The 113196-nt window shown below is 60.9% G+C and carries 114 protein-coding genes and 1 tRNA gene (2 of these 115 running past the window's edge); 71 read left to right on the top strand and 44 right to left on the bottom strand.

From position 1 onward, the window contains the following. Positions 1-572 carry the 5' portion of an FAD-binding oxidoreductase gene (locus Q0887_RS05770; RefSeq protein ID WP_299193096.1) on the bottom strand. It extends 877 nt beyond the left edge of the window, so the window shows 572 of its 1449 coding nt (coding positions 1-572); the start codon lies at positions 570-572; its stop codon lies beyond the left edge, outside the window. A 180-nt stretch (positions 573-752) separates the two neighbouring features. On the opposite strand from Q0887_RS05770, the gene Q0887_RS05765 reads away from it, so the two are divergent. Both Q0887_RS05765 and Q0887_RS05760 read left to right on the top strand, forming a co-directional pair. Beyond that, entirely contained in the window at positions 753-1376 is a 624-nt protein-coding gene (locus tag Q0887_RS05765) for a hypothetical protein (protein ID WP_299193094.1), read from the top strand. A 136-nt stretch (positions 1377-1512) separates the two neighbouring features. After that, positions 1513-2937 (top strand): DEAD/DEAH box helicase, encoded by a 1425-nt coding sequence (locus Q0887_RS05760; protein WP_299195250.1) that lies wholly within the window; start codon positions 1513-1515, stop codon positions 2935-2937. A gap of 18 nt (positions 2938-2955) precedes the next feature. Here Q0887_RS05760 and Q0887_RS05755 read toward each other — a convergent pair whose 3' ends face one another. Then, positions 2956-3468, bottom strand: a complete 513-nt coding sequence (locus Q0887_RS05755; RefSeq protein ID WP_299193093.1) for a hypothetical protein — start codon at positions 3466-3468, stop codon at positions 2956-2958. Positions 3469-3652: 184 nt separating this feature from the next. On the opposite strand from Q0887_RS05755, the gene Q0887_RS05750 reads away from it, so the two are divergent. Beyond that, positions 3653-4909: a hypothetical protein gene (locus Q0887_RS05750; protein ID WP_299193091.1), complete on the top strand. Its 1257-nt coding sequence runs from the start codon at positions 3653-3655 to the stop codon at positions 4907-4909. 2 nt (positions 4910-4911) lie between these two features. Here the strand turns inward: Q0887_RS05750 and Q0887_RS05745 are convergent, their stop codons facing one another. After that, positions 4912-7227, bottom strand: coding sequence for a UvrD-helicase domain-containing protein (locus Q0887_RS05745; RefSeq protein WP_299193089.1), 2316 nt, complete (start codon positions 7225-7227; stop codon positions 4912-4914). A 295-nt stretch (positions 7228-7522) separates the two neighbouring features. On the opposite strand from Q0887_RS05745, the gene Q0887_RS05740 reads away from it, so the two are divergent. Beyond that, positions 7523-7897, top strand: coding sequence for a hypothetical protein (locus tag Q0887_RS05740; protein WP_299193087.1), 375 nt, complete (start codon positions 7523-7525; stop codon positions 7895-7897). A gap of 64 nt (positions 7898-7961) precedes the next feature. Here the strand turns inward: Q0887_RS05740 and rsmD are convergent, their stop codons facing one another. The 3 genes from rsmD to Q0887_RS05725 are packed head-to-tail and all read right to left on the bottom strand — an operon-like array spanning position 7962 to position 10544. Further along, positions 7962-8540, bottom strand: coding sequence for a 16S rRNA (guanine(966)-N(2))-methyltransferase RsmD (rsmD, locus tag Q0887_RS05735; RefSeq protein ID WP_299193086.1), 579 nt, complete (start codon positions 8538-8540; stop codon positions 7962-7964). Next, the gene (locus Q0887_RS05730) at positions 8537-9334 is read right to left on the bottom strand and encodes a pseudouridine synthase (RefSeq protein WP_299193084.1); all 798 of its coding nucleotides are present in this window, start codon (positions 9332-9334) and stop codon (positions 8537-8539) included. The genes rsmD and Q0887_RS05730 overlap by 4 nt, the downstream gene beginning before the upstream one ends. A gap of 49 nt (positions 9335-9383) precedes the next feature. After that, positions 9384-10544, bottom strand: a complete 1161-nt coding sequence (locus Q0887_RS05725; protein WP_299193083.1) for an aromatic ring-hydroxylating dioxygenase subunit alpha — start codon at positions 10542-10544, stop codon at positions 9384-9386. 75 nt (positions 10545-10619) lie between these two features. Here Q0887_RS05725 and Q0887_RS05720 point away from each other — a divergent pair, with 75 nt between their 5' ends. Continuing rightward, positions 10620-12002, top strand: a complete 1383-nt coding sequence (locus Q0887_RS05720; RefSeq protein WP_299193081.1) for an MFS transporter — start codon at positions 10620-10622, stop codon at positions 12000-12002. On the opposite strand, the gene Q0887_RS05715 is transcribed toward Q0887_RS05720, so the two are convergent. From Q0887_RS05715 to trpB, 5 genes are read right to left on the bottom strand one after another with little or no spacing between them, the layout of a single operon-like run. Continuing rightward, the gene (locus Q0887_RS05715; protein WP_299193080.1) at positions 11999-13312 is read right to left on the bottom strand and encodes a folylpolyglutamate synthase/dihydrofolate synthase family protein; all 1314 of its coding nucleotides are present in this window, start codon (positions 13310-13312) and stop codon (positions 11999-12001) included. The two genes, Q0887_RS05720 and Q0887_RS05715, sit on opposite strands and share 4 nt — an antisense overlap. 19 nt (positions 13313-13331) lie before the next feature. Further along, on the bottom strand, positions 13332-14195 hold the full coding sequence (gene accD / locus Q0887_RS05710; RefSeq protein ID WP_299193078.1) for an acetyl-CoA carboxylase, carboxyltransferase subunit beta: 864 nt from the start codon (positions 14193-14195) through the stop codon (positions 13332-13334). Further along, positions 14192-14974 carry a tryptophan synthase subunit alpha gene (trpA, locus tag Q0887_RS05705; protein WP_299193076.1) on the bottom strand — a complete coding sequence of 261 codons (783 nt, stop codon included), beginning with the start codon at positions 14972-14974 and terminating at the stop codon, positions 14192-14194. The genes accD and trpA overlap by 4 nt, the downstream gene beginning before the upstream one ends. Then, entirely contained in the window at positions 14971-15507 is a 537-nt protein-coding gene (locus Q0887_RS05700) for a hypothetical protein (protein WP_299193074.1), read from the bottom strand. Before Q0887_RS05700 ends, trpA begins: the two co-directional genes overlap by 4 nt. Next, positions 15504-16715, bottom strand: coding sequence for a tryptophan synthase subunit beta (gene trpB, locus Q0887_RS05695; protein ID WP_299193072.1), 1212 nt, complete (start codon positions 16713-16715; stop codon positions 15504-15506). The genes Q0887_RS05700 and trpB overlap by 4 nt, the downstream gene beginning before the upstream one ends. 216 nt (positions 16716-16931) lie before the next feature. Between trpB and Q0887_RS05690 the strand changes: the two genes are divergently transcribed. Beyond that, entirely contained in the window at positions 16932-17381 is a 450-nt protein-coding gene (locus tag Q0887_RS05690) for a hypothetical protein (RefSeq protein WP_299193071.1), read from the top strand. A gap of 73 nt (positions 17382-17454) precedes the next feature. Here Q0887_RS05690 and Q0887_RS05685 read toward each other — a convergent pair whose 3' ends face one another. Beyond that, complete coding sequence (locus Q0887_RS05685; protein WP_299193069.1) at positions 17455-18102, bottom strand: phosphoribosylanthranilate isomerase; 648 nt, start codon at positions 18100-18102, stop codon at positions 17455-17457. Positions 18103-18206: 104 nt separating this feature from the next. Here Q0887_RS05685 and Q0887_RS05680 point away from each other — a divergent pair, with 104 nt between their 5' ends. Next, on the top strand, positions 18207-18659 hold the full coding sequence (locus Q0887_RS05680; protein WP_299193067.1) for a hypothetical protein: 453 nt from the start codon (positions 18207-18209) through the stop codon (positions 18657-18659). Between the two features lie 6 nt (positions 18660-18665). On the opposite strand, the gene pyrF is transcribed toward Q0887_RS05680, so the two are convergent. From pyrF to purB, 3 genes are all read right to left on the bottom strand, one after another. Beyond that, on the bottom strand, positions 18666-19340 hold the full coding sequence (gene pyrF, locus Q0887_RS05675; protein WP_299193065.1) for an orotidine-5'-phosphate decarboxylase: 675 nt from the start codon (positions 19338-19340) through the stop codon (positions 18666-18668). Further along, positions 19337-19735, bottom strand: coding sequence for a LapA family protein (locus Q0887_RS05670; protein WP_299193064.1), 399 nt, complete (start codon positions 19733-19735; stop codon positions 19337-19339). Before Q0887_RS05670 ends, pyrF begins: the two co-directional genes overlap by 4 nt. A gap of 107 nt (positions 19736-19842) precedes the next feature. Next, a complete protein-coding gene (purB, locus tag Q0887_RS05665) occupies positions 19843-21153 on the bottom strand; it encodes an adenylosuccinate lyase (RefSeq protein ID WP_299193062.1) in 1311 nt (436 codons plus the stop codon). Positions 21154-21341: 188 nt separating this feature from the next. Between purB and Q0887_RS05660 the strand changes: the two genes are divergently transcribed. Next, on the top strand, positions 21342-23561 hold the full coding sequence (locus Q0887_RS05660) for an FAD-dependent oxidoreductase (protein WP_299193060.1): 2220 nt from the start codon (positions 21342-21344) through the stop codon (positions 23559-23561). Between the two features lie 10 nt (positions 23562-23571). Here the strand turns inward: Q0887_RS05660 and radC are convergent, their stop codons facing one another. Then, on the bottom strand, positions 23572-24321 hold the full coding sequence (gene radC / locus Q0887_RS05655) for a DNA repair protein RadC (protein WP_299193059.1): 750 nt from the start codon (positions 24319-24321) through the stop codon (positions 23572-23574). A 169-nt stretch (positions 24322-24490) separates the two neighbouring features. Between radC and Q0887_RS05650 the strand changes: the two genes are divergently transcribed. From Q0887_RS05650 to Q0887_RS05615, 8 genes are all read left to right on the top strand, one after another. Beyond that, a complete protein-coding gene (locus Q0887_RS05650) occupies positions 24491-27661 on the top strand; it encodes a YdbH domain-containing protein (RefSeq protein WP_299193057.1) in 3171 nt (1056 codons plus the stop codon). A 68-nt stretch (positions 27662-27729) separates the two neighbouring features. Further along, positions 27730-27918: a YnbE family lipoprotein gene (locus Q0887_RS05645; protein WP_299193055.1), complete on the top strand. Its 189-nt coding sequence runs from the start codon at positions 27730-27732 to the stop codon at positions 27916-27918. Positions 27919-27950: 32 nt separating this feature from the next. Then, on the top strand, positions 27951-28340 hold the full coding sequence (locus Q0887_RS05640) for a YdbL family protein (protein WP_299193053.1): 390 nt from the start codon (positions 27951-27953) through the stop codon (positions 28338-28340). 151 nt (positions 28341-28491) lie between these two features. Continuing rightward, positions 28492-28818, top strand: a complete 327-nt coding sequence (locus Q0887_RS05635) for an AtpZ/AtpI family protein (protein ID WP_299193050.1) — start codon at positions 28492-28494, stop codon at positions 28816-28818. A gap of 82 nt (positions 28819-28900) precedes the next feature. Further along, the gene (locus Q0887_RS05630) at positions 28901-29665 is read left to right on the top strand and encodes a F0F1 ATP synthase subunit A (protein WP_299195247.1); all 765 of its coding nucleotides are present in this window, start codon (positions 28901-28903) and stop codon (positions 29663-29665) included. 50 nt (positions 29666-29715) lie between these two features. Continuing rightward, positions 29716-29943 carry a F0F1 ATP synthase subunit C gene (locus Q0887_RS05625; RefSeq protein WP_027442220.1) on the top strand — a complete coding sequence of 76 codons (228 nt, stop codon included), beginning with the start codon at positions 29716-29718 and terminating at the stop codon, positions 29941-29943. Positions 29944-30033: 90 nt separating this feature from the next. Then, on the top strand, positions 30034-30528 hold the full coding sequence (locus Q0887_RS05620; protein ID WP_299193047.1) for an ATPase: 495 nt from the start codon (positions 30034-30036) through the stop codon (positions 30526-30528). Next, complete coding sequence (locus tag Q0887_RS05615; protein WP_299193045.1) at positions 30521-31036, top strand: hypothetical protein; 516 nt, start codon at positions 30521-30523, stop codon at positions 31034-31036. The genes Q0887_RS05620 and Q0887_RS05615 overlap by 8 nt, the downstream gene beginning before the upstream one ends. 63 nt (positions 31037-31099) lie before the next feature. On the opposite strand, the gene Q0887_RS05610 is transcribed toward Q0887_RS05615, so the two are convergent. From Q0887_RS05610 to rpsA, 3 genes are all read right to left on the bottom strand, one after another. Continuing rightward, positions 31100-32080, bottom strand: coding sequence for an NADPH:quinone oxidoreductase family protein (locus Q0887_RS05610; protein ID WP_299193044.1), 981 nt, complete (start codon positions 32078-32080; stop codon positions 31100-31102). Between the two features lie 4 nt (positions 32081-32084). Continuing rightward, positions 32085-32840: a hydroxyacylglutathione hydrolase gene (gloB, locus tag Q0887_RS05605; protein WP_299193042.1), complete on the bottom strand. Its 756-nt coding sequence runs from the start codon at positions 32838-32840 to the stop codon at positions 32085-32087. 344 nt (positions 32841-33184) lie between these two features. Then, positions 33185-34894, bottom strand: coding sequence for a 30S ribosomal protein S1 (gene rpsA / locus Q0887_RS05600; RefSeq protein WP_299193040.1), 1710 nt, complete (start codon positions 34892-34894; stop codon positions 33185-33187). 569 nt (positions 34895-35463) lie between these two features. On the opposite strand from rpsA, the gene Q0887_RS05595 reads away from it, so the two are divergent. Then, positions 35464-36024, top strand: coding sequence for a hypothetical protein (locus Q0887_RS05595; RefSeq protein WP_299193038.1), 561 nt, complete (start codon positions 35464-35466; stop codon positions 36022-36024). Between the two features lie 35 nt (positions 36025-36059). On the opposite strand, the gene Q0887_RS05590 is transcribed toward Q0887_RS05595, so the two are convergent. The 4 genes from Q0887_RS05590 to aroA are packed head-to-tail and all read right to left on the bottom strand — an operon-like array spanning position 36060 to position 38769. Further along, positions 36060-36686, bottom strand: coding sequence for a d(CMP) kinase (locus Q0887_RS05590; protein WP_299193037.1), 627 nt, complete (start codon positions 36684-36686; stop codon positions 36060-36062). Next, a complete protein-coding gene (locus tag Q0887_RS05585; RefSeq protein ID WP_299193036.1) occupies positions 36683-36955 on the bottom strand; it encodes a permease in 273 nt (90 codons plus the stop codon). The genes Q0887_RS05590 and Q0887_RS05585 overlap by 4 nt, the downstream gene beginning before the upstream one ends. An 18-nt stretch (positions 36956-36973) precedes the next feature. After that, positions 36974-37414, bottom strand: a complete 441-nt coding sequence (locus Q0887_RS05580; protein ID WP_299193035.1) for a DUF411 domain-containing protein — start codon at positions 37412-37414, stop codon at positions 36974-36976. Between the two features lie 35 nt (positions 37415-37449). Continuing rightward, positions 37450-38769, bottom strand: a complete 1320-nt coding sequence (gene aroA, locus Q0887_RS05575) for a 3-phosphoshikimate 1-carboxyvinyltransferase (protein WP_299193034.1) — start codon at positions 38767-38769, stop codon at positions 37450-37452. A 160-nt stretch (positions 38770-38929) separates the two neighbouring features. On the opposite strand from aroA, the gene Q0887_RS05570 reads away from it, so the two are divergent. The 12 genes from Q0887_RS05570 to Q0887_RS05515 all read left to right on the top strand — a co-directional run bounded on the left by Q0887_RS05570 (position 38930) and on the right by Q0887_RS05515 (position 48536). After that, complete coding sequence (locus Q0887_RS05570; protein ID WP_299193032.1) at positions 38930-39274, top strand: FYDLN acid domain-containing protein; 345 nt, start codon at positions 38930-38932, stop codon at positions 39272-39274. Between the two features lie 284 nt (positions 39275-39558). Continuing rightward, positions 39559-39634, top strand: a tRNA-Ala gene (locus Q0887_RS05565). 123 nt (positions 39635-39757) lie between these two features. After that, positions 39758-41236: a signal recognition particle protein gene (gene ffh / locus Q0887_RS05560; RefSeq protein ID WP_299193030.1), complete on the top strand. Its 1479-nt coding sequence runs from the start codon at positions 39758-39760 to the stop codon at positions 41234-41236. A gap of 47 nt (positions 41237-41283) precedes the next feature. Then, complete coding sequence (gene rpsP, locus Q0887_RS05555; RefSeq protein WP_299193028.1) at positions 41284-41820, top strand: 30S ribosomal protein S16; 537 nt, start codon at positions 41284-41286, stop codon at positions 41818-41820. Positions 41821-41867: 47 nt separating this feature from the next. Further along, the gene (gene rimM / locus Q0887_RS05550) at positions 41868-42383 is read left to right on the top strand and encodes a ribosome maturation factor RimM (protein ID WP_299195245.1); all 516 of its coding nucleotides are present in this window, start codon (positions 41868-41870) and stop codon (positions 42381-42383) included. A gap of 4 nt (positions 42384-42387) precedes the next feature. After that, the gene (locus Q0887_RS05545) at positions 42388-42960 is read left to right on the top strand and encodes a hypothetical protein (protein WP_299193027.1); all 573 of its coding nucleotides are present in this window, start codon (positions 42388-42390) and stop codon (positions 42958-42960) included. A gap of 70 nt (positions 42961-43030) precedes the next feature. Continuing rightward, entirely contained in the window at positions 43031-43981 is a 951-nt protein-coding gene (locus tag Q0887_RS05540; protein ID WP_299193025.1) for a carbon-nitrogen hydrolase family protein, read from the top strand. Then, complete coding sequence (locus Q0887_RS05535) at positions 43978-44445, top strand: hypothetical protein (protein ID WP_299193023.1); 468 nt, start codon at positions 43978-43980, stop codon at positions 44443-44445. The genes Q0887_RS05540 and Q0887_RS05535 overlap by 4 nt, the downstream gene beginning before the upstream one ends. 126 nt (positions 44446-44571) lie before the next feature. Next, positions 44572-45021: a hypothetical protein gene (locus Q0887_RS05530; RefSeq protein ID WP_299193021.1), complete on the top strand. Its 450-nt coding sequence runs from the start codon at positions 44572-44574 to the stop codon at positions 45019-45021. Further along, positions 45018-45767 (top strand): tRNA (guanosine(37)-N1)-methyltransferase TrmD, encoded by a 750-nt coding sequence (gene trmD, locus Q0887_RS05525; protein WP_299193019.1) that lies wholly within the window; start codon positions 45018-45020, stop codon positions 45765-45767. The genes Q0887_RS05530 and trmD overlap by 4 nt, the downstream gene beginning before the upstream one ends. Beyond that, entirely contained in the window at positions 45764-46132 is a 369-nt protein-coding gene (gene rplS / locus Q0887_RS05520; RefSeq protein WP_299193018.1) for a 50S ribosomal protein L19, read from the top strand. The genes trmD and rplS overlap by 4 nt, the downstream gene beginning before the upstream one ends. A gap of 178 nt (positions 46133-46310) precedes the next feature. Beyond that, the gene (locus tag Q0887_RS05515) at positions 46311-48536 is read left to right on the top strand and encodes a DPP IV N-terminal domain-containing protein (protein WP_299193016.1); all 2226 of its coding nucleotides are present in this window, start codon (positions 46311-46313) and stop codon (positions 48534-48536) included. Here the strand turns inward: Q0887_RS05515 and Q0887_RS05510 are convergent, their stop codons facing one another. Then, the gene (locus tag Q0887_RS05510; RefSeq protein ID WP_299193014.1) at positions 48537-49403 is read right to left on the bottom strand and encodes an alpha/beta hydrolase; all 867 of its coding nucleotides are present in this window, start codon (positions 49401-49403) and stop codon (positions 48537-48539) included. Between the two features lie 73 nt (positions 49404-49476). Here Q0887_RS05510 and Q0887_RS05505 point away from each other — a divergent pair, with 73 nt between their 5' ends. From Q0887_RS05505 to Q0887_RS05460, 10 genes are all read left to right on the top strand, one after another. Further along, the gene (locus tag Q0887_RS05505; protein ID WP_299193013.1) at positions 49477-50502 is read left to right on the top strand and encodes an aspartate-semialdehyde dehydrogenase; all 1026 of its coding nucleotides are present in this window, start codon (positions 49477-49479) and stop codon (positions 50500-50502) included. A 5-nt stretch (positions 50503-50507) separates the two neighbouring features. Then, on the top strand, positions 50508-51047 hold the full coding sequence (locus tag Q0887_RS05500) for an aspartate-semialdehyde dehydrogenase (RefSeq protein WP_299193011.1): 540 nt from the start codon (positions 50508-50510) through the stop codon (positions 51045-51047). A 27-nt stretch (positions 51048-51074) separates the two neighbouring features. Continuing rightward, positions 51075-51731, top strand: a complete 657-nt coding sequence (locus Q0887_RS05495) for a DsbA family protein (protein WP_299193010.1) — start codon at positions 51075-51077, stop codon at positions 51729-51731. Next, positions 51721-52479 (top strand): alpha/beta fold hydrolase, encoded by a 759-nt coding sequence (locus tag Q0887_RS05490; RefSeq protein WP_299193009.1) that lies wholly within the window; start codon positions 51721-51723, stop codon positions 52477-52479. The genes Q0887_RS05495 and Q0887_RS05490 overlap by 11 nt, the downstream gene beginning before the upstream one ends. A gap of 203 nt (positions 52480-52682) precedes the next feature. Next, a complete protein-coding gene (locus Q0887_RS05485; RefSeq protein WP_299193007.1) occupies positions 52683-54560 on the top strand; it encodes a M2 family metallopeptidase in 1878 nt (625 codons plus the stop codon). Next, positions 54560-55645: a YncE family protein gene (locus Q0887_RS05480; protein ID WP_299193005.1), complete on the top strand. Its 1086-nt coding sequence runs from the start codon at positions 54560-54562 to the stop codon at positions 55643-55645. The genes Q0887_RS05485 and Q0887_RS05480 overlap by 1 nt, the downstream gene beginning before the upstream one ends. After that, the gene (locus Q0887_RS05475) at positions 55635-56087 is read left to right on the top strand and encodes a RimK/LysX family protein (protein ID WP_363317639.1); all 453 of its coding nucleotides are present in this window, start codon (positions 55635-55637) and stop codon (positions 56085-56087) included. Before Q0887_RS05480 ends, Q0887_RS05475 begins: the two co-directional genes overlap by 11 nt. Beyond that, the gene (gene rimK / locus Q0887_RS05470) at positions 56087-56992 is read left to right on the top strand and encodes a 30S ribosomal protein S6--L-glutamate ligase (protein WP_299193003.1); all 906 of its coding nucleotides are present in this window, start codon (positions 56087-56089) and stop codon (positions 56990-56992) included. The genes Q0887_RS05475 and rimK overlap by 1 nt, the downstream gene beginning before the upstream one ends. Before the next feature lie 23 nt (positions 56993-57015). Next, complete coding sequence (locus Q0887_RS05465; protein WP_299193001.1) at positions 57016-57498, top strand: YbjN domain-containing protein; 483 nt, start codon at positions 57016-57018, stop codon at positions 57496-57498. Positions 57499-57572: 74 nt separating this feature from the next. Continuing rightward, entirely contained in the window at positions 57573-58145 is a 573-nt protein-coding gene (locus tag Q0887_RS05460) for a YbjN domain-containing protein (RefSeq protein ID WP_299192999.1), read from the top strand. Here Q0887_RS05460 and Q0887_RS05455 read toward each other — a convergent pair. The 6 genes from Q0887_RS05455 to rpsF all read right to left on the bottom strand — a co-directional run bounded on the left by Q0887_RS05455 (position 58142) and on the right by rpsF (position 62933). Continuing rightward, on the bottom strand, positions 58142-59641 hold the full coding sequence (locus Q0887_RS05455; protein WP_299192998.1) for a methyl-accepting chemotaxis protein: 1500 nt from the start codon (positions 59639-59641) through the stop codon (positions 58142-58144). The genes Q0887_RS05460 and Q0887_RS05455 overlap by 4 nt on opposite strands. Next, positions 59638-59976 (bottom strand): hypothetical protein, encoded by a 339-nt coding sequence (locus Q0887_RS05450; protein ID WP_299192996.1) that lies wholly within the window; start codon positions 59974-59976, stop codon positions 59638-59640. Before Q0887_RS05450 ends, Q0887_RS05455 begins: the two co-directional genes overlap by 4 nt. Before the next feature lie 82 nt (positions 59977-60058). Continuing rightward, on the bottom strand, positions 60059-61504 hold the full coding sequence (locus tag Q0887_RS05445) for an AMP nucleosidase (protein ID WP_299192994.1): 1446 nt from the start codon (positions 61502-61504) through the stop codon (positions 60059-60061). Positions 61505-61670: 166 nt separating this feature from the next. Beyond that, on the bottom strand, positions 61671-62330 hold the full coding sequence (gene rplI / locus Q0887_RS05440; protein WP_299192992.1) for a 50S ribosomal protein L9: 660 nt from the start codon (positions 62328-62330) through the stop codon (positions 61671-61673). Between the two features lie 13 nt (positions 62331-62343). Then, positions 62344-62568 carry a 30S ribosomal protein S18 gene (rpsR, locus tag Q0887_RS05435; protein ID WP_299192991.1) on the bottom strand — a complete coding sequence of 75 codons (225 nt, stop codon included), beginning with the start codon at positions 62566-62568 and terminating at the stop codon, positions 62344-62346. After that, on the bottom strand, positions 62568-62933 hold the full coding sequence (gene rpsF / locus Q0887_RS05430; protein ID WP_299192989.1) for a 30S ribosomal protein S6: 366 nt from the start codon (positions 62931-62933) through the stop codon (positions 62568-62570). The genes rpsR and rpsF overlap by 1 nt, the downstream gene beginning before the upstream one ends. A gap of 196 nt (positions 62934-63129) precedes the next feature. Between rpsF and Q0887_RS05425 the strand changes: the two genes are divergently transcribed. Both Q0887_RS05425 and Q0887_RS05420 read left to right on the top strand, forming a co-directional pair. Beyond that, positions 63130-64071: a DUF808 domain-containing protein gene (locus Q0887_RS05425; protein WP_299192987.1), complete on the top strand. Its 942-nt coding sequence runs from the start codon at positions 63130-63132 to the stop codon at positions 64069-64071. After that, positions 64071-64715: a glutathione S-transferase family protein gene (locus tag Q0887_RS05420; RefSeq protein ID WP_299192986.1), complete on the top strand. Its 645-nt coding sequence runs from the start codon at positions 64071-64073 to the stop codon at positions 64713-64715. Before Q0887_RS05425 ends, Q0887_RS05420 begins: the two co-directional genes overlap by 1 nt. 102 nt (positions 64716-64817) lie before the next feature. On the opposite strand, the gene Q0887_RS05415 is transcribed toward Q0887_RS05420, so the two are convergent. The 3 genes from Q0887_RS05415 to Q0887_RS05405 are packed head-to-tail and all read right to left on the bottom strand — an operon-like array spanning position 64818 to position 68086. Further along, positions 64818-66344, bottom strand: coding sequence for a class I adenylate-forming enzyme family protein (locus tag Q0887_RS05415; RefSeq protein ID WP_299192984.1), 1527 nt, complete (start codon positions 66342-66344; stop codon positions 64818-64820). 45 nt (positions 66345-66389) lie between these two features. Next, positions 66390-66626, bottom strand: a complete 237-nt coding sequence (locus Q0887_RS05410; RefSeq protein ID WP_299192983.1) for a hypothetical protein — start codon at positions 66624-66626, stop codon at positions 66390-66392. Between the two features lie 35 nt (positions 66627-66661). Next, positions 66662-68086, bottom strand: coding sequence for a Mur ligase family protein (locus Q0887_RS05405; protein ID WP_299192982.1), 1425 nt, complete (start codon positions 68084-68086; stop codon positions 66662-66664). Positions 68087-68139: 53 nt separating this feature from the next. Here Q0887_RS05405 and Q0887_RS05400 point away from each other — a divergent pair, with 53 nt between their 5' ends. The 10 genes from Q0887_RS05400 to Q0887_RS05355 all read left to right on the top strand — a co-directional run bounded on the left by Q0887_RS05400 (position 68140) and on the right by Q0887_RS05355 (position 77263). Further along, entirely contained in the window at positions 68140-68970 is an 831-nt protein-coding gene (locus tag Q0887_RS05400; protein ID WP_299192980.1) for an LD-carboxypeptidase, read from the top strand. A 27-nt stretch (positions 68971-68997) separates the two neighbouring features. Beyond that, on the top strand, positions 68998-69933 hold the full coding sequence (gene fabD / locus Q0887_RS05395; protein WP_299192978.1) for an ACP S-malonyltransferase: 936 nt from the start codon (positions 68998-69000) through the stop codon (positions 69931-69933). Positions 69934-70063: 130 nt separating this feature from the next. Beyond that, positions 70064-72013, top strand: coding sequence for a beta-propeller domain-containing protein (locus Q0887_RS05390; RefSeq protein ID WP_299192977.1), 1950 nt, complete (start codon positions 70064-70066; stop codon positions 72011-72013). Continuing rightward, positions 71970-72428 carry a GNAT family N-acetyltransferase gene (locus tag Q0887_RS05385; RefSeq protein WP_299192975.1) on the top strand — a complete coding sequence of 153 codons (459 nt, stop codon included), beginning with the start codon at positions 71970-71972 and terminating at the stop codon, positions 72426-72428. Before Q0887_RS05390 ends, Q0887_RS05385 begins: the two co-directional genes overlap by 44 nt. A gap of 11 nt (positions 72429-72439) precedes the next feature. After that, positions 72440-73201, top strand: a complete 762-nt coding sequence (gene fabG, locus Q0887_RS05380) for a 3-oxoacyl-[acyl-carrier-protein] reductase (RefSeq protein WP_299192974.1) — start codon at positions 72440-72442, stop codon at positions 73199-73201. Further along, on the top strand, positions 73201-73749 hold the full coding sequence (locus Q0887_RS05375) for a hypothetical protein (protein ID WP_299192973.1): 549 nt from the start codon (positions 73201-73203) through the stop codon (positions 73747-73749). The genes fabG and Q0887_RS05375 overlap by 1 nt, the downstream gene beginning before the upstream one ends. Before the next feature lie 161 nt (positions 73750-73910). Next, positions 73911-75038: a DNA polymerase III subunit beta gene (gene dnaN, locus Q0887_RS05370; RefSeq protein ID WP_299192971.1), complete on the top strand. Its 1128-nt coding sequence runs from the start codon at positions 73911-73913 to the stop codon at positions 75036-75038. Continuing rightward, positions 75038-75469, top strand: a complete 432-nt coding sequence (locus Q0887_RS05365; protein WP_299192970.1) for a hypothetical protein — start codon at positions 75038-75040, stop codon at positions 75467-75469. The genes dnaN and Q0887_RS05365 overlap by 1 nt, the downstream gene beginning before the upstream one ends. A gap of 6 nt (positions 75470-75475) precedes the next feature. After that, a complete protein-coding gene (locus tag Q0887_RS05360; RefSeq protein ID WP_299192968.1) occupies positions 75476-76129 on the top strand; it encodes a glutathione S-transferase family protein in 654 nt (217 codons plus the stop codon). Between the two features lie 36 nt (positions 76130-76165). Then, on the top strand, positions 76166-77263 hold the full coding sequence (locus Q0887_RS05355; protein WP_299192966.1) for a DUF2855 family protein: 1098 nt from the start codon (positions 76166-76168) through the stop codon (positions 77261-77263). A gap of 10 nt (positions 77264-77273) precedes the next feature. On the opposite strand, the gene Q0887_RS05350 is transcribed toward Q0887_RS05355, so the two are convergent. After that, a complete protein-coding gene (locus Q0887_RS05350; RefSeq protein WP_299192965.1) occupies positions 77274-79040 on the bottom strand; it encodes a D-aminoacylase in 1767 nt (588 codons plus the stop codon). 81 nt (positions 79041-79121) lie between these two features. Between Q0887_RS05350 and Q0887_RS05345 the strand changes: the two genes are divergently transcribed. Further along, positions 79122-80039, top strand: a complete 918-nt coding sequence (locus tag Q0887_RS05345) for an alpha/beta hydrolase (protein ID WP_299192963.1) — start codon at positions 79122-79124, stop codon at positions 80037-80039. Here Q0887_RS05345 and Q0887_RS05340 read toward each other — a convergent pair. Continuing rightward, positions 80036-80887 carry an alpha/beta hydrolase gene (locus tag Q0887_RS05340; protein WP_299192961.1) on the bottom strand — a complete coding sequence of 284 codons (852 nt, stop codon included), beginning with the start codon at positions 80885-80887 and terminating at the stop codon, positions 80036-80038. The two genes, Q0887_RS05345 and Q0887_RS05340, sit on opposite strands and share 4 nt — an antisense overlap. A 122-nt stretch (positions 80888-81009) precedes the next feature. Beyond that, positions 81010-82707 carry an alpha/beta fold hydrolase gene (locus Q0887_RS05335; RefSeq protein ID WP_299192959.1) on the bottom strand — a complete coding sequence of 566 codons (1698 nt, stop codon included), beginning with the start codon at positions 82705-82707 and terminating at the stop codon, positions 81010-81012. 243 nt (positions 82708-82950) lie between these two features. Here Q0887_RS05335 and Q0887_RS05330 point away from each other — a divergent pair, with 243 nt between their 5' ends. The 4 genes from Q0887_RS05330 to Q0887_RS05315 all read left to right on the top strand — a co-directional run bounded on the left by Q0887_RS05330 (position 82951) and on the right by Q0887_RS05315 (position 90480). Beyond that, complete coding sequence (locus tag Q0887_RS05330; RefSeq protein ID WP_299192957.1) at positions 82951-85128, top strand: EAL domain-containing protein; 2178 nt, start codon at positions 82951-82953, stop codon at positions 85126-85128. 168 nt (positions 85129-85296) lie between these two features. After that, a complete protein-coding gene (locus Q0887_RS05325; RefSeq protein ID WP_299192956.1) occupies positions 85297-87474 on the top strand; it encodes an EAL domain-containing protein in 2178 nt (725 codons plus the stop codon). A gap of 55 nt (positions 87475-87529) precedes the next feature. Further along, entirely contained in the window at positions 87530-89347 is a 1818-nt protein-coding gene (gene lepA / locus Q0887_RS05320; RefSeq protein WP_299192954.1) for a translation elongation factor 4, read from the top strand. 89 nt (positions 89348-89436) lie between these two features. Next, positions 89437-90480, top strand: a complete 1044-nt coding sequence (locus tag Q0887_RS05315; protein WP_299192952.1) for a tetratricopeptide repeat protein — start codon at positions 89437-89439, stop codon at positions 90478-90480. A gap of 124 nt (positions 90481-90604) precedes the next feature. Here the strand turns inward: Q0887_RS05315 and Q0887_RS05310 are convergent, their stop codons facing one another. Continuing rightward, positions 90605-91198: a PEP-CTERM sorting domain-containing protein gene (locus Q0887_RS05310; RefSeq protein WP_299192951.1), complete on the bottom strand. Its 594-nt coding sequence runs from the start codon at positions 91196-91198 to the stop codon at positions 90605-90607. A gap of 517 nt (positions 91199-91715) precedes the next feature. Here Q0887_RS05310 and Q0887_RS05305 point away from each other — a divergent pair. Together Q0887_RS05305 and Q0887_RS05300 are read left to right on the top strand one after the other, a co-directional pair. Next, on the top strand, positions 91716-92498 hold the full coding sequence (locus tag Q0887_RS05305; RefSeq protein ID WP_299192949.1) for an outer membrane protein assembly factor BamD: 783 nt from the start codon (positions 91716-91718) through the stop codon (positions 92496-92498). Then, positions 92434-93165, top strand: coding sequence for a DUF2461 domain-containing protein (locus Q0887_RS05300; protein ID WP_299192947.1), 732 nt, complete (start codon positions 92434-92436; stop codon positions 93163-93165). The genes Q0887_RS05305 and Q0887_RS05300 overlap by 65 nt, the downstream gene beginning before the upstream one ends. Here Q0887_RS05300 and Q0887_RS05295 read toward each other — a convergent pair. The 3 genes from Q0887_RS05295 to Q0887_RS05285 all read right to left on the bottom strand — a co-directional run bounded on the left by Q0887_RS05295 (position 93132) and on the right by Q0887_RS05285 (position 99021). Then, positions 93132-96200, bottom strand: a complete 3069-nt coding sequence (locus Q0887_RS05295; protein ID WP_299192945.1) for a DUF2339 domain-containing protein — start codon at positions 96198-96200, stop codon at positions 93132-93134. The two genes, Q0887_RS05300 and Q0887_RS05295, sit on opposite strands and share 34 nt — an antisense overlap. 101 nt (positions 96201-96301) lie before the next feature. Next, on the bottom strand, positions 96302-97321 hold the full coding sequence (locus Q0887_RS05290) for a copper resistance protein B (protein ID WP_299192943.1): 1020 nt from the start codon (positions 97319-97321) through the stop codon (positions 96302-96304). After that, the gene (locus Q0887_RS05285) at positions 97321-99021 is read right to left on the bottom strand and encodes a copper resistance system multicopper oxidase (RefSeq protein ID WP_299192942.1); all 1701 of its coding nucleotides are present in this window, start codon (positions 99019-99021) and stop codon (positions 97321-97323) included. The genes Q0887_RS05290 and Q0887_RS05285 overlap by 1 nt, the downstream gene beginning before the upstream one ends. 81 nt (positions 99022-99102) lie before the next feature. Here Q0887_RS05285 and Q0887_RS05280 point away from each other — a divergent pair, with 81 nt between their 5' ends. From Q0887_RS05280 to Q0887_RS05240, 9 genes are all read left to right on the top strand, one after another. Continuing rightward, the gene (locus Q0887_RS05280) at positions 99103-99387 is read left to right on the top strand and encodes a metal-sensitive transcriptional regulator (RefSeq protein WP_299192940.1); all 285 of its coding nucleotides are present in this window, start codon (positions 99103-99105) and stop codon (positions 99385-99387) included. Between the two features lie 72 nt (positions 99388-99459). Beyond that, complete coding sequence (gene recN / locus Q0887_RS05275; RefSeq protein ID WP_299192938.1) at positions 99460-101127, top strand: DNA repair protein RecN; 1668 nt, start codon at positions 99460-99462, stop codon at positions 101125-101127. Beyond that, positions 101124-101582 (top strand): hypothetical protein, encoded by a 459-nt coding sequence (locus Q0887_RS05270; RefSeq protein WP_299192936.1) that lies wholly within the window; start codon positions 101124-101126, stop codon positions 101580-101582. Before recN ends, Q0887_RS05270 begins: the two co-directional genes overlap by 4 nt. Before the next feature lie 95 nt (positions 101583-101677). Beyond that, positions 101678-101971: an antibiotic biosynthesis monooxygenase family protein gene (locus tag Q0887_RS05265; RefSeq protein ID WP_299192935.1), complete on the top strand. Its 294-nt coding sequence runs from the start codon at positions 101678-101680 to the stop codon at positions 101969-101971. A 24-nt stretch (positions 101972-101995) separates the two neighbouring features. Beyond that, positions 101996-102682 (top strand): GNAT family N-acetyltransferase, encoded by a 687-nt coding sequence (locus tag Q0887_RS05260; RefSeq protein WP_299192933.1) that lies wholly within the window; start codon positions 101996-101998, stop codon positions 102680-102682. A 10-nt stretch (positions 102683-102692) separates the two neighbouring features. Beyond that, the gene (gene ligA, locus Q0887_RS05255; RefSeq protein WP_299192930.1) at positions 102693-104762 is read left to right on the top strand and encodes an NAD-dependent DNA ligase LigA; all 2070 of its coding nucleotides are present in this window, start codon (positions 102693-102695) and stop codon (positions 104760-104762) included. After that, positions 104762-105262, top strand: a complete 501-nt coding sequence (locus Q0887_RS05250; RefSeq protein ID WP_299192929.1) for a CinA family protein — start codon at positions 104762-104764, stop codon at positions 105260-105262. Before ligA ends, Q0887_RS05250 begins: the two co-directional genes overlap by 1 nt. A gap of 94 nt (positions 105263-105356) precedes the next feature. Beyond that, entirely contained in the window at positions 105357-105707 is a 351-nt protein-coding gene (locus Q0887_RS05245; RefSeq protein WP_299192927.1) for a YciI family protein, read from the top strand. After that, positions 105704-106912, top strand: coding sequence for a DUF6596 domain-containing protein (locus Q0887_RS05240; protein WP_299192926.1), 1209 nt, complete (start codon positions 105704-105706; stop codon positions 106910-106912). The genes Q0887_RS05245 and Q0887_RS05240 overlap by 4 nt, the downstream gene beginning before the upstream one ends. Here Q0887_RS05240 and Q0887_RS05235 read toward each other — a convergent pair. Genes Q0887_RS05235 through Q0887_RS05220 form a run of 4 tightly spaced genes read right to left on the bottom strand, consistent with a single transcriptional unit; the run spans position 106909 to position 110200 of the window. Beyond that, on the bottom strand, positions 106909-107598 hold the full coding sequence (locus Q0887_RS05235) for a TIGR02117 family protein (RefSeq protein WP_299192924.1): 690 nt from the start codon (positions 107596-107598) through the stop codon (positions 106909-106911). The two genes, Q0887_RS05240 and Q0887_RS05235, sit on opposite strands and share 4 nt — an antisense overlap. Beyond that, the gene (locus Q0887_RS05230) at positions 107588-108493 is read right to left on the bottom strand and encodes a 50S ribosomal protein L11 methyltransferase (RefSeq protein WP_299192923.1); all 906 of its coding nucleotides are present in this window, start codon (positions 108491-108493) and stop codon (positions 107588-107590) included. Before Q0887_RS05230 ends, Q0887_RS05235 begins: the two co-directional genes overlap by 11 nt. Then, on the bottom strand, positions 108490-109500 hold the full coding sequence (gene bla / locus Q0887_RS05225) for a subclass B3 metallo-beta-lactamase (protein ID WP_299192922.1): 1011 nt from the start codon (positions 109498-109500) through the stop codon (positions 108490-108492). The genes Q0887_RS05230 and bla overlap by 4 nt, the downstream gene beginning before the upstream one ends. Next, positions 109490-110200, bottom strand: coding sequence for an SDR family oxidoreductase (locus Q0887_RS05220; protein WP_299192921.1), 711 nt, complete (start codon positions 110198-110200; stop codon positions 109490-109492). The genes bla and Q0887_RS05220 overlap by 11 nt, the downstream gene beginning before the upstream one ends. A 109-nt stretch (positions 110201-110309) precedes the next feature. Between Q0887_RS05220 and sdhC the strand changes: the two genes are divergently transcribed. The 4 genes in view from sdhC to Q0887_RS05200 are tightly spaced (at most 25 nt apart) and all read left to right on the top strand, a layout consistent with a single transcriptional unit that may run on beyond the window. Next, positions 110310-110705, top strand: coding sequence for a succinate dehydrogenase, cytochrome b556 subunit (gene sdhC / locus Q0887_RS05215; RefSeq protein WP_299192920.1), 396 nt, complete (start codon positions 110310-110312; stop codon positions 110703-110705). Further along, the gene (gene sdhD, locus Q0887_RS05210; RefSeq protein WP_299192918.1) at positions 110705-111091 is read left to right on the top strand and encodes a succinate dehydrogenase, hydrophobic membrane anchor protein; all 387 of its coding nucleotides are present in this window, start codon (positions 110705-110707) and stop codon (positions 111089-111091) included. The genes sdhC and sdhD overlap by 1 nt, the downstream gene beginning before the upstream one ends. Next, positions 111091-112941: a succinate dehydrogenase flavoprotein subunit gene (gene sdhA / locus Q0887_RS05205; RefSeq protein ID WP_299192916.1), complete on the top strand. Its 1851-nt coding sequence runs from the start codon at positions 111091-111093 to the stop codon at positions 112939-112941. Before sdhD ends, sdhA begins: the two co-directional genes overlap by 1 nt. A gap of 25 nt (positions 112942-112966) precedes the next feature. After that, on the top strand, positions 112967-113196 hold the start of the coding sequence (locus Q0887_RS05200; RefSeq protein WP_299192914.1) for a saccharopine dehydrogenase NADP-binding domain-containing protein. Its footprint extends 868 nt past the window's final position; 230 of the gene's 1098 nt are visible here — the first part of the coding sequence; its start codon is at positions 112967-112969; its stop codon lies off the right edge, out of view.

Below are 113196 nucleotides of genomic sequence, written 5' to 3'. Positions count from 1 at the left end.
TTGAGCGCGGTCAGCGCGTCAAACACGCTGCCATCGGCAAGCACGGCTTCGATCCCCAGCACCTGCGCGCGCATCGTCCCGTGGCGTAGCACCTGCGTGCCGCCGGCATTGGTCGAGATGAGACCGCCAATGGTAGCCGATCCCTTGCCGCCGAGCGTGAGGGGAAAGCGCAGATTGGCTGCCTCGGCGGATTCGTGGAAAATCTGGAGGATCACGCCCGCCTCGCACACAGCTTGCTCGGCTTTTGCGTCGAGCGAGCGGATCATGTTCATCCGTCTGAGGGATAACAGGATCGCGGTGCCGCTATTATCAGGCGTCGCGCCGCCTGCCATGCCGCTATTTCCACCTTGCGGAACGATGGGGACGCGATGCGCCGCGCACAGCTTTACCAGTGCCGCAACTTCCTCAGTCGATGCAGGCGAAGCAAGCGCCATAGCGCGCCCTGAATAGCGCCCGCGCCAGTCGGTAAGCCATTGCTCCAAGTCTTCGGGTTCTTGCGAAAAACCCTTGGGGCCCAGCAATTGCGCGGCTTTGGTCAGGAAAACGTCGGTATTTTTGGGAGGGTGCGTCATTTGTGGCCCCTATGCCACAGTCGCCCGCGAATATGCCAGTGGTTTAGCCTTGCGAGGGGGCGCAGTTAAGCCAGCGTTCAATCACTCATGCTAGCTCTCGCCGCCAATCGTGATGGTACGCACTCCTGCCGTGCAAGCCACCAAACCGGGACGCATCCAGGAGGAACCCCAGCGCAGCCCATGCCGAGCTTGCTTTCCCTTACCGCGCCGTTGGCGCTGATACTGCCCTTGCTGGGGCAGGGCAGCACGCCTTATTATGGCGGTTTGCAGGACGCACAGCTCGGCAGCGAAGAGCCGCACGCACCAACTTCCGCCGCGCCTGATTACGATACTCCACCAGAGGGACCATCCTCGCGCGTCGATGCAGCGCCGCGTTTAGAGGCCAGCCCGCTTGACGCTTTTTACGGGGGGCAGGTCAACCGACAAGTCCGCATCGAGCAGCGCGTCATCATCCGCATCTCTCCCCAGCGCCAGAGCAATCGCAACGAGTTGCTTGCGCAGCTTCCTCAGCGCGGCCTCAATACCCGCTTCGAAGAGCGGGAGATGGAGCGTTGCCTGCCGGTCAACCGCATCTCCGGCGTACAGACCGGGACTGGCAACCGCCTGCTGCTGTTCATGCGCGACCAGCGTATCATCAGCATCAATCTGGAGCGTGCATGCCGTGCGCGAGAATTCTACTCAGGTTTCTATGTCGAGCGCAGCGATGACGGTCAGCTTTGCGTTGATCGCGACGCGCTGCAATCGCGCAGCGGCGCGAAATGCGACATCGAGCGCATGAGCCAGCTGGTCGCTGTCACCGAATAACAGTCGCCTCGCGAGGCGCATTTCTTGACTTTTCGGCGCATTTTGACCAATTGCGCCCCTGTTGCACACGGACATCTTTCGCGTGCAGGCAAATCACGGCGGCTTTGCTGCCCCCTATCCGGACATTTTGAAACGCATGACATTCGCCGATCTCGGCCTCTCACCTGAATTGCTCCAAGCCGTCGAAACCGCCGGCTACAGCGAACCAACGGCCATCCAAGCCGAAGCCATCCCCGCCGTCCTGATGATGAAGGATTTGATCGGGATTGCGCAAACCGGCACCGGCAAGACCGCGAGCTTTGTGCTCCCGATGATCGACGTCATGGCCGCCGGACGCCGCCGCGCGCTGATGCCGCGCTCGCTTATCCTTGAACCGACGCGCGAACTCGCTGCACAAGTTGCCGAGAATTTCGAGAAATACGGCGCGAACCACGACCTGAAAATGGCGCTGCTGATCGGCGGCGTGCAAATGGGCGATCAGCTCAAGGCGCTCGACGAAGGCGTCGATGTTCTGATCGCGACACCGGGCCGCTTGATGGATTTGTTCGAGCGGGGCAAGATTCTGCTTTCGGGCTGCGAGCTGCTGGTGATCGACGAAGCGGACCGGATGCTCGACATGGGCTTCATTCCCGATATCGAATTCATCTGCTCCAAGCTGCCCGAAACGCGTCAGACGATGCTGTTCTCGGCCACTATGCCTGCGCCGATCGAGAAGCTGGCGGCGAAATTCCTCAGCAATCCCAAGCGGATCGAGACTGAACGCGCGGCGACCACTAACAAAGATATCACTGCCTTCAAAGTTCCCGTGAAGGCCCGCCAAAAGCGCGATACGCTCGAATGGCTACTCGCCAATGACCAGGTCGAGACCGCGATCATCTTTGCCAATCGCAAGACCACGGTGCGCGACCTTAACAAGCATCTGCAAAAGCGCGGATTTTCCAGCGGCGAGATTCATGGCGACATGGACCAGGGCTCGCGTTTGAAGGAGCTTGACCGCTTCAAATCGGGCGATGTGAACATTCTGGTCGCGTCCGACGTCGCTGCACGCGGGCTAGACATCAAGGGTGTCTCTCACGTCTTCAACTACGACACGCCGTGGCACCCCGACGATTATGTTCACCGGATTGGCCGCACAGGCCGCGCCGGAGCAAAAGGCCGGGCCTTCACACTGGTTGCGGATGAAGACGCTGAAGCGATCACCAATGTCGAAAAGCTGACCGGCGCGAAGATCAAGGTCTTTGGCAAAGAGGACGTACGGGTCGAACTCGCTGATCCGGGTGATAGTCAGTCAAAACATTCGGCCGAAGACGAGCCGCAAGAGAAGAAGCCGCGTTCACGCAGTCGCAAGCGCGATGACGGGGATGAGGCGCCGGCCAAGCCGACACGTGAACGCAAGCCGCGCTCAGAAGATAAGCCTGCCGAAGAGAAGCCAGAGCGCAAAGCGGAAAAGAAGCCCGAGAAGAAACAGGCCCGCCGCCGAAACGAGGATGACGAGCCGGTTCCTGCAGGCGAATGGAATGGGCCGCAGCCGGGTTTTCTGGGCGTCGGCTTCAAAGACTGAAGGCGCCAAGGCGCGAAGTTAGGGTACCGCGAACACGTGGGCGATCATGCGATTGCCCTCGAACACCGCGCGATCCTCGACATGGGTGTCATCGACGAAGACAAAGTCGAACACGCCGTCTGAGTTGCTGTCGCTGTGAAGCATCACCAGATACATCGTACCGCTTTCCGGCGCGGGATTGATCGTTAGCTTCACGTCCCTGTTCGTGCCGCTTTCGACGAATGTGTATCCGGCAACGTAATCGCCGTTGGGACGCCCCTCAATAAAGGGGTGCACGACCAACCATCCATCGCTTTCGATGTGCACTTCAGGAAAAGTGAGAGTGGTTCCGTCACCGCGCCGGATCGCGGCACTGTCCGAAGTGATGCGCTGTTCGGTGTAGGTGCTGTCGGACGAGCGCTCGACACCCTCGACCATGATCCAATTTGCCTCGCCATTGCCTAGCGTGATGGCAGCCGTCTCGCCGCTGTCTTGAGCTTGTGAGACGCCCGCAAGGCCCAGAACGAGTATGATTCCGATGGCAGTTCTCATATTGGCTTCTCCCCGCTTTGGCAGAAGATCATACAGGCTGCGTGCGAAATCAACAAAACGAGCCCGTGGACCTCTCGCGCGTGATCATGAACTACCGATGAGTTTCACTTTTTTTGCACGCTTATTGACACCGCGGTGCGCCTCGCTCAGTGTATCATTGTATTAATACACTGAGGAGATTGTGATGCGTGTGATCCTTTCGGCAATGCTGGCATCAGCAGTAGCTCTGGCCGGAACAACAATGGCGGCGGCGCAGGAAACGGACCCGAATAATCCGGTCGAGCCGACGATCATCCCGCTTGCGTTCGAATTTTCGGCAGAAGGGCTTGCCGGACCGGGGGCTGTACAAGTCCGCGCGAAGATCGAAGATGCGCAATTCATCGGGATCGGGGAAGATCACGGCTTTGCCGACGCACCCGCGCTCATTGCAGCACTCGCCTCCGAGGGAGCAGAGCACGGATTTGACACCTACGCGATCGAGGTCGGACCATGGAGCGCAGACTGGCTGCGCGACCAGCTGGCATCAGGCGGGGTCGAAGGCTACGGCGAAGCGCTTCGCGGACGTCCTCTAGCAATTCCGTTCTTGTCCATGCGCGAAGAGGCCGAAGTGGCGAGCGCCTTTCTCGAAGAAGGCAAACTGTGGGGCATCGATCAGGAATTCATCGGATCGCCTTTGGTCCACCTCGAGTGGTTTGTGCAGCGGATAGGAGATGCAGATGGAGGCGATGAGCTGCGTTCATGGCTGACAGCCGAGCGCGAGGCCTTCGCCAGCGGCAACCAGCCCGCGGTGTTTATGGCAAGTGCGGGGCCGGACAAATGGGGCCGCCTGCGGGAGATTTTCGCACGTGACGGCGAGGCGCTCGAACTGGTTGATGCGCTGGAGTTGAGCCAGTCGATATACATCGCAAACTTCACCGGACGCGGATTTGACAACAACACCGACCGTGTCGCGCTGATCCGCGAGTATTTTCTTGACCAATATGCATCAGCGCAGGGTGAGGGCGTCGCGGCGCCGCGCGTGCTCTATAAGATGGGCGCGGTCCATGTCGGACGCGCGACCTCGCCGATGAAGACCTTCGACATTGGCTCACTGCTCGAGGGCATGGCCGCCGCCAACGGGATGGAGGCGCTGCACATCGCCTATTTGCCGATCGGCGGCGAGCAGCTCTCGGTGCGCCCGTCTGCGGATGGCGCGTTTCGGGTTAGCCCTGTCAGTCGCGGCGAGCAGCTCGCCGACCAACTCCAACAGGCCGGTGTCGATATGGATGTTGTGCGTGAAGGGGAAGGGCACTTCATCATCGATCTGGAACCGGTTCGCCGCGCGATGGGCAATAGAGGTCTCAACGAGGCGGATGACATGTTCCGCTTTGTGCTGCTGGGTTTCGACTACCTCGTTACCACCAATCAGGGGCGTCCGGGCACGCCTCTAGCGGAGCGGTAGGGCTAACCCACCAAGGTCACAAAGCTGTCGATCACGCGTTTTTCGCCTGCATCCTCAAACTGGATGGTGAGCTTGTTGCCTTCCTGATCGATCACGCAGCCGGTGCCGAATTTGTCGTGGCTGACCATTGCGCCGATCACGATATCGCTGCGCGGTTTGGCGGCGAAACTGGCGGCGCTGCGGCCGGGTTCGGCGAGGCGTTGCTGGCGCGTTTCGTAGCCGCTGTCGACCGCGCGCCGCCATCCGGGGCCGCGCGATTGCGCGCGTTCGGGCCGGTCGCGCGCGACATGGGCGAAGGGATCGTCATTTTCCGACCAGTTTGCCCGCCACAATGACGCGCCGCCGGTCATCGTGCTTTCCTGCTCGATATGTTCCTCGGGAAGCTCTTCGATAAAGCGCGAGGGGATCGAGCTGGTCCATTGGCCGTAAATGCGCCGGTTCGCCGCGTGGAAGATCGCGCAGCGCCGCCTTGCGCGGGTGATCGCGACGTAAGCGAGGCGGCGTTCTTCCTCCAGGCTGGCGAGCCCGCCTTCGTCGATGGCGCGCTGGGAAGGGAAGACACCTTCCTCCCACCCGACGCAAAAGACATGATCGAATTCCAGACCCTTGGCGGCGTGGATCGTCATGATCGTGACGGTCTCTTCTTCGTCGCCGCGATCATTATCCATGACCAGGCTGACATGCTCCAGGAAGTCGCCCAGCGTCTCGTATTCCTCCATCGCGCGCGCGAGTTCGGAGAGGTTCTCCGCGCGGCCTGCGCTTTCCGGCGAGCGGTCGGCGGCGAGCATGTCGTTATAGCCGCTTTCGTCGAGCACGAGGCGCATGAGGTCGGCGGGTGTCATGACCTCGGCCGCTTCGCGCCAGGCGAGGAATTGCTGGAGCAACCCGCCAATTGTGTTCGCCGCTCGCTTGGGCAGTTCGTCGCTATCGGCAAGCTCCAGCGAGGCAGCGGCGAGCGGCAAGTTCACCCGCCGCGCATGCTGGTGCATCTTCTCCAGCGTCTTTGCGCCAAGCCCGCGTTTGGGCTGGTTGTAAATCCGTTCGAATGCGAGATCGTCCTGCGGCTGCGCGATCACCCGCAGATACGCGAGCGCATCGCGGATCTCGGCGCGCTCGTAAAAGCGGAAGCCGCCTATGATCCGGTAGTTGATCCCGATCTGGATGAAGCGGTCTTCAAACTCGCGCGTCTGGTACTGCGCGCGCACAAGAATCGCGACCTGATCCAGAGGCGCGCCTTCGCCTTCGAGCCGCTCGATCTCTTCGCCCACGCGCCGCGCTTCTTCGGGAGCGTCCCACACGCCGATCACGCGGACTTTGTCCCCGCCATTGACCTCGGTCCACAGCGTCTTGTCATGCCGTTCGCTGTTCGCGCGGATCAGGCCGGAAGCCGCGCCCAGAATGTGCGGGGTGGAGCGGTAATTCTGTTCCAGCCGGATCACCGCCGCGCCGGGAAAATCCTTTTCAAACCGCAGGATATTGGCGACTTCTGCCCCGCGCCATGAATAGATCGACTGGTCATCATCGCCGACCACGCAGATGTTTTTGCGCGTCTGGGCGAGCAGCCTCAGCCACAGATACTGGACCGCGTTGGTGTCCTGATACTCGTCGACGAGGATGTATTTGAAGCGCTGCTGATACTCGGCCAGCACGTCACTGTGCTTGCGGAAGATGTTGAGCACATGCAGCATCAGATCGCCGAAATCGCAGGCATTCAGCGCCTTCATCCGCTCCTGATAGGTCCGGTAAAGCGCCTGACCTTGCCCGTTGGCATAGGCCTCGCTTTCGCCTGCATCGAGATCGTCGGGATTGAGCCCGCGATTCTTCCAGCGGTCGATCAGTCCGGCGAGCTGGCGCGCAGGCCAGCGCTTCTCGTCCAGATCGACTTCGTTGATCAGCTGCTTGAGCAGGCGCAGCTGGTCGTCAGTGTCGATGATCGTGTAATTGCTTTGCAGGCCCGCCAGTTCGGCATGGCGGCGCAGCATCTTGGCGCAGATCGAGTGGAACGTGCCCAGCCACGGAATTCCTTCCGCGCCCGCTCCCAAATGCCCGGCGACCCGCTCGCGCATCTCGCGCGCGGCTTTGTTGGTGAAGGTGACGCACAGGATTTCGCTGGGCCACGCGCGCCGTGTCGCCACCAGATGCGCCAGCCGCGCGGTCAGCGCCGCCGTCTTTCCCGTGCCGGCGCCTGCGAGCATCAGCACCGGTCCCTCGGTGGTCAGCACCGCCTGACGCTGCGGCGGGTTAAGCCGTTCGGCATAGGCGGGCACGGGGCCGTCGGTCGCGCTTGTATCGGCGGGGAGGGGGAGATTTTGGCTCATGACATTCTGCGAACAAGTAGAGAACAAATGAATTGCGCGCAAGTTCGCACATCCGCCGCGCCCGCGCACTGTCTGGCGTGCCCAAGTCCCCCGAAATTCGCCTCAACCTGTTTGAACAACGCCTCTCGCCAGCCTGTGCCGATGATGGGATGCAGGACGCCGCGCGCTCTTTCCCAAGCGAACAATGCCTGTCATTCAATCACTTGTCTGGGCCCGAGGGTGATCTGGTCCAGCCGCGTGAACGTTCGTCGACGCTTGGGAATAGGCCAATACCGGCCGCACAATGGAGTACCCGATGCGTAAGGCACATATCTATCTAATCGGCGTTGCAATTGCGACGCTTGGCGTGGTCACTGCTTCTCCGGGCGCAGCCGCTGTTCAGGACGAGGGCGACGGACACAGCGCGCCTTCTGGTTCCGAAGCGCCCGCGCTCACTCCCGACCAACAAACCGAATATGGCAGCTGGCCGGTCGAACGTCAGGCCGAATACGAGCTGTGGCCGGCAGAGACGAAGTCCTATTACTGGTCGCTGGAGCCGGAGCGCCAGCTACTGTTCTGGCGGCTGACCGATCAGGACAAGATCGCGCTGACTGCCATGACCGGCCCGGAGCGCGATGCGGCCTGGAACCAGATCGAATCCCGCGCCGCGACGCCTCCCGAGGAAGGGTAAGCGGGCAGACCCTCCCGCATTCGCTCTTCCCGCGGACGGGTGGTCACGCGGGAACTGCGCCGGCTCAACCCTCTGCTGTGGCCGGCGTGTTGGCGGGGGCAGGCTCGCGCCGCATAAGCGTGAGCCTGCCTTTGCCCACCTTGCGTGTGGTTTCAATCGAGAGGCCTTTGACTTCAGGCTCTTCATTGAATGCCGTTTCCAGCGCGATCCAAGTCGCCTCGCCAATCCAGCCAAGCCGCAGCATCCGGTCGAGCGCAACTTCGCCCGCATTGGTGTGATAGGGCGGGTCGAGCAGGATGAGATCATGCGGTTCGCGCGCGGCGCGCAGGGACATGACCGAGCCTGTCTCAACAGTGGTGCGGTCGCGTGCGCCGAGATGAGTGATGTTGGCGCGGATCGTGTCCACTGCGGTGCGGTCCTGTTCGACAAACAGGCAGTGCGCCGCGCCGCGAGACAGCGCCTCCAAGCCCAGCGCGCCCGAGCCTGCGAACAGATCGGCGACGCGCAGGTCTTCAAAGCTGCCGAGGCGGCTGGTGAGCATCGAGAACAGAGTTTCGCGCGTGCGATCCGCCGTTGGGCGCGTTGCTTCACCCTTGGGCGCGGAAAGCTTCCGCCCGCGCCATTCGCCTGCGATAATTCTCACTTCTGGCCCCGCTTCAGAGTGCTGATAAAGCGATCAAGGTCTCCCTTGCGAATGCGCGCAACTTGTCCACGCGGCAGATCGCCCAGCGCAAAGGGACCGTAGGATGTGCGGATCAGCCGGTTCACTTTAAGCCCCAGATGTTCGAGCACGCGGCGCACTTCGCGGTTCTTGCCCTCGGTGATGGTCAATTCGATCCACTGGTTCTTGCCGCCGCTTGGCCCGGAGCCGCCGGTGCCGCGTTCGAGATTGGCGTCGATCGAGCCATAGCGCATGCCGTCGATTTCGACCCCTTCGATCAGCGATTCAAGCTGTTCCTGCGACACTTCGCCAAAGGCGCGCGCGCGGTAGGTACGCGGGATGCCAGAGGAAGGCAGTTCCATCTGGCGTTTCAGCCCGCCATCATTGGTGAGGAGCAGCAGCCCCTCGGTGTTGAGGTCGAGCCGTCCGATTGGCATCAGGCGCGGCGTATCCTTGGGCAGCGCATTGCGCAGCGCGTCATAAATCGTCGCACGGCCAGCATTGTCACGCTCGGCTGTGATCAAACCGGTGGGCTTGTGAAAGACAAAGAGTTGTGATGGCTCCGGCCCGGCAACCGGCTTTCCATCGACGCTGACGCCTTTGAGGCTGGTGAGGAAGGTCGCTGGTGTTTCGACCGGCTTGCCATCAATGGTGATGCGCTTGTCAGCGATCATCCGCTCGATCTCGCGGCGGCTGGCAATGCCGGCGCGCGCGAGCAATTTCGCAATGCGGTCGCCTTCGGGGCGGTCATCGGCCTGTTTTGGGTTTGTGGGCATGTTTATCCTTTGGGCGCCGCAGCTAGGCGCTCGGCCCGCTTCCCGCAAGTTATCTTGGCCGCAAATGATCCTCGACTATCTGGTTGAAGCGCGCAATGCCGCCTTCGAGCAGGCCGAGCGTCAATTCCGGCACCGCGCCGCTTTCCAGACCCTGTTGACCAAGCTCCGCCGCGCGGAAATCCTCGCTGGCAAAGACCCCGCCGTCGAGCAGGTTCCAGCTGCGTTCCCAGTGATCGCGCGCTTTGTCAGTTGTGGGCTCCTCGCGTATCAGCATAAAGTCATCCACCAGCGTCAGATCATGCGCTTGCGGCATCAGCACCATGACATTCACATAGTCAGGGCTGGGCACGATCACGGTGGCAGGGAGCAGCTGATAGGCGAAGGTGATGATCCTGCGCATCGCGTCCATATCGGCGAGGTCAATCCCCTCCATTTCCTCCAGCCGGCCGACGGCAGAGCGCGAATGCGGTCCGATCTCATCGCCTGCAGTCACGCCGTCCTTGAAGAACGGCCCAATCGTATTCGCGTGCAGGCGGGTGACGTGATAGCTTTCGAGGAAGGCATCCATGATGAGCTTCCAATTGCCTTTGACCGTGTGAGTCTTGCGGCGGAAGAGGAAACTGTCATCCATCCCAAAGGCGGAGAAGTCCTCGCTGACAAGGCGCGCATCGGAAAAGTCCGCGTCTGCATCGGGTGCAAACCAGATCAGGCCGCCCGCTTCGAGGCTGGGGAGCTCGACTAAGCCGTAATCGCTCTTGTCCATCTCCGGAAACGTCTCGGGACGGGGCAAGGCGAGCAGCCTGCCATCAAGCTTGTAGGTCCAGGCGTGATAGGGGCAGACCAGCCGCTTTGCGCATTGGATGTCATCGCCTTCGACCAGCCGCGTGCCGCGATGGCGGCAGACGTTGAGGAAAACGTGCGCGGTTCCTTGGTCATCGCGGGTGATCAGCAGCGGGCGTCCGGTCGCATCATGCGGGACGGCCATGCCTGCTTTGGGCAAAAGAGCTGAAGGACAGAGCACTTGCGGGAGCCGCTCGAACAAAACCGCTTTCTCGCGCTCGAAATGCGCCGGATCGGTGTAGCAGCTCGCCGGAACCTTGGCGATTGCGCCATTGCTCTGGCGCGGCTTTCCCTCGCGGATCGTCTCCGCCAGCGCCAACTGGCCCGGTGTGGCGCGCAAATTGGGTAAATCTGTTGTCGACGCGTTCATCGCGGCTTTCCTATTTCTCTCAACCAAGCGTAGTGTTGCACGAATTTAGGTTCAGACAAAAGGACGGTTGAGGCAATGGACTCAAGCACACTCATTCTTTTCGGAGTGATCGCCGCGATGGTGGGGCTTGCCTTTGTGGTCCCGTCCTTTGCGCCTTATCGTCGCAAGATGCCGTTCGTGGCGTTCCTGCTCGGCATTTCGTCCGGCTTTCCGCTGACCTTATTGCTCGGCACGATGACGTTCTGGCTTTCCAAGGTTGGGATCGACAAGTCGACCATCGGCTTCGCCATCGGGCTGACGACGCCGTACACGCTCAAGTTTCTGTGGGCGCCGTTCGTAGACAAGGCGCGCATTCCATTCCTCAGCAACTGGTTGGGGCAGCGCCGTGCATGGCTGTATGTCGTGCAAGCCGCATTGGTTCTGGCCCTTTGGCAACTCGGCACCAGTGAACCGACGAACGGCAATATCGGCACCTTCGCCATATGGGCAATCATCGTCGCTTTCTTGTCCGCAACGCAGGACATCGTGATCGACGCCTACCGGATCGAGATCCTCTCCGACGAAGAGATGGCGCACGGTACGGCGATGAACCAGTTCGGCTATCGCACCGGCAATCTGTTGGCAGGCGCGGGCACGATCTACCTCGCTTCAACCGAAGGTTACGACATCGGCTGGGCGATGGCTTATGGCGTCACCAGCTTCCTGGTCCTTCCCGCTGCGCTAGGTGCCCTGTGGGCAGGAGCGGGCCGCTACGACCCGACGACCGCGCGAGCGGCCGGCCAGAAGTTTTCCAGCTGGCTGATGGAAACCGTGGTCAATCCGTTCCGCGAGTTTCTTGGCCGGAAGGGCGCTGTGCTGATCCTACTGTTCGTGCTGATCTACAAGGTTGGCGATGCCATGGGGCAGGGGATGCTCAACCCGATGATTGTCGAGCTGGGTTTTTCCGACACCGAGTTCATCACGATCAACAAATTTGTCGGGTTCGGCGCGCTGATTGTTGGTTCGGCGCTGGGCGGACCTTTTATCGCTTGGCTGGGAATGGGCAGGGCGTTGATCATTTCCGGCCTTCTGATGATGCTGTCGAACTTCCTCTTTGTGATCCTTGCGATGGTTGGCGACAACAATGTGATGCTGGCGCTAGCCGTGGGTACGGAGAACCTCACATCAGGCATCGGATTGACGGTGTTCGTCACCTACTTGTCGGGCTTGTCGAACCTCGCATACACGGCGACACAATTCGCGCTGCTTTCCAGCTTTGCAGCGGTCGGCCGGACGTGGCTTGCGACACCTTCGGGTTACCTTGCGGAGAATCTCGGCTGGGTCGGTTTCTGGACCTTCACAGTGATCGTCGCTGTGCCAGGAATGCTGCTGCTCTGGCTAATTTGGCGCAAAGGCTTTGTTGTCGAAAGCGTGCGGCAGACCGGCGCTGGTGACGAGCCGGAACCGGTTAAAGCCTAGTCTGGCACTTCGTCATTGAGCCTTAGCGCTTCGCCCGCGAGGTAGAGCGAGCCTGCGATAAGGATCGGGTGCTCGTCAGCGGGGATGTTGAGCAGCGCGTCTTCGAGGTCGGCGCGCGCGGCTGCATCGGGTCCGAAAGCCTCGGCCGGATGCGCATCGTGGCCGGGAACAGGGACGATGGAGAGGCTCTGCACCCGCTCACCAAGCGCGTCGGTGATCGAATGTGGGTCCTTGTTGTCGAGCATTCCAAGGATGAGGTGAAGCGGCTCATCGAACCATTCGGAGATAACCTGGCCTGCGCTTGGATTGTGTCCGCCGTCGAGCCAGATATCTCGGTCATTGGTCAGCACAGTCAGCGGGCCAGACTTGAGCACTTGCATTCGCGCCGGCCAATGAGCACGCCGCACACCACGGAGATAGGCCTCTTCGCCGATGGCAAGCCGGTCTTGTGAGCGCAGCATGTCGCGCGCCAGCGCTGCATTGAGAATCTGGTGCTTGCCGAGCAGCAGCAGGTTTCTGACTTCGCCTTCCTGGTCCGCCGTGACGCCCTGACCGTCGATGCTGAAGAAGGCCTGTTCCTCGATCAGCGCATTCGTTTGCTCGATCAGTTTCGCCCCAGAGGTCGCCGCAACCTGCCTGATTGCATCGCGTGCCTCTTGCTGGTGTTGGCTAGTCATGGAAACGAGCGGCACGCCGCGCTTGGCTATTCCGGCCTTTTCAAACGCAATCCGCGCCATCGGATCGTTAGGCAAGCCTTCCTCGGGCGCCAGCAGAAACCGCTCATGGTCAATCCCCAAAGCAGCGATTCCGCAGGCTGCTACCGCCTCAGGTTCGAGCACATTGGTTGCATCGAGCCTCCCGCCAAGGCCCACCTCGACCACGCAGACATCTGCGGGGACGCGGGCGAATTCGGTGAAGGCGGCGGCGATGGTGATTTCGAAAAAGCTGCAACCCAGCCCCTCGGCGGCGTCGAAGACTTCTTCGAGCAATTTTGCCAGTCGCGCATCCTCGATCAGCTTGCCCGCAACGCGAAAACGTTCGTTATAGCGGACCAGATGCGGGGAGGTGGTGACGTGGACGGCGTAGCCTTGCGCCTCCAGCATCGCGCGCAGAAAGGCGCAGGTTGAACCCTTGCCGTTGGTCCCGGCGACATGAAAGACCGGCGGCAGGCGCTTGTGCGGATCGCCCAGCCGCGACAGCAACTCGAGGACAGCATCGAGGCCCAGAATATCACGCTGAATGCTCAGCTCGCTCAACCGATCCAGCTGCGCCTGCACGCGCGGATCATCCGAACGTCCCATATCCCTCATGATGTCAGACTAACGCCGGTCAGGCAGCTTCAGCGGGCTGGAGATAGTCGAGCACATCGGCGAGCGTATCTTTGAGCGCATGCCGGGGCACAACCATGTCGACCATGCCGTGCTTGTGCAGATATTCCGCGCGCTGGAAGCCTTCGGGCAGCTGCTCGCGGATCGTGTCCTGAATGACGCGCTGGCCTGCAAAGCCGATGAGCGCACCTGGCTCTGCAATATGAACATCGCCCAGCATCGCGTAGCTGGCGGTGACGCCGCCCGTGGTCGGGTCCGTGAGGATCACGATATAAGGCAGGCCAGCGGCCTTGAGCCGCCGCGTCATCACAGTCGCACGCGGCATCTGCATCAGGGACAAAATGCCCTCCTGCATCCGCGCACCGCCCGCTGCGGTAACCACGACATAGGGGCACTTGCGGGTCAGAGCACGCTCCGCACCTCGGCAGAACGCCTCGCCCACAGCCATACCCATTGACCCACCCATAAAGGTGAAGTCCTGCACGCCAACCACCGCCGGATGGTCGTTGATTGTGCCCGACCCTACGACATAGGCATCGCGTGTGGGAATTTCGGCAGGGTTTTTGGCGCGCGCGGCTTTGAGCCGATCGGTGTATTTCTTCTGGTCTTTGAACTTGAGAGGATCTTCGGTGACTTCGGGCAAGTCAAGCAGCTCGAAACCCGGGTCGAGCAACAACGCCAGCCGCGCATCGCCGCCGATACGCCCGTGATGCTCACAGCGCGGGCAGACGCTCAGATTGTCCTCATATTCCTGGACAAAGAGCATTTCCTGACAGGATTTGCACTTGATCCAGAGGTCTTTCTCAGTCGTCTTCTTGTCGGCACTAAAGCCGAGCGAATTGCGGACGCGGTTGAACCAGTTCATTTGCTTGCCTTTTGCATTGCTGCGACCATTGCGGCGGTGAGCTCCTGTAGCTTGGCAGGGGCGTCTTTGCCAAATTCTTCGACCAGATCGATAAAGGCGGAGCCGACCACGACCCCGTCCGCGACTTGCGCGATCTCGGCGGCTTGTTCAGGCGTGCGCACACCAAAACCGACCGCGACAGGGATATCGGTGGCGCGTTTAATGCGCGCCACATTGGATCGAATCGAGTCGATGGCGGCCTGCTGCTTGCCGGTAATCCCCGCGACCGAGACGTAATAGAGAAAGCCCTCGCTGCCGTCGATTACGGCGGGCAGGCGCTTGTCGTCGGTGGTCGGCGTGGCGAGGCGGATCGGAGCGATGCCCTTGGCGCGTAGCGCAGGGCCGAGCGCATCGTCTTCCTCCGGCGGAATATCGACGCAGATGACGCCATCGACGCCCGCCTTGGAGGCGGCATCGGCAAACCACTCAGGCCCGCGCCGGATCATCGGGTTGGCATAGCCCATTAGAACGAGCGGCGTCTTTGGGTGGCGCGCGCGGAACGCGGTCGCAATTTGCAGCACATCCGCCGTGGTGGTCCCCGCACCAAGCGAGCGGAGGTTTGCGGCCTGAATCGCAGGCCCATCCGCCATCGGATCGGTGAAGGGCATCCCCAGCTCGATCACATCCGCACCGCCTGCGACCAGCGCGTCGAGGTTGGCAGCCGTGTCCCCGTCGCCTGCAGTGATGAAGGCGACGAAGGCGGGGTGGGGGGCGGAGAAGGCTTGTGAGAGGCGGGTCACGGTTTCTTAGCTCCCAATCGGGACTCAATAATGCGAACCGGAATGGCGAAGAGTGGCAACAGGAGTACTGACCATTGGGCTATCTTGCGGATCATCAATGAACGATCACATCGATATACCTCATCAACCAGAATGACGGTTGTTGGTGCGTCAGAGCTGCAAAACAAGCTGTAGTCGAAGAAGTCCAATGCTCCGTGTTCGAAAATTTCCAGGAGCGCAGCCAAGCCAGCGGCAACAAGCAGCACATTGGCAATCGGTTTGCTTGATAAACCGGCCTTTCCAAAGAGCCCAGAAAGCCACCAATGAATTGCAAACAGGATAGACAAGATCACGCCGGCCATGATTGCCATAGCCGGTTGAAGCGTTTGGAAGGAAATTCCGCCAGCGGGACCGGGGCCATATTCCCTCATCACCTCTGCTCTATGGGCTTCAAGCAACGGATCGATGATGAAGTATAGCGCGATCGCAATGAACCAAATTATCAACAGTGAAATTAGAAGCGGTTTTCCCACTTCACCACCCGCAGTATTCACATCTCCACTCCGAGCTTCTCGGCCACGGTGAAGATATCCTTGTCGCCGCGTCCGCACAGATTCATCAGGATGATCTGGTCTTCGCTCATCGTCTTTGCGCGGTCGGCGACTGCGGCAAGCGCATGGGACGGCTCCAAAGCAGGAATAATCCCCTCGGTCCGGCACAGCAGTTTGAACCCGTCCAGCGCTTCCTCGTCGGTGACGGCGGTGTATTCGACGCGGCCCGTGTCTTTTAGCCATGCGTGTTCAGGACCGATACCGGGGTAGTCGAGACCAGCGCTGATAGAGTGGCCTTCGGTAATCTGGCCGTCTTCATCCTGCAGCAAATAGGTCTTGTTGCCGTGCAGCACGCCGGGTGCGCCGCCAAGCAAGCTCGCGGCATGTTCGTCGCCGTCCAAGCCGTGCCCCGCCGCTTCGACGCCAAGCATTTTCACGTCGGCATCGTCGAGGAAGGGGTGGAACAGTCCCAGCGCGTTCGATCCGCCGCCGATACAGGCGATCAGCAAATCGGGCAGACGACCGGTGCGGGCGAGCATTTGCGCGCGCGCTTCAGTGCCGATCACGCTCTGGAAGTTGCGCACCATCTCTGGATAAGGATGCGGACCTGCCGCAGTGCCGATGATGTAGAACGTGTCGTGGACATTCGCGACCCAGTCGCGCAGCCCTTCATTCATGGCGTCTTTGAGCGTCGCGCCGCCGCTGGTAACGGGGACAACTTCCGCGCCGAGCAGCTTCATGCGGAAGACATTGGGCGATTGCCGCTTCACGTCCTCTGCGCCCATGTAAATGACGCAAGGCAGGCCAAAGCGCGCGCACACGGTCGCGGTCGCGACCCCGTGCTGGCCCGCGCCTGTCTCAGCGATGATGCGGGTCTTGCCCATCCGCTTGGCGAGCAGGATCTGCCCGATGCAATTGTTGATCTTGTGCGCGCCGGTGTGGTTGAGCTCATCGCGCTTAAACCAGACCTGCGCCCCGCCAAGCGCCTCGGTTAGCCGCTCAGCAAAATAAAGCGGGGAAGGGCGGCCTACGTAATGCTCTAACAGGTCGTCAAACTCGGCCTGAAATGCGGGATCGGCCTGCGCAGCGCGATATTCGCGCTCCAGATCGAGAATCAGCGGCATCAGCGTTTCGGCGACATAGCGTCCACCATACTCGCCGAAATGGCCGCGCTCATCGGGCTGCGTGCGAAAGGAATTTGGTGCGTCCATCCCAAGCGGATTGGCAGAGCGCGGCCTGTGTGTCCACCAGACTCTTGACGATGAATTCTGTCGATCTGTTAATCTAATGTTGCGCCGATGCAACGCTTAAGAAAAGCTCGACTATTCTATACTTTGTCAGTTGAAATTCAGGTTCGGGGGACGAAATAGCACCTCCCCGCCGTTTCTTCCCTAATTTTGAACGGCTAGAACTTGGAAGGACAAACTATGCGTAAGATCGCAATTGCACTCGGCGTTGCAGCCGCGGCCATCTCAACCCCCGCAATGGCAGACGAAGCCCGCATCGAAGCTCGCGGCGGTATCATCTCCGCTTTCGGCACCGAAGAAGCCACAGCTGGCGTCGCAGCCGGTTACGACTTCGACCTCGGCGATACCGTGTTCGCGGGCGTCGAAGTTTCGGGCGACAAGGTACTGGTCGACGGCAGCGACATCTATGTCGGTTTCACCGGTCGTCTCGGCGCGAAGCTCTCCGAAGACACGCGCCTGTTCGCCGCAGGTGGCTACACCGTCGGTGAAGGCGAAGACGTGCCGCACCTTGGTGCAGGCCTCCAGCACAACCTGACCGACCGCATCTACATCAAGGGCGAATACCGTCACTTTTTCAGCGACTTTGCTGATGCTGATTCGGGCGTAATCGGTTTCGGCCTGCGCTTCTAATCAACTTTGAAGCAAGACAAACGGGGTGGCCTCGCAATCATGCGGGGCCACCCTTTTTTTGCCGAAAGTTCAGTCAGGCGGTCTGTGCATAGAGCGCGGCCGCGCAGAAATCTGCAATCAGCTTCTCGTCCTTGATACCTGGCGCGCTTTCGAGGCCTGAAGAGGCATCAACCAGAGGCGCTCCGGTGGCGCGGATCGCCTCGGCGACGTTGTCGGGGTTGAGCCCGCCTGCAAGCCCCCAATCGGCAGAGTGCGAGTGCCCCTTGAGCAGGCTCCAATCGAAGCCGATGCCGTTGCCTCCGGGCAGGGCTGCGTCGGTCGAGGGTGGCGGCGCATCGAAGAGCAGCCTGTCGACATGGCCGGCATATTGCTTCGAGCGCTCAAGCGTCCCTGCATCGCGCACACCCAATGCTTTCCAGACTTCTAGACCCGTAGCATCGCGCACTTTGCCGACCCATTCCGGCGTTTCGCGCCCGTGGAACTGGATCACGTCGGGGCGGACAGAGTCGACCGCGCGCGCAGTCTCCTCGGCGCTGGCGTTGACGAGCAGCAGCACCGCTTTCACTCCCTCCGGCACCCCGGCGCGCAGCATCGCCGCCTGCTCGAGCGAGACGTGACGCGGGCTTTTGGCGAAATGCACAAGCCCCACATGGCTTGCTCCCGCCTCGGCAGCAGCGGAGATTGTCTCAAGCGTGGAAAGGCCGCAGATCTTGATCAGCATCACGCTGCTCTACCCGCTCGCCCGCAGCGACGACAAGCATTGGCTTGCGCTTTGACGAATTTTGGAAGACGTTCGCACCCAAATTCTCGTGAGGGGGAACCACAATGCACATCAAAACTATCACCGCCGTGCTCTTTGCGCTGCTTCTAGCCGCTTGCAATCCGATGGCCCAACTTGACGGGGCGACCGAAGAAATCGAGCGCTTCCATTCGACCTATAACCAGGGCGATGCGCGCGCTCTCTATGGCCAGACGGGGCAGGAGTTCCGCGATGTCACGGCGCCCGAGGATATGGATGCTTTAATCGAGCATGTGACCGAGTTCATGGGCAAAATGGAAAGCACATCGCGCGAAGGCTTCAACATCAACACCAATAACGGCATGACAACGACCGTGGTGACCATGAAGACTGTGTTCGAGAAAGGCGAGGCCATTGAGACCTTCACCTTCCGCGGTCAGGGAGAGGATTTGCGGCTGGTCGGCTGGAACGTCGATTCGCCGAATTTCATGGTTGAGCCAGCAACCGATTCTGCACCTGAACCTGCCGAAGCTGAATAGAGCAGCTTAGAGCGTTGCCTCGATGGCACGCGCGGCGGCTACGGGGTCGTCGGCGCGGCTGATAGGACGGCCGATCACGAGCACGCTGGCGCCATCATCACGCGCCTGACGCGGCGTGACTGTACGTTTCTGATCGCCGACTATGCTGCCTGCGGGGCGGAGGCCGGGGACGACGAAGAAGCCGTCCTTCCACTGCTTGCGCACGTCTTTCACTTCTTGTCCCGAGCATACGATTCCGTCGAGGCCAGCAGTGTGAGCCAGTTCGGCAAGGCGCATCACATGGTCATGCGGCGTGCCCCCGACGCCAGTATTGGCAAGGTCTCTTTCATCCAGGCTGGTGAGCATCGTCACCGCGACCACCTTGCAGCCCTCGGCCGCTGCGGCCTTGGCATCTTCCATCATCGCGCGCCCGCCGCTTGCGTGGATGGTGACGATCTTGGGCTCATAGAGATGCACCGCCTGCATAGCGCCCGCGACGGTGTTGGGAATGTCGTGAAACTTCAGATCAAGGAAGATCGGCAGGCCCATATGCGCGATTTCGTGGACCCCGTGGGGCCCGTGCGCGCAATAGAATTCCAGTCCCAGCTTTACCCCGCCAATATGCGCTTTGACCTTCTCGATCAGCGCCTTGGCCTGGTCGATCTGCGGGACATCCAGCGCAAGATAGACGGGATTGCTCATGCGGGTTTGCTGTCCTCTTGTGGGGTGTCGCCGAGCGCGAGATCGTTTTGAGCCTGAGCGGCGTTGTCCACAGGCTTGTCACCGGAGATACCCACAGACCCCTCCGAAGCTGCCGAAGGTTCGTGGCGCTGCGACAACGCGTTCGACTTGATCGAGGCTTCGAGGCTGCGGATCCGACGCCCGAGGCTCCATTTCACGCTGCGGTGGTACAGCCACATTGGCACCAGACCGAGCACCCAGAAGAACAGCGCGATTATGCCAACCGGCCAGTCGAACCCGATCGGGTCTTCGGATGGCCAAATCTTGACGCGCTGCGGCTCTCCGAAATTGAGCATCACGAACACTGCGATGAACACCGCGAGCGCGACCCACATCATGGTACGAACAGCTTGCACGAAACTAGTTCCTTTTCGAAAAGTTGTCGCTGATCTGGAAACCTAGGGCTTTTCGCTCCTGAGTCCAACCAACAGGCCCAAATCGCAGCGTCAACTGGCGTGATTGCTCAGCCGAAAACCCGGGCAAAAATCGTGTCGACATGTTTGAAGTGGTATTCGAGGTCGAATTTCTCTTCGAGTTCGGCGTCGGACAGGGCCGCGGTGACTTCCTCGTCGCCTTTGAGCAGTTCGAGCAGCGAAAGCGCGCCGTTCGATTCCCACACCTTCATCGCGTTGCGCTGGACCAGCCGGTAGGCGTCCTCGCGGCTCACACCTGCCTGCGTCAGCGCAAGCAACACGCGCTGCGAATGGACGAGGCCACCCATCGCATCGAGATTGCTCTGCATCCGTTCGGGATAGACCAGAAGCTTTTCGACCACGCCGGTTAGCCGCGCGAGCGCGAAGTCGAGCGTGATCGTCGCATCGGGACCGATGAAACGCTCGACCGAAGAGTGCGAGATATCGCGCTCATGCCACAGCGCGACATTCTCGAGCGCTGGCAGGGCATATGCGCGGATCATGCGGGCTTGGCCGGTGAGGTTTTCGGTCAGGATCGGATTGCGCTTGTGCGGCATCGCCGAAGAACCCTTCTGGCCCTTGGAAAAATACTCTTCGGCCTCGAGCACTTCGGTGCGCTGCAAATGGCGCACTTCCACAGCTAGCCGCTCGATACTGCCCGCGATCACCGCGAGGGTGGAGAAATACATCGCATGACGGTCGCGCGGGATCACCTGTGTGCTGACCGGCTCGACGGTGAGGCCAAGCTGCTCGGCGACATAAGCTTCGACTTCGGGGTCGATATTGGCGAACGTGCCGACCGCGCCCGAGATCGCGCAAGTTGCGATTTCCTTGCGCGCAGCGACCAGCCTGTCACGGCAGCGGTCAAACTCCGCATAAGCCTGCGCAAGCTTCAGGCCGAACGTCACCGGCTCTGCGTGAATGCCGTGGCTACGGCCGATTGTGGGGGTGAATTTGTGCTCTTCAGCGCGGGTGCGGATCGCCGCGAGAAGTCCGTCGAGGTCTTCGAGAAGCAAATCGGTCGCCCGGGCAAGCTGCACAGCAAGCGTTGTGTCGAGCACATCGGAACTGGTCATGCCCTGATGCATGAAGCGCGCTTCATCGCCGACCTGCTCGGCCACCCAAGTTAAGAACGCGATCACATCGTGCTTGGTCACAGCCTCAATCGCGTCGATGGCTTCAACATCAATTGCTGGGTTCGTGGCCCACCAGTCCCACAGTGCCTTGCCAGCGCTCTCAGGCACGACGCCCATCTCGCCCAGTTTTTGCGTCGCATGCGCTTCGATCTCGAACCAGATTCGATACTTCGCTTCGGGTTCCCATAGAGCGGTCATGGCGGGGCGGGCGTAACGGGGGACCATTGTCGGCGGACTTTCTGTGGTAATGGTTGCAGAACACGGGTTCGTTGTGTGCGCGGCTATTGCGGGCGGGCGCACTTGGCAAGGGGGGAAAGGGGATTGCTAAGGGCGATGTCCACGCCTCTTGCTCCATCTTCGTAATTGTAACCCGCCGCGGCATTGCTGCGAAAGGTTTGGCAGGAGGAACATCTATGACCAGCGCTTCGCACACGGGCGATCAGCAAGCCCCCGCGTCTATCCACCCTGCCGAACGGTTGCAGGAGGAACGCTATCCGCCATGGGTGCGGGTGACTTTGCGTCGATGGTCGAAATGGTATCTCGACGGGACCGAGACGTTCTTTCCCTTCACCGATATCGTCACGCGATTCTTCATTGCGATGTGGTATCTGCGTTCCGGCCTGGTGAAGGCGGCGGATTGGGACAAGGCACTCTATCTTGCGGCGAACGAATATCCCGTGGGCTGGATGGACCCTGTAACGGCTGCCCAGACCGGCCTTGCGATCGAATTGATCGGGCCAGTGCTGTTGATCCTCGGTTTCTTTACCCGTCCTGCTGCGTTGGCGATGGCAACGCTCACGATTGTGAGTCAGGCGGTCTATATTCCCACCACTACCAATCTGATCGTTAGCGCGATGCTGATCTGGTATGTGTTCCACGGCACTGGTGCATTGTCGCTCGACCGAGTTCTGGCATCGGGTTTAAAGGCCAGCGCCTTTCCACTCGCAAAGCCAACCATCGCGGCATGGGACTGGTCACGTGAGCATCTCGCGCCGATTGTCATGGCGGTTCTGCGAATCTGGATGGGCGTGACCCTGCTCGTCTATGCGCAGGTGTTCGATCCGCCAATCGCCGTGCAAACATGGCTGCCTACGACGATATTTGAAGGCTTCCCGGCATGGCTGGCGGTGTTCTGGTCGGTGTTCTTCTTCACCGGCTTTGGCGCGCTGATTGTCTCTTATGGCCTGTTCTTCCTGATCGCGTTCTACATGGTGACCGGCGCGCATCCGAATGTGACTTTCTTCCCCTTCCTCTTCCTCGCTTTGTACGAGGCGAAGGGCGCTGGATTGTTCTCGGTCGACCGCGCAATTCTGGCATGGATGGAGAAGAACATCTTCTTCGACCGCGAATATTCCGAAATCCCCGATCGCTGGCCGCATATTGTGGTGGTCGGAGCGGGCTTTGGAGGACTCGCTGCGGTTGAAAAACTGAAGCGGCTGCCGGTCAGGATCACGCTGATCGACAAGCGCAATTACCACCTGTTCCAGCCGCTCCTTTACCAAATCGCCACTGCGACGTTGAACCCGTCAGACGTCGCCACCCCGATCCGCAGCCTGTTTCGCGGTGACGGCAATGTGCGGGTGCTCAAGGGCACCGTCGAGGCGATTGATACCGATGCCAAGACCGTCACCTATAACGGCGATGCCGTGCTCGAATATGACCGACTGGTCCTCGCGACCGGCGCAACGCATTCTTATTTCGGGCGAGATGAATGGGGGCCATTTGCGCCCGGCCTCAAGACCGTTGAAGACGGCGTCGCGGTGCGCGGGTCGATCCTCAACGCATTCGAGGAAGCCGAGGCGTCGGACGATGCTGAACGGATCAAACGCCTGCTCACCTTTGTCATCGTCGGGGCAGGGCCAACCGGGGTCGAGCTTGCCGGCGCGATTGCTGAATTGGCTAAAGTCAGCGTCGAGCGCGAATTCCGCACCATCGACCCGTCAAGCGCGCGCGTCATTCTGGTCCAGTCGGGCCCGCGCATCCTGCCCGCATTTTCCGAGCAATTGTCCGAGGAAGCCGCCAAATCGCTCGAAAATCTCGGCGTGGAAATCCGCACCGGCGGCCGCGTGACAGAGATCGCAGAGGCGCATGTGCGGATTGGCGAAGACGAGCTGATCGAGAGCGAAACGGTGCTTTGGGCAGCTGGCGTCGCCGCATCTGCCGCTGCGCAATGGATTGGAGCAAAGTCCGACCGCGCGGGCCGTGTCGAGGTCAACGAGCTAATGCGCGCGCTCGATCAAGATGGCGAACCGATTGCCGACGTTTTTGCCATCGGCGACACCGCAGGTAGCAAAGGGTGGGACGGAGAAGCGGTCCCCGGCCTTGCTCCGGCGGCGAAACAGGCGGGCGCCTATGTGTCGCGCGTGGTCGAAGCGGAGTTGCTCGACAAGAAATGCCCCGGACCTTTTGTCTATAAACATCAGGGCAGCCTTGCGACGATCGGGCGGAAATCTGCCGTCGCCGACTTCGGACGGTTCAAACTGTCGGGAGCGCTGGCATGGTGGCTGTGGGGACTGGTCCATGTTGGCTTCCTCACCGGTGCGCGCAACCGTGTAACGGTGGTGGTGAACTGGGCATGGAACTTCTTCGCGCAGCATTCAGGCGTGCGGTTGATTACCGAAAAGCAGGTTTAAGCCCGCCCGCCTAGATCAGGCCTTTCGCGCGCAGGCTCACATGGCCTTCGCGCCCGATGATAACGTGGTCGTGCAGCGTCACGCCGAGCAGCCGACCTGCTTCGGCAATTCGCTGAGTGATCTGGATGTCGGCGCGGCTTGGCTCGGGGCTGCCGCTGGGGTGATTGTGGACAAGGATCAACGCGGTTGCGCCCACATCCAGAGCGCGGCGGATCACTTCGCGCGGATGGATCGCTGCCTCGTCGATTGAACCATCGCCAACGTGATGATCGTCAATCAGCCGGTTCTTGGTGTCCAGATAGAGCACGCGCACGCGCTCGACATTAAGGTGCGCCATATCGGTCGTGAGATAGTCGATCAGCGATTGCCAACTGCCGAGCACAGGCTTCGCCATGACTTCGTTACGGGTCATCCGGCGCGCTGCAATGGCCGCTGCTTTCAGCGCTGCTGCGCTGGTCTCGCCCACGCCTTTGACGCGCTGCATCGCTGCCGGATCAGCATTGAGTACCCCTGCAAGCGACCCGAAACGCTCGATCAGAGCTTTGGCCACCGGCTTGGTGTCGCCTTGCTTGATCGCGGCGAACAGCAGATATTCGAGCACTTCGTAATCAGCCAGCGCCTCGGCCCCGCCTTTGAGCAAGCGCTCGCGCAGCCGGGCTCGGTGTCCCGCGCCTGCATGCTTGCCCGCGCTCAAATCGGCGCTCTTTCCGGCCGATTCTTCGGTCTGGCCGAAATCGAAACTGTCTTTAGATTGTGGCAATCTGCGCCTCACCACTGAAATTGCGAGAGACTTCATTGCCTTTCGCAGGCGATCCGCGCAAGTGATGAACATGATGGCTGAAGCCGAGCCCCAATCCGATCTGCCCGCAATCGCGAGGCGCTACAGGCGAGGTATGTGGCCTTCACGGTGGCGCTGGCGCATCAGTTTGATGGCGCTGATCGCACTTGCTCTGTTTGCGTTGATGATCTGGATCGGACGAGAACGGATTGCGGGCGACCTCATCGACGATGCGCTGGCTGAATACGGGATCGAGGCGAGTTACGATATCGTTTCAATCGGGCCACAGCAGCAAGTGATCGAAAATATCGTAATCGGCGACCCTACCGCTCCCGACTTCACCGCCGAGCGGGTCAATGTCGACATCGGGTTTTCGCTCGGCTCACCGCGCATCGGACGGGTCGAACTGGTTCGGCCGCGGCTTTACGGCACATTTCGCGAAGGCGTGTTGAGCCTCGGCGCGCTCGACCCGCTGATATATGGCAAGAGCGATGAGCCTGGCGGGCTGCCGGACTTCGATCTTGCCGTGATCGATGGCCGCGCGCGGATTGCTAGTGATTATGGAGTGATCGGACTGAAATTCGGCGGTTCCGGGCCGCTCGATGACGGGTTCGCCGGCAAGCTCGCCGCGACAGCGCCCGGCCTGACATTCGACGGATGCACAGCGCGCAATGTCACGATTTACGGCGATGTGACCACAAACAATGGCTCTCCGCGCTTCGAAGGGCCGATTCGATTGCGCGAAGGGCAATGCGGCGGCGCAAGCCTCCAAAGCGCCGATATTCTGGCTGCGCTCGAGCTTTCCGATGACTTCGCCACGCTCGAAGGAGATTTGGGGGTCGAGGGCGAGGAGGTCTCCTTTGCTGCCGGTTCACTCGACCAATTGCGCGGGAACTCGAGGTTCACTTTGGGCCTCGCCACCGGACCGGATGGCGGAATGGGCAATCTGGCGCTTAGTCATGATTTTGAGGGCACCGGCTTGGCGGCGAGCGGGGTCGGCTTTGAAGCGGTGACGCTTGAGGGAACCTTGCGAACGCGCGATGCAATGCAAAGCGGCGATTGGCAGGCGCGGATCGAGGGCGAGGGCGCGATGATTGACGCCGCGGGCGAGGCCGCGCTCGCCTCAGCGCGCGATGTGGCAGATGGCACATTCATCGCGTCTCTGCTGGGCAAGCTGGAGCGGGGATTGGCGCGCTCGGTCAATGGTGGGCGGCTGGCAGCAGACATCACGGCGCGTTCCAACTCAGACACTACCTCGATCATTGTACCCGAAGCGCGTTTGCGCAGCCCCTCAGGAGAGACAGTGCTGGCGCTCTCACGGGTGAGCTATTCAAGCAGAGGCGGCCGGCTATCGGGCAACTTCCTAACCGGGGGAGCTGACCTCCCCCGGATAAATGGCCGGATGCAGCAATCAGGCGATGGCGATTGGTCAGCGCGCATGACTATGGCCGACTTTCGCTCCGGACAGGACGCCTTGGCGATCCCGCGGCTCGAATTGCGGCAAGAGCGAGGGGGATCGCTTCGATTTAATGGAATGGTCGAGGCTTCAGGCGTTATCCCAGGCGGAGAGATGCGCGGGCTTGTTGTGCCTCTCGAAGGCAGCTGGTCGAGCCAGTCTGGCCTCCTCGTGGGCCAAAGCTGCACCGACATCGCCATCGGATCACTGAGCTACGCCGCGCTAACTCTGCAGGAGCGAAGCGTAACGATCTGCCCTGATGGCCGGAATGCAATGGTGCGTTATGCTGATCGGCTTGAGCTGGCGCTTGTCAGCGAAGCACTGGAGCTGGGCGGTGAGCTTGGCTCATCTCCCGCCACTATCCGCGCGGATAGAGCAAGGCTCAGCTATCCCGGCCCGTTTGTGGTTGAGGGGCTGGAAGCGGTGATCGGCCCCGACGATAGCGCCGCCAGAATGACTGCTGCAATCATCGAAGGAGGAATCGGCGACGAAATCGGCGGCACATTCGAGGGCGGAACCGCGGCGATTGATGCTGTCGTGCTTGACCTGTCGCAGATACGCGGAAGCTGGGCCTATCAGGACGGCGTTCTAAGCTTGGATGACGCCGCATTCACATTGACCGAACGCACTGGCCCCGGTCTTGCTCCCGAAGCGCGCTTCGAGCCGCTAACCGCCCAAGGTGCAACGCTTATACTAGCCAACAACGTTGTGAGCACCACTGCCGATCTTCGCCATCCGGCATCGGGCACAAAGGTCGCATCGCTCGCTATCGAACACGCGCTGGCAAGCGGGGTCGGCCATGCCGATATCGACGTGCCGTCCTTGCGGTTTGGCAATCGGCTCCAGCCGCAAGATCTCTCCTATCTTGCAAGCGGCGTAATCGCGCTGGCCGACGGAGAGGTGACAGGCGAGGGACGGATCGACTGGACCAGCGATGCAATCACATCCTCCGGCGCATTCCGGACCGACAATTTCGACTTTGCCGCCGCGTTTGGTCCGGTGAAGGGCGTGCGCGGGGAGATCGTTTTCACTGACCTCATCAACCTCACCACCGCTCCTTCGCAGGTGATTGAGATCGCATCGGTCAATCCAGGGATCGAGGCGCTGGGCGGGCGAATCAAGTTTGCGATGGAGAACGGGACGACCTTCCGCCTTGAGGACGGACGCTGGCCGTTCATGGGCGGAGACCTGATTCTGTATCCGACCACCTTTGAATATGGCGGAGCGGATGGGCAGAATTACGTCTTCGAGATCACCGGGCTCGATGCTGCCAGCTTCGTCTCGCAATTGGAGCTGTCCAATATCGGTGCGACAGGGACTTTTGACGGGACAATTCAGGTCTTTTTCGACGCGAATGGCAATGGCTCGATCGAGCGCGGACTGCTGATCTCGCGCCCGCCGGGCGGCAATGTCTCCTATGTCGGTGAACTGACCTATGAAGACCTCGGCACGATGGCGAATTATGCGTTCCAGACGCTGCGCTCGCTCGATTACAACCAGATGAGCATCGAGCTGAGCGGCAATCTGGGCGGGGAGATTGTCACCAATTTCAACATTGATGGCGTGCGGCAGGGTGAGGGCGCGAGCCGCAACTTCATCACCCGTCAGCTGGCCCAGGTGCCGATCCGCTTCAAAATCAATGTGCGCTCCGAAAACTTTGCGATGCTGGCGACGATTGCGCGCGGATTTCTTGACCCGACTTACTTCGATTCCGAATTTGCGCGCGAGTTGGTCGGTATTTCGGGAATCGAGTTGCTCCCTGCCGACGCACCGCAGCCACAGCCTGACAACACCGAAACACCGGACGAAGCGCAAAGGCGCGATGAACCCGCCGTTCAACCTCCAGAAAGCGATGACCTGCCATGAAAGACGCGAAATTGACCGCATTATGCGCCGCTGCCACAAGAGCGGGAACGTTTGGGCGAGGGCGTAGAATGCACGAGAATTTGGCGAAAGCCGGGTTGGTTATGTTGAGCGCAGCAGCGCTTTCGGGGTGCATCAATGTGAGCGCCCCCGAAGAGCCGATTGTGATCGAGCTCAACGTCAATATCCGCGCCGAGGTGCTTTACCGGCTGGCTGAAGACGCCAGCAACACGATTGACGAGAATGCAGACATCTTTTGAGCATCTGCTTGAAAGGTTGGAGGACTAGAAGAATGAATACGCTGAGAAAAACGCTGATCGCAGCCACCGCCGGCCTCGTTGCCGTCACCGGTTTCGTCGCGCCCGCACAGGCGCAGCGCGACCCGGCCTATGCCGCAGCGCGCGCCAATGGCACTGTGGGTGAGCAGATTGACGGATATCTCGGCATTGTCACAGGTGCGACGCCCGATCTTCAGCGGATGGTGAACGACATCAATATCCGCCGCCGCGCGGTCTATGCGGAAAAAGCGCAGGAAAACAACGCGACGCTCGAGCAATATGCGACCACCGCCGGTTGTCAGGCAATCGCGCGCACGGTGCCGGGTGAGAAGTATCAGGCGCCTGACGGCTCATGGCAGACCCGCACCGCCGCTCCGCCGGAACGACTGCCGATTTGCCCCTGATTTTCGCTCCGCGCCACGCCTTGTGCGGAAACTGCAACACCCCACCATTGACTTGAGAATTGCCACCTTCTAGGGGGCAGGCGCCCTCGGCGGGCACCTTTATGCTGCGTGCACATTTTCCCCCGGGGCTTACCCCTGTAAGGAAGCTTGCATGAGCGACGAGAAACCCGCCCGAGAGACCATCGCTGAGGATGCGCGGATCGACGCGCTCGAAGCGCGGCTCAAAGCCGCAAACGAGCGCGAAGAGGAACGCAACCAGCCAAAGGTGCAAGGTGTTGATGCGAATTATCGCAGCGGCAACCGGGTGCTGGCGGATTTGCTTGGTGGTATTTTCGGGGGCTTGGTGATCGGCTGGGCGTTTGATGCGCTTGTCGGAACCTCGCCCTGGGGTCTGTTGGTCGGCCTGTTCTTCGGAATAGGCGTCGCCTTCAGGAACATTATTCGCGCGGCAAATACGCGTCCTGAGGACCATGAATAGGTCCGTTTATTCGGGGCGCGTTTTTACTAATACTCGAGGGTAACGAAAGATCGTGGCAGCCGAAGAAGGCAAAGTCGATCCGATGAAGCAATTCCAGATCGAGCCACTGTTTGGCTCGGAAAACTGGAAAGATCTCGCCGGTTTCGACATCGCATTTACCAACTCATCTTTGTGGATGGCCATCACTGTCGTTCTGCTGTGGATTTTTGTCTATGGCGGGATGAAGCGCGAGCTTGTGCCCGGTCGCTGGCAGATGGCGGTGGAGACCTTCACCGGCTTCATCGACGACATGCTTGAGGCTAACATCGGCAAAGAGGGCCGCAAATACGTCCCTTACGTCTTCAGCCTGTTCATGTTCATCCTGTTTGCCAACCTGCTGGGACTAATGCCGGTCGGGATCATTCCGGGTGTCCACGCCTTTACCTTCACCAGCCATTTCACCGTCACCGGCGTTCTGGCCGCTATCAGCTTCTCGATCGTCTTGATCGTCGGTTTCTGGAAGCACGGGATTAAGTTCTTCACGCTCTTTATCCCGCACGGCACCCCGCTGCCGATGATCCCGGCGATCTTCCTGATCGAGCTGTTCTCGTTCCTCATCCGCCCGTTCAGCCTCGCGCTGCGTCTGTTTGTGGCGATGATGGCAGGTCACGTCCTGCTGAAGGTGCTGTCGAGCTTCGTCATTGACGGGGCCAATTACGGCATCGGCACCACGCTGATCGTGGCGCTGCCCAGTTTTGCCCTGATGATCGCCATCAGCGCGCTCGAAATTCTGGTCGCAGGCATTCAGGCCTACGTCTTTGCACTGCTCACGTCGCTCTACATCAACGACGCCGAGCATCTTCACTGATTTTCACAACTTCACTTTCCAACTAATCTGAATTTCAAGGAGTTTTTACAATGGAAGCAGAAGCAGCCAAGCTCGTCGGCGCAGGCCTCGCAGCAATCGGTGCCGGTATGGCAGCCATCGGCGTGGGTAACGTCTTTGGTTCGTTCCTCGAAAGCGCCCTGCGCAATCCGGGCGCCGCAGACGGCCAACAGGGCCGCCTGTTCATCGGCTTCGCCGCAGCCGAACTTCTCGGCCTGCTGGCGTTCGTCGTCGCGATGATCCTGATCTTCGTCGCCTAATCGAATGACGTTTGGGTAGGGGCTGGCCTTCGGGCCGGTCCCCCCGGACATTCCAGTCAAGATCCCGGACCCAGAAACGGATCCAAGTCCATGCCTCAGATAGCCCAGCTAGCCGATACATATTCCAGCCAGATCTTCTGGTTGCTCGTGTTCTTCGGCATCACCTTCTTCTTCATCGGCCGCGGGATGGTTCCCAAGGTCATGAGCACGGTGGCAGCACGCGATTCGCAGATCGCTGACGACCTCGCCGCGGCGCAAGCTGCGCGCGATGCGGCAGACGAGCAGGAAGAAGCATGGCGCGAACGCGAAAACGCCAACCGTGCCAAGGCGCAGGGTCTGATCGCCGATGCCAAGGCCAAGGGTGCCGCCGCTTCGGAAAAGAAGATCGCTGCGGCGCAAAAGCGGCTCGATACGAAACTCGCCAAGGCCGAAACCGAGATCGAAGCCGCGCGCACCAGCGCAATGGCTGAGATCGAGGACGTCGCAGCCGAAGCGACGCAGGACATCGTTTCGCGCCTTGCCGGGGCAAAGGTCAACAAAACCGCCGCACGCGCTGCGGTGAAGAAGGCGCTTGCTAATGGCTGATATTCTCACCCTTTTCATTGCCGACGGACCGTCTGCATTCGGGCTCGATTCCTATCAGTGGGTGTCGATTGCGATGCTCATCCTGATCGGTGTTTTCATCTGGAAGAAGGTCCCCGGCATGATCACCGGCGGGCTCGACGCCAAGATCGAAGAGATCAAGGCCCAGCTCGACGAAGCCAAGAGCTTGCGCGCCGAAGCCGAGGCTTTGCGCGACGAATATGCTGGCAAGATTGCCTCTGCCGAGAAAGACGCCGAAGCGATGATGGAAGGCGCGGCCCGCGAAGCCGATGCTATCCTCGCCAAGGCCGAAGCCGACAGCAAAGCCATGGTCGAACGCCGCAAGCGCATGGCCGAAGACAAGATCGCCGCTGCCGAGCGCGAAGCAATTGCCGGAGTGCGCGCCAGCGCTGCTAACGCCGCGGCTGCTGCATCACGCTCGATCATCGCTGAAACGCATGACGATGCTGCGGACAAGGCGCTGGCGGACGAGGTTATCGCCTCGCTTTAAGCCAACCGCGAATTACAGTTTGGAGAGGGGAAGGGCGGTCCGCGAGGGTCGCCCTTCCTGCTTCTAGCAGCCGGGCACAAACACCACTTTGCCGATCAGCTCGCGGTTCGCCATCGCGTTGAACCCTTCGTGCCAGCGCCATAGCGGCAGCGTCCGGTCGATCAGAGGATCAATGCACCCCTCCTCGGCAAGCTTGGCGATTGCCGCGTTGATCGCGCGGCCCCGCTCGGGGAAGCGCCGCGCATACTCGCCCGCGCGCAAACCCACGATCGAGAAGCCTTTGATGAGCGGGATATTGGTGGCGATATTGGCGATTCTGCCGCTGGTGAAGCCGACCACGACCAGCTTTCCTGAAAAGGTCACACAGCGGGTCGCCTCGTCAAACACATCGCCGCCGACGGGATCGAACACTATGTCGCACAGATGCCCTTCTGTGATCTGCGAAACCTCTTCGCGGAATTGCCCTTGTGTGAGGATCACCTTGTCAGGATTGGCCTGCGCCTGAATCTGGTCGATCTTTGACAGGCAGCCAGTCCCGGCGATCACCTTTGCGCCCATCGCCTTCGCCAGATCGATAGCGGCGAGGCCAACCCCGCCGCTCGCGCCGGTTACCAGCACCCACTGGCCTTCCTTGAGGTTCGCAAGCTCTACGAGGCCCGTATAGCCAGTTGAGTATGCAGCGCCCATCGCAGCGCCTTTTTCAAACGACATGCCCTTTGGGAGCGGCGACAGCCCGCGCTCGGGGATAGCGGCGAATTCGGCAAAGGCTCCGGTCTTGTTGCCGCCGATCACCTTGTCGCCCACCTTGAACGCGCTTTCCGCGCCGACCTCGACCACTTCGCCAGCCAGTTCCAGCCCGCTGGTGAAGGGCAGCTCGGGTTCGAGCTGATATTTGCCCCGCGTCATCAGCAGGTCGGGGAAGTTGAGCGAGGCCGCGCGGACCTGCACCAGAACTTCGCCTGCCGCGCGCTCGGGTTTCGGCAATTCCGCCAGCTGCGTGCCGGATAGATCGTCCGACAGATTGAGAACTCGAAGCGCCTGCACAGGCCTAGAAATTGTCCTTGGCGGCCCTAAGCGCGGCGAAGGTCTCATGCGGTGCGTTGCCGCCCCATTTGGCCTGCATTGCCGGATCATCGGCGCGCAGGAACGGGTTGGTGGCCAGCTCACGGCTCAGCACGGTCGGGACAGTCCATTCGCCGCGTGCGCGCTTCTCATCGATCTCGGCAGCATAGGCCTTGAGGTCTTCATTGTCGGGATCGGCATGGAGCGCGAACTTCGCGTTCGCAGCTGTGTATTCATGCGCGCAATAGAGCACTGTTGCGGTCGAGAGACGCTTGATCCGCTCAAGGCTGCGCCAGAACTGTTCCGGCTCGCCTTCGAACATGCGGCCGCAGCCCAGCGCGAACACGCTGTCTCCGACAAAGGCGATGCCTTCTTCGACAACGTGATAGGCGATGTGGCCATTGGTGTGGCCCGACACGTCGATCACATCGGCGCGGTGCTCACCGAGATTGACAGTGTCCCCATGCGAAACCACGCGGTCGATGGGGGAGAGCTTCTCGACTTCCTTAGGAGCCAGCACCCGCGCGCCTGTCGCTTCGACGATCTCAGCGTTCCCGCCTGCATGGTCGGGGTGCCAATGGGTGTTCCAGATATGGGTGATGGTCCACCCCTTGGCCTCGGCCTGCTTCAGATACTCCTTTGCATCGGGCGTATCGATCGCAGCGGTCTCGTTAGAGACCGAATTGTGGAGCAGGAATCCGTAATTGTCGGACAGGCAGGGGAATTGATGAACTGTAAGCATGGTCGCAGTCTACCACTTCAAGCGAAGTAGGAAACCCAAAAGAGAAGCCCCGGAGTCCTTGTTGGGCCTCAAGCGCCGGCGGCTGCGTCCGCAGCCTTGGCTATCCTCGCGCCTTCGGCGCTGCGGGCGCCCGGTCGGGCTTGCGGTCGCTTCGCGCCCGTGCTCCGCGACCAAGCCTCAAAGTGAAGAGGCCCGCCCTCCGACTTGGAGAGCGAGCCTCTTCTAACGTCTGCGGCACCCCTCCGACGCTTTAGCGTCGCAAGGCCGACTGGCCGTCGCGGCTTATGCCGCGGAAGCCAAGCGGGCCGGACGGCCCGCGCCCGGCGCTTGAGGGCGCATCAAGATCAATCGTCGCCCTTCTTGAGCGCTGCGCCCAGGATGTCGCCGAGCGATGCGCCGCTGTCGGACGAACCGAACTGCTGCACTGCTTCCTTCTCTTCGGCGATCTGACGCGCCTTGATCGAGAAGTTCGGCTTTTTCGAACGGTCGAAACCGGTGACCATCGCGTCGATCTTCGCACCAACCTGGAAACGGTCGGGACGCTGTTCGTCGCGGTCGCGGCCGAGATCCGAACGCTTGATGAAGCCCGTCGCGCCGTCGTCGCCGACCTGCACTTCGAGACCGCCATCGCGCACTTCGAGAACGGTGACAGTGACCGTTTCGCCCTTGCGCAGCGAACCGGCTGCGGCTGCGCCAGCTTCGGTCGGAGCACCCTTTTCAAGCTGCTTCATGCCGAGGCTGATGCGTTCCTTGTCGACATCGACGTCGAGAACCACAGCCTTGACCTGCTCGCCCTTGCGGTGGAGCGCCAATGCGTCCTCGCCCGAGATGCCCCATGCGATATCCGACATGTGGACCATGCCGTCGACATCGCCGTCGAGGCCGATGAACAGACCAAACTCGGTGGCGTTCTTGACTTCGCCTTCGACTTCGGCGCCAACCGGGAACTTCTCTGCGAACTCGTCCCACGGATTGCGCTGAGCCTGCTTGAGGCCAAGCGAGATACGGCGCTTTTCGCTGTCGACTTCGAGGACCATGACTTCGACTTCCTGCGAAGTCGAAACGATCTTGCCCGGGTGGACGTTCTTCTTGGTCCAGCTCATTTCGGAGACGTGAACCAGGCCTTCGATGCCCGCTTCGAGTTCCACGAATGCACCATATTCGGTGATGTTGGTGACCTGACCGGTGAGCTTCATGTCGACCGGGTACTTCGCAGCCACGCCATCCCATGGATCGCTTTCAAGCTGCTTCATGCCGAGCGAGATACGCTGTGTTTCGGCGTTGATGCGCACGATCTGGACCTTCACGGTGTCGCCAATGGCGATCACTTCGCTGGGGTGGTTGACGCGCTTGTAGCTCATGTCGGTGACGTGGAGCAGGCCGTCGATACCGCCCAGGTCGACGAAGGCACCGTAATCGGTGATGTTCTTGACCACGCCTTCGATGACCTGACCTTCAGCCAGATCGTTGATGAGTTCGCTGCGCTGTTCGGCGCGGGTCTCTTCGAGAACCGCACGGCGCGAGACGACGATGTTGCCGCGGCGGCGATCCATCTTGAGGATCTGGAAGGGCTGCGGCACTTCCATCAGCGGAGTGACGTCGCGCACGGGGCGAATGTCGACCTGGCTGCCGGGCAGGAAGGCAACGGCGCCGTCGAGGTCGACAGTGAAGCCGCCTTTGACGCGGCCGAAGATGCGGCCTTCAACGCGGGCGCTTTCGCCAAATTCGCTTTCGAGCTTGTCCCAGGCGGCTTCGCGGCGGGCGCGGTCGCGGCTGAGCATCGCTTCGCCATCAGCGTTTTCGACGCGGTCGACATAGACTTCGACTTCATCACCGACCGACAGGCCGTGATCGTCTTCACTGCGGGCGAATTCCTTGAGGTTGATGCGGCCTTCGCTTTTGAGGCCTACATCGATCACAGCATGACCGGCTTCGATCGCGGTCACGGTGCCTTTGACGACGCGGCCTTCAAAGCCGTCTTCGCCGGCGCCGCCGAGCTGTTCGTTAAGAAGCGCTTCGAAATCGTCGCGCGTTGGGTTGGCAGAAGATGCCATAGGTTGGGGTTTCCCGTTTACTGTTTGCTACCGGCCACCGGTTTGGAGTCTTCGCTCTTTCCGGGGTCTTAATCTGCCTCCCTCACACCATTGTGCGGGCTAGCAGGGCAAGAGGCCGACGTCTCCGCCAGGCCGAATGCGCAAGCGAAGGTCCGCGCAACCAGCGAGTGATTGGCAGACGGGCGCGCGCCTAGGACATCGAGGCGGCGAAGGCAAGCGATTTGGGGTGAGGCGTGCCGCGCGAAACCGCTGAGAGATGGACCGCGCAAGTGGGGTTTTTGAAAAACTCTGTTGCTCCCTGAAAGCCGCGCAATTCCGCCGCTGCGGGGAGGTCGGGCGCACGCGAAGTGTAACCTTTGCAATTTTGCCCTCCAGCAGCCTGCAATCAGGCGAGTTGTCAGCGGCGGAGAAAGCGGTGCGATCATTCCGCCACGATGGCGCAACTTGCCGCCTGTAGGAAAGCGCGAATTGCGCCGCCGGCCATCGCCCTAACCGTTTTCTAACCCCTTCGCGGCTATCGCCTTTTGCGAAATTCCGGGGTCAATCATTCAGAACGGGGACTATCGACAGTGACCATCTTTACAAAGCGCACCGCCGCGACCGCGCTGCTGATCGGCGCGGCTTCCATCACTACCGCTTGCGGCGGACATGGGCCGAACAGCTATCTGATGCCCAAAGATGCGGTGATCGCCAAGCTTGCTGATGCAGAGCGCGAGTTTGATTATATCGGCAGCCAGAAGCGCACGATCCGCTCCATCGCGGTCAACGGAGACAAGGTGCGGGTGCGCCTGACCTCAAGCACCAACGGGATGAAGCCCGCCAATTGCAACGCTTTGGTCGAAGCCATCGATGATGAATGGACCCGCGTTACCCCCGATTGCACCGACCGTTCGGGCGCGATTGATGAAACGGTCGCGCAGATCAACGAAATGCAGATCGACGAATTTGTGATCGCGGTGCTCTATGACAGGCCGGTCGATGCCGACATGGTCCTGCGCCGCACCAGCGCGGTCGCTATCGACAATCTGGACGAGATGAGCCGCGAGGCACGCGCCGCCAGCGATGCGGCGACCAATGGGTCCTCGTCCGGCAGTTGGGGCAGCGAAGACGGCAACGATTGGGGAAGCTAAAGCGCTTCTCTTTTTGCCTAATCCTGTCTTTTTGCCTAATCCTGCTTGAGCGCCTGCTCGACCTTTTCCAGCACCGCTTCGAACGCCGCTTCACGGTCCATTTCGGTCGTGTCGATGATATGGGCGTCGTCCGCCGCCCTTAGCGGCGCGTCCTTGCGGCCGATATCGCGCGCATCGCGGGCCACGACGTCGCGCTCGATCTCGATCAGCGGGATTTCGATCTCGCGATCTGCCATTTCCATCCAGCGCCGCCGTGCGCGTTCCTGCACGCTGGCTGTGATGTAGAGCTTTATGTCGGCATCCGGCGCAATCACCGTGCCGATATCGCGCCCGTCCAGCACAGCTCCGCCGGGCTGCTCGGCAAAGGCGCGCTGACGATCGAACAAGGCCTTGCGCACGCCGGGATGGATAGAGACACGGCTCGCCAGCCCGCCCACTTCCTCGCTGCGCAGGACCGGATCGTCCATCAGCTCATCGGGAAAGTCGCAGGCCGCAAGCGCATCGGCGGGATCGTCGGGATCGCCATTATTGATCGCCACCTGCCGCCCCACCGCGCGGTAGAGCAATCCGGTGTCGAGGCAGGGCACCCCCAGATGCGCGGCAAGCCGCTTGGCAATTGTACCTTTGCCTGAGGCAGTGGGGCCATCAACGGCGATGATCATGCACTTTCCTCCGGCTTTGCCGCGCGCATCCGCAGCGCCTTCACCAGCCCGAATATCGCAATCGCTGCCCAGAACCCTTCGAGCACGAGGCTGGGCCAGTTGGTGTGGACCAGCAGGCTGATGGTTAGAAGCGCCGCTCCGGCGAGATTGGTGCCGTGGAGGATATAGGGGTTGGGATCATTGACCCAGGTCAAATAGGCATAGGCGGCAATAATGCAGGCGGTGCCGACAAAACCGATGTTCGAGTAGATGTCGATGGCGCTATCCATGGCTCGGCAGGTTCCGGCTCAATCGTAAGACGCAAAGACGAAGCGGCCTTCATCGCCGAATGCGATCACCTGATAGGGCTGTTTGCGCTCCCCCATTTCCATGCCGGGGGAGCCTATAGGCATACCCGCAACCGCAATCCCGCGCACGCCCTCGGGCCGCTCGGCAAGCAGTCGCTCGATCTGTTCGGCGGGGACATGGCCTTCGATGATATAGCCATCGACGATCATGGTGTGACAGCCCCACAGGTCCTGCGGAATTCGGTGTTCCTGCTTTATGCGCGCCATGTCTTCAGTAACGGTTTCCTTGACCGCGACCTCGCTTTCATCGCGCACATGATCGGCCCATAATCCGCAGCAGCCGCAATAGGGATCGCGGAACATCTCGTATGTTGCAGCCTGCGCGGCGCTGGAACAGGCGGCCAGGAACAGCAGCATGGCGGCAATCGGGCGTCGGGTCATGGATAGGCTCCGCAGGTGAGAAGTGGCTGGGTCGCTCAGGAACTAGCGCGTTCGAGCAGGTCGGTGAAGTCGGGAAAGCTGGTCGCGATCGGCGCGGTGTCATCGATGGCAACGCCGTCGCGGCTCGCAAGGCCAGCCACTGCCATCGCCATCGCGATCCTGTGGTCGAGCTTGGTTACGACCTTAGCTCCGTCCTGCGTGCCCCTCAGAGGTTCTCCGCCCGTGCCGATGATGGTGAGGCCGTCTTCATGCTCGGCCACATGCGCGCCCGCAAGTTTGAGCGCGTCGGCCATGGTCGAGAGACGGTCGCTTTCCTTCACGCGCAATTCTTCGAGGCCGGTTGTTACCGTTGTGCCCTCGGCCACGGCAGCCGCGACGAAGAGGACGGGGAATTCGTCCACCATGCTGGGAACGATGGCGGGGTCGATTTCTGCGCCTTTGAGCGGGGCGTGGCGCACTCGCAGATCGGCCACCGGCTCTCCGCCAACTTCGCGCGGGAAAAGCTCTTCGATATCCGCGCCCATCTGGCGCAGGGCGTGGACAATCCCGGCGCGGGTCGGGTTGAGGCCGACATTCTCAACCACCAGATCGCTGCCCGGCACAATGCTGGCTGCGACGAGGAAGAAGGCTGCGGAGGAGGGGTCACCGGGCACGACAACATCCATCGGCTTGAGGTCAGCCTCGCCGTGGATGGAGATCACGCGCTCTCCGCTTTCTTCGCTGACTTCGACGGTCGCGCCAAAGCCGGTGAGCATCCGCTCGGTGTGGTCGCGGGTCGCAACCGGCTCGATCACCCGCGTGATACCCGGCGTGTTGAGCCCCGCGAGCAGGACTGCGCTCTTAACCTGTGCGCTGGCGACCGGCAGGCGGTAGGTGATCGGCACAGCAGGCGAAACGCCGCGCAGCATACAGGGCAGGGTGCCCCCGCTCGATGCTTCGAAACTCGCGCCCATCTGGCTGAGCGGTTCGATCACCCGGTTCATCGGGCGGCCCGAAAGGCTCGCATCGCCGGTGAAGGTCGCGGTGATGCTGTGGCTGGCGAGCAGGCCCATCATCAGCCGCGTCGAAGTGCCCGAATTGCCCATGTCGAGCGCTTGCTTGGGTTCCAGCAGACTGCCGAGCCCCGCGCCGTTCACGACCCATGTCCCATCAGCTTCGCGCTCCACCTGCGCGCCGAGCTGGCGCATGGCCGCGGCGCTTGCCAGCACGTCTTCGCCTTCCAGAAGTCCGGAAATGCGGCTCGTGCCCACAGCAAGCCCTGCAAACATCAGCGCGCGGTGGCTGATCGACTTGTCGCCGGGAACGCGGATGCGGCCTGTCAGCGCGCGCGATGATGTGAATGTTTGAATAGGCATTTCAGCGGCGGTCTTTGACAGCGCCTCCCCCATCTGGCAAGGCGCCGCGACTTCGGACGGGCCTCTAGAATCGCTCCCTTGAATCAATGGGCGTCCGGTCCCACAGATTACCGACCTATCAGCGTCTGCAATACAGGCGTGTTGACCTAAGGATTTACGAATGGCGAAGCCAGAATGGGGTACCAAGCGTACCTGCCCCAAATGCGGAACCCGCTTCTACGATCTCGGCAAGGATGACCCTGTCACCTGCATCGAATGCGCCGAGGAATGGGATCCGGAACCCGTGCTCAAGTCGAAGCAGCCGATCCCGCTGGAAGAGGCTGACAAGAAGAAAGACGGCGCAGCCGACAGCGATCTTGGCGGCGACGATGATGACGATGATCTGAAAGACATCGAAAACATCGACGACGATGATGATTCGCCCGACAACGATGTTGACCTTGGCGGCGACGATGACCTTGGCGTGACCAAGGGCAAAGGCGACGACGACGAAGCCGATATTTGATTGATTGATGGCGCACCCGCCTGTGCGGGTGCGCCCTCGGCGCTGTTCCTCCGCTGCGCTACGGGCGCCTGCGGGCGGGCAGTCGCCCTTGCAGTCGCATGAGCGACTGTTTTGACCAACTTTCGTCATCCCGGACTTGATCCGGGATCCCGCTTGTTTTTGCGAGTTGGCGAAAAGTGGTTGATTTGTTCAGGCGCTGGTCTTAATCGGCGCCGTCCTTGCGAAAGCAAGGCAACGGCTTTATCTTTGATGAAGCCAAAATCGATGAAACCAATTAATTTTGGGGGGCCTTAGCTCAGCTGGGAGAGCGCAACACTGGCAGTGTTGAGGTCAGCGGTTCGATCCCGCTAGGCTCCACCATCGAACCAAATCAGTCGGGTTTGCCCCAAGGCACATCCGCAACGCTGGCCGACGAGGTTTCGTCCGCCGGCGTTTTTCGCGTTTTATTCAGGCGGTCGTGCCTGAGCTTGGAGATGGAAGACGATGTTTGACAATTTGTCCGACCGCCTTGGCGGGGTCTTCGACAAGCTCAAGGGGCGCGGAGCGCTTAAAGAGCAGGATGTCCGCGATGCAATGCGCGAAGTGCGCGTGGCATTGCTCGAAGCCGACGTTGCGCTCCCTGTAGCTCGCCGCTTCATCGATGCGGTGACCGAAAAGGCCATCGGGCAGGACGTGCTCAAAGCGGTCTCGCCGGGCCAGCAAGTTATCAAGATCGTCCATGACGAGCTGATCTCGGTGCTTTCGGGCGGCGAGAGCGGCGAAGCCTCCGACGAAGAGGCGATGCTGGGCGAGGGGTTAATCCTCGAAGCCAAGCCGCCGGTCGTCATCATGATGGTCGGTCTGCAAGGCTCGGGTAAGACCACCACCACCGCCAAGCTCGGCAAGCTGATCCGCGAGAAGCACGGCAAGAAGGCCATGATGGCCTCTCTCGACGTCAATCGCCCGGCGGCGCAGGAACAGCTCGCGGTGCTCGGCGAACAGGTCGATATCGCGACCCTGCCGATTGTTGCAGGCCAGCAGCCGGTCGACATTGCGCGGCGCGCGATGGAATCGGCGCGTTTGCAGAATTTCGACGTGCTGCTGCTCGATACCGCAGGCCGTCTGCATGTCGACGAAGCGCTGATGGCCGAGATGAAGGCCGTTTCGCAGGTTTCGGCCCCGACTGAAGTGCTGCTGGTGGTCGATGCCCTCACCGGTCAGGACGCGGTGAATGTCGCGCAGAGCTTCACCGATGAAGTCCCGCTTACCGGCGTGGTGCTTACCCGTATGGACGGCGACGCGCGCGGCGGTGCGGCGTTGTCGATGCGCGCGGTCACGGGCAAACCGATCAAGTTTGCCGGTACCGGCGAGAAGCTCGACGCAATCGAAACCTTCCGTCCCGCCTCGGTTGCCGACCGCATCCTTGGCATGGGCGACGTGGTCAGCCTTGTCGAAAAGGCGGCTTCGTCGATCAAGGAAGAGGAAGCGGCCAAGCTCGCCGAGAATTTCGAGAAGGGCAAATTCGACCTCAACGATCTGCGCATGCAGCTAAAGCAGATGCAGAACATGGGCGGTCTTGGAATGCTCGCAGGCATGATGCCGGGCATGAAGAAGGCCAAACAGGCGATGGCGGCGTCCAATATGGATGACAAGGTGTTGGTCCATATGGACGCGATCATCGGATCGATGACGGCCAAGGAACGCACCAACCCCAATCTGATGAACGCCAAGCGCAAGAAGCGCGTCGCAGCAGGCAGCGGCACCGATGTCCAGTCGGTCAACAAGCTGCTCAAGATGCATCAGGAAATGGGCCGCGCGATGAAGCAGCTTCGCAAGATGGGCGGGCTCAAGGGCCTTGCCTCGATGTTTGGTGCCGGCGGCGGAATGGGCGGGGGTCTTCCCGGCCTTGGCGGACCTGGTGGAGGAATGGGCGGCGGCATGCCTCCCGGTCTCCCTGGCCTAGGCGGTCCGAAGAAGAAATAATTCACAAATTCAGATAGATATAAGTTAAACTCGAAAGGTAATCTACAATGGCAGTTGCAATCCGGCTTTCGCGCGGTGGCGCTAAGAAGCGTCCTTACTACCGCATCGTCGTATCCGACTCGCGCGCACCGCGTGACGGTAAGTATCTCGAGCAGATCGGCACCTATAACCCGCTGCTCGCCAAGGATTCGCCCGAGCGCGTGAAGCTCAACGAAGACCGTGCAAAATACTGGCTCGGCGTGGGCGCGACTCCGTCGGACCGCGTTCTGCGTTTCCTCGACGCTGCCGGCATCATGGAGCGTCCTGCACGCAGCAACCCGAACAAGGCGAAGCCGGGCGAGAAAGCGACCGAGCGCGCTGAAGAGAAGGCCGAAAAGGCCAAGGAAGCCGAAGAAGCTGCAAAGGCTGCGGAAGAAGAAGCCAAAGCTGCTGCTGAAGCACCCGCTGAAGAAGCACCCGCAGAAGAAGCTCCGGCTGAAGAAGCACCGGCCGAAGAAGCTGCTGCTGAAGAAGCACCCGCTGAAGAAGCAGCTGCCGAAGAAGCGCCTGCTGACGATGCTGGCGAAGAAAAGGCCGAAGGCTGAGGCCCAGGGCTTTGACGGACTCGCCCGCCAAGCAGACCGCGCAGGGGATGGTGGAATTGGCCGCCATCACCGGCGCGCATGGCGTGGCGGGCGAAGTCCGGCTCAAATTGCTGGGGGAGGGCCTGGAGGCGCTCCGCCAGCACAAGAGCTTTGTTACAGGCAGGGACGGGGCCCAGGACGGGTCCACGCTTACCCTCACCAAGATCCGCTCTGACAACAAGGGCGGCGCGATTGCGCGCTTTGCCGGAGTTGAGGGGCGAGGTGCTGCCGAAAAGCTGCGCGGCACGGTGCTCGCCATTTCGCGCGACACTCTGCCCGAACTGGGCGAGGACGAATATTACCACGCCGACCTGATTGGCCTGACCGTCGAAACCGATGCCGGCGAGGGTGTAGGCCGCGTCACAGCTGTCCAGAATTTCGGCGCAACCGACATCATCGAAATCGTGCTCGACCCCGTGCCAGCCAAGGGCATGAAGAGCATCATGGTCCCCATGACCAAGGCTGCGGTCTTGAGCTGGGACGAAACGCGACTTGTGATTTCGAAGGATTTCGCCGACCAATAGCGGCATGACCGCTTCGCAATCCGATATTTGGCCCACTGAACTATGGCAACGTCTGGAGGCCTATTCCCCCGGCCCGGATGCGGTGAAGCTGTCCTTTCCCGATCGCCTTGCGCGCGAGAACCGCTGGGACGCGGCGCATACCGCCAAGGTCATCCACGAATATAGGCGCTTCTGCTATCTCGCCGTTACCGCAGGCCACGAGGTCACGCCGTCCGATGCGGTCGATCAGGTCTGGCACCTCCACCTCACCTATAGCCGCGAATATTGGGAGCATTTCTGCCCCGACATCCTCGGCGCGGACCTGCATCACGGCCCGACCAAGGGCGGCACCGTCGAACGCGAGCGGTTCTACGATCAATACGCCGCCACGCTAGCCTCGTATGAGGACGCGTTCGGCGAGGCTCCTCCGCCCGATATCTGGCCCGATGCCAAGCGCCGCTTTGGCAAAGACCCCAAGTCATTCCGCGTCAATCCGGAGGATGTCATGGTCCTCGACCGCCGCTTTGCGGTCCTCGGCGCGATTGGCTGGTTCGCATTGGGCGTGGTGATCGCGGTGCTGGTGGGAGTGATCTTCTGAAGGATGTCCCGGCAATCGCGGCAATGCGCTAGCGGTTGCGGGGGGTGATCCAGACGCTAAAGCGGTTGGCATGACGAGACTGAATGTAGCCATTTGCCAAGCCGCTCCTATCCCGCTCGACTTTACCGGAGGGATCGAGAAGGCCGTCCGCCTTGCACGCGAAGCTATCGAAAGCGGCGCGCAGTTTGTGGCGTTTGGCGAGACATTTCTGGGCGGCTATCCGCTGTGGCTTGATGAGGCTCCGGGCGCGGCGCTTTGGGACCATCCGGGGACCAAGGCCTGCCACCGGATTATGCTGGGTCAGGCCATCGTGCCGGGTGACGAGCGCCTGCTGCCCTTGCAGGAACTGTGCGATGAAAGCGGGGCGTGCATCTCCATCGGTGCGCATGAGCGTTTGCGCCAGAGCCTCTACAACAACCAGCTGCTGTTCCGACCGGGCGAGCCGCCGCTCGACCACCGCAAGCTGGTGCCGACGCACGGCGAGCGGCTGATCTGGATGCGCGGCGATGGCTCGACATTGGGTGTGCATCAGGCCGAATGGGGCCGGGCTGGTAATCTCATCTGCTGGGAACACTGGATGCCGCTCGCGCGCGCAGCGATGCACAATCTGGGCGAGAGCGTGCATGTCGCCGCATGGCCAACCGTGCGCGAGGAATACGCGCTCGCCTCACGCCACTACGCGATGGAGGGGCGGTGTTTTGTGCTCGCCGCTGGGCTAGTGCAGCACCGCGACGACCTGTTCGACGGGCTTGAGCGCGTGGGCGGCGATGCCGACGCGCTGGCACTGTTCAACGCGATCGAAGGCGAGGTGCTCAACCGCGGCGGCTCGATGGTGATCGCCCCCGATGCGCGCGTGGTCGCGCAGGCCGGTGAGGGTGAGGAGATTTTGCACGCCGAACTCGACCTGAGTGAAATCGGACAAGGGCTGGCGAGCTTGGACACAGACGGGCATTATTCGCGGCCTGATGTGTTTAATCTGACGGTCGATACGCGGAGCAAGGATGGGGTGAATTGGGGATGAGCGCCCAGTCCGAAAACCCCCCAATCCCTAGAACGGAAAACCCGACCGCTCAAGAGATCGAAGAGATCATGGCTCAGGTTAGTGAGGTCAATGCTCGGCGTGAGCAAGAGATGCAATCCGCAGCGATCTTGGTCGGTGGTATTTTTGTCGCGCTCGCCGTGCTCGTATCATTGTTTGCTACGGCCCGAATTGCCAGAATAACGGGCGCAAACTGGAAAGCTGTGCTCATTACAGCAATGATTCCAGCCATCCTGTATTTCGTCTTGATCGCGTTGACCTTTACGTTCTGGGACGATGTTCCCCCGACCAAGATTTTTGAGCGTTTCATGGATGCCCGTTGGCAGGCATGGGCAATCTTGTTTGCTATGGTGGTGGGAAGCGCGCTCACAGCATGGGCGAGGATCGCATTGCTGAAACGCAAGGCGAGAAAGGCGCAAGGTTCCGAGATGCAAGTTTTTTCATGATCCTGCCAACCATCCTCCAGCTCTACTCCGAGATGTTTCCCTGGCCGCTTGGCGCATTGATGGCGGGGAGGAATAAGCGCAAAGTGCCGCTCTCTATTTCAATACGCGAAGCAAGGATGGGGTGAATTGGGACTGTTAACCGTTTACTCATCTGCGTTGTTTGCCGCAGCAGCCGAAGCCCCAAGAAACGAGTTTGGCTATACTAGTCACCCGCGACCTTGGTGGGAGCCCTTGTTACCGTTTGCCATTTTTGGGGCGTGGTTCGGGTTTTGTAGTTTTGTGACATGGATTGTCGCGGCACGGACTTATCGGCGGCTCGGTGTGAATAGCGTTTCGTTCCTAATTTCTGCTGCGGTTCCGTTGCTCATTTTCATGATGCTTTACATCGCAATTTCTGTTGCGTCCGGTGCCTCGTTTGTCGGTATCATTCTTGGCGTCACCCGCTTTGAGCCCGAAGGCTATGCCTTGCTTTTGGGCACTGCTGCAGTCGGCTTCGCTATCGCATGGTTTTGCGCAACGAAATTCCGAATGTCTGAAGAGCGCGTCCTCATTGAGTCGTTGAGTGATCTCAAATGACCTTCGCCGCCACCATCCTCACGCTCTACCCCGAGATGTTTCCCGGCCCGCTTGGCGCGTCGCTGGCAGGCAAGGCGCTTGAGCGGGGAGAATGGTCGTGCGCGACTGTGAACCCGCGCGACTTTGCTTCGGACAAGCACCGCACCGTTGACGACACGCCCGCTGGCGGCGGGGCGGGCATGGTGCTCAAGGCCGATATCATGGGTGCGGCTGTGGATCATGCGATTGCCACGCAGCCAAGCGCGCCAATCCTTGCCATGACCCCGCGCGGAAAACCGATCACGCAGGCGCGCATTCGCGAGATATCGCACGGCCCCGGCGTCACGCTCATTTGCGGGCGCTTCGAGGGCTTTGACGAGCGGCTGTTCGAGGCTCGCCCGCAGATCGAGCAGGTCAGCCTTGCCGATATCGTCCTGTCGGGCGGAGAAGTCGCGGCGCTGACCATACTTGATGCTTGCATTCGCCTGCTGCCCGGCGTAATGGGCGCGCCCGATAGCGGTGTTGAAGAGAGCTTCGAAAACGGCCTCCTCGAATATCCGCAATATACCCGACCTCAGACATGGGAAGGGCGCACGATCCCCGAAGTGCTGCGATCGGGGGATCATGCGAAGATCGCTGCTTGGCGTAAAGCCATGTCAGAGGATCACACTCGGTTACGCAGACCGGACCTTTGGGAACGTCATGAGGGCGTTCGGGACCAGTCTGCCTCTGGCGCGCGGCGAAAAAATAAGGATACGGACCAGTGAACCTGATCCAGCAAATCGAAGCCGAAGAAATCGGCAAGATCGAAAAAGAGATTCCCGAATTCCGTGCGGGCGACACCGTTCGCGTCGGCGTGAAGGTGATCGAAGGCACGCGCGAGCGTGTGCAGAACTTCGAAGGCGTTGTGATTGCGCGCTCCAACCGCAGCATCAACTCCAATTTCACCGTTCGCAAAATCAGCTTTGGCGAAGGTGTGGAACGTGTGTTCCCGCTCTACTCGCCGATCGTCGACAGCATCACCGTGGTCCGCCGCGGCGTGGTGCGCCGTGCGAAGCTGTACTATCTGCGCGGCCGCACCGGTAAGCGTGCGCGTATCGCCGAACGCCGCGAGAACGCGCCTAAGGCGTAAGTCTCGCAACAGCGAATTCGAAAGGGCGGTCCATTGCGGGCCGCCCTTTTTCGTTGGGGCTTGCGTTTCCTATTCGTCATTGCGAGGAGCGTAGCGACGAAGCAATCCAGCTCCGGGACTGGATTGCCGCGCCACCGTTGGTGGCTCGCAATGACGAGAAGATGGGGCGATCCTTGACATGCGTATTTCAATTCTGGCTGCTGCACTTGCGCTTGCTGTCACTCCAGCCATCGCAGACGACCGCACGATGACCGAAGAAGCACCCGAGCTGACATTCGAGCGCGTCTTCGCCTCGCCGTCACTCAACGGTCCGGCACCGCGCGCCGCCAAGTTCTCGCCCGATGGACGTTACCTCACCCTGCTGCGCAACCGCGAGGATAATCGCTCGCGCTATGATCTATGGGGTTTTGATCTGGAAACGCGCGAATGGCGCATGCTGGTGGATAGTGAAGCCATCGGTTCGGGCCGCGAGCTGAGCGAAGATGAAAAGATGCAGCGCGAGCGTGCGCGTGTGGGCGGGCTTTCCGGCATCATCTCGTACCAATGGGCGAGCGATGCGAGCGGGGTGTTGGTGCCGCTCGACGGTGACCTCTATTTCGCGCGTCTCGATGGCGAGGTGCAGCGCCTCACCGATACCGAGGAGAGCGAGCTCAACCCCTCGCTTAGCCCGCGCTCCGGCTACGTCTCCTTCGTGCGCGACCGGCAGTTGTGGGTCGGGGAAGTTGGCGGGCAGGCCTCTCCGATCACGCCGCGCGAGGATGACACGATCCGCTGGGGCGAGGCGGAATTTGTCGCGCAAGAGGAAATGGGCAGGCTCACCGGCTATTGGTGGAACCGCGATGATACGCGCCTTGTCGTCCAGCGCACTGACGAAAGCCCCGTTGGCATCGTCACCCGCGCAGCTATCGGAGCGACCGGTACGCGGGTATTCGACCAGCGTTATCCGGTGGCGGGCAGCGACAATGCGATTGTCGAGCTTTACGTGATGGACCCCGATGGTGGGAACCAGGTGAAGGTCGATCTTGGCGAGGAAACCGACATCTATATCGCCCGCGTCGACTGGGGGCCGGACGGCAATATCTACGTCCAGCGCCAGAACCGCCAGCAGACCGTACTCGACATGCTGCGCGTCGATCCGGCGACGGGTGAAAGCGATATCTGGTTCACCGAGACCGCGGCTCGCGAGGAATACTGGATCAACCTCTCCGACAATTACTGCTTTCTGCGTGACGGCAGCCTGCTGTGGTGGTCCGAGCGCGATGGTTACGGCAATTTCTATCGTTTCAACGGGAGCGAGTGGCAGCAGCTCACCAGCCTTGCCGAACCTGCAACCGCGCTGGTCGGCGTCAACGAAGACGAAGGCCAGTTCTTCTACCGCGCCGTTGAAGGCGTGCGGACCGAGCAGGTCTTTTCCGCCAGCCTCTACGGCGATGCGGGAGCAGAGCGGCTCACCGATCCGGCTTTCACCAATTCCGCGAGCATGGACGGCAAGGGGCAGACGCTCCTCATCAGCCGCTCCTCGACCAACCAGCCGACGCAAAGCTATCTAGCCGACGCACAGGGCAACCGCATCACCTGGGTCGAGCAAAACGCGCTCGACGCAGACCATCCCTATGCGCCGTTCCTCGCCAGCCATGTCGAGCCGGAGTTTGGCACGATTGCCGCCGAGGACGGGACCGATCTTCATTACATGATGCTCAAGCCGGAGATGGAGCCGGGCAAGCAATATCCGGTGTTCTATTATCACTATTCCGGGCCGGGTCCGCAGCTGGTCGATCACGGCTGGGGCGGAGCGCTCGCGCAGGCGGTGGTTGATCGCGGCTACATCTACTTCGTGCTCGACAATCGCGGCACGGCCCATCGCGGAGTGGACTTTGAACAGCCGCTCTACCGAGCAATGGGCGGGGTTGAAGTCGTCGATCAGCGCACCGGTGCCGAGTTCCTCCAGACGCTCGATTTCGTCGATGCCGACAAGATCGCGATCTATGGCTGGTCCTATGGCGGCTATATGACGCTGAAGCAGTTGCAGGCCGATCCGGGCCTTTATGCAGCCGGTATCTCAGGCGCTCCGGTTACGCGCTGGGGGCTTTATGACACGCATTACACCGAGCGTTTCATGGGCGATCCGCGTGAGGTTCCCGAGGCTTACGAGACAGCCAGCGCGATCCCCGATGCCACCAAGATGAGCGATCCGCTGCTGCTGATCCACGGGATGGCGGATGACAATGTGGTATTCGAAAACTCCTCGGAACTGATTTCGGTGCTGCAAGAGAACAATGTGCCGTTCGAGATGATGCTCTATCCCGGCTACACCCACCGCGTTTCGGGAGAGCAGATTTCACCGCATATGTGGAATTCGATCTTCCGGTTTCTGGAGAGCCACGGGGTTACGCCTCCGGAGTAATCACCCGGCGAGCCACTCCAATGCCATGGCTGCGACCTCTTCGGGAGCCTCGACCTGAGGGTAGTGGCCGATAGTGGGGATGAGGTGGTGCCGCGCATCGGGCACCACTTCGCGCCACATATCGTAAGCGTGCTTGCCCGACACCGGATCGAGTGCGCCGTTGATCAGGCCGATCTTCGCCTCGGCGCCCACCAGCGCCGCCTCCCACCGCTGCTGATGAGTGCGCCGGTCGGCGATGTAGTGCAGCAGCTTGTGCATGATCCGCTTGCCGCCATTGTGCGCGATGAAGCTCCAGAACGCATCCAGCTCCGCCTCTGACGGCTTGGTGTCAGGGCCGAAGACTTGGGAGAAGCTGGTGCCAAACCTCTCACGGTTCATCAGCCAGCCCAGCAAAAATCCGATGGGCGACACCCCGATCTTCTGCATCGTCACCGGACGGTGCTGTGCCGGGAAGATACCGCCATTGAGGAACACCATCTGGCCGAGGCTCTCCGCACTAGACCCCTCCTGCTGGCGCGCAATCAATTCCTGCCCCACCGATACGCCGTAATCATGCACGAGCGCGTCAAATTCCCCGATGCCCAGATGCGCGAGCAGCGCCTCTTGCACGTCAGTCTGCAAGTGGATCGAATATCCTGATCTGGGCTTGTCCGACAGCCCGAATCCCAGCATGTCGCAGGCAATCAGCCGGTGCTTTGCGCCCAAAACCTCCCACACAGACGCCCAATCCCACGCGCAAGTCGGATAGCCGTGGACCAGCAGCAGCGGCTTCGCATCCGCATCGCCGCCGGTCCAATAGGCAATCTGGTGCCCCATAAAGCCAAAATACTTGGCCTTCGCGCGCCATTCCTGTGTAGTGAAGCTCACGTCTTTCCCCTTGCCAGCGCACGCTAGTCAGGCCAGCGAGGGGTGCAAACAGTTAAGATATGGAGAATGTGAATTGGGCTATCGTGTAGCCATTGTTGGGGCGACCGGAAATGTCGGGCGCGAAGTGATGCAGGTTCTCGCCGAGCGCGAGTTTCCGTGTGACGAAGTCGCAGCGGTCGCAAGCTCGCGCAGCCACGGGACCGAGGTTGAATTCGGCGACACCGGCAAGATGCTCAAATGCCGCAATATCGAGCATTTCGACTGGAACGGATGGGACATTGCCCTGTTCGCCGCAGGCTCCGGTCCGGCAAAGGAATACGCGCCCAAGGCCGCCGCTGCAGGCTGCGTGGTGATCGACAATTCCTCGCTCTACCGGATGGAGCCGGATGTGCCGCTGATCGTGCCCGAGGTGAACCCTGACGCGATTGACGGCTATTCCAAGCGCAACATCATCGCCAACCCCAATTGCTCGACCGCGCAGCTGGTGGTGGCTTTGAAGCCGCTCCACGACGCCGCGACGATCAAGCGCGTTGTGGTCTCGACCTACCAGTCGGTTTCCGGCGCGGGCAAAGCGGGCATGGACGAGCTGTTCGAACAGAGCCGCGCGATCTTTGTCGGCGATCCGGTTGCGCCGAGCACCTTCACCAAGCAGATCGCATTCAACGTGATCCCGCATATCGACGTCTTCCTCGACGATGGATCGACCAAGGAAGAGTGGAAGATGATGGTCGAGACCAAGAAGATCCTCGACCCCAAGATCAAGCTCAACGCGACCTGCGTGCGCGTGCCGGTCTTTGTTGGCCATTCCGAAGCGGTGAACATCGAGTTCGAAAACGAGCTTTCGGCCGAGCAGGCACAGGACATCTTGCGCGAGGCGCCCGGCATCATGCTGGTCGATAAGCGCGAGGACGAAGGCTATATCACGCCGGTCGAAGCCGCAGGCGACAGCGCAACTTACATCAGTCGCGTGCGCGAAGACCCGACGGTCGAAAACGGCCTGACGCTGTGGTGTGTCTCCGACAATCTGCGCAAAGGCGCAGCGCTCAACGCGGTGCAAATCGCAGAGCTGCTCGGACGGCGGCACCTGAAAAAGGGGTAGGGACAATGCGCGCACTGGCCTTAGCGATCACGGCGATGCTGCTCGCCGCGTGTGACAGCAATGACGTGCCTTCACCCGCCGAACGGCTCGAAGGCGAGGTCGCCGCGCCGGTTGATGAAGGACAGGTTTCGCTGCGCGCGGACGGGCTGACTGCGGGAGCGGAAAGCTTCTTCTTCGCCGCCGGTCAGGCCGAGGTCGAAACCGCCTTAACCCGCGTGCTAGGCGCGCCCTCGCAAACCGCCGAGATGGAAGAATGCGGGGCAGGGCCGATGAACAGCGCTTCCTATGCGGACGGCCTGACGGTGAATTTCCAGGACGGCATTCTGGTCGGTTGGTTCGTGCAGGAGGCTTCGCCAGACATCGCGGTTAGCGCCGATGTTGCACTGGAAATGCCGCGCGACCAGCTGGAGGCTTTGCCGGGCTATTCTCCAATCGCTGACAGCACTCTGGGCGAGGAGTTTGTGATCTCCGGCCAGATTGCAGGCTTCGTCGAAGGCGACGCAGTGTCAACGCTCTATGCCGGGACGCAGTGTTTCTTTCGGTAGAGTTTTTCAGATAGGGATATCAGCGCGATGACACTTAAAGCCGATCTGTTCTTCAGCTTCCGCTCGCCCTATTCCTATCTCGCCATCGGGCGCTATCGCGAAATGGCGCGCGAATATGATCTTGAGATCGCGCTGCGCCCGGTTTGGCCAATTGCGATACGCGATCCCGACATATTGTTCACCGGCAATCCCGCTGCGCCGCGCTATATCTTTATGGATTCGATGCGCGCGGGCGAGCATCTGGGCATCCCGATCCGCTGGCCGAGGCCTGATCCGGTCGTTCAGGACCTTGAGACGCGCAAGATCGCCAAAGACCAACCGCTGATCCGCCGGACCGTCCGGCTCGGACAAGCGGCTTCGCGGCGGGGCAAAGGGATGGACTTTGCCTATGAAGTCTCCCGGATCATCTTTTCCGGCGAAGTCGATGGGTGGCACGAGGGCGATCACCTTGCCGGGGCCGCCGCGCGTGCCGGACTCGACCTTACCGAACTTGATGCCGAGGTGAACTCCGATGCGGGCGCACTCGACGCAGAGATCGAGGCGAACCAGCAGGCGCTCGAAGCAGCAGGCCATTGGGGCGTGCCAACTCTGGTCTTTGAAGGCGAACCCTTCTTCGGACAGGACCGCGTCGAAATGGCGCAGTGGCGTATGGAGCAAAAGGGGCTGGTGAAGCGTGGCGGTTGAATATTTCCAGAGTTTCGACGGCACGCGCCTCGCGGTTCACCGCGCCGGAGAGGGCTCGCCGGTTGTCCTGCTTCACGGCCTGTTTTCCAGCGCCTTTATGAACTGGACCAAGTGGGGCCACCACGAACGCCTCGCCGCAGCGGGCTACGAAGCGATCATGCTCGACTTTCGTGTCCATGGCGACAGCGAGGCGCCGCATGATCCCTCCGCCTACCCTGAAGGCGTGCTGGTGCGCGATGCAGCGGCTTTGATCGAGCATCTGGGGCTGGGCGAGGGCGAGTATGACCTTGTCGGCTTCTCGCTGGGTGCGCGCACCTCGATCCATGCTGTGGCAAACCATGTGCTGTTTCCGCGCAAGCTCGCGATTTGCGGGATGGGCGTTGCGGGCCTTGCTGAATGGGAGCGGCGCGCGGGACACTTCAAGCGGGTGATCGACGAGTTCGACACGATCAAGCCCGGCGACCCCGCCTATGTCGCGCGCACCTTTCTGAAGTCGCAAGGGGTGGACCGCGTGGGTGCGCGGCTGCTGCTCGACGCAATGGGCAATTTTGACCTCGCGGGCCTTGCCAATATCACCATGCCAACCGGCGTGATTTGCGGCGACGAGGATCAGGACAATGGCTCTGCGCAAGACCTAACCGATCTGCTCCCCAATGCGACCTACTACGAAGTGCCGGGCGGGCATCTAAACAGCGTGACCAAACCCGAATTGGGCGAGGCGATTGTGGCCTTTCTGGACGGCGAATGACTTCGCCAAGAATCTGACCATTATTGTTGGAATTCCAACGCTTTGCTGCGCAGCATAGGTGCAGCAAAGCTACAGATGGTTATGGTCTTTTTCGTGATCGGTCCGGTCATGGATCGGTTTTCGTCGAGAGCGGCTTGATAAGCGCAGCGTAGCGGTCCAGAAACCCGCCCAGAATTATCTGCAAGAGAGAGGATCCGCTTGCCATGAAACTCACCAACCTGTCGCTCAAGGCTTCGGCCGCAGCGCTCGCCATTTCGCTTTGCGCGGCCAGTGCGCCCGCCTTTGCCGAAGCGCATGAGGAAGCCGGCGCTTCCGAAGCTTCCGCCGAGACGCAATTCCCGCTTACGCCTGAAGGCGCTGCCGACTTCGTTGCAGCGGTCGAAGCGGAATATGCCGAATTCTCCGTAACCTTCGGCCATGTGTCGTGGTTGCAGGCGACCAATATCAACCACGATTCCAACACGCTCGCCTCGCAATATGGCGCGGAGCTTACTCTGATGGGTGTGGGCTTCGCGACCGAGGCCGCGAAATATGCCGAAGTCGAGGGACTTGATCCCGATGTGGCGCGCAAGCTCAACATGCTGCGCTACAGCGTTGGCCTGCCTGCGCCTGCGCGCGATGGGGCTGCCGAAGAGCTCTCGCAAATCGCAACCGATCTGGGCGCGCAATACGGGCAGGGCCGCGGCACGCTCAATGGCGAGGAAATCAACGGTTCGGACATCGAAGCCGAGATGGGCAATCTGGAACGCACGCCCGAGGAACTCGCCGAAATGTGGGCGAGTTGGCACGACAATGTCGGCGCTCCGATGCGCGAGGATTACACCCGCATGGTCGGCATCGCGAATGAAGGCGCGCAGGAGCTGGGCTTTGACGATCTCGGCACGATGTGGCGTTCCGGCTACGACATGTCGCCCGAAGAATTCGCCGCCGAAACCGAGCGGATGTGGCAAGAGGTCAAGCCGCTCTATGTCGCGCTTCACACCTATGTCCGCCGCAAGCTGAACGAGCATTATGGCGACGAAGTGCAGTCAGCGACCGGTCCGATCCGCGCCGATCTGCTGGGCAATATGTGGGCGCAGGAATGGGGCAATATCTACCCGCTCGTCGCTCCCGAAGGTGCTGGCGATATCGGCTATGACCTCACCGATCTGATCACCGAGCGCGAGCTGGATGCGGTTGAAATGACCCGCGTGGGTGAGCAGTTCTTCTCCTCGCTCGGCTTTGAACCGCTGCCAGATACGTTCTGGGAGCGCAGCCAGTTTGTGAAGCCTGCCGACCGCGAAGTGGTCTGCCACGCCTCTGCATGGAACATCGACAATATCGACGATCTACGCATCAAGATGTGCATCCGCCCCAATGCCGATGACTTCATCACGATCCACCACGAGCTGGGCCACAATTATTACCAGCGCGCCTATAACAATCAGGATTTCCTCTACCTGACCGGCGCGAATGACGGGTTCCACGAGGCTATCGGTGACATGATCGCGCTGTCGATCACGCCCGAATATCTCGTCCAGATCGGCATGCTCGAAGAGAGCCAGGTGCCGAGCGAAGACAAGGATATCGGCCTGTTGCTGCGTCAGGCGATGGACAAGGTTGCGTTCCTGCCATTCGGTCTGCTGGTTGACCGCTATCGCTGGAGCCTGTTCGACGGATCAGTCGCGCCGGAGGATTACAACTCGGCATGGACCGATTTGCGGCTTGAGTATCAGGGTATCACGCCGCCGGTAGAGCGTCCCGCAGATGGCTTCGATCCGGGCGCGAAATATCACGTTCCGGGCAATGTCAGCTACACCCGCTACTTCCTCGCGCGGTTGCTCCAGTTCCAATTCTACAAGGCGGCCTGCGATCAGGCCGGATGGGAAGGGCCGCTGCACCGCTGCTCGTTCTACGGCAACGAGGAAGTGGGCGAGAACCTCAACGCGATGCTCGAACTCGGCGCTTCGGTGCCGTGGCCCGACGCGCTCGAAGCCTTCACTGGCGAGCGGCAGATGAACGGCACCGCGATGGTCGAATATTTCGCTCCGCTGATGGAATGGCTCGAAGAGCAGAATGAGGGCCACGAGGCCGGTTGGTGATGATCCGCGCTGCCTTTGCGCCGCTTGCGGCTCTAGCGCTTGGCGCTCTCTCGCTCGGGGCCTGTGCTCCGGGCGAGCAGGCCGGCAATGCGGGCGAAGGCTATGTTGACTACCCCCCATTGGGTGAGCGCGACTTCGCCGAGATTACGCCGACGCTGTTTGTCACCAACAAGCGCGGTAACTCATTGTCAGTGATCGATCTGGAAAGCGGCGAGGAGACATCGCGGGTTCCGACTTGCGCAAACCCGCATGAGCTGGCGCTCTCACCCAAGGGCAACATGCTTGCGGTCGCCTGTTATGGCGGGACGTCGGTCGATGTCTTCGCCACCGATAGTCTTGAACGGCTTGCCAGTGTGGATCTGGGAACGAATGCCCGTCCGCATGGCATTGTCTGGGCAGAGAGCGGCGTGATCTACGCCACTGCCGAGGGGCGCCAGTCGATCTTCCGGATCACATCGGGAGAAGACGGCAAACCGGAGTTGACCGAATTTCCAACCGGACAACGTGGCAGCCACATGCTCGCAGTCGCACCGGATGGCAGCGCCGCATGGACCACCGATCTCGGCTCGCGCACTGTCACGCGGATCGATCTTTCAGGCGGAGCTGCTCCGGTTTCGGTCACTGTGGGTGAGGAGCCGGAAGGCATTTCGCTTGCACCCGATCACAATGCGCTGTGGGTGTCGGCGCGCGGTTCCAATCAGGCGTTCGAGCTTGATCCAACCACGATGGAAGTGCGCAAGACGGTTGATACGGGCCGTTTCCCGTTGCGCCTGCTGGTCAGACCGCAAGACGATGTTGCGATCACCTCTGACCTTGCTGATGGCGGGCTTACGGTGATCGACCTTGCCAGCGGGGAAGTGGTCCGCTCCATCGCTGTCTCCAGCCCCGAAGAGGCCGAAGAGCGCTTTCAGGTGACGATCCTGTGGTCGGACGATGGCAGCCGCATCTATGTTGCCGAAACCGCGAGCGACACGATTGCCGAGGTCGATTACGCAAGCGGCGAAGTGCTGCGCCGCCTGCCTACCGGAGACGGAGGCGACGGCATGGCGATCTTTGATCCGGTGGAGGACTTCTTTGGCAATTAAGGCGCGCGAGCCGCTTAAGGTCGTAGGCTGGCGCGAGCTGGTCGATCTGCCCGGAATCGCACTCACCGGCATTCCGGCCAAGATCGACACCGGCGCGCGCACATCCTCGCTCCACGCCCGCGTGCTTGAGGAATTCGAGCGCGAGGGTAAGCCGTTTGTGCGCTTTGCGGTCGATTGGGACGATATCGCGCATGAAGGGGAGGCGGTTCAGGTCGACAAGCGCGGAATAACAAGCTCTAATGGGGAAACACAAAGCCGCTTTGTCATCAAAACGCCATTGCGCATTGGCAATGTGGAATTCCGTGCCGAATTCTCATTGGCCGACCGGTCCGACATGAAGTTTCCGATGCTGATAGGAAGAACAGCGTTGCGGCGCCGCTTCGTGGTCGATAGCGGGCGCTCGTGGCTGCAATCACCTGGCCCGAAAGGAGCTCCCCGATAATGAAAATTGCGATGATGGCGCGAAACGCGAACCTCTATTCGCACAAGCGGCTGAAAGAGGCCGCCGAAGAACGGGGGCACCAGTTCGACATTCTCAACACGCTGCGCTGCACCGTCCATATTGCCAGCCACCGCCCGACGGTGAGTTATAATGGTGAGACCGTGCGCGGCTATGATGCGGTGATCCCGCGCATCGGGGCTTCGATTACCAATTACGGCCTTGCAGTGCTTCGCCAGTTTGAAATGGGCGGGGTGTGGCCGCTCAATGAAAGCGTCGCAATCGGGCGCAGCCGCGACAAATTACGCAGCATGCAAATCCTCGCCAAGCACGGGCTGGGTCTGCCGCTGACCGCCTATGCCAACGATCCCAAGCAGGCCGAAGAGATTATCAAGGCCGTCAATGGCCCGCCGGTCGTGATCAAACTGCTCGAAGGGACGCAGGGGATCGGGGTTGTGCTTGCCGAAACCATGTCGAGCGCGAAGTCCGTGATTGAGGCGTTTCGCGGCGCCAACGTCAATATTCTGGTGCAGGAATTCATCAAGGAAGCGGGCGGCACCGATATCCGCGCTTTGGTAGTCGGCGGAAAGGTCGTCGCGGCGATGAAACGCACCGGCGCGGCCGATGACTTCCGTTCCAACCTCCACCGCGGCGGCAGCGCGGAGGTGATCAAGATCACGCCGGAGGAACGCTCAACCGCGGTGCGTGCCGCGCACCGAATGGGGCTCAACGTTTGCGGCGTGGACATGCTGCGCTCCAATCACGGTCCGGTGATCATGGAAGTCAATTCTTCCCCCGGACTTGAGGGCATCGAGAAGGCAACCGGCAAGGATGTCGCTGGCCAGATCATCCAGTTCATAGAAGCAAAGGCCAAGGCCGGCGCGACCAAGACCAAGGGCAAGGGCTAGGCGTCTCTATGCAGCGTGTCTGCATGATCTTATTGACGCTCGCCCTCGGCATTGCAGCGCCCGCAGCTGCGCAGAACGAGATCGAGACGGTCAGCGCCGGCAATCCCGCAGAGCTCGCCATTGTGATGATGAATGCGGGATATGACGTCGAGCTGACCGAAGACGGGATCGGCGATCCGTTGATCAAGACCGAGGTCGAGGGGCTGGCCTTGGAGGTCTATTTCTACGGCTGCGACGAAACGACCAACGACAATTGCGACTCGCTCCAATTGTCTGCGGGCTTTGACCGGGACAAGCCGTGGACACGCGAAGAAGCCTTGGCGATCAGCCAGCGGCTGCGCTTTGCTTCGGTGCGGCTCAATGAGGACGGCGATCCTACAGTCTCGTGGGACATCGTAACGGGCGAGGGGATCCCGCGTGAGGTCTTCCTTCAATCGCTCACCCATTTCAGCCGCACGGTCGAACTGGCAGCCGAGATGGTTTTTGCCGAGAGTAAGGACGACTGATTCAATCCGTGCCGCTCGGGGGCAAGTCGTTACAACCACATTGCGCGGGCAACCAAAGCGGCTATCCTAGGCGCATGGTTCTAAGAAAAACACTTGCAGCCGCGATCGCGACACTCGTTCTGACGCTTGGCGCTTTGCCGGGTGCGGCTCAGGCGCAAGCAACGCAAACCGTTCAGCCGCAGCCGTCTCAACCTGCGCCGCAGACGCAAAGGCCGCAATTCGTCACGCAGTTCGACGATGCTACCGTTACCTATCTGTTGCAGGATATCCGCGCGACCTGGCAGACCGAAGCGAGCATTGACGGGCACACCAATTACCGCGCGAATGCCGAAGGAGGCTTGAACTTCACGCTCTCCCCGCGCGCCTGCTCGCAGGAGACGGGGTGTCTGGGGCTGATGATGCTCGCGGTCTATACCGGTGTGAACGCTAGCTCGCTCGCCGAGTTGGATGTATTCCTGAACCGGCTCAACGACACATCCATATCGGTCAAAGTGTTCCGCAATGGTGATGGGATTGTGGTGCTTCAGGCCTATATCAACGCGGCGGGCGGGATCACCTATCGCAACGCGCAATCGGAATTTCTGGTCTTCGGCGAGAATATCGTCGCGGTAAGTCAGGCGCTCGCTCAGTTTGAACGGCAGCGCTAGACGCGCAGCCGCTGGCTGAAGCTGCTGGCTGAATTCTCGAGCAATTGCACATTCTCCGTAAGCGCCGCAGCCGCCTTATCCAGCTCCACCAGCATCGACTTGGCCTCCATAGAGCGTTCTGCCAAAGCGCGTGAGCGGGTGACCATCTGGTCCACTTCTCCAGCCGCATTGCGAGCGAAGTGCTCGATTGCATCGGCAGACTGGCGCTGGTCTTCGACCGCGTGACGGATCGAAGTTGCCGCGCCGTCCAGCTCGGAAATTACTTCGTCGATGGCGCTAAAGCTGCGTTCGGCCTCTAGAGTGCCCGAGCGGACGCCGGAGAGGAAGTTATCGATCTGTGTGGCCGCTTGCCCCGCCTGATTGGCAAGCGCCTTCACCTCTTGTGCAACAATGGTGAAGCCGCGTCCCGATGCCCCTGCGGTTGCGGCCTCGATGGCCGCGTTGAGCGACAGGAGGTTGGTCCGCTCGGCAATGCGCACGATCGCACGGGTTGCCTCGCCAATGGTCTTGGATTGCTCGGTCAGGGATCCGACTGCTTGCCCGCCGCCGCCCGATTTATCCGTGGCGCGCGCGGTCAGTTCGGTCTGCTGGCTGACATTAACCGAGATATTGGCAATCGAGCTGGACAGCTCGGCCACGCCGCGCGCAACCGTGTTGGCAGCTTTGCTGGCGGTTTCGGCTGAACCGAGCACATCGCGTGCGTCGTCACCAGCTTGCTCGGCCAGCTTTGTCAGTGAACGCGCTGTCCGCTCCATCAGCTGCGAAGTGGCCGCAACCGAATGGGTGACGGCATTGACCGAGCGTTCAAAATCTTCGGCAACCGCTGCATATTCGGCTCTACGCCGGGCTGCGACTTCCTCGCGTTCTTTCGCGCTGGCTTCGCGTTCGGCCTCTACCCGGCCAAGAGCTTCTTCGAGAGTAAGCGAGGCCTGCTTCAACTTCTCGGCCTGTTCGGCGCTTTTCGCGCGCTCTTCTTCCATCGATCTGAGGACGTCGCGATAGCCCAATCCGATCCAGCACAGCACCGACCCGATCACCAGAACCGCATTCGCGTGGATCATCACCCGCACCAATCCTCCGCCGCCCCAGAACACCCAGTCCGGCGCGGCAAAGGACAGGATTGCGTGATGCGCGGCGATCAGCAGGCAGGCGGCGATGATCGCGCGAATGTCGCACAGCAAAGTAAGCGCTGCGAGGGCGACCAGAAAATAGAGATGCATATCGAGCTGCCACAGCGACCCCTGCATCGCGTAGACCAGCAGCGCCGGCTGGATCGCGGCCATCAATGCCACGACCATTCGCGCCGGTGGATCGGTTCGCTTGCGCCATGCACAATAGCTCGGCAGCGCGTTGAAAAGCGCGCTTGCAAAGGCGGCTACCAGCGCATTCTCGCCAAATCCGATCGACATCAGACACAGGGCAAGAGTTGTCAGCCACCCGCACACAGTGACGAGCAGGATGCCTTGACGGCGCAAGACTTCGACATTGGCGTTCATACGGTTTGACCTGCTGGGAGGGGCCCGCAACCAGGCGCAGCGGCGTTGAGGATCAGTACGCCTTCATGCAGGAGCGCGTCGATCAGGCCGGGGCGATCCCCTCGAATGATATAGGAGCCGTCGAGCTGACCGCGCGCTAGCACCTGTGTCCCGCCTTGTGAGAGCAAATTCGGGATAGCCTGCGTGGCAGCTTTGGTGACGGGGTAGAGCGCAACCGGACTATCTGCACGCGGGGCAAAGACAAAGGCCAGCAACGCGCCAAGCGCGAGCAGCGATTGCCCGACCAGGACAACCTGTTCGAACCCGTCTGATGATTGGTTGGTTTCCAGCGACATGCGGCAAGATATCGCCGATTTTGGTTAGCGCTTGCGCACCGCCCACCTGCGTAACTTTCCCGCGCGGGAAATCACCTATTTCCTATCTGAAAGGCGGCTCGTTGAAGGCGCGCAGCTTGCGGCTGTGCAGCTTGTCGCCTTCGTCGCGCAGACGCGCTGCGGCTTCGAGGCCGATCTGAAGGTGGGCCGCGATGGCTTCTTCGTAGAACTTGTTGGCCTGTCCGGGCAGCTTGATCTCGCCATGGAGCGGCTTGTCCGAGACGCAGAGCAATGTGCCGTAAGGAACGCGGAAACGGTATCCCTGCGCGGCGATGGTTGCGCTTTCCATCTCGACCGCAATCGCGCGGCTTTGGGAGAAACGCTTGGCGCTTGAGGCGTAGTGCAGTTCCCAATTGCGATCATCGGTGGTCACGACCGTGCCGGTGCGCATGCGTTGCTTGATGTTTGCTCCTTGAACGCCCGAAACGGCCTCCGCAGCCTCGGCAAGCGCAAGCTGGACCTCGGCAATCGGGGGAATGGGAATTTCCGGCGGCAGCACGTTGTCGAGAACGTGGTCATCGCGCAGGTAAGCGTGAGCGAGCACGAAATCGCCGATCTTCTGACTAGAGCGGACCCCGCCGCAATGCCCGATCATCATCCATGCATGCGGGCGCAGCACCGCGAGGTGATCGCAAATAGTCTTCGCATTCGAAGGACCGACCCCGATATTGACCAGCGTGATCCCCTTCTTGTCCTCGCGTATGAGGTGGTAGGCGGGCATCTGGTGCTTGCGCCATGCGGTGTCGTTGAGCTGTGCTTGCGCATTATCGGTGCATTCGCCGATATCAAGCCCCGCAGCGCCGGTCAGCTTGGTGTAGCCGTCGCCGCCTTCGGCGCAGATCTGCTGCGCGCCCCAGTTCACGAATTCATCGACATAGCGGTGATAGTTGGTGAACAGGATGAAGTCCTGAAAGTCCTCGACCCGTGTGCCGGTGTAATGCGCCAGCCGCGCGAGCGAGTAATCGGTCCGCAGCCCGTCAAACAGCGACAGCGGCATATCGGCGTGGTCGTCAAACTCGATCCCGTCAGCCAGCTCGTCTCCGATCAGCGACAGGTCGGTCGAGGGGAAGTGCTGCGCGATATCGGCAGGCGCAATCCCCTGCATCGCTGCGCCGGCTTCCCCGTCGAGGACATAGGGGAAGGGGATTTCCTGCCGCGAACGATCAACCGTAACATCGATCTCATATTCGTCCGAGATCAGTTCAAGCTGCTCGGTGAGATAGGATGCGAACAGATCGGGGCGGGTGATGGTGGTCGTATATGTCCCCGGCATTTCCAGCCGGCCAAAGGCGCGAGAGCGATCCTTTGGCTCCCCGATCCCCGAATAATGCAAAGTGAGCTGCGGATAGGCATAACTGCCATCCTGGCGCTTACGCTCTGGCGGCACGGTGCCGATCTTGCCGAATTCGATCACATCGGCGCGAAGTGTCGCAACCGCATCGGCGTAGTGTTTTTGCAATTGTTCGAGAATTTGAGGGATTGGGGTCATATATTCATCCTAGTTGTTGCAGACTAATGTTTCAAAGTTGTGACGGTGTCTTGTCTTGGGCGTGAATTTGCAAGAGCGACCCGCAAACTCACCAGCTTTTACAAAAAGGGCGCGGGGGTCGATTGACCGCCGCGCCCGATTTGATTGGCTTGAAGAAGGTGGCTGATCAGTCAGCTTTGTCTTCTTCGCCAGCTTCTTCAGCCGGAGCCTCTTCTGCTTCTGGCGCAGCGCCGTCTTCAAAAAGCTCTTCGGGGATTTCGCCCGGCTCAAGACCAGCATTGTCGATGCGCGTGTCGGCAGCGGCTTCTTCGATCTCGCGCTGTTCGTCTGCGAACATCTGCGCAAGAACGTCGACACCCTGTGTCTGCAATTCGGCTTCGTCGTCCGAACGGGCGACATTGGCCTTTACAGTCACATGCACCTCGGGGTGCAGGGCGACGGTCACATCGTGCATGCCGATCGTCTTGATCGGCGCGCCCATGATGACCTGCTTCTTGTCGACATCGTGGCCCTGTGCGGTCAGGCCAGCGACCATGTCGCGGACATTGACCGAACCGTAAAGCTGACCAGCATTCGAAGCGGCACGGATGAGGATAACCTCGGCCCCTGCAACTTTGTCGCCAGCGGCTTCTGCCACGGTGCGCTTTTCAGCGTTTTCTTTTTCAAGACGTTCGCGGTTGGCGTCGAAGACCTTCTTGTTGGCTTCGTTGGCGCGCAGGGCTTTCTTCTGCGGGAGAAGGAAGTTGCGAGCATAGCCGTCCTTGACGGTGACAACGTCACCGATGGTGCCGAGCTTCTCGATACGTTCGAGGAGAATGATATCCATGTTCTTTCTCCTCCTACTTCACGATGTACGGCAAAAGGCCGATGTGGCGGGCGCGCTTGATCGCTTTGGCGAGTTCACGCTGCTTTTTTGCAGAAACGGCGGTGATACGCGAAGGCACGATCTTGCCACGCTCGGACATGAAGCCCTGAAGCAGGCGCACGTCCTTGTAATCGATCTTGGGGGCTTCGTTGCCGCTGAACGGGCAAGACTTGCGGCGGCGGAAAAACGGGCGGGCCATCAGTCGCGCTCCTCACGGTCAGAGCGACGCTTACGGTCGCGTTCGTTCTTGCGCATCATCACGCTGGGGCCTTCTTCGTGCTCTTCAACACGGATGGTCATGTAGCGGATGACGTCTTCGTTGATCCGCGTCTGGCGCTCGAGTTCTTCAACAACGGTGCCCGGGGCATCGATGTTGAGCATCACGAAATGCGCTTTGCGGTTACGGTCGATTTTATAGGCGAGGGACTTGAGGCCCCAGGTTTCGGTCTTGGTGACCTTGCCTTCGTTCGCTTCGACGATTTCGGTCGCCGTGGCCGCCAGCGCGTCTACCTGGGCCTGTGAAAGGTCCTGACGCGCGAGGAAGATATGCTCATACAGAGCCATACTTCGCGTTCCTTTTATTGCTGCCGATCGCTGGCTGATCCGTCCGGATGACGGGGCCCCTCCGGCTTTCTTGGGTTCCACTCTTGGAAAGAGCGGATGCGCGCACATAACGGCTTATGAGGGGATTGCAAGTCTTGTGCGCTTGCCAATTGGCGCGCGGGGCGCGATTGGACGGACCAGAAAAGGGGAAGAATTGATGCCTTCAGGATTGGTCGCACTGTTTGACGATGTCGCGGTGATTGCGCGCGCGGCTTCTGCGTCGGTTGACGATATTGCGGCCGCCGCGAGCCGGGCGGGGTCAAAGACCGCAGGCGTGGTGATCGATGATGCAGCGGTTACGCCAAGCTACGTTACCGGGCTGACGCCAGCGCGCGAGCTGCCGATCATATGGGCGATCACCAAGGGGAGCCTGTTCAACAAGCTCATAATCCTGCTGCCCGGCGCAATCCTCTTATCCGAGTTTCTACCGTGGCTCATCATCTGGATTTTGATGCTGGGCGGCGCATTCCTTTGTTATGAAGGCGCTGAAAAGGTGATGGAAAAACTCGGCGGCGCCAAACACGGCAAGACAGTCGAAGACGCAATCATTGACCCTATCGCCTTCGAGAAACAGCGGATTGCCGGCGCGGTGCGCACCGATCTGATCCTGTCGGCGGAAATCATGGCAATCACGCTCAACGAGCTTGATCTGCCGACTTGGTGGGAGCGCGGATTGGCGCTTGCGCTGGTGGGCTTCATCGTGACGATTGTGGTCTATGGCGCGGTCGCGCTGATCGTGAAGATGGACGATGTCGGGCTAAAGCTGATTGCGCGCAAAACCGGCTTTGGCCTCACCTTCGGTCATTTCCTGCTGCAATCGGTGCCCAAATTGCTGCTTGCGCTTACGGTGATCGGGACAATCGCCATGCTCTGGGTCGGCGGCGGGATCATCGTCCATGGCACGCACGAAGTCGGCTTCCACCTGCTCTACAATGTCGCCCATGGGGCTCAATATGCGGTTGAAGGCGCTGTCGGAGCGCTCGCGGGTGTGCTGGGATGGGTGACTTACGCCGCGATTTCGGCGGTGATCGGTCTAGCGCTTGGCGTCGGGATCGCGCTGCTGCTGCACAAGGTTATCGGCTATGAGGGTGATCATTGATGGCGCAGACACCCACGCTCTACACCTGCGCCAGTTCGCGGGGCTTGCGCGCGACATGGGCGGCGGCGGAAGCGGACGTCGAGATCGACCTCAAAGTCTTGCCATTCCCGCCGCGTTTTCTCGCGCCCGAATACAAAGAGATCAACCCGCTGGGCACCGTGCCGATGCTGGTCGATGGAGAGGCGCGGATGACCGAAAGCTGCGCGATTGCGCATTACCTCGCCACCCGCTCAGGCCCGAGTGATCTCGCCATCGCGCCGGGTGAGCGCGATTATGCCGAATATCTCGATTTCACCTATCACGCCGATGCGACGATCACATTCCCGCAAACGGTCTATATGCGCTTTGCGATCTTCGAGAAGGACAAGGGCTGGGCTGATGCGGGCGAGGCCTATGCCAAGTGGTTCGAGAAACGTCTGGTGAAGGCCGAGCAGCGCCTGGAGACCCGCGAATATCTGTGCGCGGATCGCTTTACTGTGGCTGACATTTGCGTCGGCTATGCGCTGATATTGGCGAAGAATGTCGGGCTGGATGACCGCGTGCCGGAGAGCCTGAAGGCCTATCGCGAACGGCTGACTTCGCGCGATGGCTACAAGCGGGCGGCCGCACGCGAAGAGGCGGGGCGCAAGGCGCTGGAAGCGTAACTCTCGTCATTGCGAGGAGCGCAGCGACGCGGCAATCCATGGCCCGCCGCGGCCAATCCGACATCGGTCCATGGATTGCTTCGCTTCGCTCGCAATGACGAATCAAGAGGCCTGATCCTCGCTCACAGGTCGCGCGGACAGCTCTCGCCGCAGCAATTTACCAATCGGATCGCGCGGCAGCTGATCGACGAATTCAATGTAGCGCGGGCGCTTGTAGCCTGCGATCTGCCCTTTGAAGCGCGCGGTGATTTCCTCGCGGGTGAGCGAGGCTCCGGGAGCCAGCACAACAAAGGCCTTCACCGCTTCGCCCCACTGCCTGTCAGGCACACCGCAGCAGCCTGCATCCGCGACTTCGGGCATGTCGGCAAAGACCATATCGACCTCTGCGGGATAGACATTCTCGCCGCCGGTTTTGATCAGCTCTTTCTCGCGCCCCAGCAGATAGCCTAGCCCGCGCTCGTCCATCTTTCCCAGATCGCCCGTGCGCAGCCAGCCATGGCCCAGCGCCGCCTCGCTCGCCTCGTCATTGCGCCAGTAGCCGAGCATCACTGAGGGGCCGCGCAGGCCAATCTCGCCTTCCTCGCCGGGAGCGAGCTGATTGCCGTCCGGGTCGAGGATCGTCATCTCCACATGCGGCATCGCCCAGCCGATCGAGCGCGGATGCTCGAGCATGTCGGGATAGTCGATGAAGGTCGCAAAGCCGCACACCTCGGTCTGGCCATATCCGCCGACCACGCGCGCATCCCATTCCTGCTCGATGAATTCGTAGATTTGCGGACGGCCCATGCCCGCGCCGCCGGTGTAGTTGGTGAGCGGCATCACACCGTCGCGCACCGGCTCCATTGTCTGCCAAGGGAAGCAGATCGTGGGGAAGGCGCTGGTGGTGGTGCAGGCCTCGCGGTGGAGCAGATCGAGCACCGCCGCACTGTCATCATCGCGGCCCGCAAAGACGCTGCATCCTCCGCAGGCGAGCATGGCCGCGACCTGCTGCATCCCGACGACATGGAACAGCGGATTGATCGAGAGCAGCCGCTCGTCCCGAGTGAAGCCGCGCCGCACCGAGAAACCGAGCGCCGAAGACGCCACCGCGCTGCCCGCTTGCAGGCAGCCCTTGGGCCGACCGGTCGTGCCGCTGGTGTACATCATATAAAGCGGGCGCTCGGGCGCGAGATTAGGAAGCGTGCGCGCCTCTTGCGGCTCGCTGACAATCGCTTCGAACGTGCCTTGCGGATCGTGCTGCTCGTCAACCTCGATCACTTCGCCCGCATCAGCCTCGGCCAACAGTGCGGAGAAACGCGGATTGGCGAAGGTCATCGCCGGTTCGGCATTGCCCGCGATCCACGCGATCTCGCCCGGCGCAAGCCGCCAGTTGAGCAGCACTGCAATCGCTCCGATCCGCCCGCAGGCGAGCAGGATGGTGAGGTAAGGCGCTCCGTCGGTAAGCAGGATCGCTACCCGGTCCCCCGGACTAATCCCCTTGGCGAGGAGCCACGCGGCGAGCCGGCTCACCCGCGCATCCAGTTCGGCATGTGTCAGACGCTGCGCGCCATCGACCGTCGCTTCACGCGTGGCATATTGGGTCGCGCAGACCTTGAACAATGTGTCGAGCGAGAAGTCTCTTGCATGCATGGCAGTCAGACTAACCCAGCGCGCTTGGGCGCACCACCAGCGTTTTTACGAAGGTGCGTCGAGCTCCTCGCCGCATTTGCTGCAGGTGCGATTGGGCCATGGCAGCACGAATATCCCGCGAAAGAACAGGTTCTTGCCGCAAGTCGGGCAGTTGAACCCCAGCATCCGCGCATTGGCGAGAACCAGCGCGACAATCGCAATGCCGAATGCGACCGTGGAGTGACCCAACAACCGGTCCACCGCGAGCACGAACAGGATCGACAGCACCAGCGCGCCGCCCATGAAATGCGCATGGCGCCTGGCTCGTGCGTAAAGAGTCACTCCAGCCGCTCGAAGATACCGCGCGCAAAAGCGCTGAGCGTGTCGTCGCGCGCGCCCATTACCACGATGCGGTCGCCGGGCTGGGCAAGTTCGACAATCCGGTCGCCGCAAGCCTCGCGGGTGGGGACATGCTCGGCGTTTCCGCCATGGCTCTTTATCAACGCGATGATCCTCTCGGTTCCCTCGCTTCGATCAACTGTGCCGCCGTAATAGACCGGGTCGCACATGATCGTGATGTCTTCGCCATCCAGCTCGCGCGCAAAAGTCTCAGCCAATTCGTCGCCCATCTGGCGCAAGGGTCCGTAACCGTGCGGCTGGAAGAAGGCGATCACGCGGCCGGGGCTTGACTTCAGCGTGCGCAAGGTCGCCGCGCATTTCTCCGGATTGTGTCCGAAATCGTCGATGACGGTGATGCCGTTTGCGCTGGTCCCCACCACATCAAACCGCCGCGCGAGCCCCGCAAATTCGCTCAACGCCGCCACGGCTTTGCCAACCGAAATCCCCGCAGCACTCGCTGCCGCGATAGCCGCCAATGCGTTGGAGAGGTTGTGCATTCCGGGCATGGGCAGGGTGAGCGCGAAGGACTCGCCGCTGCGATTGTCGATGACGGTCGCGCTGATCGAGAGCGCGCCTTGCTCGATACTGTCCGGCTCGACCGCAATATCTGCGCTACTGTCGCGCACCGCGAAGCTCACCAACTGATTGGCTCGGTCGGCCAGCGCGCGCGCTTCGTCATTGTCGAAATTGACCGCTGCGCAGCCCGATGCGGCGAGGTAATCGCCAAACAGTTCGCGCAATTCTTCCAGCGATTTGTGATCGAGGCTGACATTGAGCAGCACCCCGATGGTCGGGCGGTAGAGCGCAATGGACCCGTCGCTTTCATCCACCTCGCTGACGAACAGCTGGGGCGATCCCACCCGCGCGCTGGCAAAGGGGTTCGCAGCGTCGGCGAAGTTCTTCATCACCGCGCCGTTCATCACGCTGGGGTCATGACCCGCATGCGAGAGGATCCACGCGATCATGCCGGTGACGGTCGATTTGCCCGAAGTGCCGCCGATTGCGACCGAGTAACCCGCCTCGTTGAAAAATTCGGCAAGCAGTTCCGCGCGGCTCATCCGGGCGCAGCCAAGCTGTTTGGCGCGGGCAACTTCGGGCACGGTGTCTTCGATCGCAGCAGAGGCGATCAGCACTTGATCGCCCGAAGTGATCCCGCTGCCGTCCTGCGGGAACAGTCCAAAGCCGTTTTCCGCGAGCCACGCGAATTTTTCCGGTGTGCGGCCTTGGTCATAGGAGCGGTCTGACCCGGCGACTTCATAGCCTATGCCATGCGCGATCTGGGCGAGCGGGAGCATGCCCGATCCACCGATTCCGCAGAAAAAGAAGGAGCGCTGATCGCGCGTTTCGCTGTTTTCGTCGGGCATGATGGCTGGTTATTGGCTTGCCACAATGCTGGCAAGCGCCATACGATGCGCGCATGACAAATATCGCCATCTGCGCGCCTGCAACGCCGATTACCCGCGATCATGCCGCCGCTTTGGAGCGATTGGTGGCGGACGAGTTTCCCGAGCATTCGGTGACGTTCCACGATCAGTGCTTTGCCAGCGCGGGGCATTTTGCCGGCGATGATCTGACGCGGCTGACCGGCTTGCTCGAATGCGCCAACGATCCCGCCTTTGACGCGGTGTGGTTTGCCAAGGGCGGCTATGGCTCCAACCGCATTGCAGAGGCGGCGGTGGCGCGCATGAACGCTTCGGCGCGCTCGAAGACTTATGTTGGCTTTTCCGATTGCGGCTATCTGCTCGCCGCGCTTTATCGGGCAGGGATTGGCCAATGCGCGCATGGTTCTATGCCGGTGAGCGCACGCTCTGAAACGGGGCGTGAGGCTGTGCGCAGGGTCCTGCGCTGGTTCGCAGGCGACAATTCAGGGCTGGAGCCGAGCCTGGACGGCGTGACGCCCGCTGCTGCGTTCAACCTGATCACCTTGGCGATGCTCTCCAAGACGCCGACCATGCCAGACCTTTCGGGCCATGTCCTGATGGTCGAGGAAGTGAGCGAGCACCTCTATTCCATCGACCGGATGTTCTTCGCGCTTGCCGGTAGTCTGCCTAGGCTTGCAGGGCTCAGGCTCGGCGCGATTACCGCTGTGCCGGAGAATTATGTCGAGTTCGGGCAAAGCGAAGAGGAAATCGCCAAATATTGGTGCGACCGCGCTGGCATTCCCTATCTCGGTCGCGCGGAAATCGGTCACAATGCTGACAACAAAGTTGTGCCGTTCGGACTTGCAGGACCGGCGGGCGCTGCGTAACGGCGCGCTCCAACAGGAGGAATCACAATGAGAGCTTTCGTTTTCCCCGGACAGGGCAGCCAGAAGGTAGGCATGGGCGTCGAGCTTGCCGAGGCGAGCGCGGCTGCGCGCGAGGTTTTCGAGGAAGTCGATGATGCGCTGGGCCTCAAGCTTTCTGCGATCATGCGCGACGGGCCGGAGGATCAGCTGACCCTCACCGAAAATGCGCAACCTGCGATCATGGCAAATGCGATTGCGACCTTGCGCGTGCTTGAAAGCGAATTCGGCGTGAAGCTCGCCGAGAAGGGCGCATGCGTCGCCGGTCACTCGTTGGGTGAATACACCGCATTGTGCGCGGTTGGTGCGTTCGATCTGGCGACTACGGCGCGGCTGCTCAAGCTGCGTGGCAGCGCGATGCAGGCGGCCGTGCCAGTAGGCGAGGGCGCAATGGCGGCTCTGCTGGGCGCTGATATCGAAAAGGCCTCTGCGCTCGCTGCTGCCGCTGCTGAGGGTGAAGTTTGCGAAGTCGCCAATGACAATGATCCGGGTCAGGTTGTGATCTCCGGCCACAAGGGCGCAATCGAGCGTGCGGTTGCACTTGTGAAGGATCACGGGATCAAACGCGGCGTGTTGCTGCCGGTCTCCGCCCCGTTCCACTGCTCGCTGATGCAACCAGCGGCAGACCGGATGCGCGAGGCGCTGGCCGACACCGAGATGGGCGAGTTCGCTCTGCCCGTCTTCGCCAATGTCACCGCCAGCTCTGTCAGCGACCCCGATCAGGAGCGCGACCTGTTGTTCCGTCAGGTGACCGGCCGCGTGCGCTGGCGCGAAAGCGTGGCGGCAATGCATGAAGGCGGCGTGACGCATTTCGTCGAGCTGGGCGGTAAAGTGCTCGCGCCCATGATCCGTAAGATCGCAGGCGAGGCCGAGACAGCGAGCCTCATCTCGATGGAAGACCTTGAAGGTTTCGCCGGGTCGCTTTGATCGCGAATTGACGGTTGATTGAACGCTCAAACAGAGCTTCGCCGCACACACACATTTGACATGTAACAATATATCATTCAGCTTGCGGACAGTTTAGCCGGTGCAGCACCCGACAAAAGGGGAGGGTCCAATGCTGAAATCTCTATCCGATACTCTGTTTAGCGCGAGCATTTGCGCGATGTGCGTTGTGGCGGTGGGGGCGGCAGCGCTTTCTGCTGATGGCAGCGCTTCAGACGACCCCCACCTCATCGATGACGGAACGGGTCTGCGGGGTTTTGTCAGTGAAAGCGGGCTGGATGACTTCGCGGAAAAGATGGTCGCTCTCGAGGAAGAGCAGCGCCGCCGGTACGAATCCAGTGGACAGGTCGTGTACAGCGTGAATGTGGATATGGCCGCTCCGCCGCCTGCCGCTGAGATGGCCGGTGGCGTCGAAGAAGTCGCCGATGCATCCGCCCCAGCCGAAGGCGAAAGCATCACCAACACGCAGGAAGCGGGCGTCGATGAAGGCGGGATCGTCAAGAATGCGGGCGACTACCTTGTCGTGCTGCGGCGCGGGCGCCTTTTTACAGTGCGGACAGGCAGCAACGCGCTGGAGCCGGTTGACACAATCGACGCCTTCCCGCCCGGCAAGGAGCGCCCCGGAGCGACATGGTATGACGAGATGCTCATTCGCGGCAATCAAGTCATCGTCATCGGCTATTCCTACGGTGCCTTCGGGACCGAAATAAACCGCTTTGACATCTCCGATAGCGGCGATCTGACCTATCGTGACACGCATTATATGCGCTCGGGTGATTACTATTCCTCGTCCAATTACGCCTCGCGCCTGATCGGGGATGAGTTGATCCTATACACCCCGGTCTACGCAAATTGGAGCAACCTTGAAGGCTCGCTGCCCGCAATGCGCGAGTTTGGCGAGAGCGAGGCCAAAGTGCTGGTCGACCCGGAAGATTTCCTCGTCGCTACCCCGTATCGCAGCGGTAAATTCCACGTGGACATGCTCCACACCGTGACACGCTGCGATCTTGCCGCGGCGGAATTGGAATGTAGCGCGACCGCGATTGCAGGCACGCGGAGCCGCGCCTTCTATGTCTCGCGCGAGGCGGTTTATACATGGACCGGAAGCGCGGCCTCGAGCTGGGAAGGGGATGCGGAGCGCACCCCCGGCCAGCTCTATCGCATCCCGCTCGACGGATCGCGTCCCGGCGCGGTGCAGGTCGCAGGCGCGCCGGTTGACCAATTCTCTTTTGCCGAAGACGCATCGGACGGCGTGCTGCGCGTGCTCCTGCGTTCGGTCGGCAATGGCGAGGGAATGTGGGCCAGCGAATACAGCGTCGGCGACGTCTCGCTCGCTACCGTATCTTTCGATGCGTTTGGATCGGGCGGGGGAGCGTTGGTGCGCGAGAACTACCGCGCTTTGCCTGAACCCGAAGGCTGGCGGTTCCATAACCGCTTTGTCGGCGATTACCTGCTCTATGCTGCGGCGTGGTATGGCCGCGAAGACGAAACCCTAACGGTCTATGCCGTGCCGCTGGACGGCCGCGAGGTTCAGCAAATCGCGCTCCCCCACGGCGTCACGCGGTTTGATCGGATGGGTGATGACGGCGTGGTCGTCGGACCGAGCGGTGACGGCTCGCTCGGCTTCACCTCGCTTTCTCTCGGGCGCAGGGCTTCGATCGAGGATACCTATATGCTCGCCGCTGCCAGCGAGGGTGAAACGCGCTCACAAGCGTTATTCTACAAGCCGGACGCTGACAGCCGTGACGGGCTTTCGGGCACGCTCGGCCTGCCGATCAGCCGGCGGTTGGAGCGAAACGGGTCGGAATTCCTCGGCTCCGGGTCAGCCATTGCCTTCCTGCGGCGTGAGAACCGCTCGCTTGGCCGTGCAGGTGAGCTGGCCGCGCGGTCCGCGAATGCGCGCGACGACAGCTGCATCGCCTCCTGCGTGGACTGGTACGGAAATGCCCGCCCGATCTTTTTGGGAGATCGCATCTTTGCTCTGATGGGCTATGAGATTGTCGAGGGAGACATGTCTGATGGCCGAATCCGGGAATCGCGCAGAGTCAGCTTCGCGCCTTGACCTGACCACCCACTGGATCGACGAGGGTAACGCACACCTGCTCGATAATGTCGCGCCCGGCGTGTTCGATCACGCAATCGATCCGGCGCGGCTCAAGCCCTATCTTGCCAGCCCTGCCAACTGGATGTGCCTTGCGCTGCATGAGGGCCAAGTCGTTGGCATGTGCATGTGCGTCATCCACAGCCATCCCGACAAGCCAACCGAACTCTTCCTTGACGAGATCGGCACAGGCGACGATTGGCGGCGTCAGGGCATTGCGCGCGCGCTGATGCAACTGGTATTCGAACGCGCGGATGCGGAAAATATTGAGGAAATCTGGCTGGGGACCGAACCGGACAATGACGCGGCAAACGGGCTCTATCAGACATTCAAACACGAGCGTGAGGACGCCGTGATCTACTATTTCGACTGGTGAGGAGCCGAGAAATGTTTCGATTGGATGGAATGAACGCGCTGGTTACCGGCGCAAGCGGCGGGATCGGTTCCGCAATTGCAATCGCGCTGGCAAAGCAAGGCGCGCGCGTGGCGCTATCAGGCTCCAACGGAGACAAATTGCGCGCCTTTCGCGAGCAGTTGATCGCGGAAGAAGGCTCGCCCGAACATGGGGACCATGTCGAGATCACCTGCAACCTTTCGGACAGCAAACAGGTTGATGAGCTGATCCCTGCAACGCTCGATACGCTGGGCGGGATCGATATCCTTGTGAATAATGCCGGCATCACCCGCGACAACCTTGCGATGCGGATGAAAGATGATGAGTGGGACAGCGTGATCTCGGTCAATCTCGAAGCAGCCTTCCGTCTGATGCGCGCTTCTGCCCGCCCGATGATGAAGGGGCGCTTTGGCCGGATCATCAACATTACATCTGTAGTCGGCCACACCGGGAATCCGGGCCAGATGAATTACTGCGCGGCTAAAGCAGGCCTGACCGGCATGACCAAGAGCCTCGCGCAGGAAGTCGCCAGCCGCGGGATTACCGCCAATTGCGTCGCACCCGGCTTTATCCGAACTGCAATGACAACCGCGCTCGACGAAAAGCAGACCGAGACGATCAACGCCCGCATCCCGATGGGCAAGATGGGCGAAGGCATGGATATCGGCGCAGCCTGCGTCTTCCTCGCCAGCCGTGAAGCCGGGTACATCACCGGCGAAACGGTGCATGTGAACGGCGGGATGGCGATGGTATGATGGGACTGCCGACACTCAAACTGCCAGGCGCCGTTCTTGCTGCCGCGCTCGCTTTCACCGCGCAGCCTGCTCTGGCTCAAAGCGACTATGATCTGGACTGCGTTGCTCGCGGTGCTGATCCGTCAACCGGCGCGAATCTGGTCGATCATTTCCTGTCCGGGCAGGGGCTTGCGAAGAAGCCGCGCCCGTTCTTTGACGAACTTTATGTGGTTCTGGGCGAGTGCGGGGACTCCAACACGTCGGACGAGAAGGAAGCGCAATACTACACCGACGTGGTTTTGATGCGGGCGATGCTCCCTGAACTGCGCTCTCGGCTGGTATCGATCGGGTTCGATGTTGCCCCGGTCGATGAGCATATGGCAGCCAGATTCGCCGCCGGGATCGAAGGTGACAACAATGAATCCGATGTGTTCTTTGCCGAACGAGCGGAAAGTTTCGTCAATGAAACCGGCACCGACGCCGATCTCGTGATCTATCTGCTCGCTAGCTATACAGAGAGCATGAAGATCGAACGCGAAGCTCTGCGGGGCCTTGGACTGATCGAGTAGGCACTCCTTTATCCCCTTATCCCCAAGGGAATCTCCCCTCGCAGCGCCTCGAACTTGCCCGTATTGTGCGCATCGCTAAGGTTTTTCGAAATCGAGCGGTGCTGACGGGGCGATTCCTGTTCTGGCAGAACCGGGCAACACAAAGACGATAGGGTAAGCTGATGAAGGCTACGATCGAACGCGCGACGCTGCTGCGCTGCCTCTCCCATGTTCAGTCTGTGGTTGAGCGCCGCAACACCATTCCGATCCTCTCCAACGTCCTGATCGACGCGAGTGATGGCGGTAGCGTGAAGGTGATGGCGACCGACCTCGACTTGCAGGTGGTTGAAACAATGAGCGCGGCCTCGGTGGATGTGCCCGGCGCGATAACCGTCTCGGCGCATCTGCTGTTCGACATTGCGCGCAAACTGCCCGATGGCTCGCAGGTCAGCCTCGAGACGGCGGAAAACCGGATGGAAGTCAAAGCTGGGCGCAGCCGGTTCAAACTGCCGACCCTGCCGCGCGATGACTTCCCGGTGATCGTCGAAGGCGATCTGCCCACCAGCTTTGAGATTCCCGCGCGCACTCTGGCCGAAATGATCGACGGCACGCGCTTTGCGATCTCGACCGAGGAAACGCGTTACTACCTCAACGGCATATTCCTGCATGTGACCGACGAAGACACGCCGGTGCTCAAAGCCGCTGCGACCGACGGCCACCGTCTCGCGCGCTTCACGCTGGCGCGTCCCGACGGTGCAGAGGGCATGCCCGACGTCATCGTCCCGCGCAAAGCGGTGGCGGAGCTGCGCAAGCTGCTCGAAGAAGCGCTGGATGGCTCGGTGCAGATCGACCTGTCGGCCAGCAAGGTCCGCTTCACGCTTTCGGGTGAGGGCGGTGTTGTGCTGACCAGCAAGCTGATCGACGGCACGTTCCCCGATTACAGCCGTGTCATCCCGACCGGCAATGACAAGCTGCTCAAGATCGATCCCAAGACCTTCCTCGAAGGAGTTGACCGCGTTGCGACCATCGCAACCGAGAAGACGCGCGCGGTGAAGATGGGGCTCGACAATGACAGGGTAACGCTCTCGGTCACTTCGCCCGACAACGGCAACGCGACCGAGGAACTGGCGGCGCAATATGACAAGGAAGGCTTCGAGATTGGTTTTAACGCCAATTATCTCAAGGACATCCTCGGCCAGTTCGACTCCGAAACGATCGAATTGCACCTGGCCGATGCGGGCGCGCCGACGCTGATCCGCGAAGATGAGAACAGCCCTGCGCTCTATGTCCTGATGCCGATGCGCGTCTGATGCGCGGCATTGCGGGTCTTGCCGCTGCCGCTTTGGCGATTGGCGCACCTCTGCATGCGCAGGATGGCGAAGCGTTTGAGCCTGCCTTTAGCGCCGAGGATGATCTTGACTGCGCGATCTATGTCGGCGCCCTGATGGCCGAGATGGAAGAGGCGATGACGCCGGACAATCGCGCCGGCCTCACGTCGGCCTTCACCTATTTCACCGGGCGATACGAGGCGCAGCGCGGCCTCGATCTGGTGACTGCTTTTACCGAGCGTTATCCGGTATATGCGCAGCGCAATCCGGTGGAAATCCAGCAGACCTGCGCGGTCAGGATGCGGGCTTTCGGCGTGCGTTTGCAAGAGGCGGGGCAGGCGCTCACCCGGATCCAGCCCGCTCCGGCTGCGCCTGCTGCTCCGGCCCAATCAGAAACCGCTCCGACAGAGTAGGCGCGCATGAGCGGCCAACCCGTCGCGCAGGTTCGCATCTTCGGCACGGTCATCTCGACCTATACTCGCATCGTCCAGATCACCTGCGAAGAAGCCGGTCTGACCCACGAAACTATCGCCACCGCGGCGAACTCACCCGCCAACCGCCATCCATTCAGCAAAGTGCCCGTGGTAGAGGTCGACGGGCTTGAGCTGATCGAGAGCGTGGCCATCGCGGCCTATCTCGACAATGCGCATAATGGCAGCACTTTGCAGCCCGCTGATCCTGCTGCGCGCGCGGTGATGGATAAGTGGATCGCACTCGCCAACAATTACCTGTTCCCGATCTTTGAGCATGGGCTTGTCATGCCGTGGATCATGCACCGCGTTGCCGGTTTCCCGCTGGAGCGCGAGAGGATCGAGCGTTCGTTGCCGGGCGTCAGCCGCGCGCTCGGCTTTCTGGAGGCGGAGTTGTCGCAGGACGGCGCATGGACGGCTTGCTCGCAGGAACGTGGCGGGTTCACGCTCGCCGACGTCTTTCTCTACCCGATCATTCGCTCGCTCCAGCTGACCCCGCAGGGCGAGGTCGGGATCGGCCAGTGCGACCATCTCGCCGCATGGCTCGATGCTTGCAGAAAGCGCCCCTCGATTGTCGCAACGCAGTGGGAAAGCGAGCCGTAATGGGTTAGGCAGGTCGTCAAAGAGGAGACACCCGCAATGACATTAGTCCAAGTCCATGTCCGCAAAGACGAACTCACCAATGCCGTTCTGGCCGAGGCCGATAGCGGCGCGCTCGCCGAAGGGGCCGTGCGGCTGAAGGTCGAGAGCTTTTCGGTCACCGCCAACAACATCACCTATGCGGTGGTCGGCGACGGGTTTGGATATTGGAACTTCTTCCCGCCTGCGACTGAGAACCCCGAAGGCTTGGGGATCGTCCCGATGTGGGGGCACGCCAAAGTGGTCGAGAGCAACAATGCCGAGATCGCCGTGGGCGAGCGGGTCTATGGCTATCTGCCGATGGGCAGCGAGCTGGACGTTGTGCCGGGCAATGTCTCTGCGGGCAGCTTTGCCGATATGTCGGCGCATCGCCAGCCGATGAGCCCGATTTACAACCAATATTCGCGCCTGGCCGCCGATCCCGAGCATGATCCGGCGCGCGAAGCCGAGCGGATGATCTATGGCCCGCTGTTCAAAACAGGCTTCATCATCGACTACTTCATGCGTTCCGAAGGTTGGTTCGATGCAGGCGAAGTGATCCTCACCAGCGCATCCTCCAAAACCGCGATGGGACTGGCGAGCGTCGCCAAGCAAAACTCGCCCCATATCAAGCGAGTTGGCCTGACATCGGCGGGCAATATCGACTTTGTCGAAAGCACCGGGCTTTATGACAAGGTCTTGTCCTATGACGAGATTGGCAACCTGCCGATCAACGCCTGCGTCACGGTCGACTTCGCTGGCAATGCTGAGGTCCTAGGCAAGTTGCATCACCATTTCGGCGACACTCTCAAATACTCGTGCCTCGTCGGCGCGACCCATATCGAGGCGCGCAGTTCGATGGGCGGCGGGGCATCAGACCTGCCCGGACCCAAACCGATCCTGTTCTTCGCCCCCGATCACTTCGTCGCCTTCTTCAAGGAACACGGCCCCGCCGATGGCGGCATGATGATCGCCAAGACGTGGCACGGCTTCCTCTCCGCCGTCGAAGGGACAGTCGAGATCGTGAAACTCTCCGGCCTCGAAGCCGCACGCACGACCTATCTGGAAATGGTCGGCGGCAGCGTCGATCCGGCCAAGGGGATTGTGATCGAGCCCTAAGGCTGAGTGCTTACTCCGCCGCCTCAGCCAGTTCCGCGCGCTGGGGTCCACGGATCAGCCCGCCGGGGGTTTCGCCGGTCCATTTGCCGTTCTCGAATGTCACTGCGCCGTTCTTGATCGTGTAGGCATAGCCATCGGCCTTTTGCAGCAGGCGCTTGCCGCCTGCGGGAAGGTCGAAGGCGAGCCACGGGCGGCCCAGTTTCAGGCTCTCCATGTCGATCACGTTGATATCGGCGAGAAAACCCGGAGCGATCACGCCGCGATCTTCGAGGCCGTAGAGCACGGCTGTGTCGCGGCATTGGCGCTTGATCGCCTGTTCAAGGCTGATCCGCGCGCCGCGCTTGCGGCTTTTCACCCAGTGTTCGAGCATGAATGTGGGTGAGGCTGCATCGCAAATCGTCCCGCAATGCGCGCCGCCATCGGACAGCGAGTTGACTGTGTCGTCGGCGTGCTGGAGCGGGTGCAGGAAATCGAGATTGCCATCGACATAATTGAGGATCGGCAGATAGATAAAGCCGGTCGCATCCTCGCGGCACAGCATGTCATAGGCGTATTCCTGCGGGTCGATCCCGGCAGCCTGCGCGCGCGCATTGACGCTGGCAGAGGCTTCGGGTTCGTAGTCGAAATCGGGGTCCATCTCGTATTGTAGCGCCCAGCCTTGGGTGATCACCATCACCACTTCGATGATGTCCATCGGCGCTTCGGAATAGTCATTCGCCTCTGACAGCATTTGCGCCTTGAAGGCCGGATCGAGCAGCTTTGCTTTCTGCTCTTCCCACGAAAGTTCCTTGATCGCCTGCCAGCTGGGACGGAAGGCGAAGGGGTTCACCGTGCCCTGCCACGCCATGATGATGCCGTTGCCGCGCAGCGCGATCTGGGCGACGATGTTCGCGCCATTGTCGTTCTCTGCGCGCATATTGGCGATCTGCTCGTCGAGCGGAATGTCCTTCTTGATCGACTGGAGCGCTGCGAAGGTGACGGGCACACCGGCCTCGCGGCTCAGCTTGCCCATCCATTCAAATTCGTTCCATTCGCGCATCAGATCGCTTGCCATTTCGAACACCGCATGCCCCCCGGCCTGCTTGCCGCGGCCCAATGCGTGACCGATGGCGACCAGCTCTTCGGGAGTAGCGGTCGTGCCGGGCACCAGCTCGCCATCGACCGATTTGTGCAGGACGGTGCGCGAGGTCGAGAAGCCGAGAGCGCCTGCGCGCACGCCTTCCTCGACGATGTCGGACATCGCCTTGATGTCGTCCTCGGTCGGGATAGCGCCGGGCTGTTCGCGGTCACCCAGAACGTAGGCGCGGACCGCGCCGTGGGGGACATGAGTGCCGATATCGACCGTGCGCGGGAGCTTCTCCAGCGCATCGAGATATTCGGGGAAGGTCTCCCATTCCCAGGTTATGCCCTCGGCGAGCGCGGTGCCGGGAATGTCCTCGACCCCTTCCATCAGGCTGATCAGCCACTCGTGGCGGTCGGGTTTGGCCGGGGCAAAACCGACCCCGCAATTGCCCATCACAACCGTGGTGACGCCGTGCCAGCTCGACGGGGCCATTTCCTGATCCCAGGTGGCTTGCCCATCATAATGGGTGTGAATATCAACAAAGCCGGGCGCGACGACTTTACCGCTCGCGTCGATCTCGCGCTCCGCGTCGCCGGCAATATCGCCGACCGCCGCGATCACGCCGTCTTTGACCGCAACATCGCCAGTGAAGCTCCCGGCGCCGGTCCCATCAACGATAGTCCCGCCGCGGATGATAAGGTCAAATTGTGCCAATCGAACTCTCCCGAATGTCTTTCCAAGTCTTTGTTTGAAACCTAACTATCACATTGCGCGGGCCGGTGCTACGCTCTCGAAATGGAGAGAACACCTAGCTGGAGCCCGCCTGCTGACAGCGGCATCGCGATACGCTGGATCGAGACGGCGGGGCTGACTTTCGAAGTCGCCGAAGCAGGGGTTCAGAACAGCGCCGACAACCTCGCGCTGTGCCTTCACGGCTTTCCCGAGCTGCATTATTCGTGGCGGCATCAGATGCCCTTGCTGGCGGGGAAGGGATATCGTGTCTGGGCACCCAATCTGCGGGGCTATGGCGGGACGGACCGTCCGGCCGAAGTGCGCGACTATGCGATGGACCGGCTCACCCAGGACGTTGCCGATCTGATTGACGCGAGCGGAGCGAAGAGCGTCACTCTGTTCGCGCATGACTGGGGCGCGATCATCGCATGGTCTTTCGCCATATCGAAGCTGCGCCCGCTCACCCGCCTTATCATCATGAACGTCCCGCATCCGCGCGTGGCGATGCGCGAGATAAAGCGGTGGGAGCAGCTCAAGAAGAGCTGGTATATCTATTTCTTCCAGCTTCCGTGGCTGCCTGAGACGTGGCTCTCGCGGCGCGGGGGCAAAGTGGTCGGGGATCTGATCGCCAAGACCAGCTGCAACACGGAGCGGTTCGGCCCTGAAGTGCGCGACATCTACTCCGCCGCTGCCGCACGGCCCGGAGCGCGCAAGGCGATGGTGCACTATTACCGCGCGCTGCTGCGCCACCGCGACACGGTCGACATGCGCGACTTCACCGTCGATGTGCCGACGCTGATGGTGTGGGGCGAGGAGGACGTCGCGCTCAACATTCACTGCACCGAAGGCACAGAGGAGTGGGTGCGCGACTTCACGCTAAAGCGTCTGCCCGGCGTCTCCCACTGGGTGCAGCAAGATGCGCCCGATCAGGTGAATGCGATTTTGGGAGAATGGTTGCCTGAGGCCAAAAGCGCCGCTTAAGCCGCCGCCTGCTCTTCCTCAGTCGCGGGGCGGTTGAGGAAGGTCTGCATCGCTTCGGTGCATTCATCCTTGTGGCTGAGCAGGAACAGGTGCCCGCCGTCTTTCATCACCACCAGTTCGCTATTGGGGATCAGCATGTTGAGGAATTTGCCATTGGCGAGCGGCACAATCGCATCGTCATCGCCCATCATGATCAGCGTTTCCTGCTTGAGCAGGAAGGGCAGAGCAGGCGCGCTGGTCCAGCCGAGCATGCACATCAGTTGATACATATAGCCGCGCGGGGAAGGGGGCTTGAGGCGTGACATGTGCCCGCCTTTGCCCGCGCTTTTGCCCAGACCCTGACCATAAAGCGTCTCGAAATTCTTGAGCATGAAATCGGGGTCGATATAGCGGCGCGGATTGGCCATTTTGGTCAGCGCCTTGGGGCTGCCCGGCATCATCAGCATTCCTGCGCTGGTCGCGATCAGGACAACACGCCGCGTGCGCGCAGCGTGCTGCATGGCAAAGTGCTGCGCGATGCCGCCACCCCAGCTGATCCCCATCACATCGACATCGCCGACGCCCAGCTGGTCGAGCAATTTCGCCGCGGTCCAGCTGATTGTGAAGGGGTTGTAGGGCACCAGCGGGTCAGGCGATTCGCCCACGCCCGGCATGTCGAACATGATGAAGGGACGCTCCGGCAAAGCCTCGGCCAGCGGGGCCACAGCCTCGATATTGGCCCCGATCCCGTTGAAGAACAGAACAGGCAGATGATCAGAAGGCTCACCCAGCCTCCAGCACGCAACCCGTAGCGTCCGGCCGCCCACCTGCTCCATCGTGACAGTAGCGTTGTCCATAGCTTCGCTCATGCGGAATTTGTCCTTCTCGGTGCGACCCGATTGTGTCTGGTTGAGGCGATGGGCAGGGTTTCCCGCTCCCGTTTAGAAGCAGAAATCCGAGCTTTCACAGCCCTATGCTGCGCTGCGGTATATCAGACTTCTTCGACGACGTAGAGTCCGGGGGCAGCTTCCTGTGGAGGATGTTTCTTGCTTCCCAATTTGTCCGGCGCTGGCATCTTGTCGCCCGAACGCTCCTGGATCCATTCCATCCAGTACGGCCACCAGCTGCCAGCCACCTCTTCGGTGCCTTGCAGCCATTCATCGGCGGTCGCGGGCAGCTTGCCCTTCTTCTTCTGAACGAAATACTTCGCCTTGGGATTGCCCGGAGGGTTGAGGATCGCCTGCATATGCCCCGATTGGCTGAGCACATAGGTGACGTGCTTCGCGCCAAACAGGTGCGTCGAGCGATAGGTCGCCTTCCACGGGGTGATATGGTCGGTTACGCCGCCCAGGATGAACATGTCCGAGGTGACTTTGCTGAGATCGACCTTGTGATCGGCCATCTCGACTTCGCCCTGCTTGGTAAAGGCAAGCGTTTCGTAAAGCGTCAGGAAGTCACCCATCAGGCTGGCGGACAGGTTGGTCGCGTCCGAATTCCAGAACAGAACGTCAAATGCCGGCGGGTCCATGCCGAGCAGGTAATTGTTGATGACGTAGCTCCAGATGAGGTCGTTCGGCCGCAGCCACGCAAAGCCGCGCGCAAGGTCATCCGCCTTGATGATCCCCTTCTTCGCCGCGCGCTGGCGGGCGAGCTTCATCCCGTTCTCGCTAACCAGCGAGCCGGCCTCGATATCGGTGGCCTTGGGGTGGAGCACGCAGACCATCAATGTCAGCGTGCCGAGAATTTCGTTTCCGGTCGCAGCGAGCTTTGATGCGAGCACCGATGCGGTCTGTCCGCCCGAACAGCCTGCCGAGACATTGACCTTGTCCGATCCGGTGATCTCAGAGACGACTGCGAGCGCTTCCTCACAGCTGGAGATATAGTCGGCCATGTCCCAATGGCCCTGTTCCTTCGACGGGTTGCGCCACGAAATTACGAAGGTTTGCAGCCCGTTATCGACCTGCCACTTGATAATCGACTTCGCGGGCGAGAGGTCGTTGATATACATCTTGTTGATCTGCGGCGGGATCGTCAGCTGGGGGATCTCGTACACTTCGTCCGTCGTTGGCGCGTAGTGAACCAACTCGTACATTTCGGTCCGGTGGACGACATTGCCTTTCGATGTCGCAATGTTCTCGCCAATCTTGAAGGGGCGCTTGTCGACCTGGCTGACCATGCCCTTGTTATGGACCATGTCGTTATAGGCGTTTTGCAGGCCCTTGATGAGCGATAGACCGCCTGAGTTGATCAGCTGCTTTTGCGCGACCGGATTGCCGACCAGCGTGTTGGTCGGGGCGAGGCCGTCGATGATGATATTGGCGATGAAGTTTGCGCGGTTGCGCTCCAGCTCGTCCAGCTCAAGCTCTTCGAGCCAGCTGCTCATGCCCTTTTGCACCGCGAGGTAATATTGCGCTCCGGCGCGGAAGAACGGGTTGTACTGCCAGGCTGGATCCTGAAAGCGCTTGTCCTTGGGGTGGGGGGCAAGTTCGCTTTTGCCGGTCATGATCTTGACCATGTCCTCACCCATCGAGCGCGCGTGTTTCATCATGCGCTGCGGGTCGGAGGCGGTTTCGCGCAGCAGAACTGCGATGGCGCTGACGAAATCCTCACGCGCAACGCCGATTAGCGGCCCCAGAGCGTTGGTCGATTGTGCGGCTTCGTTCTCTAGCTTTACCGTTCCGTCTGACATCAGCGTTTCCCCTGAAATTGCGAGGCTTTCCGCCCCGCATTGAATCTGAACACCCCAAATGGCCTGCAATTGCGTCCATGACAAGGATCAGCGCCGCCCATTTCCCTTCATGATTAACGACATGACGGGCCCCATAGCGGGCGATCACCTAAACTTCGTGGAGGTCGCGCCCCAAATTATCCAATCCTTCATCCTTTATTGGCTATGGCCGGAGTGGTTAATTTTGCGAGGTGTTAAGAGGCAATGGCCGGATTGTTGTCACGGCTCAAGAAGGTTGAACCTGTTGAGCAGGGCGAAGGGGAGCTAAATCCCTTCGGCCATGCCAGCAGGGCTGCGCTGCTTGGAAGTTTGGAAAATTCCGATCTTGGCTGGTTCTGGGCGAGCGACGCGGGTGGCCGGATCGTCTATCTTTCCGAGCCTGCCGCACGGCGTATCGGCAAACCTTCAGAGGAAATTGTCGGGCTGACCATCACCGAGATCTTCGCGCCGCTTGATGACAACGATACCCCCACAAACGAACGCCCGCTCAAATTTCAATTGGCCGCGCGTAATGCGATCAGACCGGTCACTGTGCAACTGGGCATTGGCGAACATCCCGGCTGGTGGGAGATCGCCGGCGTTCCCCAGATTGACGAAGAGGGCAATTTCAACGGTTATCACGGCATCGCCCGTGACGTCTCCGAAGAACATGAGAGCAAGCGCAATGCGGAGAAATTGTCGCGTTATGATTCGCTCACCGGACTGTCGAACCGGCACCGGACGTCCAAACTTCTTGAAACAACGCTGACTGCTTTCAAGGCCTCAAAGCGGTCCTGCGCCATCATGCTGATCGACCTCGACCGTTTCAAGCAGGTCAACGATACGATGGGCCATCCAGCGGGCGACGAGCTGCTCAAACAGGTTGCGGGCCGCCTCAGGCGCATACTCGGTGAAGATGTCGAGATTGGGCGTATCGGCGGGGACGAGTTCAAGGTCATCATGCCCGATGAGGAAGATCGCGGCGTTCTTGGTGATCTGGCGCAGCGCACGATCCAGATGATCTCTCAGCCCTATTCCGTAAACGGTATGCGCGCAGTCATCGGCTGCTCGATCGGCGTTGCAATCGCTCCGTTTGACGGGATCGAATCCGATGAACTGATCAAGGCTGCCGACCTTGCGCTCTATGCCGCCAAAGGTGGCGGGCGCGGGCAATTCCGCTTCTATTCGAGCGATCTGAAAGATCAGGCAGGCTATCGCCACCAGATCGAATCCGATCTGCGCGACGCGATTGCGAAAGATGAGCTGGAGATGCATTTCCAGCCGATTGTTGATGCGAAGACGCACGAAGTTGCCTGCGTAGAAGCGCTGATGCGCTGGAACCACCATGAACGCGGGATGATCTCGCCAGCTGACTTCATCCCGGTGGCCGAAGAGGTCGGCATCATCCGCGAGATGGGCGAATGGGCGCTCAACAATGTTTGCCAAACGATTGTGAACTGGCCGGGTGCGGTGACTGCCGCGGTCAATGTGTCAGCGGTGCAATTCTCGTCTGAGGATTTCGTCGAAATTGTCCGCCGCGCGCTTCAGAAATCGGGTGTGAATCCCGAACGGATCGAGCTTGAGATTACCGAAAGCGTGTTTGTTGGCGATATGGAGCGCGCCTTGCGCGTCTTCGCCGAGCTAAAGGAGCTCGGCGTCCAATTGTCGCTCGATGATTTCGGCACAGGTTATTCCTCGCTCAGCTATCTGCGCGATGCGCCGTTCGACAAGATCAAGATCGACCAGAGTTTCGTTCGCGGCTGCACTGCGCCGGACAACCGCAACGATGCCATCATTGCCGCCGTCGTCGGCCTGGCGGGCGCGCTGGGCATGAAAACGGTTGCGGAAGGCGTCGAGACCAAGGACGAATTGGAAGCGGTCACACAGCAAGGCGCGACGCTGCTTCAGGGCATGCTCTTCTCACGCGCCATTCCCGGTGAAGAAATCCTCGATCGGCTCGAAAGAGGCGAACTGGAATTCAAGCCGCTTGGCCCTGCAAAGTATCGGTCGGATCGCCGCACCCAATTCCGCAAGATTGGCCTTATCCACGGTGATGACCGTTACAATGTGTTCCTGCGCAATCTTTCCAAGACCGGAGCCAAGGTCGAAGGCCTTCTCGATGTGCCGGTCGGTACCGACATCGTGCTGGACCTGGGCGGCGGGCAATTGGCGGTCGCAACGGTTCGCCGTTCGGAAGGTTTCAGCCAAGGTGTTGAATTTGAAACGCATCTCATAAATGACGGGGCGAACGGCCTGTGCACACGGCACCGTGTTTCGCCCTATCAACTTGAGGCAGCCGGCAAGCCCCTGCGTTCGCTTAATGACGAAGCGGTGGCCGTCTACACGGGCGCTGCACGCACTTCGCCCAAGGCATTTGTCGAGGTCGAAATCGGCAGGCGCTAGGCGCGTTGTGACAACGCGCCGTGCCCCATTGAGGTGCGCCCGGCAAAGAAGTGCCCTTCTTCGCCATATTCACCAGCGATCTTAGCTAAAAAATAACCAACCGAATTTACAGCTGGTCAAGGACGGTAAAGTCCAGATTTTTAGACTGTTTTAAGAGGAAGGCACGAGATGCCCCTTAAGGGTTTCTTGTCAGGGAAAATCGGTTCGGGTTCGCGCGGTGCATCAAGCGCGATGTCCGATACCGAAAAGCTCGCCATGCTTGACGAGCTGGAACAGTCCGGCCTCGGCTGGTTCTGGGCCTGCGACCGCGATGGCAATGTAACCTATCTCAGCGCGGCTATCGCCGAGAGGATCAACGTCCCGCTGGGCGAGCTGCTCGGACAGCCGCTTGCCAGCGTGTTTGTTTCCACCGACAGCGATGGGCGGACAAAATCGCTATCGCTGAAGCTTGGCGCGCATAAGGCTTTCTCAGGCTTTGCGGTGCGTTCAGAAAAGCGTCCCGATGGTCCGGTGCTGCGTCTGTCAGGCCAGCCGGTGTTCAATGGTTCGAAATATGCCGGGTTTCGCGGCACTGGCGCAGACATCAGCGACGAATTTCACCGCGAAGAGGAAACCCAGCGGCTTGCCAAGTTCGACTCGCTTACCGGGCTTTCCAACCGCCACCGGATGAAGCAACAGATCGAGAGCACGATCACCGCGTTCAAGGCGGCCAAGCGCAATTGCGCCGTCATGATGCTCGATCTCGACAAGTTCAAACACGTCAATGACACGCTCGGCCATGCTGCGGGTGACGAGCTGCTCAAACAGGTCGCAGACCGGCTCAAGCGCTCGATCGAAGTCGAATGCGAGATTGGGCGTCTGGGCGGTGATGAATTCCAGATCATGATCCCCGACATGGATGATCGCGGCGAGCTGGGCGAGATCGCCATGCGCGTGATCACCATGCTCAAACAGCCATACTCAACCGAGGAAGGGCGCTGTGTGATTGGCGCCTCTGTCGGCATCGCGATCGCGCCGCATGACGGAGTGAATGCCGATGATGTCGTGCGCTCTGCCGACCTTGCGCTTTATGCGGCCAAGAATGGCGGGCGGGGGCAGTTCCGCTTCTTCTCAGGCGAGCTTGAGAACGAGGCCTTGTTCCGCCGCCGGTTGGAGGAGAATCTTGGCCTTGCGGTGCAGGATGAGCAGCTCTTCCTCAAATACGAACCCATCGTCAGCGCCGAGGATCAGACCGTGCGCGCACTCGAAGCGCATATCTGCTGGATGCACGACCAGCGCGGCGAGATTGACGAGGAGGAATTTGCCTCGATCCTCGACGGGTCGAGTCAGGTCATCGAAGTCGGCACTTGGGCCATCCGGCAGGCTTGCCAGCACGCGGCTGAATGGCCGGAGACGGTGCGGGTTGCGGTCAATGTGCCAGTTCCGCTCTTCGCCGCCGACGGCTTTGTCGATGCCGTGTCGGAGGCTTTGAGCGATGCCGATCTACCGCCCAACCGGCTGGAGCTGGAAATCAGCGAGGCCGTGTTCTTCGGCGACACCAACGTCGTCGACCGCACATTGGCGCAGCTGTTCAAAATGGGTGTCCGGTTGACGCTCGACGAGTTCGGCAGCGGCTATTCCTCGCTCGCCTATCTGCGCCGCGCGCCGTTCGACGCGATCAAGATCGACGAAGCGCTGGTTTCCGAAGCGCAGGCGCATGACAGCAACGAGCTGGGCCTGATCAAAGCGATTGTCGCGCTTGCTGGCGCGCTCGAAATGGACACGATTGCGAACGGCATCGAAAGCACCGAGCTGTTTGACCAGCTCAAGGCTTGCGGTGTGAAGCGGATGGAGGGGCCGATCTATTCCGACCCCGTCAGCCGCGAAACAGTCGAAACCGAACTGATCGGCGATACGTGGAAAATCGAGCCAAGCGGCGACCGATTGAAGCGCGCGCGCCGCCGCACCGTCTTCCGCAAGATCCAGGTCATTCACGACGATCATTCCTACGAAGTGACCTTGCGCAATCTTTCCAAGACCGGCGCGCTTATCCAGGGCCTCGCCGAAGTGCCCAAGGGCACGCAATTTGTGGTCGATCTGGGGGGCGGGCAATTGGCGGTCGCCACCGTGATCCGTTCCAATGGTGACACGCAAGGGCTCGAATTCGAACAGTCGCTGGTCGAGGACGGTTCGGGCGGTCTGTGCACCCGCAACCGCGTCAGCCCCTATGCGCTGGCCTCTGCCGGAGCGCCGCTAATGGCGCTCGATCCGGGCGACTACAAAGGGATGACGGGCGGCTTGCTGGGGCAGGGGGGAAGCGTCCCGCAATTCGGCTATGCCCCGCCGTCAAAATACGAGGCGGCATAAGCGGTCTATTTTCGGGAATGACAGGCGCGAACAGGCCCGCTAAACGCGCGGTCAAATGACTGACCTTTCCCTAATTCGCAATTTCAGCATCATCGCTCATATCGACCACGGCAAGAGCACGCTGGCCGACCGGCTGATCCAGTTCACCGGCGGGCTGACCGCGCGTGAGATGTCCGAGCAAGTGCTTGATAACATGGATATTGAGCGCGAGCGCGGTATCACGATCAAGGCCCAGACCGTCCGGCTCAATTACACCGCCAAGGACGGCAAGACCTATCAGCTCAACCTGATGGACACTCCGGGCCATGTCGACTTTGCCTATGAGGTCTCGCGCAGCCTCGCCGCATGCGAAGGCGCGCTGCTGGTGGTTGACGCCGCGCAAGGGGTGGAGGCGCAGACGCTCGCCAATGTCTACCAGTCGATCGAGCACGACCACGAAATCGTTCCTGTCATCAACAAGGTCGACCTGCCCGCTGCCGAGCCGGAAAAGGTCCGAGCCGAGATTGAGGACATTATCGGCCTCGACGCCTCCGAAGCCGTCCTCACCAGCGCCAAATCGGGCATCGGGATTGAGGACGTGCTCGAAGCCGTCGTCGCCAAAATCCCGCCTCCGAAAGGCGAGCGCGACAAGCCTCTAAAAGCCTCTCTCGTCGATAGCTGGTACGATCCCTATCTCGGCGTCGTCATCCTTGTGCGCGTGATGGAAGGCGTTCTGACCAAGGGGCAGAACATCAAGTTCATGCAAGGCGGCACCCAGCACCTTGTCGACCGCGTGGGCTGCATGCGCCCCAAGATCGAGCAACTGCCCGAACTCGGCCCCGGCGAAATCGGCTTTATCACCGCGCAGATCAAAGAGGTCGAACAGGCCCGCGTCGGCGACACGATCACCACTGTCAAAGGCGGAGCTGCCGAAGCGCTCAAGGGCTATAAGGAAGTCCAACCGGTCGTCTTTTGCGGCCTCTTCCCCGTTGACGCCGCCGACTTTGAAAAACTGCGCGAGAGCATCGGCAAGCTGCGGCTCAACGATGCAAGTTTCTCCTACGAGATGGAAACAAGCGCGGCGCTAGGTTTTGGCTTCCGCTGCGGGTTCCTCGGCCTGCTGCATCTGGAGATCATTCAGGAGCGCCTGTCACGCGAATACGATCTCGACCTTATCACCACCGCGCCATCCGTGGTTTACACCGTCCACCTGTCTAAATCGAAGACCGAGGACGCCAAGACGATCGAGATCCACAACCCCGCCGACTGGCCCGATGTGAACCGCATCGACGTGATCGAGGAACCGTGGATCAAGGCGGTGATCTACACGCCCGACGAATATCTCGGCGCGATCCTGAAATTGTGTCAGGACCGCCGCGGCATCCAGACCGACCTCACCTATGTCGGCGGGCGCGCGCAGGTGACCTACGAATTGCCGCTCAACGAAGTGGTCTTTGATTTCTATGATCGCTTGAAGTCCATCTCGCGAGGCTACGCCTCTTTTGACTACGAACAGATCGGATCGCGCGAGGGCGACCTTGTGAAGATGAACATCCTCGTCAACGCCGAAGCAGTCGACGCACTCTCGCTGATCGTCCACGCATCGGTTGCCGAAGAGCGGGGCAGGGGCATGTGCGAGCGCTTGAAAGACCTGATCCCGCGCCACCTTTTCAAAATCCCGATCCAGGCGGCTTTGGGGGGCAAGATCATCGCCCGCGAAACCATCGCCGCTCTGCGCAAGGACGTAACCGCCAAGTGCTATGGCGGCGACATCACGCGTAAGAAGAAGCTGCTGGAGAAGCAGAAAAAGGGCAAGGCGAAGATGCGCGAATACGGCAATGTCAGCATTCCGCAGGAGGCTTTCATCGCCGCACTTCGAATGGGTGAGGAATAAGGCGAAAAGCCTCGCAGATCGCGGTTAATCTGCAGATGCGTTTAGAGAATTTTCAACTCACCCGGCTAACCATCGGGCCCATGTCGTCAATGCCGAAACCGAACCGAAACTCGCTCGCTCTGATCGCGGCGGCCTGCGCGCTGTTGAGCGCGTGCGAGGCCCCTGTCGAAGTCAGTTATGAAGACGCTCAGGCAGCCTATGATGCCGGCGACATGGTCCTTGCCGGTGAACATCTTGTCGCGCTGATAGGCTCTGGCAAAGATGATGCGCAAACCCGTTTGTTGCAGGCGCGTACCATGCTGATGCTTGGCGATGGAAATCGCGCGCTTTTGGCGCTGGAGCAGCTTCCCGAAGGTGCTTTGCCAGCGGAAGAAATGCGCGCGATGACTGCACACGCGCAAATCCTCCAAGGCTATGCGCATCGGGTTGCGGCGAATTACGAAAGCCTGCCTGATGAAGACTTCACCGAAGAAGACTTTCGCATGCAGCTTTGGGCGTTTCGCGAATTGGATGAAGGCGAAGATTTCGACGCTAATATCGGCCCCGCATTGGAGCGGTTTCCCGATAGCGTAGCGATCAACACAATGGCGGGATTGCAGCTGGTCGAAAATGGCCAGCCTTTCGAAGCGATCGATTATGCGCAAATAGCCTATGCGAACGCGCCCGAAAGCCTCGATACTTTGCTACTCATAGGGCAGATCGAAATCCGGCGCGGCGATCTGGAAAAGGCGCTCGAATATTACGAGTTGGCGCACAGGTTCCACCCGCATCACGCGCTTCCCTTGGCCAATATCGCTGGATTGCAGCTTGATCTGGGGGAAATAGGCGCGGCGGGAGAGACGCTTGATGCCGCTCTGAAAGACCATCCTGATTTTGCGTTTCTGAACTTTCAGTCAGCCCGGCATCTGTTCGAAACCGGCAATATCGAAGCTGCGCGTCTGGCCGTGGAAAAAGCGCGCAAGAGCTTTGCAGACAATATCCAGTTCATCCTGCTCGAAGCGCGGATTGAGGACAAAGCGGGTAATGCGGCTTTGGCCATCGATCTCTACCGGCTTTATCTGAACAGCTTTGGCTACCACCGCGATATAGAGGCGCGCATTGCGGAGCTGGAAGCTGGCGCTACTTCGACCTGAAACAGGCGCTGGCGGTAAAGCATTTCAGACACGAAAAAGGGGAGCGATTGTTCGCTCCCCTTCGTCTATTCGCATTGCGCTCTAAGCGCATGAAACGCGCTTGCAGCGCGTCTGGGCGCTTGGCTTAGGCCTTCTTGCGACGGCGCCACAGGATGGTGCCAGCGCCAAGGCCGAACAGTGCAAGCATGCCCGGTGCCGGAACCGGAACACCGCCCGAAGAGGTGGACGTAGAGCCACCCGAGGTCGAACCACCGCCCGAAGTCGAAGTGCTCGAACCGCCCGAAGAAGTCGACGAGCTGCTGATGATCGGCTGTTGCGGCTGAACGTGAATGTCGCCGCTTGGGTGCCAGATGCTGATCTTGTTGAAGAGCGAGCTGCCTTCATAGGTGCGGAACTGCGTTACCAGTCCTGTGCCCGAAAGGTCGCGGCCATTGAACGTGCCCGAAATGCTGTCGAACAGGAACTTGTTGCTGTGGTCGGCGCAAATGCCGTTGCAGCGGACGTCGGAACCGAAGGGCTGGTCGGCGCTCCAGTTTTTGAAGGATTCGCCCTGACCGAAGGACTGATTGCCGCCGGCATCCTGCAAAACCACTTCACCTGTTACATTGTCGATCATGATGAAGCCGCCGCCATCAAGATTATACTTGAAGGTATCAGCCGCAGCCGGGCTGGCCATTACGAGCGCCGCTGCAGCGGCAATCAGAGCTTTTTTGTACATAATTTTTCGAATCCCCATACCTGGTTCAAATCTGTGCGTGCGACCGCAGACGATCATTGTCTGGTGCAGGGTATTCACACTTCGTGCCAAACTCGGGGAGCGGCGGAATTCTTAGAGTTCTAGGGTTAACCGCCTACGGTAAAATCCTTAACTGTAAATTTTTCCGACGTTTCGGTTGGGGTGTTTCTTTATGACTTGGCCGCTTCTTGATCGCCACAACGGCCTCAAAAATGCGCAGTTGCTGCGACGATGGCCGCTTTCCTACACCGGCTCGCACCGCTATTTCCGAATGCGTGAAACAGTTGCACGCCAAGCCTCGAATTGCGTTCTTTCTCGCGCGCATTCCAAACCTTCGCATCACACGGAAAAATATTCCCTCAGGACCGTGTAACATGCGGTCCATGTTTCAATGTATCATTGGTGAAAGAGGGCGCAGCGGCGATCCTGCAACGCTTCACCGGAAAACCTCGCGCCTTTCACTTGGCGTTCAGACCAGCGCTGGCTATAGGCTTGCCCCATGATCAAATCACTTCGCAACGCCGTGCTGCTTTCAACCGCTGTCGCCACTCTTGCCGCCTGTTCGGGAGGCTCGGCTGACGAGGACGTCGCCTATGTCGCGCGCGACGTGGAATCGCTCTATGCAGAAGCGCAGCGGCGGCTTGACCGGGGGAACACGATTCTGGCGGCGGCTCTGTTTGACGAAGTGGAGCGCCAGCATCCCTATTCGCCATGGGCGCGGCGTGCGCAGTTGATGAGCGCTTTCAGCTACTACATTGCGCGCGACTACAACAAAGCGATCCAGAACGCGCAGCGCTTCCTGTCGATCCACCCGGGGAACAAGGATGCGCCTTACGCCTATTACCTGATCGCGCTCTCCTATTATGAGCAGATCTCGGACGTGAACCGCGACCAGTCGATCACCGAGCAAGCGCAGATTGCGCTGCGCGAGGTTAATCGCCGTTTCCCGCAGACCGAATATGCGGCTGATGCGCGCTTGAAGCTTGATCTTGTGGCCGATCACCTTGCGGGCAAGGAAATGGAGATCGGGCGATACTACGCGCGTTCGGGCCGCTGGCTCGCGGCGGCTTTGCGGTTCCGCAACGTGGTCGAGCAGTACGAGACGACCAGCCACACGCCTGAAGCTCTGTACCGCCTGACCGAAAGCAGCCTGGCGCTGGGTATTCGCGAGGAAGCGGTGAAGTACACCGCTGTTCTTGGCGCGAACTATCCGGGCAATGAGTGGTACGAGAAAGCCTTCGAACTGGTTGAAGACCACGCCAGCGACGTCAACCCGACCTGATCCGGCACCCGCGATCATGCTAAGTGCCGAGACCACCCGTTTCATCGAGGATCTCGCCGCCAACAATGACCGCGACTGGTTCAAGGCGAACGAAGACCGGTACAAGCAGCATTACAAGCTCGCCGGTGAGGGCTTTGCCGAAACGCTCGCGCATAGGCTCGACGAAGCGCTGGATACGCAGCTGACCCCGCGCAATTTCCGCATCTTTCGCGATGTGCGTTTCTCCAAGGACAAAACGCCTTACGCCCCGCATCTGCGGATTGGGCTGTCGCGACCCGACGCCGCACCGGACCATCCGTTTCTGATGACGGGATTGCAGCTCGGCAAGCTGGTGATCGGGGCGGGGCGGATGAGCTTCGAGAAGCCCACGCTGGAGCGGTTCCGCGAGGTAGTTGCTGGAGAGGACGGCGAAGAGCTGACGGCGATGCTGGACGGTTTCACGGCCAATGGCGCGCGTCTTGGCAAGCCCGATCTCAAACGCGTGCCTGCTCCCTATGACAAGGATCATCCACGCGGCGAACTGCTCAAATACAAAGGGCTGACGGTGTGGCGTGACTTCGAGGGGCACGACATGGCCTATGGCGAAGGCGGTCCTGCGAACGTAGCAGAGGCTTTGCTCGAATTCCGCCCGCTTTACGACTGGCTGGCCGAACTTACCTCTGCCTGATCGGGTGGCACTTCGCCTGCATCCTCGCCGCCGCGCCGGGCCAATTGCTTGGTATAGACCCAGCCAATACCGATCAGGCTGAAGCCGAGCGCCATGAAGCTCGCCACGCGCAGCAGGCCTTCTAGCCCCGCCGCGTCGATCAGGAACACCTTCACCACCGCACCCAGCATCAGGACCAGAGATCCGATCCGCCAGCTGCGCTGTCCGCGCCACGATCCCCACCACAGGAAGCCCAGCGCCAGCACGATCCCGAGCAGCGAGATCAACAGGCTCTCGGTCTGGGAAATCGGCGTCGATGTCAGGACCGAGCCTGCAAACACCTGCCGCAGTAGCGAAAGGCCAAGCAGCGCGATCAGCGCCATGCTCACCGCATCGACAGTCGCTCGCGCGAAGCGGGGCGCATCATCCCACTGCGACAGCGCCATCCAGATGCCGACAATCGCTGCGGGGTAGGCCAGCAGCAGCCAGTTCGCGATCGGCGTCGGCCCGACATGCTGCGCCATCAATAGCGGGTTGTGCAGCACCAGCGAAAACCACACGAAATGCATCAGCGTCAGCGCGATCAGCGTCAGGCTGACCGGTCGGCGGTAATCCGCAGGCAGGAGCTTCTGCGCGCCGTAAGCTGCGACCAGCAACAAAGCCTGCCAGACGCTGCGCTCCCCAAATCCGTAATGCTCGAAAGCGAGAAGCGAGGTGATGTTGAAGCCCAGTTTGAACAGGCTGTGCAAAGCAATCGCGGCGATCAGGCAAAGCCCCAATGCCATCGCAGAGCGTTGCTCGATCGATTGATTCTCGCGCTTCCAAACCAGCATGGCAAAGGCTGCACCCAGCGGCGCAATCCGCAGCGCCAGATCGACTGGCGCAATCGCGGAAGTCGCGAGGAAGGGCATCCCGATCATCGCTTCCGACCCCGCCATCACCCATTCGAACAGCGGCTCAGCGGCCCATAGCCCGGCGATGACAAGCGCAGTTGCGCAAGCCGCGAGGCGCTCCTCTTGCCAGCGGAGCAGGATCGCAATGGCTGCGAGCGCGGCAATCCATGCCAGCGCGTCCGCGATCCCCAAATGGTGGGCGATCTGCGCAACCGCGCCGTAGGTGAGCATGACCGCCAGAACCTCGCCAAATCCGCGTCCGACCCGGCTCCGGCCCAGCCATGCCATCGCGGCGAAGGGCGAAGCTGCCGCGAGCCAGCGGATGAGAGCGCGAACCAGATCGACCTCTTCGGTGATATTGCCCAGTCGCAGGATCTCGCTTTCGAAATCGGGCGAAAGCAAGAGCGCGGCGATTGTTAGCGCTGCGCTCAACGCATAGGCAATTTTGACCGCGAGCGTGTCACGCTGTGAATAGCACCACAGGAGCAACGCCGCAGCCAGCAGACCCGACGCCGGCGCAAGCCATGCAGGGGTGAGCAGAAGCAGCGCGGCAAAGGACAGCAGCACCGCCGGTATCAAAAGGAGCAGCGGCTTGCGCGTAGCATCGTCCTCTTCGCGGTGCCACAGAATCGTAAAGGCAAGCGCGGGCAAAAGCGCAAGGCCGAGTATACAGCCGCCCAGCAACGGCTCGATATCGGGCGAACCCCATCCGCCATATCGGGTGTAGATCGCGATCGCGATGCCCAACGCCACGATGCTGAGTTGAGCAAGATCAAGGTGACGGGCGCGCCCGAATGCCTGATGCGCCAGTGGGACGAGGGCAAAGATCGCGACCTGCGCAGCGGCGACCAAAGCGTAGAATTGTGGGTCAGGATTGCTCCAGATCAGCAGCAGCCACAGGCCGACACCCGCTGCGACCAGCGAACCGGGCCGAAGCTCTGAAAACCGCCAGCCCAGGCCAGCGAGTGCAGCGCTTATCAGCAGATACAGACCCCATGTAAGCGGAGCAAAATTGGCCTCGCTCACCAGCACCGCCATCTGCAAAGTTGCGATTGCTCCCGATGCGAGCACAGGCAGCGAAGGCCCGCCTTTCGAGCGTAGGAAGGCGGGCAGGACGGTCCCGAGCACGACCAGATAGGTGCCGACTGCGATGAAATCGGCGCTGTTACCGACGCCGCCAAAGATCATCAGCGCGCCCCAGCCAAGCCCTCCGGCCAGCGCCGGCAGCCCGAGCCAGTTGCGCCCTTGCGCGTGTCCTGCCCAGACCAGTCCGCCCGTCACCAGCGCGAGGTAGAAGGACAGCAGCGGCACATTGGCGCTGTCGCTATTGACCAGCATCGGTGCGGCGAATCCGCCGACCAACCCGATGACCGCGCTCGGCAGGCCGAAGCGGAAGGACAGCGCAATTGCGGCAGCCGTCACCACGGCAAGCCCGACAAAGGCGGTGCCGGCCCCGATCAGTCCGTATGCGGTTCCGGCAAGGTAGAATGCGCCATAGAGCGTCGCCAGACCTGCGCCTGCCAATGCTTGCCGAACACGCGGATCGCGCAGGCGCTCTTCAAAACGGTAGGCGGCTTCGGCACCAGCCAGCAATGCGAGACCGAACACAAAGCTCAACGCCACTCGCACGCCGGCTGTCAGCAGGCCTGCCTCGATCGAGAAACGCACCAGAAAGATGCCTGCAATCGCAAGCGCAAACCCGCCGCCCCAGATGGGCAGGCGTCGGCCAAAAATGTCCTCGAAGTCGAAGGAGAAACCCGATTGCGACTCGATTTCCTGTGTGAGCGCCGGTTCGGGCTCTTTTGCATAGGCGGCCGCGGCGACTGGCTCTGGCTGCTCTGGCAGCGCAGTTTCCTCTTGCGGGGCTTGTTCGGGTCGAGACTGTTCTTCGAACGGGGGTTCCGCCTGAGATTCCGGAACCGCTGGTTGGGCCGGTTCCTCCGCGAAAGGATCAGGAACTGGTTCGGGAGCGCTTTGTGGAGGCGTCGCTTCCCGGGCAACTTCTGGATCAGCCTGCGTGCCTGCCTTCGCGTGTTTCATCAGGTCGTGGCTGAGAACAATGATCTGATCGCTCAAATGTTCAACGCGCCGCTCCAGCGAGTCGATGCGCGACCAGCAAAAGGCGATGCCGCCACCCAATAGAAGGATAAGGAGAATTTCCATAGACCCGCAGGCAGCATCGCGTGTTTGCTACAAAAGCGCAATCGCTGAACGAGCTTGGAACCGGTGTCTGTTGAAAACGCAGCGCTCTCCTGCTGCGCCTTTTAGAACCAGGTGCGCAGGCCCGCGAGCAGTTTGAACCCGGCTGCATCCTCGCCATTGGCTCGGGCGATGTCGGCGGTATCGCCGGTCTTCGCTTCATATTCGACGCCGATATAGGGCGCGAATTGGGGCGAGACTTCGTAGCGCAGCCGCAGGCCCGGTTCGATCTTGGTGATACCAGCACCAATCTCGCGTTCGGGGATGTCTTGCGCTGCAAGTTCGACCTCAAACCGTGGTTGCAGGATCAATTGCCGGGTCAGGCGCTGGTCGTATTCACCCTCGATCCGCGCAGTCAGGTCGCCGCGATCGGACAGAAACAATGCGCCGTCGATATGGAACATGTAGGGCGCAAGGCCCTGAACACCCACGACAATATGCGAGCGCGTGTCGGGTTCGGCGTCGAGGCGCACACCCGCTTGAAGATCGAAGAATGGGCCGATGGCGCGGCTGTAGAGCGCTTGCAGTTCTGCATCCTCGACGCTGCCGCCAAACTCGCCTTCACCCTCAGTCTTGAGGACGAAACGGTTGAGATCGCCGCCGTAAATGGCCTGCGCGTCCCACAGATAGCCGTCCTCGCCGCTATCGGCGGCAATGCGTGCTTCGAGCCGCTCGACCATCACCATGCCGGTGCGCATTCCGCCGTTCTCGCGGGCAAGCTGTTCGCGGCTTGGCGCCATGGCGTCAGTGCCCCAGATCGCGTCAGCTGCGTGGAGCGGGCCCTCGAAAGCGCGGGCGGGAACTGCACTTTCTGGAGCCGCGCCGGGGACCGATTTGTCTGTTGGGGCACCGTGGGAGGAGTGGTCCATCGCCTCTTCGGCAGGGGCGGTCTCGTGCGCGGAATGGTACATCTGCGAATGGTCCATTTCCTCGGCCTGCGGTGGACATTGCTCAGGCGGCAAATGCCCCATGGCGCAATGATCGGCGTTAGCGTCCGTTTCCGGCTGAGCGCCATGCGAGGAATGATCCTGAGCCGAAAGCGGAGCCGCTATCAGCGCAGCGGTCGCAAGCAAAAGTGCGCGCATCAGCCTGCCTCCCGATCAGGGAAGGGGCGCACCGTTACCACCTGCATCATCCCGGCATGCATGTGATAGAGCAGGTGGCAGTGGAACGCCCAGTCGCCCGGCTCGTTGGCGGTAAGGTCGAAAGTCGCGGTTCCGCCGGGCTGAACCACGACAGTGTGCTTGAGCGGTTGGTGCATGTGGTCCGCGCCGTTGACCAACTCGAAAAAGTGCCCGTGCAGGTGGACCGGATGCGCCATCATTGTCTGGTTAACCAGCTTCACCCGCACACGCTCGTCAAAGCCGAAGCGGATCGGATCGTCGGTGACAGCGGTGAACTTCTTACCGTCGAAGCTCCACATGTAGCGCTCCATATTCCCGGTAAGATGGATTTCCATTTCGCGCTCGACCATGCGGTGAGGGTTCATCCGCTTTGCTTTGAGGTCGGTGTAGCGCAGCACGCGGTGCGGCACATCGTCGAGGCCGAGGCCGGGAAAGTCCATCCGGTCCCTCGGAGCTGCGGCCACCATGTCCAGCCCGGCGCTCACCTCGACATCATCGGGCAGCAACGAGGTGTCGCGCATATTGTGCTCCATCGCTCCCATATCGCCCATATCATGACCCATCGCGGCGTGATCCATCATGCCCATATCGGTCATGGTCAGCGTCGGAATCTCGCGCAGGGCGGGGGGAGTGGCGATGTGGCCGGGATGGCTAGTGAGGCTCGCCACACCCATGCCGCTACGATCCATCGCCTCTGCGACGAGAGCATGGCTGCCATCTGGCGGGGTCACGATCACGTCGTAGGTCTCGGCGACGCCGATCTGGAATTCATCGATTTCGACGCCGTCCACATCTTGCCCGTCGGCCTGGATGATTGTCATCGGCACTCCGGGAATGCGGACGTTGAAGAAGCTCATTGCCGAGCCGTTGATAACGCGCAGCCGCACGCGCTCTCCCGCGCGGAATTGCAGTTGCAGATCGTCCGCCGGACCGTGGCCGTTGATGAGATAGGTGTAGGTCATCCCGGTCACATCGGCGATGTCGCGCGGGTTCATCCGCATCTGACCCCACATGCGGCGCTCTTCGCCAGACAAATCGCCCTCGCTCGCGCTCATCATCTGGTTCTGGAAGTAATGCTCGCCAACCTTCAGCTTGCGCATGATCTCATGCGGGTGCATCGGCGTGAACTCGCTCAGCAGCACCACATAGTCGCGGTCATATCGCGGGTCCGGTTCAGCCGCATCGATGATAATCGGGCCGTAATGCCCCGCCTGTTCCTGCAGGCCAGAATGCGAGTGCCACCAATAGGTGCCGTTCTGGCGCACCGGAAATTCATAGGTGAAGGTCTCGCCCGGTTTGATCCCGGGAAAGCTCACGCCCGGCACCCCGTCAAACTGGAACGGCAGTAGCAGGCCGTGCCAATGGATCGAGCTGTCTTCGGAGAGGTTGTTGGTGACGTTGAGGCGGATGTCCTGCCCCTCGGTCAACCGGATCAGCGGTCCTGGCACCGTCCCATTCACCGCAAAGGCGTGGCCCGAACGCCCGCCGGTCATAAAAAGCGCTTCGCCAATAGACAGGTCGATTTCGCGGCCCGACAGCTCGCCAAACCCTTTGCGCGCATGAGCCAGCGATCCACCGCGCGCCCATGCGGGCATCGGGATCGAGGACGCTGCGGCCAGTGCAGCGGTGCTGGAAATCAGTTGACGGCGGGAGAGGGGCATCAGGTTTTGTCACGCAATTGTTGATCGGGGAGCCGTTCCTATATATACCCCCCTAGGGTATTTCAATCAGGAAACAACACAGTGAGCAAAAAGCCTGAAGAATCGCGGAGCAACCGCGTCAACCGGCTCAACCGGATCGCGGGTCAAGTGCGCGGGATCGCACAAATGGTCGAGGATGACCGCTATTGCATCGACATCCTTCACCAGATCCAGGCAGCCCGCGCGGCGCTTTCCAAGGTTGAAACGCAGGTGCTGAAAGATCACGCCGCCTGCTGCATCTCAGAGGCGATTTCAAGCGGCAGCGAAGCCGAACAGCGGCAGAAATTCGAAGAGTTGGTTGATCTGCTTGAGCGTACCCGCAAATAGAACAGCCGGACCCGGCGGAAAACTCTTCAAGCAAGCGTGACGCGCCCGTTTCAAGCGGCTAGAAACCTTGCAATGCTCACCCGGCTTTCGATCCGTAACATTGTCCTTATCGAAGCGCTCGATCTTGATTTCGGGCGCGGGCTTGGCGTGCTTACGGGCGAGACGGGGGCGGGCAAGTCGATTCTGCTCGATGCGCTGGGTCTGGTGCTAGGCGACCGGGCGGAGACGGCTCTGGTACGCGCGGGCGAAGCCAAGGCGAGCGTTTCGGCGAGCTTTGAATTTGCCGCATTGCCGAAAGCTATTTCCGATGCGCTCGACGATGCCGATCTGGAAATCGAACCGGGTGAGCCGCTGATTATCCGGCGACAGGTCAAGGCCGATGGCGGGTCAAAGGCGTTTGTAAATGACCAGCCCACCAGCGTTGCCTTGCTGCGCGAGCTGGCACCTGCGCTGGTCGAATTGCACGGCCAGCACGATGATCGCGGGCTGGTGAACCCGCGCGGACACCGGATGCTGCTCGATCGCTATGCCGGTATTGATCTTGACGCTTTGTCGCGCCGCTGGGCGAGTTGGGCCAAGACCGAGGCGCAATTGTCCGAAGCGCGCGCCGAGCAGGAGCAGGCCAAGCTCGATCAGGATCTGCTGATCACGCATCTGGCGGAGCTGACCTCTCTGGAACCGCAAGCGGGCGAGGAAGTGCGGCTCGCTGCCGCGCGCTCGGACATGCAAAAGGGTGAGAAGCTATCGGGCGATCTCGAGGAATTGCGCCATGTGTGGGAGGGATCGGATTCGCCGCTCGCCTCGCTGCGGGTCGCCGCGCGCAAGCTTGACCGGATCGCCGAGGAACACCCGCTGCTGACAGAGGCGCTCGCGTCTTTGGATCGCGCCGTGATCGAAGCGGGCGAGGCCGAGGAAAAGCTGCAAGCGGCAGGTGAGGCTCTGGTCCACGATCCAAAAGCGCTCGACGAGGCGGAAACGCGTCTGTTCGAACTGCGCGCACTGGCCCGCAAGCATCGCTGCGAGGTTGATGCGCTGCCCGATTTGATGCGCGAAATGCGCAGCAAACTCGACGCGATCGAAGGCGGCGAAGCGCAGTTGGACTCGCTCGAAGCAGCCGCGAAAGAAGCGCGCGAGGCCTATGTCAAAGCCGCCGAGAAAGCCCACGATGCAAGGCTCAATGCGGCCAAGAAGCTCGACAAGGCAGTTGCCGCTGAACTCGCGCCGCTCAAGCTCGACACCGCGCGATTCCTCACCGCCATCGGCAAAATGCCCGAGGAGAAATGGGGCGCGCACGGCATCGACAGCGCAGAATTCCTGATCGCCACCAATCCCGGCGCAGACTTCGCCCCGCTGGCCAAAATCGCGAGCGGAGGAGAGCTGTCGCGCTTTATCCTCGCGCTCAAGGTCGCGCTGGCGGAAAAGGGCGGGGCAGCGACAATCATCTTCGACGAGATCGACCGCGGCGTTGGCGGCGCAGTGGCAAGCGCGATTGGTGATCGTCTCGCACGGCTTGCAGCGGACGAAGGGCAATTGCTCGCCGTCACGCATTCGCCCCAAGTCGCGGCGCGCGGCGGTACACATTACCTGATCGCCAAGGCATCCAGCGGCACCGTCACCAAGACCAGTGTGTCGTTGCTCGATGAATCAGGGCGTCAGGAAGAAATTGCAAGGATGCTGTCGGGCGCAGAGATTACAAGCGAGGCGAGGGCACAGGCAGACCGATTGTTGGAGGGTGTATGATAGACTTTATTGGTGATCTCATCATCGCGCTTGGCGTGCTTGCAACGTTGGCGATGTTGGGTGTGGGCACCCTGTTCGCGTTTGCGTTGATGGGGGCGCTCAATCTCGTCACGGAGTTAAGCTTCAAGCGGATTTTCTTTATCTCGTTCGGGGCCGCGATGATTTTGCCGCTCCTTCTGGGGACAGTAGTGATTGGCGTGTTGGCCGATGATGAAGTGCAGGATGAAATTCGCGCCGAACTGCGCGACTCTCTGCCGCCGGTGGAGGAGATCCGTCAGACGCTCCCGCAGCTCCAAAGCGATCTCGAGGACGGAACGCTCGACAGTGAAGAGATCGAACGGCTGATCGAACAAGCCGTGCCGGGCGCAGACGTACAGATCGACGATGGCGGCATTCGCATAAATACACCCGACGATGGCGTTGCGATCGATATCAACCCGGATGCCGCGGAGTGATAGAACGGCGCGAATTCGTCGGATTAGCGGCGCTTTCGCTTTTGACGGGGTGCACGCAGACGGTTTCCGGACAGAGCTTAGGAGGACTTGCAAAAATGGAAGAAACTTTCGGTCTGATCGGGCAGATGAAGGTCGCAGAGGGCAAACGGAGTGAAGTGATCGCCGCCTTGCTCGAAGGGACAAGCGACATGCCGGGGAACATTGCCTACATGATTGCGGAAGACCTAGAGGATCCAACCTCAATCTGGATCACCGAAGTCTGGAACACGAGAACCGATCACGCGAACAGTCTGCAATTGCCTTCGGTTCAGGCTGCTATCGCCAAAGTGCGAGAGCACATCACCGGATTTGGCACGCGCGTTGAAACCCGCCCTGTCCTGCGCGGCTGAGTTTCAGGTTTGGGCGAAAAGGCAATGATTGGCGAACTCTCACGTCCGGTCTGGTCGATGCTCACCGGCCCGCGCGCCGATCTGGCGGTGGCTGATGGGGACGCGATGCGGATTGACCCGGAATATGGGCCTTTTGCCGCCGCCCGCGATAGCTCGGAGAGCGCGCAGGCCGCATTGGCTGCGATAGTGCGCCATTCTCCGCATGAGGTCTGGCTGGTTGAACCAGAGGAATGGCCTGCTCCTGCTCGCACGCGAGTAGTCCGCACTGCGCCGCTGCTCCAGATGGTAGCGTCGGGCGGCGGTGCGGCGCAGGTGGAGGCGGGCGATATCGAAGCGCTCACTGGCGTCGATGTTCCAGCGATGAGCGAGCTTGCGCTTGCGACCGAACCGGGACCATGGGGGCCGAAAACGCATCTTTACGGCCAGTTTTACGGTATCCGGGACGGGTCGAAGCTGGCTGCAATGGCGGGCGAGCGGATGCAGGTCGGGCCCAATTTCTCCGAAGTCAGCGGCGTGTGCACCTGGCCCGAATATCGCGGGCAGGGCATGGCGCGGCGGCTGATCAGCCACGTAATGCAATCCCAGCGCGCGCGTGGCAAAGTGCCCTTCCTCCACTCCTACGCGCATAACGAAGGAGCAATCGGTCTCTATAAGAGCCTTGGCTTCGAACCTGCGCGCGAGCTGGTAGTCACCGTGCTGGCGGTGGCTTAAGGGTGAAGGCATGAGCGATGCGAAGACCCTCTCCGAAGCTGAAGCCGCCAATGAGCTGATGCGGCTTGCGCGCCAGATCGCGCGGCATGACCGGCTCTACCACGCCGATGACGCGCCCGAGATAACCGATCAGGAATATGACGCGCTGACACGCCGCAATCGCGAGCTGGAGGAGGCGTTTCCGCATCTGGTGCGCGAGGATTCACCTTCAAAGAAGGTCGGCCATGCGGTTGCCGCTTCGCCCTTGAGCAAGGTCACGCACGAGGTTCGCATGATGAGCCTCGACAACGCTTTTTCGGATGAGGAGCTAGTCGAGTTCTTCGCGCGAGTGCGGCGTTACCTCAACCTCGCCGAAGGCGAACCGGTGGCCTTTACGGTCGAGGACAAGATTGACGGGCTTTCGTGTTCGCTGCGTTACGAGAACGGCAAGCTGGTGCGGGCCGCCACGCGCGGGGATGGGCAGGTGGGTGAGGATGTGACGCCCAATGTCGCGCATATTCCCGACATTCCGCAGGAGCTTCCTCCTGGCGTGCCCGAAACCTTCGAAGTACGCGGCGAGGTCTATATGGAGCGCGCCGCCTTTGCTGAACTGAACCGCAAAGCCGAAGAGGATGGCACCAAGCCCTTTGCCAATCCGCGCAACGCCGCCGCCGGATCGCTGCGCCAGAAGGATGCGAGCGTCACCGCCAAGCGCCCCTTGCGTTTCTGGGCGCATGGCTGGGGCGCGGCGAGCGCGGTTCCGGCTCAGACCCAGCAGGAAATGGTGAGCAAGCTGGCGGAATGGGGTTTTCCGATCTCGCCATTATTCGCTGCCTATCGGGACGAAGGCGAACTGATCGCGCATTACAACCGGATCGGCGATGCGCGCCCCGATCTACCCTACGAAATCGACGGCGTGGTCTATAAAGTCGACCGGCTCGATTGGCAGGGGCGTATGGGCTTTGTGGCCAAGGCTCCGCGCTGGGCGATCGCGCGCAAATTCCCGGCTGAGCAAGCTGAAACGACGCTTGAAGCGATCGACATTCAGGTCGGACGCACGGGCAAATTGACGCCGGTGGGGAGGCTTGCGCCGGTGTTGGTGGGCGGGGTGACGGTCACCAATGTGACGCTCCACAATCGCGACGAGATCGAGCGGCTTGGCGTGCGGCCCGGCGACCGCGTCGTGATCCAGCGGGCAGGCGATGTGATCCCGCAGGTTGTGCGCAATCTGACCGGCGACGATGCGCGCGATGCCTTCACCTTTCCGGACAAATGCCCCGAATGCGACAGCGAGGCGGTGGCGGAGGAAGGTGAGGTCGATGTGCGCTGCACAGGCGGTCTTATCTGTCCCGCGCAACGCACTCAAAGATTGGAACATTTTGTCAGCCGCAAGGCGCTCGACATTGACGGCTTTGGCTCAAAAACCATCGCACAATTCTTTGACAAAGGCTGGCTGGAAAGCCCCGCCGACATCTTCCGCTTGAAAGAGCGCCGCGAGGACATCCTCGCGCTCGATGGGTGGCAGGATAAGTCTGTGGAGAAGCTGTTGGCGGCTGTGGAGAACAAGCGCGAGCCAGACGCCGCGCGGCTGCTCTTTGGCCTCGGCATCCGCCATGTCGGCGAAGTGACCGCGCGGGACTTGATGAAGCATGTCCACGAACTGCCTGCCTTGCGCGAGATCGCCCAAAAGGCGCGCGACGGCGACGAGGACGCCGCGTCGGAACTCACAGCTATCGACGGGATCGGGCCAAGCGTCGTCGAAGCACTAGGCGACTTCTTCCACGAACCGCACAACGTCGCGGTCTGGGAAGACCTGCTCGGCGAGGTCACACCCCCGCGCTACGAAGTCGAAACGCTCGATAGTCCCGTTGCGGGCAAAATCGTGGTCTTCACCGGCAAGCTTGAAACGATGAGCCGTGACGAAGCCAAGGCGCAGGCCGAACGGCTCGGCGCGAAGGCCGCGGGCAGCGTCAGCGCCAAGACCGATTTGCTGGTCGCCGGGCCGGGGGCAGGCTCAAAGCTCAAGAAGGCGCAGGAACTCGGCATCGAAACCACCGATGAAGCAGGCTGGGCCGAGATCGTGGCGAAAGCGGGCAGCTGATGAACCTCCTCCAAGAACTCCACCCGCAGGCTACGCGGATCGCGGCGCTGCTCAACGAGCGCGACGAGAAGATCGCGGTCGCCGATGGGGCAACCGGCGGGTTGATCGCGGCGGCATTGTTGACTGTGCCGGGCGCGCTTTCCTTCTATGTCGGGGGAGGGATCGTCTATTCCTTCAAGGCGCGTGACGTCCTGTTCGACCTGCCGCGCGAAGCCTATCAGGGTATGCGATCTGTGACCGAGGAATATGCCGTCCTTCAGGCCCGCGCAATCCGTGACCGGATGGAGGCCGAATGGGGCATTGCCGAGAGCGGCTCGGCGGGGTCGAGCAAGCATCCGCTGGGGGTCGCATCAGGGCGCTCGATTGCCGCGGTCGCAGGCCCGCTGGGTGAGCAGACTGCCATTTGCGAGACCGATAGCGATGACCGGATTGCCAATATGGAGGCCTTCACCCGCAATGCGCTCGACCTGCTCGAAGATGCGCTTTCGCAAAAAATCTGAACGCACCTGTCGTATCAGGCTTGCAGGCTTCGTCTTGTTGTCGGAGCCGCGCCAGATAGGCGAGGCCTGAAACGGAGAAACGACGATGCAATACATGCTGCTGATCAATGAAAGCGAAGACGCTTATACCGGCGAGAACGCTGCGCAGGTTATGGAAGAGACGCTCGCCGGTCACATGAAGTTGATCGAGAAGCTTACCGAGAGCGGGATCAAATGGTCGGGCGAACGCCTGCGCGAAGCCCATACGGCGACCACTTTGCGCTATTCGGGCAAGGATGGCGGCGTCCTGCATGACGGCCCCTTTGCCGAAACGCATGAAGAGCTGGGCGGCTATTACATCGTCGAGGCTCCCGATCTCGACGCAGCGATTGAATGGGCGCGCATGATCCCGATCCCCGGCGCGGGTGCAATCGAGATCCGTCCGATCTGGCCCGAGGACGAGTGATCGAGGCAGCGCAAGCGATCGCGGATGCACGGCCACGGGTGGTCGCCGCTCTGGCCGTGCATTTGCGCGATCTCGACCTTGCCGAAGACGCCTTTGCCGAAGCCTCTGAGGCCTGCCTGAAACTGGATGAGGCACCCGGCAATGTCGCGGGGTGGCTCCACGTCACGGCGCGGCGCAAGGCGGTCGACGCGATCCGCAAGCGCGCGGCTCAGGCGCGCGCGGCGGATGGCGCGGCGATGATTTCCGATATGGAGAATGTTCTCACACTTCCCGAACCCATTGCGGACGAGCGGTTGCGGCTGATCTTCATCTGCTGCCACCCGGCCATCGCGATAGAGGCACGCGTAGCGCTGTCGCTGAAGGTGATTTGCGGGCTTCCGGTTGCCGAAATTGCCAAGGTGTTCCTGACCAGTGAAACGACAATGTTCCAGCGCATCACCCGCGCTAAGCGCAAGGTGCACGATGCCGGTATTGCGTTCGAACTTCCGCCGCGCCGTATGTGGGGAGATCGTCTCGAGGCGGTGCTGCTGACGCTCGAACTGGCTTACACCGTCGCCTATCAGGATGCGGCGGGTGAAGTTGATGGCGAGCTGTCCGGCGAGGTCGCGCGGCTTGCGGCGATGGTCGCGCAGTTGCTGCCGGAAGAGCCTGAAGCGTTGGGCCTTGCCGCGATGGTCTATCTGGCGCGCTCGCGAGAGGCTGCGCGGGTGGATCAAGAAGGCGCGATGGTGCCGTTGTCGCGGCAGGATACAACGCTGTGGGATAAGGCCGCCATCGAACAGGCGCGGCTCTGGATGGACGAAGCTGCCGCTTTGCAATCCACCGGACCGTATCAGGTGATGGCCGCGATCCAGCTGACCCATGCGCGCCGCGCGTTTGACGGCGAGACCGACTGGGCGGCGATTGTGCGGCTTTATGATGCTCTATTGCAGATGCGATCGGGGCCAGTTGTGGCGCTCAATCGGGCAGTGGCTTTGGCAAAGGTCGAAGGGGCAGAGGTGGCACTGGTCGAGCTCAACCGGATCGACACCGTTAAGCTGAAAAATGCGCGGCCGTTTCATGCAGCGCGGGCGGAGTTACTTGGCCGGTTGCGACGCGATGACGAAGCGATTGAAGCGCTGGACCGCGCAATTGCGCTCGATCCGCCTTCAGCGGAGCGGTTGTTTCTGGAGCGAAAGCGGCGCGATCTGTCCGGCGCTACCTAACCTTCAGGCAGATCAGGCACCCACTTCATCACTCCGCCGGCAAAAGGCGACCACGCGCCGATTGTCACGCCCGCTGCGGCAAGGGTGTCGCTAGTCCATTGATTGCAAGTATTGCCGATATGGTAAGTGCCGCGCGCCGAGTAGAACACGTCATACGCGCCGTAGCCGGGTAGCACTTCGCGCATTTCAGGATCGGTCAGGCTGGCGGAGATTGCCTCCACCAAAGCGCGATACTCGTCCGGTCGCAGGCGCAGCACGCGGTAGTCATCTGACGGGGCGGGGCGGACATAATGCGCGACATGCAGCACCCCTTCGCCGCCGGTCATGGCGTTGAGAACGGTGGTGAGGCTGAGGTCGTACCATGTCGGTGTTTCGAGGAAGAAGGCGCGCTCGCCCCAGCTGACCGCGACATGGGTGTAGGGGCGCGACGAAGCGGTGATGTCGTTTGCAGGAAAGGTCGCGCGCCAGTCCATTTCGGGGGTGACGATTGGCATGGCGATCTCGGTGTGGATGCCGTTATTGCCGATCATGATTTCGATGCTGCGCTCTTCTCCAGCGACCGGCTCGACCCAAGCCGAATTGCGCGGGATTGAAGAGCCGATCCAGCCAGCGAGCGCGAACACCGCCACCAAGCCGAGTAAGCCTAGTCCGGTCCAGCGCAAGCCTTTGAGCAACCTACCGCGCATGGCGCTTTCTCAGCCAAAGGATCGCCCAGTCTCCGCGCTGGAGCCGCGCTGCAAGTCTCAGGCCCGCGCGGCGATAAGCGCGGCGCACTTCGGCCTCTTGCTCACCCGCCAACAATCCGGCGAGGAGCACGCTGCCTCCAGGCACAACGGCGCGGGCGAATTCTGGCGCGAGTTCAACCAGCGGTCCGGCGAGGATATTGGCAATCAGCAGATCGTAAGGACCGCGCAGCTTGAGCAGCTCGTCTTCCATTCCCGCCGCGATCACCATTGCCATTTCGCCCCGCCGCGCGCCGAGCGGTATCGCGTTGAGCGCGGCGTTGTCCTCAACCACGCCTGCACAGACTGGGTCGATATCCGAAGCGGTGACTTCGGCGCGCGGCCAGAGCGCCATTGCGGCAAAGCCGAGCAGGCCGGTGCCGGTTCCGATATCCGCCACGCTGTCCGCGCGTAGTCCGCTTGCCTTCATCGCCGAGAGCACTTCGAGGCAGCCTGCGGTGGTTTCGTGCTGGCCGGTGCCGAAGGCCTGACTGGCCGGAATGGCGAGATTGATCGAGCCTTCTACTGGCGGATAATCGGGCGTGTGGACATGGAACCGGCCCGCGTCGATGGGCGGCGTGCCTTGCTGGCTGAGCGTCACCCAGTCCTCGTCAGGCAGCTTCTCGATGGTGATCTTGGGAGCCTTGCCCGCGAATAGATCGGCAAGCGCGCGCTTTTGCGCAGCGGCAGGCTTGGTCGGATACCAGCCTTCAAGCACCCAGTCCTGCGGGCGATCCTCGCTGATCTCGCGGCCCGAAATGACGAGGTCAAAATCCCAATCGTCGATCTCGTCCTGCGCCAGTAAGGCAGCCTGCACGACCTTTTTGGGTGCGTGAGCAGTCAGTTTCCATGTGGTCACTCGTTTGATCCTGCTTCGCTTTCGAGCCGGCGCTCGATGTCCTGATTCTTGCCGATCGCGTAATAGGCGCAAGCTGTGGGTTCGATCATTGCGTCATTGCGCATCCGCTTGAGCATTCGGCTGTGCGAAGGGTGAGGGGTGAGCAAGATGTCGCAGTCCAAGTACCCCAAACGCTCCAGTCCCGCATGATATGCAGCAAGATAGTCTGGGTGTTCGCTGAATTTGTAATCGTCACCGCTGACAGGACTCAGACTGTCCGCATAAACGATCGAATAGCACTGCTCACCTTCGCAGCTCCGCCATTGCCAGCTGAGCGCGCCGGGGGAGTGGCCGGGCGTGTAGATTGCGGTAGCCTCGATATCGCCAAGCTGCACGCTCGCTCCGTCTGCAATCGTCTGGAACACTTGTGCGGCGGGAAAGGCGTCATGCATTCCCGCTTGAGGGTCGCGTGCATCGACTACACCGCTTTCCATAACGGGTTTGGCTATCGGAGAGGTGATAAGCCTCGCGCCGCTCAGCCGTTGCAACACGGCGACCCCCGCGACGTGATCGAAATGTTCGTGGCTGTGCAGGATATATTCGACATCCTCGACCGCGAAGCCGAGCGTTTCGATGCTGTCCGCGATCAGCGGTCCGCCTGCCTCCGTTCCGCCATCGATCAGAACGTGCCCGTCCTCGCCCGCGATCAGGATCGCAGCGATGCCGCAGGTGCCAACATAGTAGGTGTTGCCGTGCACCTTGAACGGCGGGGCGGGTTTGTCCCATTCGTCCCACGGGTTGCAGACCGCGATGAAGGGCCGGAAGCGCTCGGGCGTGTTGCGAAAGAACTCCGCGTCCTTGCTTGTGTCAGGATTGAAAGAGCCGGTTTGCGGCTGGGCCACTAGAGCCGCAAGTTCAGGCGTGAGCGCTTCGGCACCTTGCGCATCAGCGGTTTCGGTTCTGGCACCACTGGCACACGATCCGGCAGTCAGCAGCACGGTAGCCGCAAACACAATTCTATCGAACAAAGCTGGCTCCATTGGCGTCGATTACCGCTCCGGTCATGCTGGCTGGCGCGTCGAGCGCGCAGAAGGTGATGATACGGGCGATTTCATCAGGCGTTGCAACGCGGCCCAGAGGGATATCGCGCAGTAATTCTTCACCGCCGCGCGTCTCTAGATAGTCACCCGCCATGCTGGTGTCGGTAAATCCGGGTGTGATGGCAAAGCTCAAGATACCTTCGCTCGCATAGGCGCGTGCAATCGTCTTGTGCATCGCCACCATCCCGCCTTTCGCAGCGGCATAGTGCCAATGCGCGGGGGAATCGCCCCTGTAAGCCGCGCGGCTGGCGACATGGACCAATCGCCCTCCGGAGCCGTGATCATGCCAGTGACGGATTGCAAAGCGGCTCAATTGCGCCGCAGCGGTCAGGTTGATCCGCAAAGTGTCTTCCCAGCGATCGAGCCATTCGATGTCGCTGGAATCGAGTGTGTTAGCCTCGAACAATCCGGCATTGTTGATCACAGCCGCGATCTCGCCTCCACTGCGATCAAGCGCTTCTTCCCACAGCAAAAGCGCTGCCATCGGATCGGAGAAGTCGGCTGCGACTCGGTCTGTATCGCCGGACGAGCTCTGGTGCCCGATCACCGTCACGCCACGCTTTTCGAGCGCCTGGGCCGCAACAGCGCCGATCCCGCGGCTCGATCCGGTGAGGAGAATGTAAGACATGCAACGGTCTATCCCGAAATTTGCAAGCAAAGTCGAGCGTGTGCGCGCTTGCCTCTGACGGCTCATGCGTTAAACGGGGTTGGGGGAAATCACGAAACATGGAAACGTCATGAGCCAAAGACCGCTTTCACCGCATCTTCAGATATGGCGGTGGGGACCGCATATGCTGGTATCCATCCTGCACCGCGCAACCGGCGACGGGATGGCGGTTGTCGGGCTTTCGGTCCTGGTCTGGTGGCTCACCGCGCTTGCAAGCGGCCCCGCTGCTTATGAGACTTTCATCGGTCATGCCGATGCCTGGTACGGACAAGTCGTGCTGATCGGGCTGACCTGGGCGTTCTTCACCCATGCGACGAGCGGACTACGCCACTTCGTGCTCGATATCGGCGCTGGCTATGAACTCGACACCAACCGGCTCTGGTCGATCCTCTGCCCGATCATCGGCGTTATCCTCACCGCTTGCCTTTGGGCCTATATTCTTCTTCGCGACGGAGGGCTCGGCTGATGGGCAATGGAACTTCTATCGGTAAAGTGCGCGGGCTGGGCTCTTCGCATCACGGGGCGCATCACTGGCTGCTGCATCGCCTCACCGCGATTGGTAATCTTGTGCTGATGAGCTGGCTGATCGTCAGTCTGCTGATGTTGCAAGACTTTAGCTACGGCACTGTTACCGCATGGCTTTCCAAGCCGATTGCCGCAGTGCCGATGATCCTGCTGATTTTCTGCGTGTTCTATCACGCAAAGATGGGCCTTCAGGTCCTTGTCGAGGATTACATCCACGAGCCCGGATCGAAGTTTGCGATCCTCTCCGCGCTTAACCTCGCCGCGATTGGCGGCGGTGCCTTTGCGATCTTCAGCGTCGCCAGCCTTGCCTTTACAGGAGCCGCCTGATGGCCAGTTCTGCCACGAAAAACGACGCTTACACGATTATCGACCACACATATGACGTGGTGGTCGTTGGCGCAGGCGGTTCGGGCCTTCGCGCGACTATGGGCGCAGCCGAAGCCGGTCTGAGAACCGCCAATATCTCCAAGGTCTTCCCGACGCGTTCACACACCGTCGCAGCGCAAGGCGGCATCGCGGCGAGCCTTGGCAACAACTCGCCCGATCACTGGACCTGGCACATGTACGACACCGTGAAGGGTTCGGACTGGCTCGGCGATCAGGACGCGATTGAATATCTGGCGCGCGAAGCCCCTGCCGCCGTTTACGAGCTGGAGCATGCCGGCGTCCCGTTCTCGCGCAACGAAGATGGCACGATTTACCAGCGCCCCTTTGGCGGACATATGCAGAATATGGGCGACGGTCCGCCGGTGCAGCGCACTTGCGCCGCAGCTGACCGTACAGGGCACGCAATGCTCCACGCGCTGTATCAGCAGAGCCTCAAATATGACGCAGACTTCTTCATTGAGTATTTCGCGCTCGACCTGATTATGACGGGAGAGGGTGCGGATCGCCGCTGTGTCGGCGTGATCGCAATGTGCCTGGACGATGGCACGATCCACCGTTTCCGCGCGCAAAGCGTAGTGCTGGCTACCGGCGGTTATGGCCGCTGCTACTACACCGCGACCAGTGCGCACACTTGCACCGGCGATGGCGGCGGCATGGTTCTGCGCGCAGGCTTGCCCTTGCAGGACATGGAGTTCGTCCAGTTCCACCCCACCGGCATTTACGGCGCGGGCGTGCTCATCACCGAAGGCGCGCGCGGCGAGGGTGGATACCTCACCAATTCCGAAGGCGAGCGTTTCATGGACCGCTATGCGCCCAGCGCGAAAGACCTCGCCTCGCGCGATGTCGTCAGCCGCTCGATGGCGCTCGAGATGCGCGAAGGGCGCGGGGTGGGCGCCGATGGCGATCACATCCACCTGCATCTCGATCACATCGACCCCAAAGTTCTGGCTGAGCGCCTGCCGGGCATCACCGAAAGCGGCAAGATCTTCGCGGGCGTCGATCTGACCCGCGAAGCTTTGCCGGTCACGCCAACGGTCCATTACAATATGGGCGGCATTCCGTGTAACTATCACGGCGAAGTCGTGACCATCGGTCCAGACGGCAATCCCGATCACGTTGTGCCGGGGCTCTATGCTGTGGGCGAAGCGGCCTGCGTGTCGGTCCACGGTGCGAACCGTCTGGGCTCAAACTCGCTGATCGACCTTGTGGTGTTTGGCCGCGCAACCGGTCTGCATCTCAAAGAAAACCTCAAATCCGGCGCATCGCAGCCTGAGCTTGCTGCTGACAGCGCAGACTTCGCGCTGGGCCGTGTCGACCATTTCCGTCACGCCAGCGGCGGATCACCCACAGCCGAAATCCGCTCGGACATGCAGAAGGCGATGCAGAAGCACGCTGCTGTGTTCCGCGACCAGGCTTTGATGGACGAAGGCGTCCGCTTGCTCGCTGAACAGAACAAGCGGATGGGCGACATTCACGTCACTGACCGGTCGCTGATCTGGAACAGCGACCTCATCGAAACGCTCGAACTCGACAATTTGATGAGCCAGGCCAATGTGACCATCGCATCGGCAGCGAACCGCAAGGAAAGCCGCGGCGCCCACGCGCACGAAGACTATCCGGATCGCAACGACAAAGAGTGGATGAAGCACACCGTCGCCTGGTTCGAAGGCTGGGGCGGCGGTGCTGACTCTTCTGGGGCAGGCGACGTCAAAATCGACTACCGCCCGGTTCATGAGTACACGCTGACCGAAGACGCGACTTACATCGAGCCGAAGGCGCGGGTTTACTAGGTTAGTCTTTGTTCGGAGGTTAGCATTGCTCCGTGTTCTAATCATCGGTGGCTATGGTAACTTTGGGGGACATGTTGCGTGCCGCCTCGCCGATGATGACAGAATTGCTCTGATCATTGCGGGGAGAAATTTGTCGAAGGCTCGAGCCTTTTGCGAGAGTCTGGACAGCGCCAACCCAATTGAGGCTGCTGCATTCGACATGCGTGATGGGAGTGCGGCAATGGCCAAGCACCGCCCGGACCTCGTCATAAATAT

It is taken from the genome of uncultured Erythrobacter sp. (genome assembly GCF_947492365.1).
Lineage (GTDB): Bacteria > Pseudomonadota > Alphaproteobacteria > Sphingomonadales > Sphingomonadaceae > Erythrobacter.
The sequence above is the reverse complement of the archived record's forward strand: the minus strand, read 5'-3'. Positions and strand labels throughout refer to the sequence as shown.

Coding starts and splice junctions, on each gene's coding strand:
- Q0887_RS05765 (WP_299193094.1), top strand. CDS start 753: ATGCCGAGCTTGCTTTCCCTTACCGCGCCGTTGGCGCTGATACTGCCC.
- Q0887_RS05760 (WP_299195250.1), top strand. CDS start 1,513: ATGACATTCGCCGATCTCGGCCTCTCACCTGAATTGCTCCAAGCCGTC.
- Q0887_RS05755 (WP_299193093.1), bottom strand. CDS start 3,468: ATGAGAACTGCCATCGGAATCATACTCGTTCTGGGCCTTGCGGGCGTC.
- Q0887_RS05750 (WP_299193091.1), top strand. CDS start 3,653: ATGCGTGTGATCCTTTCGGCAATGCTGGCATCAGCAGTAGCTCTGGCC.
- Q0887_RS05745 (WP_299193089.1), bottom strand. CDS start 7,227: ATGAGCCAAAATCTCCCCCTCCCCGCCGATACAAGCGCGACCGACGGC.
- Q0887_RS05740 (WP_299193087.1), top strand. CDS start 7,523: ATGCGTAAGGCACATATCTATCTAATCGGCGTTGCAATTGCGACGCTT.
- Q0887_RS05730 (WP_299193084.1), bottom strand. CDS start 9,334: ATGCCCACAAACCCAAAACAGGCCGATGACCGCCCCGAAGGCGACCGC.
- Q0887_RS05725 (WP_299193083.1), bottom strand. CDS start 10,544: ATGAACGCGTCGACAACAGATTTACCCAATTTGCGCGCCACACCGGGC.
- Q0887_RS05720 (WP_299193081.1), top strand. CDS start 10,620: ATGGACTCAAGCACACTCATTCTTTTCGGAGTGATCGCCGCGATGGTG.
- Q0887_RS05715 (WP_299193080.1), bottom strand. CDS start 13,312: ATGAGGGATATGGGACGTTCGGATGATCCGCGCGTGCAGGCGCAGCTG.
- accD (WP_299193078.1), bottom strand. CDS start 14,195: ATGAACTGGTTCAACCGCGTCCGCAATTCGCTCGGCTTTAGTGCCGAC.
- trpB (WP_299193072.1), bottom strand. CDS start 16,715: ATGGACGCACCAAATTCCTTTCGCACGCAGCCCGATGAGCGCGGCCAT.
- Q0887_RS05690 (WP_299193071.1), top strand. CDS start 16,932: ATGCGTAAGATCGCAATTGCACTCGGCGTTGCAGCCGCGGCCATCTCA.
- Q0887_RS05685 (WP_299193069.1), bottom strand. CDS start 18,102: ATGCTGATCAAGATCTGCGGCCTTTCCACGCTTGAGACAATCTCCGCT.
- Q0887_RS05680 (WP_299193067.1), top strand. CDS start 18,207: ATGCACATCAAAACTATCACCGCCGTGCTCTTTGCGCTGCTTCTAGCC.
- pyrF (WP_299193065.1), bottom strand. CDS start 19,340: ATGAGCAATCCCGTCTATCTTGCGCTGGATGTCCCGCAGATCGACCAG.
- purB (WP_299193062.1), bottom strand. CDS start 21,153: ATGGTCCCCCGTTACGCCCGCCCCGCCATGACCGCTCTATGGGAACCC.
- Q0887_RS05660 (WP_299193060.1), top strand. CDS start 21,342: ATGACCAGCGCTTCGCACACGGGCGATCAGCAAGCCCCCGCGTCTATC.
- Q0887_RS05650 (WP_299193057.1), top strand. CDS start 24,491: ATGGCGCTGATCGCACTTGCTCTGTTTGCGTTGATGATCTGGATCGGA.
- Q0887_RS05645 (WP_299193055.1), top strand. CDS start 27,730: ATGCACGAGAATTTGGCGAAAGCCGGGTTGGTTATGTTGAGCGCAGCA.
- Q0887_RS05640 (WP_299193053.1), top strand. CDS start 27,951: ATGAATACGCTGAGAAAAACGCTGATCGCAGCCACCGCCGGCCTCGTT.
- Q0887_RS05635 (WP_299193050.1), top strand. CDS start 28,492: ATGAGCGACGAGAAACCCGCCCGAGAGACCATCGCTGAGGATGCGCGG.
- Q0887_RS05630 (WP_299195247.1), top strand. CDS start 28,901: ATGAAGCAATTCCAGATCGAGCCACTGTTTGGCTCGGAAAACTGGAAA.
- Q0887_RS05625 (WP_027442220.1), top strand. CDS start 29,716: ATGGAAGCAGAAGCAGCCAAGCTCGTCGGCGCAGGCCTCGCAGCAATC.
- Q0887_RS05620 (WP_299193047.1), top strand. CDS start 30,034: ATGCCTCAGATAGCCCAGCTAGCCGATACATATTCCAGCCAGATCTTC.
- Q0887_RS05615 (WP_299193045.1), top strand. CDS start 30,521: ATGGCTGATATTCTCACCCTTTTCATTGCCGACGGACCGTCTGCATTC.
- gloB (WP_299193042.1), bottom strand. CDS start 32,840: ATGCTTACAGTTCATCAATTCCCCTGCCTGTCCGACAATTACGGATTC.
- rpsA (WP_299193040.1), bottom strand. CDS start 34,894: ATGGCATCTTCTGCCAACCCAACGCGCGACGATTTCGAAGCGCTTCTT.
- Q0887_RS05590 (WP_299193037.1), bottom strand. CDS start 36,686: ATGATCATCGCCGTTGATGGCCCCACTGCCTCAGGCAAAGGTACAATT.
- Q0887_RS05585 (WP_299193036.1), bottom strand. CDS start 36,955: ATGGATAGCGCCATCGACATCTACTCGAACATCGGTTTTGTCGGCACC.
- Q0887_RS05580 (WP_299193035.1), bottom strand. CDS start 37,414: ATGACCCGACGCCCGATTGCCGCCATGCTGCTGTTCCTGGCCGCCTGT.
- aroA (WP_299193034.1), bottom strand. CDS start 38,769: ATGCCTATTCAAACATTCACATCATCGCGCGCGCTGACAGGCCGCATC.
- Q0887_RS05570 (WP_299193032.1), top strand. CDS start 38,930: ATGGCGAAGCCAGAATGGGGTACCAAGCGTACCTGCCCCAAATGCGGA.
- ffh (WP_299193030.1), top strand. CDS start 39,758: ATGTTTGACAATTTGTCCGACCGCCTTGGCGGGGTCTTCGACAAGCTC.
- rpsP (WP_299193028.1), top strand. CDS start 41,284: ATGGCAGTTGCAATCCGGCTTTCGCGCGGTGGCGCTAAGAAGCGTCCT.
- rimM (WP_299195245.1), top strand. CDS start 41,868: ATGGTGGAATTGGCCGCCATCACCGGCGCGCATGGCGTGGCGGGCGAA.
- Q0887_RS05545 (WP_299193027.1), top strand. CDS start 42,388: ATGACCGCTTCGCAATCCGATATTTGGCCCACTGAACTATGGCAACGT.
- Q0887_RS05540 (WP_299193025.1), top strand. CDS start 43,031: ATGACGAGACTGAATGTAGCCATTTGCCAAGCCGCTCCTATCCCGCTC.
- Q0887_RS05535 (WP_299193023.1), top strand. CDS start 43,978: ATGAGCGCCCAGTCCGAAAACCCCCCAATCCCTAGAACGGAAAACCCG.
- trmD (WP_299193019.1), top strand. CDS start 45,018: ATGACCTTCGCCGCCACCATCCTCACGCTCTACCCCGAGATGTTTCCC.
- Q0887_RS05515 (WP_299193016.1), top strand. CDS start 46,311: ATGCGTATTTCAATTCTGGCTGCTGCACTTGCGCTTGCTGTCACTCCA.
- Q0887_RS05500 (WP_299193011.1), top strand. CDS start 50,508: ATGCGCGCACTGGCCTTAGCGATCACGGCGATGCTGCTCGCCGCGTGT.
- Q0887_RS05495 (WP_299193010.1), top strand. CDS start 51,075: ATGACACTTAAAGCCGATCTGTTCTTCAGCTTCCGCTCGCCCTATTCC.
- Q0887_RS05485 (WP_299193007.1), top strand. CDS start 52,683: ATGAAACTCACCAACCTGTCGCTCAAGGCTTCGGCCGCAGCGCTCGCC.
- Q0887_RS05480 (WP_299193005.1), top strand. CDS start 54,560: ATGATCCGCGCTGCCTTTGCGCCGCTTGCGGCTCTAGCGCTTGGCGCT.
- rimK (WP_299193003.1), top strand. CDS start 56,087: ATGAAAATTGCGATGATGGCGCGAAACGCGAACCTCTATTCGCACAAG.
- Q0887_RS05465 (WP_299193001.1), top strand. CDS start 57,016: ATGATCTTATTGACGCTCGCCCTCGGCATTGCAGCGCCCGCAGCTGCG.
- Q0887_RS05460 (WP_299192999.1), top strand. CDS start 57,573: ATGGTTCTAAGAAAAACACTTGCAGCCGCGATCGCGACACTCGTTCTG.
- Q0887_RS05455 (WP_299192998.1), bottom strand. CDS start 59,641: ATGAACGCCAATGTCGAAGTCTTGCGCCGTCAAGGCATCCTGCTCGTC.
- Q0887_RS05450 (WP_299192996.1), bottom strand. CDS start 59,976: ATGTCGCTGGAAACCAACCAATCATCAGACGGGTTCGAACAGGTTGTC.
- Q0887_RS05445 (WP_299192994.1), bottom strand. CDS start 61,504: ATGACCCCAATCCCTCAAATTCTCGAACAATTGCAAAAACACTACGCC.
- rplI (WP_299192992.1), bottom strand. CDS start 62,330: ATGGATATCATTCTCCTCGAACGTATCGAGAAGCTCGGCACCATCGGT.
- rpsR (WP_299192991.1), bottom strand. CDS start 62,568: ATGGCCCGCCCGTTTTTCCGCCGCCGCAAGTCTTGCCCGTTCAGCGGC.
- rpsF (WP_299192989.1), bottom strand. CDS start 62,933: ATGGCTCTGTATGAGCATATCTTCCTCGCGCGTCAGGACCTTTCACAG.
- Q0887_RS05425 (WP_299192987.1), top strand. CDS start 63,130: ATGCCTTCAGGATTGGTCGCACTGTTTGACGATGTCGCGGTGATTGCG.
- Q0887_RS05420 (WP_299192986.1), top strand. CDS start 64,071: ATGGCGCAGACACCCACGCTCTACACCTGCGCCAGTTCGCGGGGCTTG.
- Q0887_RS05415 (WP_299192984.1), bottom strand. CDS start 66,344: ATGCATGCAAGAGACTTCTCGCTCGACACATTGTTCAAGGTCTGCGCG.
- Q0887_RS05410 (WP_299192983.1), bottom strand. CDS start 66,626: ATGGGCGGCGCGCTGGTGCTGTCGATCCTGTTCGTGCTCGCGGTGGAC.
- Q0887_RS05405 (WP_299192982.1), bottom strand. CDS start 68,086: ATGCCCGACGAAAACAGCGAAACGCGCGATCAGCGCTCCTTCTTTTTC.
- Q0887_RS05400 (WP_299192980.1), top strand. CDS start 68,140: ATGACAAATATCGCCATCTGCGCGCCTGCAACGCCGATTACCCGCGAT.
- fabD (WP_299192978.1), top strand. CDS start 68,998: ATGAGAGCTTTCGTTTTCCCCGGACAGGGCAGCCAGAAGGTAGGCATG.
- Q0887_RS05390 (WP_299192977.1), top strand. CDS start 70,064: ATGCTGAAATCTCTATCCGATACTCTGTTTAGCGCGAGCATTTGCGCG.
- Q0887_RS05385 (WP_299192975.1), top strand. CDS start 71,970: ATGGCCGAATCCGGGAATCGCGCAGAGTCAGCTTCGCGCCTTGACCTG.
- fabG (WP_299192974.1), top strand. CDS start 72,440: ATGTTTCGATTGGATGGAATGAACGCGCTGGTTACCGGCGCAAGCGGC.
- Q0887_RS05375 (WP_299192973.1), top strand. CDS start 73,201: ATGGGACTGCCGACACTCAAACTGCCAGGCGCCGTTCTTGCTGCCGCG.
- dnaN (WP_299192971.1), top strand. CDS start 73,911: ATGAAGGCTACGATCGAACGCGCGACGCTGCTGCGCTGCCTCTCCCAT.
- Q0887_RS05365 (WP_299192970.1), top strand. CDS start 75,038: ATGCGCGGCATTGCGGGTCTTGCCGCTGCCGCTTTGGCGATTGGCGCA.
- Q0887_RS05360 (WP_299192968.1), top strand. CDS start 75,476: ATGAGCGGCCAACCCGTCGCGCAGGTTCGCATCTTCGGCACGGTCATC.
- Q0887_RS05355 (WP_299192966.1), top strand. CDS start 76,166: ATGACATTAGTCCAAGTCCATGTCCGCAAAGACGAACTCACCAATGCC.
- Q0887_RS05345 (WP_299192963.1), top strand. CDS start 79,122: ATGGAGAGAACACCTAGCTGGAGCCCGCCTGCTGACAGCGGCATCGCG.
- Q0887_RS05340 (WP_299192961.1), bottom strand. CDS start 80,887: ATGAGCGAAGCTATGGACAACGCTACTGTCACGATGGAGCAGGTGGGC.
- Q0887_RS05335 (WP_299192959.1), bottom strand. CDS start 82,707: ATGTCAGACGGAACGGTAAAGCTAGAGAACGAAGCCGCACAATCGACC.
- Q0887_RS05330 (WP_299192957.1), top strand. CDS start 82,951: ATGGCCGGATTGTTGTCACGGCTCAAGAAGGTTGAACCTGTTGAGCAG.
- Q0887_RS05325 (WP_299192956.1), top strand. CDS start 85,297: ATGCCCCTTAAGGGTTTCTTGTCAGGGAAAATCGGTTCGGGTTCGCGC.
- lepA (WP_299192954.1), top strand. CDS start 87,530: ATGACTGACCTTTCCCTAATTCGCAATTTCAGCATCATCGCTCATATC.
- Q0887_RS05315 (WP_299192952.1), top strand. CDS start 89,437: ATGCCGAAACCGAACCGAAACTCGCTCGCTCTGATCGCGGCGGCCTGC.
- Q0887_RS05310 (WP_299192951.1), bottom strand. CDS start 91,198: ATGTACAAAAAAGCTCTGATTGCCGCTGCAGCGGCGCTCGTAATGGCC.
- Q0887_RS05305 (WP_299192949.1), top strand. CDS start 91,716: ATGATCAAATCACTTCGCAACGCCGTGCTGCTTTCAACCGCTGTCGCC.
- Q0887_RS05300 (WP_299192947.1), top strand. CDS start 92,434: ATGAGTGGTACGAGAAAGCCTTCGAACTGGTTGAAGACCACGCCAGCG.
- Q0887_RS05295 (WP_299192945.1), bottom strand. CDS start 96,200: ATGGAAATTCTCCTTATCCTTCTATTGGGTGGCGGCATCGCCTTTTGC.
- Q0887_RS05290 (WP_299192943.1), bottom strand. CDS start 97,321: ATGCGCGCACTTTTGCTTGCGACCGCTGCGCTGATAGCGGCTCCGCTT.
- Q0887_RS05285 (WP_299192942.1), bottom strand. CDS start 99,021: ATGCCCCTCTCCCGCCGTCAACTGATTTCCAGCACCGCTGCACTGGCC.
- recN (WP_299192938.1), top strand. CDS start 99,460: ATGCTCACCCGGCTTTCGATCCGTAACATTGTCCTTATCGAAGCGCTC.
- Q0887_RS05270 (WP_299192936.1), top strand. CDS start 101,124: ATGATAGACTTTATTGGTGATCTCATCATCGCGCTTGGCGTGCTTGCA.
- Q0887_RS05265 (WP_299192935.1), top strand. CDS start 101,678: ATGGAAGAAACTTTCGGTCTGATCGGGCAGATGAAGGTCGCAGAGGGC.
- Q0887_RS05260 (WP_299192933.1), top strand. CDS start 101,996: ATGATTGGCGAACTCTCACGTCCGGTCTGGTCGATGCTCACCGGCCCG.
- ligA (WP_299192930.1), top strand. CDS start 102,693: ATGAGCGATGCGAAGACCCTCTCCGAAGCTGAAGCCGCCAATGAGCTG.
- Q0887_RS05250 (WP_299192929.1), top strand. CDS start 104,762: ATGAACCTCCTCCAAGAACTCCACCCGCAGGCTACGCGGATCGCGGCG.
- Q0887_RS05245 (WP_299192927.1), top strand. CDS start 105,357: ATGCTGCTGATCAATGAAAGCGAAGACGCTTATACCGGCGAGAACGCT.
- Q0887_RS05235 (WP_299192924.1), bottom strand. CDS start 107,598: ATGCGCGGTAGGTTGCTCAAAGGCTTGCGCTGGACCGGACTAGGCTTA.
- Q0887_RS05220 (WP_299192921.1), bottom strand. CDS start 110,200: ATGTCTTACATTCTCCTCACCGGATCGAGCCGCGGGATCGGCGCTGTT.
- sdhC (WP_299192920.1), top strand. CDS start 110,310: ATGAGCCAAAGACCGCTTTCACCGCATCTTCAGATATGGCGGTGGGGA.
- sdhD (WP_299192918.1), top strand. CDS start 110,705: ATGGGCAATGGAACTTCTATCGGTAAAGTGCGCGGGCTGGGCTCTTCG.
- sdhA (WP_299192916.1), top strand. CDS start 111,091: ATGGCCAGTTCTGCCACGAAAAACGACGCTTACACGATTATCGACCAC.